Source organism: Halobacillus sp. Marseille-Q1614, from assembly GCF_902809865.1.
Taxonomy (GTDB): Bacteria; Bacillota; Bacilli; order Bacillales; family Halobacillaceae; genus Halobacillus_A.
In genome coordinates this window covers 1,607,366-1,722,708 of sequence record NZ_CADDWH010000001.1, presented here as the reverse complement: position 1 = coordinate 1,722,708, position 115,343 = coordinate 1,607,366, and the positions used below count along the sequence as shown (strand labels likewise).

Annotated in this window: 107 protein-coding genes, 3 pseudogenes and 3 riboswitches (2 of these 113 running past the window's edge); of the genes and pseudogenes, 89 read left to right on the top strand and 21 right to left on the bottom strand. The window is 43.6% G+C overall.

Going from position 1 to position 115,343, the window contains the following annotated elements:
* The 35 genes and pseudogenes from HUS26_RS08650 to HUS26_RS08480 all read left to right on the top strand — a co-directional run.
* A protein-coding gene (locus tag HUS26_RS08650) for an aminotransferase class I/II-fold pyridoxal phosphate-dependent enzyme (RefSeq protein WP_173916775.1) crosses the window boundary here: on the top strand, positions 1-464 show its end. It extends 724 nt beyond the left edge of the window; the window shows 464 of its 1,188 coding nt (coding positions 725-1,188); its start codon lies beyond the left edge, outside the window; its stop codon occupies positions 462-464.
* Positions 451-2,106, top strand: coding sequence for a thiamine pyrophosphate-binding protein (locus HUS26_RS08645; RefSeq protein ID WP_173916774.1), 1,656 nt, complete (start codon positions 451-453; stop codon positions 2,104-2,106). Before HUS26_RS08650 ends, HUS26_RS08645 begins: the two co-directional genes overlap by 14 nt.
* Before the next feature lie 14 nt (positions 2,107-2,120).
* Positions 2,121-3,623, top strand: a complete 1,503-nt coding sequence (locus HUS26_RS08640; RefSeq protein ID WP_173916773.1) for an aldehyde dehydrogenase family protein — start codon at positions 2,121-2,123, stop codon at positions 3,621-3,623.
* Positions 3,624-3,656: 33 nt separating this feature from the next.
* Entirely contained in the window at positions 3,657-4,805 is a 1,149-nt protein-coding gene (locus tag HUS26_RS08635) for a saccharopine dehydrogenase C-terminal domain-containing protein (RefSeq protein WP_173916772.1), read from the top strand.
* A gap of 535 nt (positions 4,806-5,340) precedes the next feature.
* On the top strand, positions 5,341-6,510 hold the full coding sequence (locus HUS26_RS08630) for an acyl-CoA dehydrogenase family protein (RefSeq protein WP_173916771.1): 1,170 nt from the start codon (positions 5,341-5,343) through the stop codon (positions 6,508-6,510).
* A 22-nt stretch (positions 6,511-6,532) separates the two neighbouring features.
* On the top strand, positions 6,533-7,297 hold the full coding sequence (gene fabG / locus HUS26_RS08625) for a 3-oxoacyl-ACP reductase FabG (RefSeq protein ID WP_173916770.1): 765 nt from the start codon (positions 6,533-6,535) through the stop codon (positions 7,295-7,297).
* Between the two features lie 17 nt (positions 7,298-7,314).
* Complete coding sequence (locus HUS26_RS08620; RefSeq protein WP_173916769.1) at positions 7,315-7,749, top strand: MaoC family dehydratase N-terminal domain-containing protein; 435 nt, start codon at positions 7,315-7,317, stop codon at positions 7,747-7,749.
* On the top strand, positions 7,746-8,171 hold the full coding sequence (locus HUS26_RS08615; protein WP_173916768.1) for a MaoC/PaaZ C-terminal domain-containing protein: 426 nt from the start codon (positions 7,746-7,748) through the stop codon (positions 8,169-8,171). Before HUS26_RS08620 ends, HUS26_RS08615 begins: the two co-directional genes overlap by 4 nt.
* A 22-nt stretch (positions 8,172-8,193) precedes the next feature.
* Entirely contained in the window at positions 8,194-9,423 is a 1,230-nt protein-coding gene (locus tag HUS26_RS08610) for an acyl-CoA dehydrogenase (protein WP_173916767.1), read from the top strand.
* Entirely contained in the window at positions 9,413-10,186 is a 774-nt protein-coding gene (locus tag HUS26_RS08605) for an SDR family oxidoreductase (RefSeq protein ID WP_173916766.1), read from the top strand. The genes HUS26_RS08610 and HUS26_RS08605 overlap by 11 nt, the downstream gene beginning before the upstream one ends.
* A gap of 17 nt (positions 10,187-10,203) precedes the next feature.
* Positions 10,204-11,376, top strand: a complete 1,173-nt coding sequence (locus tag HUS26_RS08600) for a thiolase family protein (RefSeq protein WP_173916765.1) — start codon at positions 10,204-10,206, stop codon at positions 11,374-11,376.
* A 71-nt stretch (positions 11,377-11,447) separates the two neighbouring features.
* Positions 11,448-12,017, top strand: coding sequence for a TetR/AcrR family transcriptional regulator (locus tag HUS26_RS08595; RefSeq protein ID WP_173916764.1), 570 nt, complete (start codon positions 11,448-11,450; stop codon positions 12,015-12,017).
* A gap of 60 nt (positions 12,018-12,077) precedes the next feature.
* Positions 12,078-12,491 carry an acyl-CoA thioesterase gene (locus HUS26_RS08590; RefSeq protein ID WP_371809570.1) on the top strand — a complete coding sequence of 138 codons (414 nt, stop codon included), beginning with the start codon at positions 12,078-12,080 and terminating at the stop codon, positions 12,489-12,491.
* Between the two features lie 40 nt (positions 12,492-12,531).
* Positions 12,532-13,281 (top strand): SDR family NAD(P)-dependent oxidoreductase, encoded by a 750-nt coding sequence (locus HUS26_RS08585; RefSeq protein ID WP_173918790.1) that lies wholly within the window; start codon positions 12,532-12,534, stop codon positions 13,279-13,281.
* A gap of 187 nt (positions 13,282-13,468) precedes the next feature.
* Complete coding sequence (locus HUS26_RS08580) at positions 13,469-15,139, top strand: long-chain fatty acid--CoA ligase (RefSeq protein WP_173916762.1); 1,671 nt, start codon at positions 13,469-13,471, stop codon at positions 15,137-15,139.
* Between the two features lie 73 nt (positions 15,140-15,212).
* A complete protein-coding gene (locus HUS26_RS08575) occupies positions 15,213-16,076 on the top strand; it encodes a branched-chain amino acid ABC transporter permease (RefSeq protein WP_173916761.1) in 864 nt (287 codons plus the stop codon).
* Complete coding sequence (locus tag HUS26_RS08570) at positions 16,077-17,102, top strand: branched-chain amino acid ABC transporter permease (RefSeq protein WP_173916760.1); 1,026 nt, start codon at positions 16,077-16,079, stop codon at positions 17,100-17,102.
* A gap of 4 nt (positions 17,103-17,106) precedes the next feature.
* Positions 17,107-17,871 carry an ABC transporter ATP-binding protein gene (locus HUS26_RS08565; protein ID WP_173916759.1) on the top strand — a complete coding sequence of 255 codons (765 nt, stop codon included), beginning with the start codon at positions 17,107-17,109 and terminating at the stop codon, positions 17,869-17,871.
* Positions 17,864-18,571 carry an ABC transporter ATP-binding protein gene (locus HUS26_RS08560; protein ID WP_173916758.1) on the top strand — a complete coding sequence of 236 codons (708 nt, stop codon included), beginning with the start codon at positions 17,864-17,866 and terminating at the stop codon, positions 18,569-18,571. Before HUS26_RS08565 ends, HUS26_RS08560 begins: the two co-directional genes overlap by 8 nt.
* A 42-nt stretch (positions 18,572-18,613) precedes the next feature.
* On the top strand, positions 18,614-19,834 hold the full coding sequence (locus tag HUS26_RS08555; RefSeq protein ID WP_173916757.1) for an ABC transporter substrate-binding protein: 1,221 nt from the start codon (positions 18,614-18,616) through the stop codon (positions 19,832-19,834).
* A 148-nt stretch (positions 19,835-19,982) separates the two neighbouring features.
* Complete coding sequence (locus HUS26_RS08550; protein ID WP_371809569.1) at positions 19,983-21,194, top strand: acyl-CoA dehydrogenase family protein; 1,212 nt, start codon at positions 19,983-19,985, stop codon at positions 21,192-21,194.
* 69 nt (positions 21,195-21,263) lie between these two features.
* Positions 21,264-22,952 (top strand): sigma-54-dependent Fis family transcriptional regulator, encoded by a 1,689-nt coding sequence (locus HUS26_RS08545; RefSeq protein WP_173916756.1) that lies wholly within the window; start codon positions 21,264-21,266, stop codon positions 22,950-22,952.
* Positions 22,949-23,878 carry a ketopantoate reductase family protein gene (locus HUS26_RS08540; RefSeq protein WP_173916755.1) on the top strand — a complete coding sequence of 310 codons (930 nt, stop codon included), beginning with the start codon at positions 22,949-22,951 and terminating at the stop codon, positions 23,876-23,878. The genes HUS26_RS08545 and HUS26_RS08540 overlap by 4 nt, the downstream gene beginning before the upstream one ends.
* 240 nt (positions 23,879-24,118) lie before the next feature.
* Positions 24,119-25,267 carry an acyl-CoA dehydrogenase family protein gene (locus HUS26_RS08535; RefSeq protein WP_173916754.1) on the top strand — a complete coding sequence of 383 codons (1,149 nt, stop codon included), beginning with the start codon at positions 24,119-24,121 and terminating at the stop codon, positions 25,265-25,267.
* A 43-nt stretch (positions 25,268-25,310) separates the two neighbouring features.
* Positions 25,311-27,275, top strand: coding sequence for a TRAP transporter permease (locus tag HUS26_RS08530; RefSeq protein ID WP_173916753.1), 1,965 nt, complete (start codon positions 25,311-25,313; stop codon positions 27,273-27,275).
* A gap of 20 nt (positions 27,276-27,295) precedes the next feature.
* The gene (locus HUS26_RS08525) at positions 27,296-28,309 is read left to right on the top strand and encodes a TAXI family TRAP transporter solute-binding subunit (RefSeq protein WP_173916752.1); all 1,014 of its coding nucleotides are present in this window, start codon (positions 27,296-27,298) and stop codon (positions 28,307-28,309) included.
* A 38-nt stretch (positions 28,310-28,347) separates the two neighbouring features.
* Positions 28,348-29,964: a long-chain fatty acid--CoA ligase gene (locus HUS26_RS08520; protein ID WP_173916751.1), complete on the top strand. Its 1,617-nt coding sequence runs from the start codon at positions 28,348-28,350 to the stop codon at positions 29,962-29,964.
* 67 nt (positions 29,965-30,031) lie between these two features.
* Positions 30,032-30,805: an electron transfer flavoprotein subunit beta/FixA family protein gene (locus HUS26_RS08515; RefSeq protein ID WP_173916750.1), complete on the top strand. Its 774-nt coding sequence runs from the start codon at positions 30,032-30,034 to the stop codon at positions 30,803-30,805.
* 17 nt (positions 30,806-30,822) lie between these two features.
* Positions 30,823-31,800, top strand: a complete 978-nt coding sequence (locus HUS26_RS08510; protein ID WP_173916749.1) for an electron transfer flavoprotein subunit alpha/FixB family protein — start codon at positions 30,823-30,825, stop codon at positions 31,798-31,800.
* Positions 31,801-31,826: 26 nt separating this feature from the next.
* Positions 31,827-32,978, top strand: a pseudogene (locus HUS26_RS08505) (acyl-CoA dehydrogenase family protein).
* A 19-nt stretch (positions 32,979-32,997) separates the two neighbouring features.
* On the top strand, positions 32,998-34,182 hold the full coding sequence (locus HUS26_RS08500; protein WP_173916748.1) for a thiolase family protein: 1,185 nt from the start codon (positions 32,998-33,000) through the stop codon (positions 34,180-34,182).
* A 29-nt stretch (positions 34,183-34,211) separates the two neighbouring features.
* Positions 34,212-34,580: a PaaI family thioesterase gene (locus tag HUS26_RS08495; RefSeq protein ID WP_173916747.1), complete on the top strand. Its 369-nt coding sequence runs from the start codon at positions 34,212-34,214 to the stop codon at positions 34,578-34,580.
* 29 nt (positions 34,581-34,609) lie between these two features.
* Entirely contained in the window at positions 34,610-35,014 is a 405-nt protein-coding gene (locus tag HUS26_RS08490) for a PaaI family thioesterase (RefSeq protein WP_173916746.1), read from the top strand.
* A 110-nt stretch (positions 35,015-35,124) separates the two neighbouring features.
* The gene (locus HUS26_RS08485; RefSeq protein WP_173916745.1) at positions 35,125-36,156 is read left to right on the top strand and encodes a S66 peptidase family protein; all 1,032 of its coding nucleotides are present in this window, start codon (positions 35,125-35,127) and stop codon (positions 36,154-36,156) included.
* 245 nt (positions 36,157-36,401) lie between these two features.
* On the top strand, positions 36,402-36,680 hold the full coding sequence (locus HUS26_RS08480; RefSeq protein ID WP_173916744.1) for a hypothetical protein: 279 nt from the start codon (positions 36,402-36,404) through the stop codon (positions 36,678-36,680).
* 38 nt (positions 36,681-36,718) lie between these two features.
* Here HUS26_RS08480 and rpiA read toward each other — a convergent pair whose 3' ends face one another.
* Positions 36,719-37,429, bottom strand: a complete 711-nt coding sequence (rpiA, locus tag HUS26_RS08475) for a ribose-5-phosphate isomerase RpiA (protein ID WP_173916743.1) — start codon at positions 37,427-37,429, stop codon at positions 36,719-36,721.
* Between the two features lie 236 nt (positions 37,430-37,665).
* A riboswitch (purine riboswitch) is annotated at positions 37,666-37,769 on the top strand.
* A 138-nt stretch (positions 37,770-37,907) separates the two neighbouring features.
* On the opposite strand from rpiA, the gene HUS26_RS08470 reads away from it, so the two are divergent.
* The 3 genes from HUS26_RS08470 (at position 37,908) to HUS26_RS08460 (ending at position 40,373) form a co-directional block, all read left to right on the top strand.
* Positions 37,908-38,780 (top strand): 5'-methylthioadenosine/S-adenosylhomocysteine nucleosidase, encoded by an 873-nt coding sequence (locus HUS26_RS08470; protein ID WP_371809621.1) that lies wholly within the window; start codon positions 37,908-37,910, stop codon positions 38,778-38,780.
* A gap of 463 nt (positions 38,781-39,243) precedes the next feature.
* The gene (locus tag HUS26_RS08465) at positions 39,244-39,471 is read left to right on the top strand and encodes a YuzF family protein (protein ID WP_371809568.1); all 228 of its coding nucleotides are present in this window, start codon (positions 39,244-39,246) and stop codon (positions 39,469-39,471) included.
* 11 nt (positions 39,472-39,482) lie between these two features.
* Positions 39,483-40,373, top strand: coding sequence for a manganese catalase family protein (locus tag HUS26_RS08460; RefSeq protein ID WP_173916740.1), 891 nt, complete (start codon positions 39,483-39,485; stop codon positions 40,371-40,373).
* A 430-nt stretch (positions 40,374-40,803) separates the two neighbouring features.
* Here the strand turns inward: HUS26_RS08460 and HUS26_RS08455 are convergent, their stop codons facing one another.
* The gene (locus HUS26_RS08455; RefSeq protein ID WP_173916739.1) at positions 40,804-41,352 is read right to left on the bottom strand and encodes a DUF420 domain-containing protein; all 549 of its coding nucleotides are present in this window, start codon (positions 41,350-41,352) and stop codon (positions 40,804-40,806) included.
* A gap of 201 nt (positions 41,353-41,553) precedes the next feature.
* Between HUS26_RS08455 and HUS26_RS08450 the strand changes: the two genes are divergently transcribed.
* Positions 41,554-41,862 (top strand): hypothetical protein, encoded by a 309-nt coding sequence (locus HUS26_RS08450; protein ID WP_173916738.1) that lies wholly within the window; start codon positions 41,554-41,556, stop codon positions 41,860-41,862.
* Positions 41,863-41,899: 37 nt separating this feature from the next.
* Here the strand turns inward: HUS26_RS08450 and HUS26_RS08445 are convergent, their stop codons facing one another.
* From HUS26_RS08445 to rlmN, 3 genes are all read right to left on the bottom strand, one after another.
* Positions 41,900-42,763 carry an IS3 family transposase gene (locus tag HUS26_RS08445; protein ID WP_173918712.1) on the bottom strand — a complete coding sequence of 288 codons (864 nt, stop codon included), beginning with the start codon at positions 42,761-42,763 and terminating at the stop codon, positions 41,900-41,902.
* Entirely contained in the window at positions 42,727-43,290 is a 564-nt protein-coding gene (locus HUS26_RS08440) for a helix-turn-helix domain-containing protein (RefSeq protein WP_173915601.1), read from the bottom strand. Before HUS26_RS08440 ends, HUS26_RS08445 begins: the two co-directional genes overlap by 37 nt.
* 69 nt (positions 43,291-43,359) lie before the next feature.
* The gene (rlmN, locus tag HUS26_RS08435; protein ID WP_173916737.1) at positions 43,360-44,445 is read right to left on the bottom strand and encodes a 23S rRNA (adenine(2503)-C(2))-methyltransferase RlmN; all 1,086 of its coding nucleotides are present in this window, start codon (positions 44,443-44,445) and stop codon (positions 43,360-43,362) included.
* 360 nt (positions 44,446-44,805) lie between these two features.
* Between rlmN and HUS26_RS08430 the strand changes: the two genes are divergently transcribed.
* From HUS26_RS08430 to HUS26_RS08415, 4 genes are all read left to right on the top strand, one after another.
* On the top strand, positions 44,806-45,231 hold the full coding sequence (locus tag HUS26_RS08430; RefSeq protein WP_173916736.1) for a DUF1801 domain-containing protein: 426 nt from the start codon (positions 44,806-44,808) through the stop codon (positions 45,229-45,231).
* Between the two features lie 530 nt (positions 45,232-45,761).
* Entirely contained in the window at positions 45,762-46,424 is a 663-nt protein-coding gene (locus HUS26_RS08425) for a reverse transcriptase-like protein (RefSeq protein ID WP_173916735.1), read from the top strand.
* 112 nt (positions 46,425-46,536) lie between these two features.
* Positions 46,537-46,674, top strand: coding sequence for a hypothetical protein (locus HUS26_RS08420; RefSeq protein WP_173916734.1), 138 nt, complete (start codon positions 46,537-46,539; stop codon positions 46,672-46,674).
* 143 nt (positions 46,675-46,817) lie between these two features.
* On the top strand, positions 46,818-47,345 hold the full coding sequence (locus HUS26_RS08415; protein ID WP_173916733.1) for a short-chain dehydrogenase: 528 nt from the start codon (positions 46,818-46,820) through the stop codon (positions 47,343-47,345).
* A 30-nt stretch (positions 47,346-47,375) separates the two neighbouring features.
* Here HUS26_RS08415 and HUS26_RS08410 read toward each other — a convergent pair whose 3' ends face one another.
* On the bottom strand, positions 47,376-47,558 hold the full coding sequence (locus HUS26_RS08410) for a small acid-soluble spore protein H (protein WP_173916732.1): 183 nt from the start codon (positions 47,556-47,558) through the stop codon (positions 47,376-47,378).
* A 544-nt stretch (positions 47,559-48,102) separates the two neighbouring features.
* Between HUS26_RS08410 and HUS26_RS08405 the strand changes: the two genes are divergently transcribed.
* Positions 48,103-50,832 (top strand): UPF0182 family protein, encoded by a 2,730-nt coding sequence (locus HUS26_RS08405; RefSeq protein ID WP_371809567.1) that lies wholly within the window; start codon positions 48,103-48,105, stop codon positions 50,830-50,832.
* 80 nt (positions 50,833-50,912) lie between these two features.
* On the opposite strand, the gene HUS26_RS08400 is transcribed toward HUS26_RS08405, so the two are convergent.
* On the bottom strand, positions 50,913-51,290 hold the full coding sequence (locus HUS26_RS08400; protein WP_173916731.1) for an SET domain-containing protein: 378 nt from the start codon (positions 51,288-51,290) through the stop codon (positions 50,913-50,915).
* Positions 51,291-51,597: 307 nt separating this feature from the next.
* On the opposite strand from HUS26_RS08400, the gene HUS26_RS08395 reads away from it, so the two are divergent.
* Positions 51,598-51,795 (top strand): anti-sigma-F factor Fin, encoded by a 198-nt coding sequence (locus tag HUS26_RS08395; RefSeq protein WP_173916730.1) that lies wholly within the window; start codon positions 51,598-51,600, stop codon positions 51,793-51,795.
* A 31-nt stretch (positions 51,796-51,826) separates the two neighbouring features.
* Here the strand turns inward: HUS26_RS08395 and HUS26_RS08390 are convergent, their stop codons facing one another.
* From HUS26_RS08390 to HUS26_RS08380, 3 genes are all read right to left on the bottom strand, one after another.
* Complete coding sequence (locus HUS26_RS08390; protein WP_173916729.1) at positions 51,827-52,321, bottom strand: L,D-transpeptidase family protein; 495 nt, start codon at positions 52,319-52,321, stop codon at positions 51,827-51,829.
* 297 nt (positions 52,322-52,618) lie between these two features.
* A complete protein-coding gene (locus HUS26_RS08385; protein WP_173916728.1) occupies positions 52,619-53,503 on the bottom strand; it encodes a hydroxymethylglutaryl-CoA lyase in 885 nt (294 codons plus the stop codon).
* The gene (locus HUS26_RS08380) at positions 53,500-54,171 is read right to left on the bottom strand and encodes a GntR family transcriptional regulator (RefSeq protein ID WP_173916727.1); all 672 of its coding nucleotides are present in this window, start codon (positions 54,169-54,171) and stop codon (positions 53,500-53,502) included. Before HUS26_RS08380 ends, HUS26_RS08385 begins: the two co-directional genes overlap by 4 nt.
* 224 nt (positions 54,172-54,395) lie before the next feature.
* Between HUS26_RS08380 and HUS26_RS08375 the strand changes: the two genes are divergently transcribed.
* The 5 genes from HUS26_RS08375 (at position 54,396) to HUS26_RS08355 (ending at position 59,314) form a co-directional block, all read left to right on the top strand.
* Positions 54,396-55,604 (top strand): CaiB/BaiF CoA-transferase family protein, encoded by a 1,209-nt coding sequence (locus HUS26_RS08375; RefSeq protein ID WP_173916726.1) that lies wholly within the window; start codon positions 54,396-54,398, stop codon positions 55,602-55,604.
* A gap of 64 nt (positions 55,605-55,668) precedes the next feature.
* The gene (locus tag HUS26_RS08370) at positions 55,669-55,926 is read left to right on the top strand and encodes a hypothetical protein (protein WP_173916725.1); all 258 of its coding nucleotides are present in this window, start codon (positions 55,669-55,671) and stop codon (positions 55,924-55,926) included.
* Between the two features lie 3 nt (positions 55,927-55,929).
* A complete protein-coding gene (locus HUS26_RS08365) occupies positions 55,930-57,432 on the top strand; it encodes a sodium:solute symporter (protein ID WP_173916724.1) in 1,503 nt (500 codons plus the stop codon).
* Between the two features lie 24 nt (positions 57,433-57,456).
* A complete protein-coding gene (locus tag HUS26_RS08360) occupies positions 57,457-58,701 on the top strand; it encodes an MFS transporter (RefSeq protein ID WP_173916723.1) in 1,245 nt (414 codons plus the stop codon).
* A 16-nt stretch (positions 58,702-58,717) separates the two neighbouring features.
* Positions 58,718-59,314 (top strand): flavin reductase family protein, encoded by a 597-nt coding sequence (locus HUS26_RS08355; protein WP_173916722.1) that lies wholly within the window; start codon positions 58,718-58,720, stop codon positions 59,312-59,314.
* 1 nt (position 59,315) lies between these two features.
* Here HUS26_RS08355 and HUS26_RS08350 read toward each other — a convergent pair whose 3' ends face one another.
* From HUS26_RS08350 to HUS26_RS08335, 4 genes are all read right to left on the bottom strand, one after another.
* Complete coding sequence (locus HUS26_RS08350) at positions 59,316-59,477, bottom strand: aspartyl-phosphate phosphatase Spo0E family protein (RefSeq protein WP_173916721.1); 162 nt, start codon at positions 59,475-59,477, stop codon at positions 59,316-59,318.
* A 274-nt stretch (positions 59,478-59,751) separates the two neighbouring features.
* Positions 59,752-61,311 carry an ABC-F family ATP-binding cassette domain-containing protein gene (locus HUS26_RS08345; RefSeq protein WP_173916720.1) on the bottom strand — a complete coding sequence of 520 codons (1,560 nt, stop codon included), beginning with the start codon at positions 61,309-61,311 and terminating at the stop codon, positions 59,752-59,754.
* Positions 61,312-61,433: 122 nt separating this feature from the next.
* Positions 61,434-62,084: a YitT family protein gene (locus tag HUS26_RS08340; RefSeq protein WP_173916719.1), complete on the bottom strand. Its 651-nt coding sequence runs from the start codon at positions 62,082-62,084 to the stop codon at positions 61,434-61,436.
* Between the two features lie 15 nt (positions 62,085-62,099).
* Complete coding sequence (locus tag HUS26_RS08335) at positions 62,100-62,522, bottom strand: GNAT family N-acetyltransferase (RefSeq protein WP_173916718.1); 423 nt, start codon at positions 62,520-62,522, stop codon at positions 62,100-62,102.
* A gap of 364 nt (positions 62,523-62,886) precedes the next feature.
* Between HUS26_RS08335 and HUS26_RS08330 the strand changes: the two genes are divergently transcribed.
* The 3 genes from HUS26_RS08330 to HUS26_RS08320 all read left to right on the top strand — a co-directional run bounded on the left by HUS26_RS08330 (position 62,887) and on the right by HUS26_RS08320 (position 65,504).
* On the top strand, positions 62,887-64,188 hold the full coding sequence (locus HUS26_RS08330) for a Na+/H+ antiporter NhaC family protein (RefSeq protein WP_173916717.1): 1,302 nt from the start codon (positions 62,887-62,889) through the stop codon (positions 64,186-64,188).
* 261 nt (positions 64,189-64,449) lie between these two features.
* On the top strand, positions 64,450-64,935 hold the full coding sequence (locus HUS26_RS08325) for a GyrI-like domain-containing protein (protein WP_173916716.1): 486 nt from the start codon (positions 64,450-64,452) through the stop codon (positions 64,933-64,935).
* Between the two features lie 113 nt (positions 64,936-65,048).
* The gene (locus tag HUS26_RS08320) at positions 65,049-65,504 is read left to right on the top strand and encodes a DUF4871 domain-containing protein (protein WP_254434155.1); all 456 of its coding nucleotides are present in this window, start codon (positions 65,049-65,051) and stop codon (positions 65,502-65,504) included.
* Between the two features lie 676 nt (positions 65,505-66,180).
* Here the strand turns inward: HUS26_RS08320 and metC are convergent.
* Together metC and HUS26_RS08310 are read right to left on the bottom strand one after the other, a co-directional pair.
* Positions 66,181-67,359, bottom strand: a complete 1,179-nt coding sequence (metC, locus tag HUS26_RS08315; protein ID WP_173916715.1) for a cystathionine beta-lyase — start codon at positions 67,357-67,359, stop codon at positions 66,181-66,183.
* Positions 67,352-68,476 (bottom strand): methionine biosynthesis PLP-dependent protein, encoded by a 1,125-nt coding sequence (locus tag HUS26_RS08310; RefSeq protein ID WP_173916714.1) that lies wholly within the window; start codon positions 68,474-68,476, stop codon positions 67,352-67,354. The genes metC and HUS26_RS08310 overlap by 8 nt, the downstream gene beginning before the upstream one ends.
* Positions 68,477-68,563: 87 nt before the next feature.
* Positions 68,564-68,674, bottom strand: a riboswitch (SAM riboswitch).
* Between the two features lie 167 nt (positions 68,675-68,841).
* Between HUS26_RS08310 and HUS26_RS08305 the strand changes: the two genes are divergently transcribed.
* The 16 genes from HUS26_RS08305 to HUS26_RS08230 all read left to right on the top strand — a co-directional run bounded on the left by HUS26_RS08305 (position 68,842) and on the right by HUS26_RS08230 (position 86,040).
* A complete protein-coding gene (locus HUS26_RS08305; RefSeq protein ID WP_173916713.1) occupies positions 68,842-69,717 on the top strand; it encodes an SMP-30/gluconolactonase/LRE family protein in 876 nt (291 codons plus the stop codon).
* A 41-nt stretch (positions 69,718-69,758) separates the two neighbouring features.
* The gene (locus HUS26_RS08300; protein ID WP_173916712.1) at positions 69,759-69,950 is read left to right on the top strand and encodes a hypothetical protein; all 192 of its coding nucleotides are present in this window, start codon (positions 69,759-69,761) and stop codon (positions 69,948-69,950) included.
* Positions 69,951-70,030: 80 nt separating this feature from the next.
* Positions 70,031-70,408: a PH domain-containing protein gene (locus HUS26_RS08295; protein WP_173916711.1), complete on the top strand. Its 378-nt coding sequence runs from the start codon at positions 70,031-70,033 to the stop codon at positions 70,406-70,408.
* A 614-nt stretch (positions 70,409-71,022) separates the two neighbouring features.
* On the top strand, positions 71,023-71,928 hold the full coding sequence (gene ilvE / locus HUS26_RS08290; protein WP_173916710.1) for a branched-chain-amino-acid transaminase: 906 nt from the start codon (positions 71,023-71,025) through the stop codon (positions 71,926-71,928).
* Between the two features lie 367 nt (positions 71,929-72,295).
* Positions 72,296-74,011 (top strand): biosynthetic-type acetolactate synthase large subunit, encoded by a 1,716-nt coding sequence (gene ilvB / locus HUS26_RS08285; protein WP_173916709.1) that lies wholly within the window; start codon positions 72,296-72,298, stop codon positions 74,009-74,011.
* A complete protein-coding gene (ilvN, locus tag HUS26_RS08280) occupies positions 74,008-74,529 on the top strand; it encodes an acetolactate synthase small subunit (protein WP_173916708.1) in 522 nt (173 codons plus the stop codon). Before ilvB ends, ilvN begins: the two co-directional genes overlap by 4 nt.
* A 26-nt stretch (positions 74,530-74,555) precedes the next feature.
* A complete protein-coding gene (ilvC, locus tag HUS26_RS08275) occupies positions 74,556-75,587 on the top strand; it encodes a ketol-acid reductoisomerase (protein ID WP_173916707.1) in 1,032 nt (343 codons plus the stop codon).
* Complete coding sequence (locus HUS26_RS08270; RefSeq protein ID WP_173916706.1) at positions 75,574-77,121, top strand: 2-isopropylmalate synthase; 1,548 nt, start codon at positions 75,574-75,576, stop codon at positions 77,119-77,121. Before ilvC ends, HUS26_RS08270 begins: the two co-directional genes overlap by 14 nt.
* Before the next feature lie 16 nt (positions 77,122-77,137).
* On the top strand, positions 77,138-78,244 hold the full coding sequence (gene leuB / locus HUS26_RS08265; RefSeq protein WP_173916705.1) for a 3-isopropylmalate dehydrogenase: 1,107 nt from the start codon (positions 77,138-77,140) through the stop codon (positions 78,242-78,244).
* 22 nt (positions 78,245-78,266) lie between these two features.
* Positions 78,267-79,685, top strand: coding sequence for a 3-isopropylmalate dehydratase large subunit (gene leuC, locus HUS26_RS08260; protein ID WP_173916704.1), 1,419 nt, complete (start codon positions 78,267-78,269; stop codon positions 79,683-79,685).
* A gap of 3 nt (positions 79,686-79,688) precedes the next feature.
* Positions 79,689-80,276 carry a 3-isopropylmalate dehydratase small subunit gene (gene leuD / locus HUS26_RS08255; protein WP_173916703.1) on the top strand — a complete coding sequence of 196 codons (588 nt, stop codon included), beginning with the start codon at positions 79,689-79,691 and terminating at the stop codon, positions 80,274-80,276.
* Positions 80,248-81,291: a threonine ammonia-lyase gene (gene ilvA / locus HUS26_RS08250; RefSeq protein WP_371809620.1), complete on the top strand. Its 1,044-nt coding sequence runs from the start codon at positions 80,248-80,250 to the stop codon at positions 81,289-81,291. Before leuD ends, ilvA begins: the two co-directional genes overlap by 29 nt.
* 214 nt (positions 81,292-81,505) lie before the next feature.
* Entirely contained in the window at positions 81,506-82,501 is a 996-nt protein-coding gene (locus tag HUS26_RS08245; protein WP_173916701.1) for an ABC transporter substrate-binding protein, read from the top strand.
* Between the two features lie 90 nt (positions 82,502-82,591).
* On the top strand, positions 82,592-84,619 hold the full coding sequence (locus tag HUS26_RS08240) for an iron ABC transporter permease (protein WP_173916700.1): 2,028 nt from the start codon (positions 82,592-82,594) through the stop codon (positions 84,617-84,619).
* A 45-nt stretch (positions 84,620-84,664) separates the two neighbouring features.
* A complete protein-coding gene (gene dapF / locus HUS26_RS08235) occupies positions 84,665-85,624 on the top strand; it encodes a diaminopimelate epimerase (protein WP_254434154.1) in 960 nt (319 codons plus the stop codon).
* Positions 85,625-85,641: 17 nt separating this feature from the next.
* Complete coding sequence (locus tag HUS26_RS08230) at positions 85,642-86,040, top strand: secondary thiamine-phosphate synthase enzyme YjbQ (protein ID WP_173916698.1); 399 nt, start codon at positions 85,642-85,644, stop codon at positions 86,038-86,040.
* Positions 86,041-86,229: 189 nt separating this feature from the next.
* Here the strand turns inward: HUS26_RS08230 and HUS26_RS08225 are convergent, their stop codons facing one another.
* A complete protein-coding gene (locus HUS26_RS08225) occupies positions 86,230-87,474 on the bottom strand; it encodes a YeeE/YedE family protein (RefSeq protein WP_173916697.1) in 1,245 nt (414 codons plus the stop codon).
* Between the two features lie 165 nt (positions 87,475-87,639).
* On the opposite strand from HUS26_RS08225, the gene HUS26_RS08220 reads away from it, so the two are divergent.
* Positions 87,640-87,876, top strand: coding sequence for a hypothetical protein (locus tag HUS26_RS08220; protein ID WP_173916696.1), 237 nt, complete (start codon positions 87,640-87,642; stop codon positions 87,874-87,876).
* Positions 87,877-87,940: 64 nt separating this feature from the next.
* Here the strand turns inward: HUS26_RS08220 and HUS26_RS19995 are convergent.
* Positions 87,941-88,231, bottom strand: a pseudogene (locus tag HUS26_RS19995) (3D domain-containing protein); the annotation flags it as partial.
* A 468-nt stretch (positions 88,232-88,699) separates the two neighbouring features.
* On the opposite strand from HUS26_RS19995, the gene HUS26_RS08210 reads away from it, so the two are divergent.
* From HUS26_RS08210 to zupT, 4 genes are all read left to right on the top strand, one after another.
* Complete coding sequence (locus HUS26_RS08210) at positions 88,700-89,896, top strand: dicarboxylate/amino acid:cation symporter (protein WP_173916694.1); 1,197 nt, start codon at positions 88,700-88,702, stop codon at positions 89,894-89,896.
* Between the two features lie 287 nt (positions 89,897-90,183).
* Positions 90,184-91,359: a zinc ribbon domain-containing protein gene (locus tag HUS26_RS08205; RefSeq protein WP_173916693.1), complete on the top strand. Its 1,176-nt coding sequence runs from the start codon at positions 90,184-90,186 to the stop codon at positions 91,357-91,359.
* Between the two features lie 10 nt (positions 91,360-91,369).
* Complete coding sequence (locus HUS26_RS08200) at positions 91,370-92,506, top strand: S1C family serine protease (protein ID WP_173916692.1); 1,137 nt, start codon at positions 91,370-91,372, stop codon at positions 92,504-92,506.
* A 161-nt stretch (positions 92,507-92,667) separates the two neighbouring features.
* Positions 92,668-93,474 (top strand): zinc transporter ZupT, encoded by an 807-nt coding sequence (zupT, locus tag HUS26_RS08195; protein WP_173916691.1) that lies wholly within the window; start codon positions 92,668-92,670, stop codon positions 93,472-93,474.
* A 134-nt stretch (positions 93,475-93,608) separates the two neighbouring features.
* On the opposite strand, the gene HUS26_RS08190 is transcribed toward zupT, so the two are convergent.
* Positions 93,609-94,184 (bottom strand): YgjP-like metallopeptidase domain-containing protein, encoded by a 576-nt coding sequence (locus tag HUS26_RS08190; protein ID WP_173916690.1) that lies wholly within the window; start codon positions 94,182-94,184, stop codon positions 93,609-93,611.
* 148 nt (positions 94,185-94,332) lie between these two features.
* Between HUS26_RS08190 and HUS26_RS08185 the strand changes: the two genes are divergently transcribed.
* The 4 genes from HUS26_RS08185 (at position 94,333) to thiT (ending at position 97,254) form a co-directional block, all read left to right on the top strand.
* Positions 94,333-95,196, top strand: coding sequence for an SDR family oxidoreductase (locus HUS26_RS08185; RefSeq protein WP_173916689.1), 864 nt, complete (start codon positions 94,333-94,335; stop codon positions 95,194-95,196).
* Entirely contained in the window at positions 95,193-95,942 is a 750-nt protein-coding gene (locus HUS26_RS08180; protein WP_173916688.1) for a carboxylesterase, read from the top strand. Before HUS26_RS08185 ends, HUS26_RS08180 begins: the two co-directional genes overlap by 4 nt.
* Before the next feature lie 59 nt (positions 95,943-96,001).
* A complete protein-coding gene (locus tag HUS26_RS08175) occupies positions 96,002-96,427 on the top strand; it encodes a universal stress protein (protein ID WP_173916687.1) in 426 nt (141 codons plus the stop codon).
* 68 nt (positions 96,428-96,495) lie between these two features.
* A riboswitch (TPP riboswitch) is annotated at positions 96,496-96,600 on the top strand.
* Between the two features lie 81 nt (positions 96,601-96,681).
* Positions 96,682-97,254, top strand: coding sequence for an energy-coupled thiamine transporter ThiT (gene thiT / locus HUS26_RS08170; protein WP_173916686.1), 573 nt, complete (start codon positions 96,682-96,684; stop codon positions 97,252-97,254).
* A gap of 181 nt (positions 97,255-97,435) precedes the next feature.
* Here thiT and HUS26_RS08165 read toward each other — a convergent pair whose 3' ends face one another.
* Positions 97,436-98,341 carry a LysR family transcriptional regulator gene (locus HUS26_RS08165; protein WP_173916685.1) on the bottom strand — a complete coding sequence of 302 codons (906 nt, stop codon included), beginning with the start codon at positions 98,339-98,341 and terminating at the stop codon, positions 97,436-97,438.
* A 231-nt stretch (positions 98,342-98,572) separates the two neighbouring features.
* Between HUS26_RS08165 and HUS26_RS08160 the strand changes: the two genes are divergently transcribed.
* From HUS26_RS08160 to HUS26_RS08125, 8 genes are all read left to right on the top strand, one after another.
* A complete protein-coding gene (locus HUS26_RS08160) occupies positions 98,573-100,747 on the top strand; it encodes a malate synthase G (protein WP_173916684.1) in 2,175 nt (724 codons plus the stop codon).
* Positions 100,748-101,056: 309 nt separating this feature from the next.
* Positions 101,057-102,358: an FAD-binding oxidoreductase gene (locus tag HUS26_RS08155; protein WP_173916683.1), complete on the top strand. Its 1,302-nt coding sequence runs from the start codon at positions 101,057-101,059 to the stop codon at positions 102,356-102,358.
* Positions 102,359-103,750, top strand: coding sequence for a (Fe-S)-binding protein (locus HUS26_RS08150; protein WP_173916682.1), 1,392 nt, complete (start codon positions 102,359-102,361; stop codon positions 103,748-103,750). It begins immediately after the preceding gene.
* Positions 103,751-103,756: 6 nt separating this feature from the next.
* A complete protein-coding gene (locus tag HUS26_RS08145; protein WP_173916681.1) occupies positions 103,757-105,220 on the top strand; it encodes an FAD-binding oxidoreductase in 1,464 nt (487 codons plus the stop codon).
* A 15-nt stretch (positions 105,221-105,235) separates the two neighbouring features.
* Complete coding sequence (locus tag HUS26_RS08140) at positions 105,236-106,018, top strand: fumarylacetoacetate hydrolase family protein (protein WP_173916680.1); 783 nt, start codon at positions 105,236-105,238, stop codon at positions 106,016-106,018.
* A 90-nt stretch (positions 106,019-106,108) separates the two neighbouring features.
* On the top strand, positions 106,109-107,899 hold the full coding sequence (locus tag HUS26_RS08135; RefSeq protein ID WP_173916679.1) for an L-lactate permease: 1,791 nt from the start codon (positions 106,109-106,111) through the stop codon (positions 107,897-107,899).
* Positions 107,900-108,004: 105 nt separating this feature from the next.
* Positions 108,005-109,456 carry a phospholipase D family protein gene (locus HUS26_RS08130; RefSeq protein ID WP_254434152.1) on the top strand — a complete coding sequence of 484 codons (1,452 nt, stop codon included), beginning with the start codon at positions 108,005-108,007 and terminating at the stop codon, positions 109,454-109,456.
* Between the two features lie 27 nt (positions 109,457-109,483).
* A complete protein-coding gene (locus tag HUS26_RS08125) occupies positions 109,484-110,353 on the top strand; it encodes a DUF1028 domain-containing protein (protein WP_173916678.1) in 870 nt (289 codons plus the stop codon).
* Here the strand turns inward: HUS26_RS08125 and HUS26_RS08120 are convergent.
* Entirely contained in the window at positions 110,350-110,706 is a 357-nt protein-coding gene (locus HUS26_RS08120; protein ID WP_173916677.1) for a DUF488 domain-containing protein, read from the bottom strand. The two genes, HUS26_RS08125 and HUS26_RS08120, sit on opposite strands and share 4 nt — an antisense overlap.
* Before the next feature lie 169 nt (positions 110,707-110,875).
* On the opposite strand from HUS26_RS08120, the gene HUS26_RS08115 reads away from it, so the two are divergent.
* The 3 genes and pseudogenes from HUS26_RS08115 to fdhF form a co-directional block, all read left to right on the top strand.
* Positions 110,876-111,466, top strand: a complete 591-nt coding sequence (locus HUS26_RS08115) for a metalloregulator ArsR/SmtB family transcription factor (protein WP_173916676.1) — start codon at positions 110,876-110,878, stop codon at positions 111,464-111,466.
* A gap of 74 nt (positions 111,467-111,540) precedes the next feature.
* Positions 111,541-112,724: pseudogene (locus HUS26_RS19990) on the top strand (MFS transporter).
* Between the two features lie 735 nt (positions 112,725-113,459).
* Positions 113,460-115,343, top strand: partial view of a formate dehydrogenase subunit alpha gene (fdhF, locus tag HUS26_RS08100; protein ID WP_173916673.1) — the 5' portion only. Its footprint extends 1,068 nt past the window's final position; the window shows 1,884 of its 2,952 coding nt (coding positions 1-1,884); the start codon lies at positions 113,460-113,462; its stop codon lies beyond the right edge, outside the window.

Below are 115,343 nucleotides of genomic sequence, written 5' to 3'. Positions count from 1 at the left end.
ATATGACAGGCTGGAGAATCGGCTACGTCGTTGGAAACAAAGAATTAATTCAGGCGTTATCCATTGTTAAAAGCAATATGGATACGAGTCAGTTTTTAGCCATCCAAAAAGCTGCCGCAGCCGCATTAACCAGTGATTTTTCAACGGTTAAGGCTAATAATGCCGTCTATGAAGAAAGGATGGGAAAACTGCTTCCCGCTCTTGAAGAAATCGGCATGAAAGCAGCAAGGCCGAAGGGGACGTTTTTCCTCTGGGCGAAAGTGCCAGATGGCTATACATCACAGTCTTTTTCACAGAAAATACTCGAAGAAGCCGGTGTCATTCTTACACCAGGGACAGCCTTCGGTGCCGGGGGAGAAGGATATGTCCGGCTGTCCTTATCTGTTCCATCGGCGCGGTTGGAGGAAGCGGCCTGCCGGATGAGAAAAATCATGAAGGGAGGGAGCGCGGGTGAAGCAGACTGAGCAAATGTCGAGTGCACAGGCGATTATTGAATGCCTGAAGATCGAAGGCATTCAAAAAGTGTTCTGCGTGCCGGGTGAAAGCTATCTTCCCGTCATGGATGCCATCTACGATGAACCGAGCATTAAGCTTATTTCCACAAGGCATGAAGGCGGAGCTTCCTTTATGGCCGAAGGATTTGCTAAAGCAAGTGGACAGCCGGGAGTGGTAATGGCAACACGGGGAGTCGGGGGATCTAACCTGGCTATAGGCGTTCACACCGCCTATCAGGACTCAACGCCGATGATCGTTTTACTAGGGCAAGTGGACAGCCGGTTTAGAGGAAGAGAAGGGTTTCAGGAAGTGGACTTAGACCGATTTTTTGCCCCGATTGCGAAGTGGACAGTAGAGATTCAGGAAGCAAAGAGAGTACCAGAAATTGTTCAAAGAGCTTTGCGTATCGCACAAACCGGGCGTCCTGGTCCTGTAGTCATCTCCCTGCCTGAGGATTTATTAAAAAAAAGTGCCGCCATGGAGTTTGGAAAGCCGGTGGATAGGCCTTCTCCGTGTCCTTCCTTACGTGAGGTGCAGGGAACCGAAAAGCTGCTTTTGAAGGCAAAGCGTCCGCTTGTGATTGCTGGCGGGGGAGTAAAGAATGCCGGTGCGGAAAAAACTCTCGTGCAATTCGCTGAAAAATTCAGTCTTCCCGTTATGGCGGCTTTTCGCAGACATGATGTTTTTCCGAACAATCATTCCCTGTACGCCGGCCATCTTGGCTTAGGGACAAATCCAGAGATTCTAAAAACCGTTAAGGAAGCCGATGCGATCATTGCTATTGGAACAAGACTTTCTGAAGTAACGACCCAGGATTACTCGCTTATTCGTAATGACCAGACGCTGATCCATATCGATATCGATACTAACACCCTTGGAAAAGTTTACGCCCCGGACATTGGTATAGTCGCAGATGCCAAAGAGGGACTGACAGCGCTTATGGAAATGAAGCTTCCTGTAGTCTTTGAAGAATGGGGGAAGGCAGGGAGAGAGGCTTACCAAGCATTACTTAAGCCTGAGAAGGAAGAGTCAGTAAACAAAAAGATTATCGCCCTTTTACAAAAGCATCTGCCTAAAGATGCCATTCTGACAAACGATGCCGGGAACTTTGCCGGCTGGCTTCATGCCTATTATCAATTTAATCAAAAAAACACATACATTGGCCCTACCTCAGGGGCAATGGGCTACGGCATGCCTGCTGCTTTAGGTGCGAAACTGGCCTGGCCAAACCGGACGGTCGTTTCTTTGTCAGGAGACGGCGGCTTTATGATGACGATGCAGGAGCTGGAAACAGCCGTACGCTATCAGATTCCTGTCATCAGCATCGTATTTAATAACCGAATGTATGGAACCATCCGAATGCATCAGGAAATCCATTTTCCATATAAAACAATCGGCACTGATTTAGGCAGTGTGCCGTTTTACAAAATCGCTCAAGGATTTGGTGCTTTAGGCATTTACGTGAGGGAGCCGGAAGAATTCGAGCAGGCTCTTTTACAGGTGTTAAAAGAAGGAAAGCCCGCTGTGATTGAAGTAGAAAGTGATCCTGAACAGATTTCACTCACATCAACGATCGAGCAATTAAGACAAAACGGCAAAAATAATAATTAAGGAGGAATTTACCCATGAGTCGCAGAGTGATTCAAGATGACAAGCTGAAAAATTTTATTAATGGAAACTGGCAGGAACCATCGGGCGGAAAGTACACAGACGTAACAAACCCGGCTAATTTAGAAACGCTTGTGAAGGTTCCTTTATCGACCGCAGGAGACGTCGAAGCAGCTACAGAAGCTGCGAAAAAAGCGCAAAAAAACTGGGCACTCGTTCCGGCTCCCCAAAGAGCTGAAGTGCTGTACCGCGTCGGAATGATTATGAAGGAGCGTAAAGAATATTTATCGCAGCTCCTGACGATGGAAAATGGAAAAGTCATTGAAGAAGCGCGCGGTGAAGTACAGGAAGGCATTGATATGGCCTTTTATATGGCTGGGGAAGGGCGCAGGTTATTCGGCCAGACGACTCCTTCTGAGTTGAAAGATAAGTTTGCGATGAGCGTTCGTGCTCCTGTTGGTGTAGTCGGCATCATTACACCATGGAATTTTCCAATAGCGATTGCAACGTGGAAGTCGTTCCCTGCCATTGTTGCCGGAAATGCAGTCGTCTGGAAACCGGCGACAGAAACACCGATCATGGCTTTTGAACTGGCGAGAATTTTTGAAGAAGCCGGACTGCCTGAGGGTGTCATCAACGTCGTGTTTGGCTCAGGATCTACAGTAGGCGAAGCGATGATTGAGCAGGATACAATCCGCGTGATCTCTTTTACAGGTTCAAATGAAGTCGGCCGAAATATTGCCGGGAAATGCGGCCAGCGCCTGAAAAAAGTTTCACTTGAAATGGGCGGGAAGAACGCGGTGATTGTCATGGATGATGCCGATCTTTCATTAGCTGTCGAAGGAATTCTATGGAGCGCCTATGGAACGAGCGGCCAGCGTTGCACCGCCTGCAGCCGGGTGATGGTTCATGAGAGCGTAAAGGAAGAACTGGAGAAACGTCTGCTTACAGAAATTGCGAAACTGTCAATCGGAAATGGGTTAGACGAATCAGTTAAAGTAGGACCGATTATTAACCGCAGCGGCCTAGAGAAAATCAAAGCTTATATACAAGTTGGTAAAGAAGAAGGGGCCAAGCTTTTAACAGGCGGCTACATTATGGAAAACGGAACGCACGCCAATGGTCATTATTTTGCGCCGACGCTGTTTACGGATGTTCGAGGAGATATGCGGATTGCCCAGGAAGAAATATTTGGTCCGGTCGTTTCCTTGATTCCTGTGAAAAGCCTGGAAGAAGCGATCGAAATTAACAACAGTGTGGAGTATGGATTATCGAGCTCCATTTTTACGAGGGACGTTAATAAAGTATTCGCGGCTCAACGCGATTTAGATACAGGAATTGTTTACGTAAACGCAGGAACAACAGGGGCGGAAATACATCTTCCTTTTGGCGGAACAAAAGGAACTGGGAATGGACACCGTGATTCTGGTGTAGCAGCGCTTGATGTGTTTACCGAATGGAAAGCCGTCTATGTCGATTTCAGCGGCAGGCTGCAGCGCGCGCAAATCGACGTGGAGTAGAGGGAGAGATTACGTAATAAAGGGGTGCGGACTATGAAAGTAGCTGTTCTAGGATCTGGTTTAATGGGGAAAGAAGCAGCGCGAGATTTAGTCAGAAGTAAAGGTGTAAAAAAAGTAGGACTGGCGGATATCGATTTCAACCGAGCCGAAGCCGTGTGCCAATCTATCCATTCACCGAAGATTAAAGCCTATAAAGTAGATGCAGGGAATTCAGCTGAATTAGCCGCATTTATTAAGCAGTTTGATGTTGTCATTAATGCATTATTTTATTCTTTTAATAAAATAGTAGCAGAGACTGCTATTGAAGTAGGAATAAGCTCTGTAGACTTAGGAGGACATATCGGCCACATCACCGATCAAGTGCTGGAGCTTGATGAGGAGGCCAAAGCTGCAGGGGTAACGATTATCCCGGACCTTGGTGTGGCTCCGGGGATGATTAATATCCTGTCCGGTTATGGAGCAAGTAAGCTGGATGAGCTCAAATCGATTCGCCTTTTCGTAGGCGGAATTCCCGTTCAGCCCGAACCTCCCTTAGAATACAACCACGTGTTCTCTATGGAAGGGCTGCTCGATCATTATACCGATCCATCGACAATTATTAGAAACGGCCGATTGGCAGAGGTTCCGTCACTTACAGAAGTGGAACAACTCCACTTCGAGCGTTTTGGCCCCTTGGAAGCTTTTCACACGTCTGGAGGAACATCTACTTTACTGAAATCTTATCCAGCCATTGATACGCTGGAATATAAAACGATCCGTTACCGCGGACATGCGGAAAAAATGAAGCTGTTAGTCGACTTACAGCTGACCCGCAATGATTATGAAGTAGAAGTCGGCGGTGTTAAAGTAAAGCCGCGGGAAGTATTGCTGAAGACGTTAGATCCGATTGTAGACTTAAAAGATAAAGACGATGCGGTCCTGCTTCGTGTCTGTGTCGGCGGAATGAAAAACGGCGCAGATACTACCTATCAGTACGAAATGGTCACATATAAAGATAGGGAAAATAAAGTTACAGCGATGGCGCGGGCGACCGCTAACACGATCTCCGTTGTCGCTCAAATGATCGGAAGCCAGGCAATTACGAAAAAAGGCGTCTGCCCGCCAGAACAAATCGTGCCGGGAAATCTTTATATAGTGGAGATGGCGAAGCGCGGCGTAGTGATTAACGAAAAGAGAATATAAAGAAAAAGACTGTCGAGAAATTCTCTCGACAGTCTTCAGCTTGTGGAGAAACCCCTGGTTTTCCGCAAGCTTTTTTCTTGCCGCCAGGAGCGAAGGACCCTTCCCTTTTAAGCGCCCGAGTTTCTCGCAAAACCCACGCTTGGCGATCTCGGCTGACTCGTTCTTCCGCAGGAGTGGAAGGGGCCTCGCTCCTTGGAAGTTCCTTAAGACAGAAAAAGACTCTCCTCCACCTAGCTCACACTAAGATGAAGGGCAATCTTTTTCATATTTTGACAGGCAGCCGTCATCAGCGCCTGTTCCTTGATTTTTTCTTTTCCACGAAAAGAGACAATAACGCAGGTCATGCAGTTCTTTTGAAACCAGGTTCCCGGCTTCTTCCTCCACATACTAAGTACCGGCTGACAGCGAACTACAAAAATCTTCTAATTTAAGGTTGTATTTTCGCAAAATTTAAAATAGTATAAAATATAACATACTAACCGGTAGGTATGTAAAAGCCGGAAACTAAAATACTTAATAGATTGGAGATAGAAATATGCATTTACGCTTAACGGATGAACAGGAAATGGTGAAAAAAACAATCCGTAAATTCGTGGAGAAAGAGTTAATTCCTTTAGAAAATGATGTACTTAGAAATGAAAGAGAAGGAAGGCCCAGCCTCCCGGAAGGAAAAATGAAGGAATTGCAGCTTAAAGCAAAAGAAGCGGGGTTTTGGGGCATCAATACACCTGCAGAATATGGGGGCGCAGATCTTGGTCAGATGATGCTGGCGATCGTGCAGATGGAGGTCGCCCGCACGTTCGTTCCGTTTCAGTTCGGCGGTTCTGCTGATAACATTTTATATTACGGAAATGAAGAGCAGAAGCAAAAGTATCTTATTCCAACGATTAATGGTGAGAAAAAATCCTGTTTTGCGATGACGGAACCGGGAGCAGGGTCTGACACGAGAAATCTTCGGATGACCGCAGTGAAAGACGGAGATGAGTGGGTGCTAAATGGAGAAAAAACATTTATCACCGGTGGAAATGAAGCTGATTTTGTAATGGTAATCGCGATTACTGATAAAGAGATGCATAAGTCTTCGGGCGGAAGAAAAGGTGTGACCTGCTTTATTGCCGACCGTTCTATGGGCTGGAAATCAGAATATATCCATACAATGGGCGAATGGGGACCGGCGGCACTGGTTTTCGATAATGTAAGAGTTCCAGAAGAGAATATTTTAGGCGAGATCAATAAAGGCTATGACCTTGGCCTTGAATGGATTGGCTTTGCCCGCTGGATCGTCGGAGCGCGTGCAGTTGGTTCTGCGGAGCGTCTTCTCAATATGGCAATTGATTACGCTAATGAACGCGAAACGTTTGGGAAGCCGATTTCGACCCGCCAGGCTATTCAGTGGCAGATTGCCGATTCAGCGGTAGAAATTGAAGCAGCCAAATGGCTCGTCCTCAATGCAGCATTTACTTTAGATCAAGGAGAAGATAACCGTCATTATGCTTCTATGGCGAAACTTTATGGATCTAACATGGGGAACAATGTGGTCGACCGTGTGCTGCAAATCCACGGAGGTATGGGGTATACGAGAGAGCTTCCGATTGAGCGCTGGTACCGTGAAGCTCGTTTATGGAGAATTTACGACGGAACAGATGAGATTCAGCGTTTAATTATTTCCAGAAATCTATTAAAAGGACATGTAAAAATCGGATAACTAATCGAAGGAGTGTTTCAATATGGGAAAATCATTTAAAAATCGAACAGCATTAATTACTGGTGGAAGCCGAGGAATCGGAAAAGGCATTGCCCGCCGTTTTGCGGAAGATGGAGCGAAGGTGGCCGTCATTGACGTGAACGAGGAAGCCTTAAATGAAATAGAAAGTGAATTCAAAGAAGAAGGGTTTGATATTTTCTGTAAGACAGCGAATGTCGTGGACTTTAAACAGGTGGAGAATGCGGCCCGCGAGGTTCACGAACAGTTCGGTTCCCTTGATATATTAGTGAACAATGCCGGTGTAATCCGTGATAATATGCTGTTTAAGATGACTGACTCTGACTGGGATACTGTCATGGACGTTCACCTAAAAGGATCCTTTAACGCTGCAAGAGCCTGCCAGAAGTTTATGGTTGATCAAAAATACGGAAGAATTATTAATATTTCCTCTACTTCTGCTTTAGGAAACCGCGGACAAGCTAACTATGCGACAGCGAAAGCAGGCTTGCAGGGATTTACGAAAACATTAGCTATTGAATTAGGAAAATTCAACATTACCGCTAATGCTGTGGCTCCAGGTTTTATCGAAACAGACATGACGAAAGAAACCGCTGCAAGAATCGGGATTTCTTTTGATGACCTTATTAAAGCAAGTGTTGAGAAAATCCCAGTCGGCCGAAGCGGCAAACCGGAAGATATTGCGAATGCCGTTGCTTTCTATGCGGACGAAAGATCTTCTTTTGTAAATGGGCAGGTCATATACGTGGCCGGCGGTCCAAAAGACTAATCACAAGGAGGCTTTTTATGTTTGAACATACGATTGGCAAACGATCCAATAAAGTAAAAAACATAGTAGAACGAGGCGCAGTGAAAAAATTTGCGGAAGCAATCGGGGACCCTCACCCTATTTTTTGCGATGAAGAAAAATACAGCCGGAATATCGCTCCGCCTACCTTTCCGAGAGTCTTTGATTACGGTGTGATCGAGGAGCTCAACCTGCCGGGCAAAGGGCTGATCCACGGTGAACAAATCTATCATTATGAGCGGCCGCTGTTTGTAGGGGAAGAGATTTATTGCTCCGCGGAAGTGAAAGATTACTATGAGAAAAGCGGAAAAAGCGGAAGTATGGGATTTTTAAAAGTAAAGCGCTGCGGTAATGACGTAAATGGCAATTTAATATTTTCAGAAGAACAAGTCGTTATCATTACGGAGGCGGTTCGAAAGGGGATGACCGTATGACTTTCTTATCAAACCTTCAAGCCGGTGAAGAATTGGAACCGGTAACTCTCGCTCCTGTTTCCCGGCTGGATTTAATCAAATATGCAGGGGCTTCGGGAGACTATAATCCGATTCACACCATTGATGAAGAAGCAGAAAAAGCCGGGCTTCCCGGAATAATTGCTCACGGTATGTGGACGATGGGAAATTTAGCGAAGCTTTTCACTCCTTATTACGGAGAAGGATTTATCCAGGATTATGCGATTCGCTTTAGAGGGATGGTCTTTTTGAATGATGTCATCACATTACACGCGGTTCTTGATGAAGCAGACGGGGAGGAACTAAAATTTAAAGTAAACGCTGTGAATCAGGATGGAAAAGATGTCATAAAAGGCGAGGTTGTATTCAGCAAGCGTTTCACCTATGAATCTACATACGCATGATTGAAACTAAGGAGGAAACCTTATGGTCTTTGCCTACTCAGAAAAAGTGAAAGATCTTCAAGAAAGACTCAGCCAGTTTATGGAAGAGCATATCTATCCAAATGAAGCTTTATATGGAGAGCAGCTGAATGCTCAAAATCGTTTTGCTGATATACCTCCGATTATGGATGAATTGAAAAATAAAGCGAAGGAAGCCGGGCTGTGGAATTTATTTTTACCGGAAAGTGAGTATGGAGCAGGTCTGACAAATATGGAATATGCCCCGCTTTGCGAAATAATGGGCCGGTCGGCGATCGCTCCTGAAGTTTTTAACTGTGCGGCTCCTGATACAGGAAATATGGAGGTACTCGTCCGCTACGGGTCCCAGGAGCAAAAGGAAAAGTGGCTCCAGCCGCTTCTCGACGGTGAAATCCGCTCCTGCTTTTCAATGACTGAACCGGAAGTTGCCTCATCGGATGCAACAAATATCAATACAAGCATCGAAAGAGTCGGAGATGAATATGTCATCAATGGAACGAAATGGTGGTCTTCTGGAGCTGGCGATCCGAGATGCAAAATCAGTATCGTCATGGGAAAAAATGATCCGGACGCTCCGAAGTATGATCAGCAGTCGATGATTCTCGTTCCGCTTGATACACCAGGCGTGCATATTAAGAGAACACTGCCCGTGTTCGGGTATGACCATGCTCCTCATGGGCATGCTGAAATCGAGTTTACAGATGTACGAGTCCCAGCTTCCAACCTGATTTGGGGAGAAGGAAAAGGCTTCGCGATTGCTCAAGGCCGGCTTGGACCAGGGAGAATCCACCACTGTATGAGAACGATTGGCGCTGCCGAACGGGCACTTGAAGAAATGTGCGCCCGTGTGAAAGAGCGGGAGACATTTGGTAAAAAACTTGCCGATCAAGGGGTCATTCGTGAATGGATTGCTGATTCCCGAATTGAAATTGAACAGGCCCGGCTTCTTACATTAAAGGCAGCCTACATGATGGATACAGTCGGCAATAAAGAAGCAAAAGCTGAAATTGCAATGATTAAAGTCGTTGCACCTAATATTGCTTTAAAGGTGATCGACCGTGCGATCCAGGCCTTTGGGGCAGCCGGTGTAAGCAATGACACACCTTTAGCCGCCAATTGGGCGAACATTCGAACACTCAGGCTCGCAGACGGGCCGGATGAAGTACACCGCCGGGCGGTAGCTAAGCACGAACTGAAGAAAACGCCTAACAGGAGGAGCTCCTATGCACGCTAAAGAACTGTTTGATTTAACAGGTAAAGTCGCGATCGTTACAGGAGGCGGCCGGGGGCTTGGCGAGCAGATTGCCAAAGGATTTGCCGAGTCCGGTGCCCATGTCGTCGTCTGCTCGAGAAAACTACAGCCCTGCCAGGAAGTGAGCGACCAGTTAAAGGAGCTCGGAGTCGATTCCCTCGCTTTTGAATGTGATGTGACGAAACGGGAGGATATTCAGAGAGTCGTCGATCAGACGGTTGAACATTTTGGCCGGATCGATATTTTAGTCAATAACAGCGGTGCTACCTGGGGCGCTCCTGTAGAGGAAATGCCGCTTGAAGCCTGGCAGAAAGTTTTTAACGTAAACGTAACTGGAACGTTTCTTATGTCCCAAATCGCTGGAAAAGTGATGCTAAAGCAGGGTTCAGGAAAAATAATTAATATTGCTTCGGTGGCAGGGCTTAAAGGCTCTGATCCTAAGCTTATGGATACGATAGGCTATAACTCAAGCAAAGGTGCAGTCCTTACTTTTACAAAGGATCTGGCCGTGAAATGGGGACCGCGCGGTATTTGTGTAAATGCGATTGCACCAGGCTTTTTCCCTACCAAAATGTCTAAAGTCCTGATGGAAGAAGGGGAGGATTCATTCCTGCAGGGGACCCCATTAAGGAAGTTCGGAGGAGAGGATGATTTAAAAGGAACAGCCATCTTTTTAAGTTCACGCGCCTCCGACCATATTACCGGTGATGTCATCATTGTTGATGGCGGCACCCATGCGATGTAAAGCAAAGGAGTGAAAGAATGAGAGAGCGAGAAGCAGTGATCGTTTCGGCCGTACGAACAGCAATTGGCAGGCAGGGAGGAGCTTTAGCACAGGTGCCGGCACATGTGTTAGGAGCCGAGGTTATTAAAGAATCAGTGAAGCGGGCAGGTGTAGACCCGAAAGAAATTGAAGATGTAATTATGGGAAATGTGTTAAGCGGAGGTGGAAATATTGCCCGGCTTTCAGCACTGCAGACAGGTCTTTCTATTAATCTTCCAGGTTTGACCGTCGACCGCCAGTGCGGATCAGGACTGAATGCGATTCACCTGGCAGCCCAGGCTATCAAGGCCGGCCAGGGGGATGTGTACGTAGCAGGAGGAACGGAAAGCATGAGCCGAGCGCCTTATTTAATGGACCGGCCGGAGCGTCCATACAGCCCTGTACCGCCGTCGTTTAGAAAATCTCAGCTTTCTCCTTCAGAAATCGGTGATCCACCCATGGGGATTACAGCGGAAAATTTAGTGGAAAAATACGAGATTGCAAGAGAAGCACAGGATGAATTTGCGCAGCGCAGCCAGGAAAGAATGGCTCAGGCGATGAACGAAGGACGGTTCGATGACCAGATTGTGCCGCTTTCCATTCCTGTTCGAAAAGGAGAGCCGTTCGAGTTTAAGACTGATGAACATCCAAGACCGCAGTCTACGATCGAAGGGATGGCAAAGCTTCGTCCGGCTTTTAGAGAAGGAGGAAGTGTAACTGCCGCAAACAGCTCTGGTTTAAATGATGCAGCTTCAGCTCTGACATTAATGTCGAGAGAAAAAGCTGAAAAAACAGGCGTGACTCCTTTAGCGAAGGTCCTTGCCTGTACCGTAGCCGGTGTAGATCCTCATATTATGGGAATCGGCCCTGTGCCGGCGACACATAAAGTGTTACAGCAAACCGGCTTAACCCTTGATGAAATGGATATTATCGAAATCAACGAAGCTTTTGCCGCCCAGGTGCTTGCCTGTGATAAAGAGCTGAATTTGGATATGGAAAAAGTAAATGTAAACGGTGGAGCGATTGCCCACGGTCATCCACTCGGAGCGACAGGTGCCATACTTGCGACAAAAGCGGTCTATGAGCTTAAGCGCCGTGAAGGAAGGTATGCTTTGATCACTGCTTGTATTGGCGGCGGGCAGGGAATAGCGATGATTGTCGAACGTGAGTAAAATCTCCCGCTTTTTGAGAGTTTAGGAATGTTATAATGTTATATCATCCCTAAATGAGAGGACAATGTACTATGAAACAAAAGATAATGGATACGAGTATTCACCTATTTGATAAAAAAGGATTTACAGAGACATCGATCCAGGAAATCGTAGATGAACTCGGTGTTACTAAAGGGACCTTTTACTATTATTTTAAAAACAAACAAGAATTGCTGACTGATATACATCTCAATTTTATTGAATTCTTATTAAAAAATCAGGATGAAATATTGCAGGATGCTTCTAAAGACACCAAGGAAAAGCTGCGGGAGATGATCTATATGGTCTTAACAAGTATTAAAGGCCGGAGAAAGAGTGCCCGTATTTTCTTTAGAGAAATGCGCAACCTCGGCCCGGGATATTTGGACCAAAACGTTCAAAAACGAGACCAGTTCCGCAAAAACCTGCAGACTCTCGTGGAAGAAGGCATCCATAAAGGCGAATTTGAGGAAGGTCTCAACTCTGATATGGTTACTCGAGGTATTCTTGGAATCACGAACTGGAGCTATTATTGGTTCGATCCTGATGGAGAAGTTACTGAAGAGGAACTGGCAAACATCTATCTCGAAATGATTTTAAACGGAATCAATAAGAAAAAATAAGGAAACTGCCTCCATCGCTGGAGGATTCAACTGTTAACATACTAACCGGTTAGAATGGATGTGAAAATATTGATTCATGAAGCAAATGTCAGAGTCAGATATTGTGAAACTGATATGGCCGGCCATGTAAATAATACGAGTTATTTCATCTACTTAGAAGAAGCGCGTGGGAAGTTTTTTGAAGAAAGAATTCCTAAACCATTAAACTCATTTGGTCGGTTCATTCTTGCTTCCACAAAGTGTGATTATGTGAATCAGGCTTATTACGGTCAGTCTTTAAAGATTTCCACCTGGGTATCCCGAATTGGAAATAAGAGCTTCAGTTTTGGCCACAGCATTACGGCCGAGGATACCGGAGATCTGATCGCTGAAGCAGATGCGGTCATCGTCAATTTTAATTATGAGGAGCAGAAGAGTGAACCTATTTCTTTGGAGCTGAGGGAAGTTTTAGAAAGCCACTTAGTTCCTAATTAATTATAGAAAGGCGGGCATAATCTTGAGCAGATTTGACAATATGGTAGCTGTCGTCACTGGTGCCGGCAGCGGGATCGGAAAACAGACAGCCGTTCAGCTAGCTGAAGATGGAGCGAAAGTTGTGTTGGCGGGCCGGACAAAATCGAAAATTGATCAGGCAGCAGACGAGATCAATGAAGGATTAGGCCAGCCGGCAGCTGTCAGTTTTCAGGCAGATGTAACAAAGGAAGAGGATGTGAAAAGCCTCGCCCAATTCATTCAGCAAACTTTTGGCGATCTCCATGTGCTGGTCAACAATGCGGGCACTTCGGGCAAGTCTTCGATTATGGACATGGAAGACTCCGAGTGGGACCGGATCCAAAATACGAATTTGAAAAGTGTTTTTCTCGTATCGAAGACGCTTGGCCGACTGATGATGAATGGAGAAGAAACAACAGATCGAGCCATTGTTAACGTGGCGTCTTTATCAGGCCATAAAGCGGGAGCCAAAATCCCGCATTACAGCTCATCAAAAGCGGCAGTCATTAATTTTTCCCGCTCACTGGCTCTTGAATTCGCTCCTTATGGAATTCGCGTGAATTCTGTTTCACCAGGTTTTGCAGAAACGCCGTTAACTGAAGAAGGTTTGAAAAATAAGCGTTTTGAAGAAGCGATCCAGCGAAACACGGCATTAAGTCGGGTAGGAAAACCAGAAGAAATTGCCCGCGTAATTACCTTCGCCGCCTCCAAGGAAGCTTCATATATGACTGGGTCGGATTTATTGGTAGATGGCGGGTGGCTGATTACTTAGGCAAAAAGTACCGGCATTTATGACAGCGCTTACAGTTCTGGCTTTCTGCGAGACTACTGCTAAATAAACGTACGGTCGAGCCTCCGCACCATTGGGTTCACGAGAAGGCTTGACCGTTCGTCCGCGAAAAAGCGAGCGGAATTAACAGGGAGAGTTATACAAAGCCGCTAGAAAAGGAGAGGTGTCCATGCAAACTAAGCATTACGAGTTTTGGCCGAAGCTTACGAAATCAATCACAGTTCCGGAAACTTCGATTTACGATAATCTTAAAGTTTCCGCAGCGCGATATCCCAATCACCAAGCAATTTATTATTATGGTCATACAATAACATACCGTGAACTTTTAGAAGAAGTCGAATATATGGCGGGCTATCTGCAGCAATACTTAGAAGTTACGAAAGGCGAGAAAATCTTATTATTCATGCAAAACTCGCCTCAATTCATTATTGGCTACTATGCCATTTTACGGGCAGGAGGAGTAGTCGTCCCGATCAATCCCATGCTGAAAACGAACGAGCTTGAGTTCTACATTAAGGACTGTGCGATCCGCAATGCAATTATCGGCCAGGAATTCAAGGATGTCGTAGGACCGCTTGTAGAAACGACTACATTGGAAAATATATTGGCTGCCGCCTATTCGGACTATAAAGGAAAAGACATGGATGAATATTTACCACAAGAAGCAGCGGCTGGGAGAGAAGCGTTTGCGGACCCTCATTTCCATGTGTGGGCGGATGCACTGAAGCTTAGGTCCGAACCTAAAGATTCGATGATTTATGCAGATGACTTAGCGGTTCTGCCTTATACATCTGGTACAACAGGACTGCCAAAAGGGTGTATGCATACAAACCGTACGGTACAGGCAAATATCATCGGTGCCTTTTACTGGGCGCGGGCCACGATGAATTCAAGGTCTCTTGCGACATTGCCTTTCTTTCATGTAACAGGAATGGTTCATAGCATGCACATGCCGATTTACAGCGGAAATACAATGGTGATTATGACGAGATGGAATCGCGAGGCGGCACGCCAGCTGATCCGTAATCAGCAGTGTACCCACTGGGTCACGATCAGTACGATGCTCGTCGATTTTCTGGCCAACCCTGAAGTGAAGGCAGAAGATTTAAGTTCGTTAACCGCGATTTCAGGAGGCGGGGCAGCTTTTCCTAAAGCGTTAGGCGAGAAGCTTTACAAGCTGACAGGGCTTGAATTCGTCGAGGGGTACGGGCTGTCGGAAACGATTGCTCAGACTCACTTTAATCCACCAGATCGGCCGAAGCTTCAGTGTCTTGGAATCCCGTCTTTTGATGTCGATGCGAGAATTATAGATCCTGCCACAAATGAAGAAGTGAAAACAGGGGAACTTGGAGAAATCGTCGTCAATGGGCCGCAGGTTATGGTCGGTTATTATAACCGGGAGGATGAAAACGAGCATTCCTTTATTGATATCGAAGGTAAATCATTTTTTAGGACAGGAGATATTGGCCGGGTGGATGAAGAAGGGTATTTCTTCATCGTTGATCGTGTGAAACGTATGATTAATGCTTCTGGATACAACGTGTGGCCGACAGAGGTAGAAACCGCTCTGTATGATCATCCGGCTGTCCAGCAGGCTTGCGTTGTCGGCGTGCCTGATCCGAGAAAAGGGGAGAACATTAAAGCATTCGTCATCTTAAATGCAGATTATGAAGGACAAATTACCGAAGAGGAAATTAAAGAATGGTCCAAGGAAAAGATGGCGGCTTATAAGTATCCGCGGATAATTGAATTTAAAAAAGAATTCCCTAAGACAAGCAGCGGTAAAATTTTATGGCGGAAACTGCAGGAAGAGGAGCGGGAAAAAGTCGAGGACAGCTGATCAAAGGCAAAAGTTCATACCCCTTGTGTAACAAACGTGTGAGCTTTAAAAAAATGGTTAAAGGGGAAGTTAAATGGATATTTTAATTCAGCAGCTTTTCAACGGGTTAACGGTTGGAAGTGTGTATAGTCTCGTCGCTCTCGGGCTTACGCTTGTATACGGGATTCTGCACATTCCGAACTTCGCCCATGGAGCTCTTTATATGCTAGGCGCTTATGTCACCCTGACCATGATGCTTCTATGGGGCATTCACTATTGGATCGCTATGGCCATTTCGATACTCGTAGTTGGTTTGCTTGGTGTAGCGATGGATAGACTAGTTTTTCATCCGCTTCGCAATGCCCCGCCGATTCATGACAAAATCGCGGCCATCGGAATTTTATTGTTTCTTGAAGCTTTGGCCCAGTTAATCTGGGGAGCGGATTACCGCTCAATGGCGACACCTTATGGACAAGTGATCGAAGTAATGGGAATGACACTGACGATGCAGCGATTATTAATAAACGTTGGAGCCGTGGCCGTCATGATTTTACTTTACTTGTTCTTGAAAAAGACGTACGTCGGTTCAACGATTATTGCAATGGCACAAAACCGGGAAGGTGCGCATTTAGTCGGCATTAATACAAACAAAGTGGCGATGCTGACTTTTCTAATCTCCGGCGGCCTGGCAGCGATTGCGGCTTCATTGTCAGCACCGATCAATCTCGTTTTTCCCGGAATGGGCCATCTCGTTATTTTGAAAGCTTTTGTCATTATCATTATCGGCGGTATGGGAAGCGTGCCGGGTGCAATTTTAGGAGGATATATCCTCGGCTTTACAGAAAGCCTTGGTGCGACGTATATTTCGGCTGACTATAAAGACATCATCGCTTTCTTGCTGCTCGTAGCTATCTTATCCATTAAGCCAAAAGGTCTTTTTACGAGGGAGGGGTTTTAATTGGGAACACTCCTAAAAAAAAGAGGCTGGATCTTCGGCCTAGTACTTCTTGCTGTCATCTTCCCGTTTCTTTCACAAAATGAATATTTTCTACATGTGCTGACGCTCGCTTTTGTCTGGATGATCGCGGTATACGGACTGAACCTATTAGCGGGGTATACGGGTTATCTATCCCTGGCTCATGCAGGTTTTTTCGCAATTGGTGCTTATACTTTAGGTCTATTAACGGTAAAAGCAGGAATGAATTACTGGGCAGCTTTATTTCTCGCTTGTGTGATTACAAGTGCCATCGGCTGTCTTGTAGGATTAGTTGCTTTAAGGACGCGTGAGCATTTCTTTGCGATCTACACATTGTGTGTCGGTTATATCATCTACTTAGTGATTGATAAATGGGACAGTTTAACAGGAGGGGTTCGCGGTTTGATTGGAATTCCGGCGCCTTCTAATATCGGGCCTATTTCATTCGAAACAACTCTTTCCCAATATTATCTCATTTTATTTTTCTTAGTATTTACAGTGTTTATTATGTACCGAATTGTTCACTCTCTGACGGGACGTACATTTATTGCGATTAGAAATAGTGAAGATCTGGCTCAGACTATCGGTATTTCCACAATGAAAAATAAGCTGCTCGTCTTTGTCATTTCTACTTTTTTTGCCGGGCTGGCGGGCGCACTGTACGCATCATTTATCCGGTTCCTCGGTCCGGAAATTGCTTACGTCACGGTCATCTTTGATCTGCTTACGTACTTATTGGTTGGCGGAATCGGTACATTAGCCGGCCCGGTTGTAGGAACATTCCTTATCGTGACGGTTTCCCAGTCGCTTCAATTTTTACAGGATTACCGCATGCTTATCTTTGGACCACTATTAACGCTGCTGATCATATTCTATCCAAGAGGAATTGCCGGGGCCTTAATGGACTGGCGCATGAAGCTGGTGTCTAAGAAAAAGAGCAAACCTGTCCGGGCAAATCAATATTTCGATTCGCAAACCGATGATGAGAAAAAAATCAAGGAGGGATGATGGAGTGTTCATAGAAACGAAAAAGCTTACGAAAAAATTTGGAGGGCTTGTCGCTGTGAACGAGGTGGATTTCTCGATTGAAAAAGGAAAGATCAATGCGATCATCGGACCTAATGGTGCAGGGAAGTCCACTTTTTTCAATCTTGTAAGCGGATCCCATACCCCAAGCTCAGGCCAGGTTTTCTATAAAGGCAAAGACATTACAAAGCTGCCTCCCAATAGAATTGCCAAACTCGGTGTCGCCCGTACCTTTCAGACGACAAACCTTTTTGAACAGTCTACTGTCCTTGATAATGTCATTGTCGGTCACAGGCTGCGAACTCATTCCAACCTGTTCGATGCCGTATTACGAACAAAGCGCTACAAAAAAGAAGAGGAAAAATGCAGGGATAAAGCGCTGGAGGTTCTCGACTTTGTCGGGCTGGCTCATGTACAGGACAAGTTAGCCGCCAACACGACACAGGAAGAAAAGAAGCGCGTGGCGTTTGCGCTGGCCCTTGCTACGGACCCGGAAGTAATCTTCCTGGATGAGCCGACAGCTGGCATCAATCCGGGAGAAACGGCCGGGCTGGCAGACTTAATGAAGAAAATGGTCAATCAGGGAATTACCGTCTGCTTGATTGAACACAAAATGAAGATGATTATGGAGCTGGCCGATAAGATTATGGTATTGAACTACGGCGAAAAGATCGCAGAAGGTACGTCTGAAGAAGTTATGAATAATCAGGCGGTCATTGAAGCCTATTTAGGAGGGAACGCCAGTGCTTAAACTCTCAGGTGTATCAGTCCAGTACGGGAGTTTTACAGCTGTAGAAGGGTTAGACATTAATGTTGAAGAAGGCGAACTTGTCGTCCTGTTAGGATCAAACGGAGCAGGTAAGAGTACAACGTTTAACGCGATCAGCGGGCTGCAAAAACCGAGCGGGGGGAATATTTTATTTGAAGGCAAGCCGATAAACAGCCTTGCTCCTGATAAGATCGTAAAATCTGGAATTGTGCAGTGTGCCGAGGACCGCAAACTGTTTCCACAAATGTCGGTTCATCAAAACCTGATTATGGGGGCTTACATACATCGAAGAAAGCGTAAGCAGGTAAAACAGTCTGTGGACAGCGTGTATGACCTATTCCCGATTTTACATGAAAAAAGGGAAAATGCGGCCGGTTCCTTAAGCGGCGGCCAGCAGCAAATGCTTGCAATTGGCCGGGCTTTAATGTCCAAGCCGAAGCTGATGCTGTTAGATGAGCCATCGATCGGGCTGGCACCTTTAATTGTTGAGCAGATGTTTGAAGTCATCCAAAAGATTAATAGGGATGGAACTACGGTACTGCTGGCTGAGCAAAACGCTTTTGCGGCTTTGAAGATTGCGGACAGAGGTTATGTATTTGAAAGCGGCTCGATCGTAGTTCAAGGCTCATCGGATGAATTGCTGGCCAATAACACCGTTCGAAAGGCGTACATCGGTGCCTGATCGCAAGGGTTGAAAGAACACCAATTATTGAGGAGGATATCAATGAAAATTATTAAGTTATCTGCTTTTTTGGTGATGGCGGCATTTTTACTTGTTTTAACAGGGTGTATCGAAAATCCTGATAATGAGGCGGCAAGCGAAGGGGAGAGTGAGGAAACAAAAGCGCCTGAAGTGGAAGAAGGCGAAGAAGTTGTAAACATTGGCTACAGCGGACCCTTAAGCGGTGCGGCTGCTTACTACGGGGAGCGGACGATGAATGGCGTTGAAATGGCTATTGAAGAAATCAACAAAAATGGCGGCTTTGAAGTCGATGGCCAGACATACAAGTTTCAATTAGTGGCGTTAGATGATAAATATCTTCCAAATGAAACAGCAGCCAACGCTAAGCGCTTGCTTCAGGAAAACGATACACCGATTATTTTCACTCCTCACAGCGGCGGTATTCAAGCCATGCAGGTGTTCAATGAACAGGAAAACTTTATAATTGGCGGTTATTCAAGTGAGCCAGCAGTGACAGAGGCTGGTAATGAATTAACTGTAAGAATTCCTCCGAGCTATGCAGGATACTTAGAACCATTTACGAAGTATACGATGGAAAACCACGGCACCAAATTAGCGGCGCTGCCGACAGCCTCTCAATACGGGAAAGACTGGACAGAAGCTCTCGTACCTTACTGGGAAGAACAAGGCGGAGAAGTGGTCCACAATTCTTCGATTGACTTCTCGAAAGATACCGACTTTTTCACATTCGTAACGAACGCGTTGAAAGAAGATCCGGATGTAATGTTCATCGGCGGTCCATCTGAACCGACAGCTAAACTGGCTAAACAGGCGAGAGAGCTTGGTTTTGAAGGAGGATTTATCGTCATGGACCAGGCCAAGCTTGATGAAATGCAAAAAATAACCGGAACCTATGAAACGTTCGAAGGTTCTGTAGGGGTAACGCCTTTGATTCATTCGGATTACCCTGGAACTGATGAATTTATTGAAAAATACAGAGAAGAACACGGCGAGGATCCCGGCTCTGAATCCGGATATAACTACTTAGCCATGTATGCCTTTATGGAGGCGATGAAGGCAGCTGGAACAGTGGATGATCCTAAAGCAATTCGTGACCATATGCAGGAAGGTTTAGATGCCGTTCCTGAAGATAAGCAAGTATATACCATTCAGGAGGTTGACGAGAACGGCGGTTTTAGTACAGAACTGCGTGTGGCTGCCGTCGAAAACGAAGAAGTAGTCACCATGGATGCTGACGAATAACTGGCTCATTATATAAAGGCTGAAGGGAAGGGAATTTGCCAGACTCCTATGATGGATGGGGTTGACCCATAAGCGAGGGAAAAGTGAGTAAGTTTCCTTCCCATTCATAACGAATAACAAGTTAATAATCCAAAGAGGAGGATAATGAATGATGAATTTTACACTAAGTGAAGAACAGGACATGGTTAGAAAAGTCGTGCGGAAGTTTGTTGATAACGAGATCAACCCTTACATACAAGAGTGGGATGAGCAGGGGCACTTTGAAGCTTCGATTATGAAACGGATGTCCGAACTCGATTTAATGGGAGTATGTATTCCAGAACAATATGGCGGAAGCGGAATGGATTATAACACTTTAGCCATTGTCTGCGAGGAGCTTGAGCGTGGAGATACGGCCTTTCGTACAGCAGTTTCTGTTCATACAGGGTTAAACAGTATGACTCTCCTGCAATGGGGCAATGAATTTCAGAAACAGAAATACTTAATCCCACAGGCGAAGGGTGAAAAAGTCGGGGCTTTTGGTTTAACGGAACCAAACGCAGGCTCTGATGTGGCATCTCTTTTGACGACAGCGGAAAAAGACGGGGACTCCTACATTTTAAATGGTCAGAAAACGTGGATTTCCCTTTGCGACCATGCCGATCATTTTCTCGTATTTGCTTACACAGATAAATCGAAAAAGCATAAAGGGATCTCAGCTTTTATCGTTGAGCGCACGATGCCGGGATTCGCTTCAAAAGCTATTAAAGGTAAGCTTGGAATCAGAGCCGGCAACACGGGAGAGCTGTTTTTTGACAATGTAAAAGTGCCGAAAGAAAATCTGCTCGGGAAAGAAGGAGAAGGCTTTAAAATCGCCATGTCGGCCCTTGATAATGGACGCTTTACAGTAGCTGCCGGCGCATGCGGTCAAATTCTCGCTTGTCTTGAGGAAAGCGTGAAATACTGCCATGAAAGAAAGACGTTTGGCAAAGAAATCGGCAGGCACCAGCTGGTTCAGCAAATGTTAGCGAAAATGGAAGCAGGTTATCAAATGTCACGGCTGCTCGTTTTTCGGGCCGGTGAGTTAAAGAACCAAGGAAAAAGAAATACAAGAGAGACTTCTCTCGCCAAATGGCAGGCTTGTGATTTTGCTAACGAAGCTGCTAATGATGCCGTGCAAATTCACGGAGCTTACGGCTACTCAAGCGAATATCCTGTCGAGCGCTTTTTAAGAAACTCGAAAGCTCCTGTAATTTATGAAGGGACTAGAGAGATTCATACCGTTATGCAGGCTGAATATGTGCTCGGCTACCGTTCGGATAATCCGCTGTCAAGCATGCTTCCTGCCTGGCCTTACGAGGAAGTAAAAGAAGAAGTATAGAAAGAATTACGGGATGAGCGCACAAGAGCTCATCCCGTTTATATACATAACAAATAAGGCGGTGAAAAGATGGTGATAACCGATGCAGTTGATCAAATCCCCGTTCCAGCCCTCCTTTTAAATAAGCAGGGAATCGTTCTCTCTTTTAATGAATTAATGATTAAAACGGTAAAAGATATAAAAACAGGCGTGGCCATTCAAGAAATTGTTCCTCAATGGGACAGCCAATCCCAAGTGAAAATGACAGAGTCCGGGGATAACCGATGGCTGTTTTTGTCCTGTCCTTCACAAGAAGAGGATGCGTTTTTATTTTTAGGGATTGAGTCTGCTGAGCTTTCTGAATTAATGGATGAAAACATCGAACTGAAAAAGCGGACTTGGGAGTTAGATGCGATTATTGAGAATTCGTATGACGGGATTTATATCACAGATCATAAAGGGGTCACCTGGAAGACAAACTCAGCGATTGAGCGGATTACGGGCATTCCAAAAGAGTATTACATTGGCAAAAATGTGGACTCTCTTATGAAACGCGGGATTTTGGAAAACTCAGTTACACATAGAGTCGTAAAACAGAAACGAACCGTCTCCCTTGTACAAAATAATTACCAGGGGAAAGAGACTTTAATCACCGGTGTTCCTGTATTTAATGAACAAGGGGAAGTTGAAAAAGTCGTTACGAACATCCGGGACCTCTCTGACTTAAATGAATTACAGGCTAAGCTCAGTAAGATGAATCTATTAAATGACAGGTACAAAAGAGAACTCGAGCTGTTAAAAAATAAAACGAGCCAGCTGGATGGAATCGTCATTAATAGCGAATCAATACAAATGATTTATGATACGGCAGAGAGAATTTCCAATGTAAACGCGACTGTGCTGATATTAGGAGAGACTGGTGTTGGGAAAGACGTGCTGGCCAAGTATATTTACAACGAAAGTGCACGCTCGAAAGAAGGGGAATTTATTAAAGTCAACTGCGGGGCGATTCCTAAAGACCTGCTGGAATCGGAATTGTTCGGTTATGAGAAAGGAGCTTTTACCGGAGCAAATACCCGTGGGAAACCCGGCCTATTTGAGATGGCAGACAAAGGCATACTCTTCTTAGACGAAATCGGCGAATTGCCATTAATGCTTCAGGTGAAGCTGCTTCGAGTCCTTCAGGAAAATGAAATTCAGCGGATCGGCGGCACCCAGCCGAAAAAAGTGGATGTCCGTATCATTGCGGCTACAAATCGAAACTTAAAGGAAATGGTGGAATCTGGAGAGTTTCGAGAAGATCTGTACTATCGATTGAACGTGCTGCCGATCTCCATCCCGTCATTAAAACATCGCCGTGATGATATTTTACCTTTAATGGAGATGTATCTTACCAAAGCCAATGAAAAGTATCAGATGAATAAAAAAATAGATACAGAGCTGAAGGATTTCTTTTTCTCCCATGATTGGCCTGGGAATATCCGTGAGCTTTCGAATCTGATGGAAAGGTTAGTCGTTACGACTCCAAAAGAAATCATCAAATTAAAAGATTTACCTGATGAATATCAAGGCGGCGGGGAATTTAAGGCTGCACCGGCCAGCATTGTTTCTTTAAAAGAAGCGGCAGAAACAGCGGAAGCCAGGGTGCTGAAGTTAGCTGCAGAAAAATACTCAAACACTTATGATATCGCAACAGCTTTAGAGACAAGCCAGCCGACAGTCGTAAGAAAGATGAAAAAATATAATTTGAGAATTACAAAAGGAGGAGAAAGTGAATGAAAATAACTGTCGCTGGTGCGGGAGCGGTCGGATGTTTTTTTGGGGGTACTTTAGCTCAAGCAGGTCATGAGGTCACCTTCTTATCCAGGGGCAGCCATTTGGCTAAAATGAAGCAGGATGGTTTGTACATTAAGGGAGATAAGCAGCAGTTTTTTGTAGAAAGATCTTTTACAGACGAAATCCAGGACTTAGGTTCATGTGAGCTTGTCCTCTTTTGCGTTAAATCGAATGATACACGCAATATGGCTGAAAAGCTAAAACCTTTCCTGTCTGATCAGGCATTCATTCTTACGATCCAAAATGGTGTGGAGAATGAAGAAATTTTGAAAGAAATCTTTTCACCTGAACGCGTCTTATCAGCGGTTACTTACGTACAGGCAGCCGTCGAATCACCAGGCATTATCCGCCAGCAGGGGAGGGTGAAACTTGTCATCGGGGAATTAGAATCGATCGGCCGGAGCTTCGAGGCCGTAAAGCTGTTTCAACAAGCAGGGATAGATTCGGAGCACTCGGAAAATATATTATTTCGAAAGTGGAGTAAATTGTTATGGAATGCGACGTTTAATCCGTTATCCGCTGTGTCTATGGCTCGTGTCGGGCAGATACTAAACGATGAACAGCTTAGAAAGACTGCTCGTGGAATTTGCGCGGAATCCGTAGAAGTAGCGATCAGACTCGGCTTTCCATTTGAAAAACATTCAACGATTGATAAAGTATTTGCACGGGCAGAGTATGCAAGAGATCATCAAACGTCAATGCTGCAAGACCGGCTGTGTGGGAAATCGATGGAGGTTGAAGCGATGTGTGGCTATCTCGTCAGGCAGGGAGAAAATCACGGGATATCTACTCCTGCTTTGCAATCGATATACAGCCTCTTAAATTTTATCAATCAAAAAAACGAAACAAGTGAATTGATTCAAATTTGAATCGTTCATTCACTTATGAATCGAAAATAAAGGAAGAAGCGCTTTGAGTGATTCATTTTTGAATCCTGAAGTTTGACAAGATTTTTAAAAAGAACGCTGGGAAAATTAATAAAAATTTAAAAACGTTATGAGGGCTGCCTATGCAGGCCTTTTTTTACTGTCTTTTATTATTTTTAGCTCAGCTTGGCATGGAAATTGCATGTATATAAGTGAGAACTAAAAATGGGAAGGATGATTTGAATGACTGCGACTTTAACTGATGAAATTCAAGCAATGAAAGTAATGATCAAAAACTTTGCAGATAAGGAAGTTGAGCCTTACGCCCAGCAAATTGAAGATGAGGATGCTCTTCCACCGCATCTCGTTGAAAAAGCAAAAGAGCTGGGTTTGTTTGGTATAAGCATTCCAGAAGAATACGGCGGGATCGGGCTCAATGCAGTTGGAAAGACAATCGTGCTTGAGCAGTTAGGACGGACACACAATGGGTTCGTTTCACTTATAAGTGCTCACACAGGAATCGGCAGCACAGGGTTAGTAAAGCTGGCCTCTGAGCCGCTAAAACAAAAGTATCTTCCATCAATGGCCACCGGTGAAAAGATTGCCGCTTTTGCTTTATCGGAACCAGGGGCAGGCTCTGACGCTACCAATCTATCAACAGTGGCTGAGAAAAAAGGCGGCTGCTGGGTGCTGAATGGTACAAAGCATTTTATTACAAATGCTCCTGTAGCGGACGTGTTTACCGTTTTTGCTTTAACAGACAGAGAGAAAGGAGCCAAAGGGGGAATTACAGCCTTTTTAATAGAAAAGGATTTTCCAGGTCTCATCGTTGGTAAAAAAGATAAAAAAATGGGGCTCCGGGGCTCTTACACAGCACAGGTTATTTTTGAAAACTGTATGGTTCCAGAAGAAAACGTCATCGGAGAAGTCGGTATGGGCTACATTAATGCACTAAGGATCCTTGGAGAAGGAAGGATTGGACTTGCCGCAAGGGCGGTTGGTTCCTGTGACAAGCTGATTGAGCTGTCAGCCAGCTATGCGAAGGAACGGATTCAGTTTGGCAAGCCGATCGCAGATAATCAGGCCATTCAGTGGATGCTAGCCGATATGGCGACAGAAACAGAAGCGGCTCGTACACTTACTATGATGGCGGCTGAGAAGGTTGATGCAGGTAAAAAAGTGATTAAAGAAGCGTCGATGGCGAAGCTGTTCGCTTCTGAAGTTTTCAACAAAGTAGCGGACAAAGCAGTACAAATTCATGGAGGCATCGGTTATATTGCTGAATACCCAGTAGAGAGGTTCTACAGAGATGCGAGAATTACGAAAATCTATGAAGGTACAAATGAAATTCAACGATTGCTTGTAGCGAGAAAGGTTCTTGAGGAAAATTAATCCCGTTTTATGAAAGCGCTTTAAAAGTGAGGGGTGAATCAAGATGGCTGATGAGAGGATAAATACTAAAAAATTAGATACAACCGTTAAAGAAAAGCCAGCTTTGATCGAAGAGTTGTGGCAAAGCAGGAAAGAAAAGTGGAACGGTCCAAGAATCTTCATTCTCATTGTTAGTTTACTAGCGATTGGCTTATCGATTTTCCACGTGTACACTGCAGGATTCGGTACATTACCTTCGTGGGAGCAGAGAAGTATCCATGTCCTCTGGGCGTTGTTATTAATCTTTCTTTTATTTCCTTTTAAAAAAGGTAAGAAGTTCGGCCTGATAGACATGTTAATCGTAATCCTGACTCTGGTCACTGCTTTTTATATGATCTCAGGGGCCGAAGCCATTCAAGGTCGACAAGGAGATATCAGCAACAATGATGTGGTTTTTGGAACTGTTTTTATCGCATTAGTTCTTGAGGCAACAAGACGAACGAATGGTATTCTTATGGCTGCCATTGGTGTCGTATTCCTAGCTTACATATTTCTAGGAAGGTACTTTCCCGGCGCCCTGGCGCACCCTGGTGCCAGGTATGAAAAAATGGTCGATCATATGTTCAATGGGACTCTAGGAATATTTAGTGAACCGATTTATGTAAGTTCAACGGTTCTTATACTGTTTGTAATCTTTGGGTCGTTCTTAATGAAATCAGGAGGGGGACAATTTTTTACGGACTTTGCCTTTGGATTGTTTGGTAATAAAACGGGAGGACCCGCCTTATCAGCCGTTGGTTCGAGTGCGCTGGTAGCGACGATTACTGGAAACGGAGCGGCCAATGCAGCAATCACTGGGTCTTTTACGATTCCACTAATGAAGAAACTTGGTTACAGCAAAAGGTTTTCCGCCGCAGTGGAAGCAGTAGCGTCTCAAGGCGGACAAATTATGCCGCCGATTATGGGAGCTTCAGTATTTATTATGGCTGAGGTTATCGGTCTTCCTTATATACAAATCGCCCTCTTTGCGCTGATCCCGGCGGTTATATACTTTTTCATTGCCGGTATGGTCGTTTACTTCCATGCCAAGCGATTAAAAATGGCGGGAATTCCAAAGTCACAGCTGCCTGATCTTAAGCTTGTTTTACTGAAACAAAGCTATTTATTCCTGCCGATTTTATTAATCATTGGTTTGATGATCTATGGATACAGCCCGATGAAGTCAGGATTCTATGCGCTAATAGCGACTGTGTTGCTGAGCTGGATACGAAAAGCAACAAGAATGAACTTGCTGGATATTTTAGCTGCACTTGAAAATGGGGCAAGGAATGCATTAATCGTAATCGCTGCTTGTGCGACAGCTGGTATCATTGTAGGCGCTGTCTCCTTAACTGGGCTCGGCATAACGTTTTCCAGGTTCGTGATTGAGGTAGCGGGCGGGTCAATGCTGCTGCTGTTAATCTTAGTTGCGGCAGCCTCCATCATTATGGGGATGGGGATGCCTACCGTTTCTGCTTACGTTATCCTCTCAGTTCTTGGAGCTCCAGCATTAGTAGACCTTGGAGTAAATTTAGTAGCTGCCCATATGTTTGTATTTTATTTTGGGGTCCTGTCAGGCTTAACTCCACCTGTGGCAATAACAGCCTATACAACCGCAGGTATTGCAGGATCTAATCCAACAAAAACAGCTTTATATGCCATAAAAATCGGCTTAGGCGGGTTCTTTATTCCCTTTATATTTGTGTATAATCCCGAACTGCTTCTTCAAGGAGGAGATACGACACGAATTACTATCGCAGTTATTAGTGCGTTAATCAGCTGTGTGTTTTTTGCTGGAGCTTTAGAAAATTACTTTTCCGGACCATTGGGAGTATGGAAAAGATTACTTCTGTTCTCGAGTGCGGTATTACTTGTCATTCCCGGCCTTTTAGGAGATTTAAGTGGATTAGCCATTGGAGCAGCAATATTTGTTATACAAAAGAAAAAAACTAAGTTTGTATCTGAAAACACTAAGCAAATGAGCGGGTAACTAAGAAAGGTGGAAATTTTATGAAAAAAATAAGCGTGCTTTTAGCGATTTTGATATCTTTTGTGGGCATATTGACAGCGTGTGGGAATAATGAGGCCGCTTCTAATGAATCTGGTGACAAGCCATCAGCACCGGATAAGTTTTTGGAAATAGGCAGTGGACCTATGGGATCCGGCTGGTATCCGATTACGACGGTAATGCTCGATGTGTATATGGATGGGTTCGCAGGATTGAATGTTTCACAGGTAGAAGGAGGATCAACGGCTAATTTGAAATCCCTTGAAATTGGTGACATTCAATTAGGTTTAAACTACACATCTGACTTCGCTGCTGCTCTAGAGGGAGGAGACGGCTTTGATGAGACCTTAAAAGAGATTTCATCTGTAGCCTCCCTGTACCCCGTCTATCAAACCATTGCCACCACAGCTGATCGTGATGATATAAACACAATTGAAGATATTGTAGATAAACACATTTTTCTAGGACCTAAAGGCGGCGGAGGTCCGGTAGCTTTTTGGAATATGATGAAAGAGTATGGTATTGATGAAACAACGATCGAAGAAGCAGGAGGCAAAGTGTCTTATGGAAACTACTCAGACGGCGCATCCATGTTAAAAGACAATAATGTAGACATTTTTGTTGGAGGGGGAGCGCCATTTATCCCGGCTTTACAAGAGATTGAGATTACTAAGCCAGTTAAGGTAATACCAATTGATGATGATAAATTAAACAGTATTCAAGATAAAGGTTTGGGTATTGCTTCAGGTGAAATCCCTGCTGAAACCTATAAAAATCAAAGTGAAGCCATTCCTACTTATACAATGGTGACTATGCTTAGTGCGAGAAGTGACATGGAAGAAGAGTACGTATATAACATTACAAAAATGTTCTGGGAGAATCTTTCCGCATTTGAAGACCAAATCCCTGAAAGAGCAAAGCATTTCACCATAGATACAGCTTTAGACGGCATTGATGCAGAGACGCTGCATCCGGGAGCTAAAAAATACTATGAAGAAGCAGGGGCTCTCGAATAGAGAAGGTTTATTAGAGAAGTTGAACGGGAGGGTTTACAGTGAGCCATTTAAAAGAACGCAGGTGGTATCAATCCTACACACCGGAAATGAAACAAGCCATTCAGTATCCAGAGCTGCCTCTATATACTCTTCTTCAAAATGCAGCCGAGAAATACGGCAATCGAACAGCTGTTATTTTACAGAAGGAAAAAATATCTTACCAGGAATTAAAAGAAAAGGTTGATCGGCTGGCGGGTGCCTGGAATGCTCTTGGATTAACTAAAGGGGAGCGTATTGGTTTGATGATTTCCAATCATCCCGACTATATCATCTCTTATTATGCGGCTCAGAGGCTGGGGTTAATTGTTGTCCAGATCAACCCTCGCTATACTTCGCGTGAGCTGCTGCAAATTGTTCGGGATTCCGAAATGAATCATCTGGTAACAGAAACTGGTCAGGTTTCAACCGTTGAACAAGTACAAGAGATTTATGCGTTACACCATGTATTTGTTTCAGGACGGGGACGCGAAAAATCCTGTTCGCTGGAATTCCTTATTCATAGTTCTTCACCGATTACAAAAGAAGTCAAAATATCGCCCAAAGAAGATGTGGCCGTCATTCAATATACCGGCGGAACGACTGGAAAGATGAAGGGTGCTATGCTGACTCATTTTAACCTGATGTCGAACGTCATCCAGAGTTACGCTATGTATGGAGAGCGAATGGTTAAAGGTGAGGAGACTGTGCTTACAGCTACCCCTTTATATCACGTTTACGCGATGACGAGCGCAATGAATCTGGGAATGTATATCGGAGCCACGAACCTATTAATCCAACAATTTGATGTTGAAGATGTCCTGCAAAAAATTAAACAACATCAGCCGAGCTTTTTCCCAGGGGTTCCGCGCATGTACAACGCATTTGTCAATCACCCGAATGTTGAATCTTATGGCCTTAACTGTTTGAAGTTTTGTTCAAGCGGTTCTGCACCGCTCCCGATAGAAGTCATTAAAAGATTCGAAGGTTTAACCGGTGCGGTCATTGGTGAAGGGTTTGGTTTGACCGAAGCCTCGCCTTCCACCCATCGAAATCCGACCAGCGGCATAAGAAAAGTAGGAAGCATAGGAATTCCGCTTCCCGGAACGGACAGCAAGGTGATCGACGAAGATGGCATCGAACTGCCCCCAAACAGTGTAGGAGAATTAATTATTAAGGGACCGCAAATTATGAAAGGGTACTGGCGGAATGAAGATGAAACCCATCATGCTATAAAAGATGGCTGGCTGAACACAGGCGATTTAGCGATGACAGATCAAGACGGTTATTTTTATATCGTAGGGAGAAAAAAAGAAATGATTATCAACGGCGGCTTTAATATTTATCCGCAGGAAATTGAAAGCGTTTTATACGAATATCCCGATATTAAAGAATCGGCAGTCGTTGGCATTCCCGATTCAGAGCTCGGAGAAATCGTAAAAGCTTATGTAGTGCCAAAAGATAATCACACGATCGACCTTGAGGAATTAAAAGGCCATTGCTACCGTAATCTCACTCGTTACAAAGTACCGAAACAGTTTGAAATTACGGATGAACTGCCTAGAAATACGGTAGGAAAATTATTGAAAAGAAAACTCGTTGAAGCAGAGCTTGAGGGGAAAAACCATGCTCAAGAGTAAATAAAGGCGGACTAGTAAGAAAAACGGGGAAAGGGTTATACCTATACAGCTGAATAGGAGGGGTATGATGGAGTTATTTGTATTAATGAAGCGCACCTTTGATACGGAAGAAAAAGTCATGATTATTGATGGTAGGATCAACAAGGAAAATGCAGAATACATTATCAATCCTTATGATGATTACGCTATAGAAGAAGCGGTCCAGTTAAGAGATCAGCATGGAGGCGAAGTTACCATCATCACGGTAGGCGGAGACGAAGCAGATAAAGAGCTTCGGACAGCACTAGCGATGGGAGCCGACAAAGCGGTCTGGATCAATACGGAAGAAGATCTTGAAGATGGCGATGCTTTTACGACAGCACAAATACTGGCTCACTATTTTAAAAGTGTAGACGCCGACATGATTCTTGCCGGGAATGTAGCGATAGACGAAGGGTCTGGCCAGGTTGGACCTCGATTGGCCGAGCTGGTAGGAATTCCGGCTTTTCCGACGATCACTCGTCTGGATATAGAAGGCAGAAAAGCAACGATCGAACGCGATATTGAAGGAGATGTCGAAGTTATAGAAGCATCTCTTCCTTTTCTTGTAACTACCCAGCAAGGTTTAAATGAACCGCGCTACCCCTCTCTGCCTGGTATTATGAAGGCGAAAAAGAAGCCTCTGGAAGAGCTTGAGTTAGATGATCTTGAGATTGAAGAAGAGGACGTGTACCCAAAAACAAAAACTTTAGATGTGTATTTACCCCCAGAAAAACAGGCAGGCAGGGTTCTTGAAGGTGAAACCAATGATCAAGTAAGAGAACTGATCTCCTTACTTCATCAAGAAGCCAAAGTAATTTAACGAAGGAGTGACCTTAATTGGATAAAAACCTATTAGTTGTAGCAGAAATGAGCGGGGGAAGTTTACGGCATGTGTCCTATGAAGCCATAGCCGCAGCAAAAGAAGCCGCAGGAAACGGTGAGGTCGCCGCTGTTTTGATAGGGGAAAACGTTAAGCATTTAGCTGAATACCTCCTTCATTATGGAGCCGATCGGGTCCTGACGGCAGAACATGAAAATCTGGCCAATTACTCATCGGATGGTTACGCCCAAGCTCTTTTTAAAATTGTTGAAGATGAGCAGCCTGATGGGATCATAATGGCCCACACAGCTATTGGGAAAGATCTGGCTCCCAGAATCGCAAGCAGACTGGAGGCCGGACTGGTTTCAGATGTTACCTCTATAGATATGCAAGGAGAAAAGGTCATTTTTACGAGACCGATTTATTCGGGGAAGGCTTTCGAGAAAAAAGAGATTACGGAAGGATTGCTGCTAGCCACCATCCGACCAAATAATATTAAGCCATTGGATAAAGACGAAAACCGCACAGGGCAAGTCAGCTCGGTAAATATTGAAGTTGAAACGTTAAGAACGACTCTTAAAGAGGTCATCCGCAACACGAGCGGCGGCATCGATTTATCTGAAGCCAAGGTCATCGTGGCAGGGGGGCGTGGTGTGAAAAGCGAAGAAGGATTCGTACCCCTTCAGCAACTCGCTGACGTGTTAGGTGGAACCGTCGGAGCTTCAAGAGGAGCCTGTGATGCGGGATATTGCGACTATGCACTGCAAATCGGACAAACCGGTAAAGTGGTAACCCCTGACCTTTACATAGCTTGCGGAATTTCCGGAGCGATTCAGCATCTGGCCGGGATGTCCAATTCTAAAGTGATTGTAGCGATTAATAAGGATCCGGAAGCTAACATCTTTAAAGTAGCGGATTACGGAATCGTAGGTGACCTGTTTGATGTGGTGCCAGCTCTAACAGAAGAACTGAAACAATTAAAGGTCGGTGTCTAACTACTGACGAAGGAGGAGAGATGACTGTGGATTTTCAATTAGATGAAGATATTCAATTATTAAAGGAAAGTGTCCGAGACTTTGTTCAAACGGAAGTAGAAGCAGCGGCAATGGACATTGAAAAAGAAAACAAAATCCCGGACCGCATTATTCAAATGTCTAAAGAGATGGGGTTGTTCGGTTTAAGCATTCCTGAAGAATATGGAGGTCTTGGGATTGGCATGGTGGGTAAGTGTGCTCTTTATGAGGAGATCGGGGCTACCCATAATGGGTATACGACCCTGATTGGTGCGCATACAGGAATTGGGACAGTAGGCATTGTAGAGCTTGGGAATGAAGAACAAAAGCAAAAATACCTGCCTGCCTTAGCATCCGGCGATTCAATCGGTGCTTTTGCCCTCACGGAACCTAGCGCAGGTTCAAACGCCACGAACTAAAAGACGACCGCCGTAAAGCAGGGAAACAAATATATTTTAAATGGTACGAAGCATTATATTACAAACGCTACAGAAGCCGATGTTTTTACCGTTATGGCTGTAACTGATGCTAGTAAAGGAGCGAAGGGCATCACATCTTTTATTGTGGAAAAAGATTTTCCCGGATTCCACGTGGGCGCAGTAGAACCAAAAATGGGACTGCACGGCTCTCATTCAGCTGAAATTATTTTAGAAGATTGTGAGGTTCCCCTAGAGAATGTTCTTGGAGAAGAGGGCCAGGGCTATGTGAATGCTTTAAAAATATTAGCTAACGGACGTGCCGGATTAGCGGCCCGTAATCTGGGTTCATGCCAAAAGCTGCTGGACTTATCGATGGAATATACACAGGAACGGGAGCAGTTTGGGGTTCCAATTATAGATCATCAGGCCGTCGCTCATATGGTGGCGGAAATGGCTGTTGAAACCGAAGCGTTAAGGTCCTTTACTTATCGCGTCGCCTGGATGGTGGACCAGGGGAAAAAAGTGATCAAAGAAGCAGCGATGCTCAAACTCTACGGATCTGAAGTCTATAATCGTGTGGCAGATAAAGCGGTTCAAGTACATGGAGGGATCGGCTACATATCTGATTATCCAATTGAAAGATTTTTCCGAGATGCTAGAATTACGAGGATTTATGAAGGTACATCAGAGATTCAAAAGAATATCATTTCCGGACAATTGAAAAAAGAATATAGTGTGTAACATAAGGAGGAGGACAGAAATGAATGAATCGGTTGTGATTGTCAGTGCAGTAAGAACGCCTATCGGACGCTACGGCGGATCATTAAAAAAATTATCTTCCGGGCACCTGGCTTCATTAGCTATACAGGCATCGATTGAACGGGCGGGGTTATCGCCTCAACAAATTGATGAAACCATTATGGGAGAAGTGCGGCAGACGACGGAATCATCAAATGTAGCTAGAGTGGCTGCACTAAGAGCCGGCATACCCGAAGCTTCCCCTGCTTATACGATTAACCGTCTGTGTGCGTCGGGCATGCAGTCCATCGCTTCTGCAGTCCAGCAAATCGCTTTTGACCAGGCAGAAGTTGTAGTGGCTGGTGGAACCGAAAGCATGAGCAGATCTCCTATTTATCTAAGAAACTCTCGTTTTGGCGGAGATAAACCTGAGCTGGTGGACTCGAATTCAGAAGCAGGACAGCAGCCTAAAGAAATCTATGGTCCGAATCTTGGAATGGGGATAACCGCTGAGAATGTGGCCGAGCGTTATTCTGTCTCTAGAGAAGATCAGGACGCTTTTGCTGCAGAAAGCCAGAGGCGTGCATCGGCCGCTATTGATGAAGGAAGATTTATAGATGAAATCGTTCCGGTAGAGATCCAAGATAAAAAGAATTCTTTTACTTTCGATACGGATGAACATTCTCGTCCTGGTACAACTATGGAAAAACTGGCGGCTTTAAGGCCGGCTTTTAAAGAAAATGGGACAGTGACTGCTGGAAATGCCTGCGGACGAAATGATGGAGCAGCTGCTCTTACCATTATGAAAGAGTCGAAAGCAAGAGAGTTAGGGTTGGTTCCAATGGCGCGAATTGTGGACTGGGCTGTTTCAGGTGTATCTCCTGAAGTAATGGGGATTGGTCCGGTGCCGGCGGTACAGAAACTGTTAGAAAAGACGTCAAGAAAGGTGGAGGATATCGGCTTGTTTGAATTAAATGAAGCTTTTGCCTCTCAATCACTGGCTGTTATCCGGGAACTTGGTTTAAACCCTGAGCTCGTCAACATAAATGGAGGAGCGATTGCCCTGGGTCACCCGGTTGGGGCGAGTGGCGCGAGAATTGCAGTATCTCTCCTGCATGAAATGAGAAAAAGAGAGGATAACTTGGGAATTGCCACATTGTGTGCAGGGGGCGGACAGGGAATGGCCCTCATGATGGAGAGGGTCTAATATAAAAATTAATAGGAAGGAGTGTCTGTTTGAGAAATTCCTCTTCTTACTTTGCACACATCGGATTTGAAAAGAGTTTGGATTCACAAGGAAATATCATCCTGACTCTGCCGGTAACTTCAGAAATAGTTACGGAATCAGGTGACATTCCTTCTGGATTATTTTCAAGTATGCTGGATATTGTTATCGGATCAATGATTGCCGAAGAAGTCCAGAAATCAACAAGTACGATTCACCTTTCTTTTAATTTTTTCGATCTTACAAATAGAGGGCCCTTCACTTCTTCTGCGGCGATAGCTCACAGGGACGGCAAGTTTGTTACTGGAGAAGGCATCGTCCTTGATAATGATGATCAAGTGGTCGCCAAAGGAATCGGTACGTTTAAAATACTATATTGAATTAGACCTTTTTAGGAGGTGTGGAATAGATGACAAAAACAATTGACGAAGTGCGTAAAAGCTTTGAGGCAAGTCCGTTCTTTTCTCATATCGGATTTAGAATTATTCGTTTTGAAGAAGGGAATGTATTATTACACCTGCCTGTTCAAGAGAATTTATTTAACGTCAATGGTACGCTTCACGGAGGTGTGCATGCGTCTATGCTTGATTTAATCCTCGGGATGGCTATTCGCTCGACGACGAAAACACGCTGTACGACTATGAATCTAAACATCAATTATATGGCTCCTGTTTCAGATGGAAATCTCGCGGCGAAAGGACGTATTTTGCAGCAAGGGTATCGAGTCGTAACGGCTGAAGGAGAAATCTATGATCAGGAAGACAACCTGATTGCCAAAGGAATAGGCACGTTTAAATTAATTCGAGATAGATAGTTCCCTCCCCGACACTTATCGACTTTATGATAAGTGTTTTTTTACTGGTAATAATTGAATAAAAGTAGTAAGTTACTAACAAGAAACCATTTACATAAGGCGGGATGGACATGCTGATAAAACCTGAAAAATTGCAGCCGGGAGACAAAGTTGCCACCATCAGCCCTTCCTTTGGAGGAGCCGGTGAACCGGATCTAAGGTGGAGATATGAACAGGGAGTGGAAAGGCTTCGATCGGTTTTTGGACTCGAAGTTGTTCCAATGCCGAACAGTTTAAAAGGGGCAGACTATCTTTATAGAAACCCGCAGGCTCGTGCGGATGATATGATGATGGCCTTTAAAGATCCAGGCATTAAAGGAATATTTGCAAACATTGGTGGAGATGAGAGTATTCGCCTGCTTCCCTATATCGATTTTAACGTGATCCGCGAGAATCCAAAAATATTAATGGGATATTCCGACGTGACTGTATCTCATTTGTTTTGTCACAAGGCGGGAGTTTCTTCCTTTTATGGGCCAGCGGTAATGACGGACTTTGCTGAAAATGTTCGTATGCATTCTTACACGGTGGATCAAATAAAGCGGATCCTTTTTTCAAATGAACCTGTGGGAGAAATTCCGCCGGCTGAGGAATGGACGAGTGAGTTTTTAGAATGGAAAGAAGAGAACAAAACCCAGTCCCGGAAGATGCAGCTTAACTCAGGTTATGAAGTCCTGCAAGGTTCAGGAGTTGTTCAGGGACGGCTGATTGGCGGCTGTATCGAAGTCCTTGAGTTTGCTAAAAGTACAGAGATTTGGCCTGATCATAAATATTGGGAAGACAGCATTCTATTCTTTGAAACGTCAGAGGAAAAGCCTGATCCTTTTCTTGTAAAATGTTGGCTGCGCAATTACGGAACACAAGGAATTCTGCAGAAGGCGAACGGCATGATTTTCGGTAAACCTCAAGATGAAAAGTATTATGAAGAGTATAAAGCAGTGATTTCTGAAGTTATGAAGGAATATGAAGTAGAGAATTTGCCGGTTCTTTACAACTTGAATTTCGGCCACACAGAACCTAAGCTCGTTTTGCCTTATGGCGTACGGGCTGAGATAAATTGCAGCAAAAAAACATTCTCGATTCTAGAAAGCGGCGTTCAATAATATACTGTTGGTGAGCAATCGCTTAGGGAAGCTGACTCAATAGGACTTCTTTTAATTAGTGCTGTTTGACGTCATTGTTGATTTATTAAAATTCAACATTAAACTATTACCAAAGCCTTTAGTATAAAAGTCAACAATGCCGTGTGAAAAACTTTGGACGTTTAGCAGTTGAAAATAGGTGGAAGGTCTTATTATAATGGTGATATACAGTTTCAGCGATTTGAATTCCGTAGAGGAGTGAACTAATGTTAAAAGAATCTGACTTTCCCACAGAAGAATTAAAGCAGCAATGGATAAAAGTACGGAACAGGAAACTGGAAGAAATGGCACAATATTTCCGTCGTTATTTTCATCTTACTAAAGTTAGAGAAAATAAGAGCAGCTATGAAGTGCAAGGCTATTTTTATCAGCCGGAGTTCGGCGAAGTTAGAATGGCGTTTGAATTCAGCTATGAAAATGTAGCCAAATTTACTGATTTGTTTGATGAACCTGATTTATTTGAAGGGCAAGTTGAAAAAAAGTGAAGCAATTTAAAAAATGAACCCGTGTAAGGGTTCATTTTTTATTGTGGCTTATGAAAGGTTTTAACGTTTTGATCATCCCCTAGTATGAGGAGGTCGGCTAGGTCGATGAATATCCCCGTTTCAACAATTCCTGGGATTTGGATTAACTTTTCGTGGAAAGTCTTTGGATCCGCAATGCTTTCGAATTTGCAATCTAAAATATAATGGCCATTATCAGACACAAACGGCTGGTTACATGCTTCTCTTAATTGGATGCTCCCTCCAAGGCCTGAGATCTGCTTGGCTGCCGCTTGCCAGCCGAAAGTGATGACTTCAATGGGAAGCGGAGTCTTGCCCAGCTGCTGGACAAACTTCGTGTCATCGGCAATAATAATCACTTTTTTTGAGGCGGTATTTACGATTTTCTCCCTGACCAGTGAACCTCCAGCTCCTTTTAGAAGGTGAAAATGAGGGTCAACCTCGTCGGCACCGTCTATCGCGAGATCAAGCTCCTGAACCTCTTCAAAATTAGTTAAAGGAATGCCGAACTCCTTTGCCCAGTTTTCTGTCCTTATTGAAGAAGGAATGCCTCTGACGCTTAATCCCTCTTTCACTCTATTCCCAAGCTTCTTCATCATCCAGTAAACGGTAGAACCCGATCCTAAACCGATTGTCATACCGTCCTCTATGTAGTCGACTGCTTTTTCTCCGGCTGTTTTTTTGCTTCGGTCAATCGCTGTCGCTAACTTATCATAGCTCTGCTCTGCCATTCAATTCACCCCGCATGTAAGATTTTTACTTTCTCCATTGTACTATACACAAATATACAAAATCATTAGAAAAGGGAGACCTGCGCGTTTTAAGAGGTCCCGGATGATTTGGGGTCGTGCGATGTTGGCGCATTAGAAACAAAACAACATAAAAAACGAACAATAAAGCAGATAATTTAGAGAAAGTTCGTTTTTGGATTGATAACCTATAGTATGTTTGCTATATTAGCAAAGTACTTATTTTAAATTTCATTACTCGTATATTCTCGGTAATATGGTCTGAGCGTCTCTACCTGGTTCCCAATGAAAGAACTAGACTACGAGTTAAAGTATTTGGCAGTCCGAACTTTTTAGCCTCTGCCGCTGTATGCTTAATACATATACTTTAACTTATAAGGTCTAGAAGGTAGGTATCATTCTACTTTCTGGGCCTTTTTCTTTTGACCATTTTCACGAGCATACGATCAACAGGGAGGAAATCAAAATGAACAAGAAGTACGCCTTATTAGCTATCCTGACTTTACTTTTGCTATCCGTATTTGCAGGGTGCAGTTCAACTACGCAAGGGGAAAGTGAAAAAGAAAGTAAACAGCAGCCAATTATTATTCAGGGCCCTATGCCGATTGAAGCAGAAAAATTTGCTGAGCGACTGGATAATGTAGAAGAAGAGAAGTCAGGAACATTTGAATTTTACAAAGGTACAGTGAATGATTATCCAGTAATAGTCGCTAAAACAGGGAAAGGTATGGAAAACACAGCTGCAGCAACAGCTGTTGCAATAGAAAAATATGATCCTATCGCGATTATAAATCAAGGAACATCCGGCGGTCATGATCCTGACCTGCATGTTTATGATATTGTTCTTGGTGAAAGAGTGACGAATATAGGCTCCTTAAAAACAGGACATAGAGAAGAAGGTGAGGGCATCTCCCCGAAAGAATGGATTCCGATGGACTTAATGGCCTCTGAAGGAAGTGCGGGCGAGGATCCTGATGCTGAAAATATTCGTTATTATGACGGAGATCAGGAATTACTTGCAGCTGCAAAGGCTGTCAAAGATACTCACAAAAAAGGTAAAGTAGTAGAGGGAACGATTGGATCGGCCGATGTCTGGAACAACGAAGTGGATCGTATCAATTGGTTTCATGAAAAATACGGCACATCTTTAGAAGAAATGGAAGGAGCCGCCGGTGCGCAAATTTCGAAAGCCTATGACGTTCCGTTCCTCAGCATTCGTATTCTTTCAAACAATAAAGTAAATGGCGGCGAGTATGACCCTAATACGGCAGAAGCCAACCAGGAATACGTGTATGAAGTAGTAAAAGAGTATATCTCTACCACTGTAAAATAAAGCCAAGTGCTTCAAGCTGTCGAAATTTTCTCGGCAGCTTTTTATTTTGAATGGTTTGTTCCGGTCATGATAAATAGAAAGATCCTGGAGAGCCTGCTTTCCAAGGGTGGACGAGCTCCCTCGGGCTTTTGCCTTGTGGGAGCTCGCCGTTTCCCCTCGCCCTTATGATTAAAAAGATTAACGGAATCTCCTAAGAGAGGAACTTCTCACTTTAATAAAAATGATTTGTCGTATTGAATCAAAGAAAAGAAGTATTTCTCCAATTAACAGCTAAGGGTCCAGTGAAATTGCGGGCCCCACAGTGAAGCGAGGAGGATCGGCGGCTGACCGCAGAAAGTGCGATTACCCTGTTCACTATTCCCTGACCCTTAAGATAAAGGGCTCATTCTAAATTTTTAAGAATCATTAAGGGACTTGCACCATATAGATTTTTATAGAGCGACAATAGAGGGAGATGGAAAAAGTGAATGGACAACAGCAAAATTTAATGGGGTTTACATTGGTAGATCCGTATGTTTATCAGACGTTATCGTCCATTATAGGACAAGGTGTCGTAGTTGAAACGACTCAAGGGTCAGTCAGAGGGAACTTACAGACAGTGATGCCAGACCATATCGTAGTAGAAGTAGCTGAGGTCCCATTTTTTATTAGGACTCAACAAATTGTCTGGGTATCTCCTTCCCAGGGTTAAGGAGGAAGCCAATGTTTAAACGAATGAATAGGATGGCGATAGAACTAACAGTCCCCGAACATGGTGACGTGAATGCGGCTGCTGCGGTACAGGAATTACTCGGCGGGCGGTTTGGAGAAATGTCCACGCTAAATAACTATATGTATCAATCATTTGGGTTTCGTAATAAAAAGAAGCTTAAGCCATTTTATGATCTGGTGGCCAGCATCACAGCTGAGGAATTCGGTCATGTTGAGTTAGTCAATACCACCATTAATCTGTTAACCCGAGGAACAACCTTTCCAGGCGACCCCAATACGACGCCTCTAAGAAGCGGGTTAGATGCCCGGAATACGTATCATTATATTGCGACAGCTCAGACTGCACTGCCTGGAGATTCCATGGGGAAAGCTTGGACAGGCGATTATGTATTTAATAGTGGAAACCTGGTTCTTGATCTCATGCACAACTTTTTCTTAGAGATAGGAGCGAGAACTCATAAGATGCGCGTCTATGAAATGACGGACCATCCGACAGCGCGGGAAATGATTGGATATCTTCTTGTTCGTGGCGGTACCCATGCCCTTGCTTATGCTAAAGCTGTTGAAATAGCCACAGGTGTAGATTTAAAGAAAATGCTGCCCGTGCCAAACTTAGATAACTCTCAGTTTGATTCTGCCCGCAAGTACGAGGAACAGGGACTGAACAATGTACTCTACACGTGGAGTGATACGGATTATAAAGATATCAATCAGATTTGGAAAGGAACCAATCCGGAGAATGGAGAGAGATTACGGGTAATTGAAGGTGCGCCGAAGGGAGCGCCTATACCAGATCTCGATGATTTACCTGAATTCTTCGCTCCCGGCATCGACAGGGATGACTATCAGCGCATTTATAAAAAATTGATGGAGAACCTCTAATCAAAAGGCCGGCCTGACTTTCAGGCTGGCCTTTTACAAATGCTCTTCTTCCCATATGAACAGTGGATTGGTGCCCTAACGCCGGCCGCTGCCCTCTATCTGCACTGTTTCAGCCAACTCCTCCAAAATATTTAAGAAAATGCCTGTCCCCGATTAGGGAACAGGCATTTTTAATGGTAATGACTATCAGAAAAAATACTTTGTCATATTACTTAACACAAAGATATAAATCCAATAAATAAGATGATAGGCTTTAAATAATCAAAAAATTACGACAAATAGGAGGTGATCGTAATGAAAACTAAAAACGTAAACTTTTTTACTTTTCTAGTTCTAGCATTAAAAGTATCACTTTCTAAAAAGTTTTAAGGATTTATGTAAAAAGGAAGAAACACTAGGTTTCTTCCTTTTTATATAGCAAGTTTCCATTCTAATAGTAAGGGGAGATCATCAGATAGACGATCACACCAGTTAAGCTTACATATAACCAAAGCGGCATCGTCCATCTTGCAATTTTTCGGTGCTTATCCACTTTCATGGCTAACCCGCGGAACAAAGTCAACAAGGCTAAAGGAACAATAACAGCCGCAAGCACGATGTGTGTGATTAGAATGAAATAGTAGACCGCCTGCAAGATGCCTTCTCCGCCATAGGAAGTAGATGATGCCATCGAATGGTAAGTTAAGTAGGAAATTAAGAACAAGGCTGTGGTCGTAAAAGCTGAAAAAATAAACCGCTTGTGCCAGGTTATATTTTTTCGCAGGATCATAAGTAAAGCAGCCAGTAAAAATACGAAAGTAAAGGAGTTTAGAACAGCATTAAGCAAAGGCAGAAGAGTAATATTAAAATCTGCCGCGCCGTCTACTTTAGGTACAAACAGCAAGGCGACAACTATCGCATTGATTGCAACGGATAGTCCAACCACCCACGGTACGTAGTTAAATTCTTTATTTATCTGCAAAGTAATTCCCCATCTCATAAAAACTATTTCATGAAGAGTATAACGAAAAAATCGTCTAGAAACCAATTAGAACAATGACAATCCTGTTAAAATTTTTAATGAGCATCAAAATTAAAGCAATTTTAACATTTACTCTTCGTTCAAAAGGGAATAATTTTAAGGAAAACGTAGTACGATGAGTTTGGGTGTAACGAGAATTACATTAGGGAGTGGGATGCATTGTTTTTAAAAGAAATAAAAAACCTGAAATATTACAGTCAGCTTTCTGTGAAACAAATTGAAGACCGGGTTCTTATAACCGCAGATTTCCCAAAAGAATTTCTAGTGGAGAATGATATACTTGATCCATTCTTATATGTAACATTATATGTAAGGGGAGGAGAGCGGATAAAAGTTATTGATGAGGGAACGGCCAAGCTTTATTCGCTTTCAAAAAAAGAAATGGCCCCCGAAACGTACGCAAAAATCGTTCAATTCGCTAAGCAGCACGCCAGTCAGTTTAAAAATACCCCATCAAAAAAAGCATGAGGCTTAAGGTAGTGACCCCTAAAAGTTAGAGTTTTTATTATGCAGCTGATTGGCTGGTTTGAGTTCGGTATTGTATGGGACTTAAACCAGCCAATTTTGCTTTTACGCGTTCATGATTATAGTAGTCCACGTAGACCTCGAGCTTTCTTTTAAGCGCTTCATAAGAAACCACTTCTTCTCCGTAATACATTTCTTGTTTGAGGATCCCGAAAAAATTCTCCATGGCCGCATTATCTGCGCAGTTTGCTTTCCTGGACATACTTTGAAAGATTTGATGTTTCTTTAATGTTTTCACCCACGTGTTGTGTTGATAATGCCAGCCTTGATCGGAGTGGATGGTTGTCCGGTATTCGGCTTCCGTTTGAATGGTATCCAACGCTTCCTTCAACGGCTTTAAAACAAAGTTCAGGGTTGGCCGTTTGGAAATGCCAAAAGAGACAACTTCTCCGTTGAATAAGTCCATAATCGGACTTAAATAAAGTTTCTCATTTCCTGCACATTTGAATTCCGTCACATCTGTGACTAATTTTTGGAGCCGAATGGGCGTATGGAATCTGCGTTTTAATCGATTATGAGCCACTTTCCCGACCGTACCTTTGTACGATTTATACCTGGATTTACGGGTGAATTTTTCACATTTCAATCCGAGCGTACTCATGATCCGTTGAACTTTTTTATGGTTGATGATATACCCCTGGTTTCTAAGTTCGAAGGAAATGCGGCGATAGCCATAGGTTCCGTTGTGCTTATGGAAGAGGTTCGTAATCATTTCTTTCCACTCTTTATTCGGATCTTCCTTCTTGAACTGCTTTCTCTGGTAATGATAAGTGGCTTCAGGAATGTCCACTCTTCGTAAGGCATCTTTTAATTTGAATCCTTCTTTTTTGAGTTCGAATACCAGCGCTGTTTGTGCTTTTCGAGATAGGCATTCGGATTCTCCTGAAAAGCTTTTAACTTTTTTAGATAGGAATTCTCTAAACGTAGGAGTTCATTTTCACGTTCTAATTGTTCTTCACGAGTTAATTCTTTATCTGATTTGGTTGACTTTTTCTTATGATTTTTTGACATAGAGGGCCGTCCTTTCGCTTTTTCTTGGAGGCCTCCGATCCCTTCCTTCCGAAAAATGTTGGACCAGTTCGCAATTAACGCAGGGTTGTTCAATTGGAAGGCAATCGCAGTCTCCTGATGAGAAGCGCCTGTCTGTTTCATAAAGTTTAATACATCCAGCTTGAATTGGACAGGGTAGACTTGTTTCGAATGCTTCCTTTTTAAACCTTCTTCTCCGAAGGCTTGATAAGCACGAACCCAGCGTAAAATTTGAACATCACTAGGGATCGAGTACTTCTTAGCTAATAAAGCGTACCCTAGATGACCTTGGAAGTACTCCGTTACCACCTGTAATTTAAATTTCTCACTATACTTTGACATACAAAAACACCCCGGAAGTTAGATTATTAACTCTAACTTCTGGGGTGCACTACCTAAGGCCCCATGCTTTTAGTTTTCTTGCAGTTTTTTCTTTTTGCGTGCTTTTTCTTTTTCAATCTGTTTGCTTCGCAGCTGTCCGCATGCTGCATCGATGTCTGTTCCGTGCTCTGTACGGACACCGCATTTAATCCCGCGGTCCATCAGCGTTTGATAGAACGTAAGAATCGCTTCTTTTTCGCTTCGTTCGTACGGGTTGTCAGCGACCGGGTTATACGGAATCAAATTCACGTAAGATAAATGGCGTTTATCTTTAAGCAGATCAGCAAGCTGTTCTGCTTCTTTCTTATGATCGTTTACGTCTTTTAATAAAATATATTCAAACGTAATCCGGCGGTTGGTTTTCTCTAAATAATAGTCGATCGCCGGCATCAGCTTCTCTAACGGATAAGCACGGTTAATCTTCATGATTTTCGTGCGAAGCTCATTGTTTGGCGCGTGAATTGAAAGTGCCAGGTTAATTTGAATGCCTTCGTCCGCGAATTCGTACATTTTCGGCGCGATTCCGCTTGTAGATACGGTGATGTGACGGGCACCGATGGATAATCCTTTTTGATCGTTTACGACTTTTAAGAAGTCAATCAGGTTGTCATAGTTATCAAATGGTTCGCCGATTCCCATAACGACAATATGGCTGACACGTTCATCTTTGCCTTGTTTATCCAAGTGCTGCTGTACCTGCATAATCTGCTCTACAATTTCTCCGCTCGTTAAGTCACGGTTTTTACGCAGGATACCACTCGCGCAGAAGGAACAACCGATGTTACAGCCCACCTGAGTCGTTACACATACCGAAAGACCGTAGTTAAAACGCATCAGTACTGTTTCAATGACATTGCCATCATCTAATTTAAATAAGAATTTAACCGTTCCGTCCTTCGATTCCTGCTTGATTTCTTCTGTCAGCGTTTCGATCGTAAAATGTTCATCTAAGAGATCGATGCAGGATTGGTTTAAATTCTTCATTTGTGAAAAGTCAGTCACTCTTTTTTGGTAGAGCCAGTCCCACACTTGCTTAGAGCGAAACTTCTTCTCTCCGTGTTCCGTAAGCCAGTTCGTCAGTTGTTCAAAGGTCAATCCGTAAATGGATCGTTTCATAAATACGCTCCTCTTTTAAAAAAAATCGCTATTTCTATCATACTTCATTTGCTGCGTGGACACAAGCTGGGATTGTGTGGGAAGGCTCATATTTAAGAGAGTGTAGACAAAAAACCCGTTCTATTCTAAAAAAATATATAGGATAGAAAAGGTTAAACGTTCCGGGAGCCAATACCGGTAAGTTTGCAGCGGCCAGATTTCCTTCTGCTCAATAAACTAAAGCTCGATTCCTTTTGGGGAGTCGAGATTTTTTGTTTTATTTTTTGATAATTTTACCAGTTGAGTGATTGTTTTTTACATAGGATTTTGAAATAATTGTATTTATAATTAAAGCGTTTTCTTGAAAAAGGAGCTAAACAAATGGCCTACGAGCAAAAAACAAAAGAGACAGACCATAGTGTTACGGAGTTTATCGCAAAAGTTGATCATCCAAAAAAGAAAGAAGATGCTTACCGGCTCCTGGAGATTTTCGAGGAAACCACAGGTTATCAAGCTAAAATGTGGGGAGCGAGCGTTATTGGTTTTGGAAAATACCATTATAAATATGAATCCGGCCATGAAGGGGAGGCCCCGCTTGTTGGTTTTTCACCACGTAAATCCAAGATCAGTCTCTATTTTGCACCGGGTGATGAAAAACGGGAAGAACTGCTGAAGGATTTTGGAAAGCATACAACAGGAAAAGCTTGTGTTTATATAAATAAAATAGAGGATATCAACGTGGACGTGCTAAAAGAGTTAATCCGTCAGTCCATGATTTTTCTTCAAGAATCATATCCCGATCGTTAAAAATCAAAAAAGGACACTAGAATTTAATCTAGCGTCCCTGAGTAATGTTTTATATATTATTCGATCGTTTTTTCGATCTTTAGCTGATAGTTGGAAGGTAAAACCTGTTCAGATTTTATATCCTCTAAGAAGCCTTGAGCCTTAGCCCTAGTCGAAAAGGTAAATTCCTCTTTCTTAGAACAGAAAAACACCGGACTGCTGCCTTTCATTTGACCAATGACTCGATATAGCATTGTATAGCCTCAGTGCCTCATTCTAAATTTGCAAGATAACTCTTACCGAAGTATCATTTTCTATCTCACAATAATGAGACTATCTTAATAATAACAACTCATTTCATATATTAATACCCATATTTACAAATTAATTATAAAGTATCATTCGTAATTATTATTATATCTAAAAAGTATTAAAGTTTGACAAAGAAATCCTTAATTCGTCAGTTTAATTAAGTGCCTGAAGTTTATTCCGCTCATAAAATTGGGGAGACTATTCCTATATACTTATTAATTGAGATGAGGTGGCTTTAGATGGACGTTCGTATAGAAATCACATATCATACACCAAAAGGTTTGGAGGCAGTTTTCAGCTCAGAGGAAATGAAGGCTGGAAAAGCACTGGTGGTCGCTGAAGACTTCGAGAAAACGGGCCGAGTTAAACATTTAGAGTTCATTGATTCTTTAGACCATAATACGTGGAACGTAAAAGAACTAAAAGAATATATGAAGGGGATTCAGACAGAGCCTCATAACATTAAAGTTTACTTTGATGCGGGATATGATTTGAAAACGAGAAAATCGGGTTTAGGATGTGTGATCTATTATGATCAAAACGACAAGTCTTTCCGCCTGCGTAGAAATGCGTTAGTCGATCAGCTTAACTCAAACAATGAAGCTGAATATGCGGCGCTGCATCTGGCTTTAACGGAGCTTGAGCTTATGAACGTCCACCATATACCTGTTGAATTCGTTGGAGATTCTCAGGTGGTGCTAAATCAGCTTGAAGGTGACTGGCCAACTTTGGAGGAAGATTTAAATGCCTGGGCCGATCGGATTGAAAATAAGATGGAGCAAATGGGACTTCGCCCGACGTATACAGTCATATCCCGAAAGAAAAACAGGGAAGCCGACCGTTTGGCATCCCAAGCATTAAATAAGGTTGAAATTACGAGTACGATTGAAATAAACGATTAACCAATCGATGAATCGAATTCATCCTCACTTATTAGAATTAACATATCTTAATGATTAAAAAAACTGCAATTTGGGACTCTAAGAGTACAACAATCACAGGAGGTACTCTACAATGAGCGATAAGAAAAGTAAGATCCAATATGATGCAGAAGGAAACGTCATCTCCTCTGCTCGGACTGAGGAAGAAAAAAATCAGCTGGACGCTAAACGCGGAATAAACGATGAAAAGAACCCTGATGATTTCGAATAGAACTTTTGAAAAAGCTTGAGGAGCCATTTCTTCAGGCTTTTTTTATTGCCGGAGAATATGGAATGGAAAACAACTTAGTTGAAACCTATCGAAATATAATTTAGTGTTTTTTCAAGGAGATTAAAAAAATAGGGGGCAGGTAAGTGCATATTTTAATTATTGGCGGAAGCGGGATGTTACGCGAGCTTGCCCTTCGATTAAATAAAGAAGGGCACGAAGTCTCTGTTCTTGGCAGGAACCAAAAGAAGCTTCGAGAAGTGAAAGATCTGGCTGTAAATCCCGGGAAGCTTCATCTCATATCTTCCGACTATACTAACAGAGACAGTTTTATTAAGGATATAGAACAGCTGATCGAGCAGAGGCCGGTACAGAAAGTAGTCGCCTGGTTCCATCGGAAGGGTGATCAGGCGCTTCAGGAGATGTGCGACCTCTTTTCAAAACAGCGTACAGAATGGGAAATCATTCACGTGAAAGGTAGCCGAGCAGGGAACCCGGCTCATAATTTTTCACCTAACACGGGTCTAATGTGTACATTTAAGCAAGTAATTCTAGGGCATGTTATGGAAAAGGATCATATGCGCTGGCTGACTCATTCGGAAATTTCAGCAGGAGTGTATGAAGCGATGCATTCTCCCCGGGCGACTTCTACTGTCGGCCGTGTGGATTCATAGAAAACCACCGCGCTAACGCGGTGGTTTTCTTTATTGCTGTTCGTTTAATTCGTTTAGGGAAACCTCTAATTCATTTTCTGGATTTTCTAAAGGATAGATGCGGGCGGTTTCGTTCTTTTCATCGACATGTTGAATGTAAATGGGCTGCTGGTTATACGTTACATTGACCATTACTGGCGATTGAGCAATTTCCTGGGCTCTTTGTGCTTCCATGTTAGCTCCTCCTTAAAAATATATTTATAGGATGAGCCAGCTTTAAAATAATATTCCATAAAAAAGGCAGTAAAGCTTATAACGGCCGACAAGCGGCTGGTCGTACTTACATCTTTTTTTGAATAGTTTTCATATATTAAAACTAAGCTTCGCACATGCTTTTCGATCAATAAAAGAAACATAAAGGGATAAACGAGAAGGGGGTCGAAGTAGTTAAAGTAAAGGTACAGAATGGAGGGGAAGTTCACCCATAAAAGCAAGTGAAAGAAAGAGGTATTATGCTCTGTGTATTTGAAGGAAGGCGGGTAAAAGAACAAAACAGTAATGCTGCATCTTTATGAGCTGGGGGCCCTGCCAAGAAATACCCATGAAACATTCTAAAAAGCTGATCTTCAGCAGTGAGGTCAGCTTTTTTAAATAAAAAAGTGAAACAAAAGGGGTGGTATAATCGTAGGAAAGAGAGCGGGGCAATATTAAGCAATTATTTCATAAAGTTGAACATAGGAATTAAATAGCTTTTAAATAACTAAAAGGGGGAGATGGGTTGGCTAAACAAACAAAAACAATCAACCCAAAGCAAAAAAGAATGGAAAAAAAAACATTATCCATTATGGGGAAATTTTTTGGCTTTCTGTTAATCGTCCTTTTCATTGGATGGTTATCATTGTCGTGGATTACAGATTACATATGGATGGATTCGCTCGGATTTAAGCAAGTCTACATGACCGTATTAGGAAGCAAGGTTCTGCTTGGAGGGGTAGGCTTTCTTTTATTCTTTATCGTAACTTATTGGACATTTGCCTGGATCAGGAGAAATTATCTCGGGCACTTTAAGCCGGAACAGCTGCCGGGTCTCGTCCAATCGAATAAATGGAGCCGTCTTTCCATTTTGGCGATTTCACTTTTTGTTGGTCTGCTGGGAAGCAGTATTGTCCAGGGGGTAGGCTGGGAGCTTTGGCTTAAGTTCCTTAACCACGCCTCCTTCGGCCAGCAGGATCCGCATTTTGGCATGGATATATCCTTTTACATGTACATCCTGCCGTTTTTAAAGTTTGCGGTGTTTACACTTCTTGGTTTGGCATTTTTTATGCTTCTTGTTCAAATGGGCTTTTACTCTGTGTTCAATATGTATCGACTCAGTCGATTGGCACAGCTTCACATGGGGATTACCCTCGGCTTTATTGGTCTGCTGTTGGCTGCCAGTCATGTGATGGAGCCCTTTGAATCGCTGCTGACGAATCAAGTGAACCTTTTTCAGGACAGTGTGGTTCATGGATTAAGCTATACGGATGAAGTGATTAACAATCCGGCTTCCTACGTATTAGCAGCGATTGCCGTTATTGGTGCCGTTTGGATGATTATCGTGCTGACACGTGGAAATATCAGGCGGATGGTTTATCCGATTTCCGCTTATTTAATTGTACTCATCGGAGCTCAAGGAGCGTCGGTAATTGTGCAGAATTACGTCGTGTCTCCAAATGAGTTTTCCAAGGAAAGTCCTTACTTAGAGCATAACTTGGCATTCACACGGGAGGCGTATGATTTGGACGGCATTGAAGTAAGAGAACACCCGGGAAATGAGTCGCTTGAGCAAAGCATGGTTGAGAGGAACCAGCTGACGATTGATAATGTCAGGATTAATGATGCCCGCCCGATTCTTGATATTTACAATCAGCTGCAGACGTTTCGTACGTACTATCAATTCAACGATATAGATGTTGACCGCTACAACATTGATGGAGAATATCAGCAGGTGTTTATCGGAGCCCGCGAATTAAATACCGTTGATCTTCCGGATCAGGCAAAAACATGGGTCAATGAAAATTTAAGATATACGCACGGTTATGGAGTAGCGATGAGTAATGTCAATAATATTACTTCACAGGGCCAGCCGGAATACATGCTCAAAAACCTGCCCCCAGAAGGTGTGATGGATATCGAACGTCCCGAAATTTATTTCGGGGAAGAGAATTCCAGAAATGTCACAGTAAACAGTGAGGTCGATGAGTTTGACTATCCTGCTGGTGATGAAAACATGTCGACCCGCTATGAAGCAGACAGCGGGATTCCTTTATCAGGAATCAACCGCCTGCTGTTTGCGATCAACGAAGGATCATTCCGTATGCTGGTCTCTGATCAGATTAATGAAGACAGCCAGCTGTTAGACACGCGGAATGTAATGGAACGTGTGCAAAGAATCGCTCCGTTCTTTACGTATGATGAAGATCCATATATTTTCGTACGTGAGGATGGCAGTCTCGCCTGGCTGCTGGATGCTTATTTAACAGCAGAGCGTTATCCTTATTCTGAGCCTCATGAGGGAGATGAAAGTTATATACGCAACTCTGTAAAAGTTGAAGTCGACGCGTACACAGGGGAAGTGAAATTTTATGCGGTTAACCCTGAGGAGCCATTACTGCAGACTTATCAAAAAATGTTTCCTGATTTATTGACAGAAGAAATACCTGATGATGTTCGCAATCACTTCCGCTATCCGATCGATATGTTTAAAGTGCAGGCCGAAATGTATGGAACGTACCATATGACCAATTTGGAAGTATTCTATAACAGGGAAGACTTCTGGCAGTTCCCGACAGAAAAATATTTCAATGAAGATGTAGTCATGGAACCGTATTATGGAACGATGAAGATGCCTGAATATGACGAAGAAGAATTTATACTTATGATGCCGTATACACCGAGAAACCGTCAGAACATGGTAGCCTGGATGGGCGTGCGAAACGACGGGGAGAATTATGGAGAAACCTTCGTTTATCAATTCCCGAAACAGCGGAATGTGTATGGTCCTCAGCAGATTGAGAACAGAATTAATCAGGACAGTACGATTTCCCAGCAGCTGAACCTCTGGTCCCAAGGCGGATCTGAAGTTATCCGAGGCAACCTGCTGGCGATCCCAATTGAAGATACGGTGATGTATGTAGAACCGATTTATATTGAATCATCTAATGAAACATCATTGCCGGAAGTAAAACAGGTGATCCTGGCTTATGGTGATAACATCGTAATGGAGCCTACTTTTGACGATGCGTTAGAAAGAATGCTTGGCTTAATTGATCCAGAAGTAGAAGTGGAGGAAGACAGTGAGGAAGCTCCTCAAGAAGATCCACAGGCGATCGTGGAGTCCGAAGAAATTCTTCAGGAGATCTCTTCCCTGTTCGGCCAGTACCAGGAAGCCCTCTCTAATGGCAACTGGGAAGAAGCCGGATCCATTATGGCTGAAATCGAAACACGTCTTAGTGAAAATAATCAATAATAACAAAAAGGTGCTTTCCGTTTAAGGAAGCACCTTTTTTCATGCTGCCGTGAAATTTTCGGCAGACCTTTTTTATTGAATTACTTTTCGTTAAACCATAAAGGATCTTCGTTATCGACAAACCCATTATAATTGATAAGAACTTCTTCTCCTGCTTTGATATCCTTATAGGCATAAAAATCAAACGTGTCTTTATCGAAATTAATTTTGTAATTCGCATTAGGAGTATACGAATGATTAAACATCATTCCAAAACCTAACAGAAACGCTGTATGGTTTTCACCATATTCAAAGGCATAATCAGCCAATCGTGTCTGCTCAATAAATTTATGCTCATTATTGGGATAAGGAATCACAGGTGCTTCATGGATAAGCTCCCATTTCTCGATGTTTCGTGTGGCAAAAACTCCTCTGTTAAAGTCATCATCAGTAAGGGAGGATGTTCTGATTTCGATCATATGAGCCACCTGTCCTTTCTATTTTAAATTAATCAATCTTCTCCAGTCTGACACGCTAGAACGCAGAAAGCAAATTTTAATATTATTTGGCCAGGGAGATGTAAGTGAAAGGAAATGTGTGCACAGGCCATGTTCGTATAAGAGGCAGGACACTGAAGGGTGGCGAAATAAGGAGGAAAAGAGCTTATGTTGATGCGGAGGGATCTGTGAGCCTCCTTTTCCAGAAAACAGTCTTTTATAAAAGGCATAATTCCTTCCTTCAAAGCGCAAACTATTTACCAATAGACATGTGATCAGGAGGATAAAGATGAAAATTCGCTATTACTGCCGTCAATGTGAACGTCAAGTGGGTGAACTGGATGCAAAGCAGGCTGATCCGGCTCAACTGGGTTCCGATTTGTTAAATGACACAGATGACCAGCAGGCTCTTACGATGCATGCTGATGATGATGGAATAGATATACAAACAATTTGTGACGCTTGTAAAGAAAAAGAAACATATTAAAAATCGCCTCTTCTAGCAAGAAGGCGATTTTTTATGGGTGTATATAAACAGGTGTTCCAATTGGAATGGTTCGGGCTAGCTCTTCAACATCCTCGTTATACATCCGGATACACCCTTTAGAAACAGCTTTTCCAATCGAACTGGGATCATTTGTACCGTGAATGCCGTAATACTGCTTTGATAAACTCATCCACATCGTGCCATAAGGGCCGCCGGGGTTTGGCGCTTTATTAATAATAATAAAATTTCCGGTAGGCGTTGTGCTAAGCATTTTTCCAACCGCAATGGGATAGGTCTTTTGCAAGTCGCCATTTCGATAAAGCTTCAGCTGCCGGCTGTTTAACAATACTTCGATTTGATAAGGCAGGGTATTAGGGTCGGGGAATCCTGGAATAACAATAGATTGGCCAGGGTAAATGAGGTTAGGGTTAATGGCCGGGTTGGCACTGATTATTTCATATAGGGGCGTTCGGTAGTCTAGTGAGATCTGATATAATGTTTCTCCCGGCCGAACCGTATGAATCATGAAAGCACCTCCGCAGGTTCTTTAATTAGGATATAGTATGAAAAGCGGAGGGTTTTGTTGCTCTGAGTGAGTGTGAAAAAACAAGGTCAGCATCACTGCTGACCTTGTTTTTATTTATGTCTAGGAAATTAAAAAATTCCAAGCTGTGGATATATATGTTTAAAAGAGCGACATCCAGCTCCAGCGCCCAGACACTCGCGTCATAAGCAATCCGCCCTGCTAAAAGGGAAGGCCACCTTCCTCCGGCCGTTTTGCTTATGCGTTTCGTGTCTACACCAGGGCGCTTTAAGCCTTTGTTCAAGCGATTCCTGCTTTCATTAACATCCCATCCAGCGGCCGCTCCATATATTGTTCCATCCACTTTGCTGTTTCCACTAATTTTTCGAGATTGGTATTCGTTTCAACACCCATTCCATTAAACATGTTGATCATATCTTCTGTACATACATTCCCTACAGCTTTCGGTGCGAATGGGCAGCCTCCTAATCCGGCTATGGAAGAATCAAACCTCCGGATGCCTGCATGATAACCCGCCAATGTATTGGCAAGGCCCAATCCCCGTGTGTTATGGAAGTGGAGGCCTAAATTTAAATCTTCTCCAAATGCTTTTCTGAAGGCTTCCACCATTTCAGTTACCTGGACGGGATTTGCCATCCCGGTTGTATCGGCCAGGGTTAATTCACTGCAGCCGGCATTTAAAAAGGATTCAGCCGTCTTTAAAACGGTTTTAACAGGGACATCCCCTTCATAAGGACATCCGAAGGCGGTACCCAATATTCCGGACACGCCTTTATTCGCTTGTACGCCTTCAGCTATCACTTTACTTAATTCCTCTGTGCTTTGCTCCACCGTCCGCTTAGCGTTTTTAAGATTAAAAGCATCACTCGTCGTCATCGCGACATGAAGAAAGTCTACCTCTGTTTTCTCAGCGCGGTCTAAACCGGACCTGCTTAAAACAAGACCGCCGTAACGTACGCCTTCCACGCGGGGGAGACGGTCTAATACATCTTCTGCATCCGCCATTTGCGGGACAACCTTTGGGTTAACGAAAGATACTACTTCGAGGCTGCGGATTCCGGCGTCGATCAGCTTTTCAATCAGCTTTACTTTCGTATCCGTCGTCACGATTTTACACTCATTCTGCAGTCCGTCTCTTGGCCCGACTTCACAGATTTCTATCATTTAAGTTCCTCCTCCAGTAAATGGTCATTATTTATCTCTTCCAAATGCTTAAGAACCTGGTCTCTTCCCTGGTAAATATGTTCGTGCATAGCAATCCGGGCACGGTCGGTATCCCGGCTTTCTATGGCACTTAAAAGAATTTTATGATAATCAAGGGATCGCTTTAATTTTTCATGATCATACCAGTAAAATGATCGGAACACGATTGGCACTACAACGACTTTAGAAATGTGAAAGTGAATATGTTCATTTCTGGATGCTTCCACAATTGCTTCATGAAACTTCTGGTTCATTTCTACGATTTTGATAATAGAATCAAAGTCGCCTTCTACGTATTGGTCAATCGCCTTTTCATATAATTCATTGGCTTTAGCCATTTTTATTAAGTCTTCTTCGGTTCTGTTTACAGCAGCCTGCCCGGCCGCATAGCCTTCGAGCAGCGTTCTTAAGTCATAAATCTGACGGATGTCTTGCTTCGTAAAATTACGGACACTAATTCCCCGCTTTAAAGGAACGATTAATCCTTCTGTTTTTAATTGCTTAATGGCTTCACGGATGGGTGTCCGGCTTATTTGTAATTCATGGGCAAGCTTTTCTTCTGTTAAGCGCATGCCCGGCTGATATTTGCCTTGAATTATTCCATCTTTTATAAAATTGTATGCATTCATTTCAACACCTCAAATTTATTGTATACAATAAAAAATAAATTATCAATATTTTCTAATAATTTACCGCAAAACGACAACTTTTTAAGGTGAAATCGTAAATTTAAAGGTAAAGTAATCGCTTTCAAAAAAGTTGTTGATTTTCTGTATACAAATCTGTTAGCATTGTACACAACATTCAGAAAATTTAAATTTATATAATTTTTTATCTATAGGAGGTAAGAAAAATGGCTAATGAAGAAGAGCGTTTACCTTTAGAAAATTTACGGGTTATTGAATTAGGCACACTGCTTGCAGGTCCTTTTTCGGGCAGGTTATTGGCTGATTTCGGAGCTGAGGTTATTAAGGTAGAGCCTCCAGGTAAAGCCGATCCAATGAGAAAGTGGGGGAAAGAAGTTAATGGTACAGGCCTTTGGTGGCCGATTCAATCCCGAAACAAAAAATCCATCACGATTAATTTAAGGGAGGAAGATGGGCAGAACCTATTAAAAGAACTCATTAAAGAAGCGGATGTATTGATCGAGAATTTCCGCCCGGGAACGATGGAGAAATGGAATTTGTCTTACGAAGAACTATCAGAGATAAATCCTCGGCTGATTATGGTCCGTACATCCGGGTTTGGCCAGACAGGTCCATACAAACAGCGTGCTGGTTTTGGAAGTGTTGGAGAAGCAATGGGGGGACTAAGGTATGTGACAGGATATACGGACAGAGCTCCGACGAGAATCGGGATTTCGATTGGGGATACTCTCGCTGCCATGTTTGCCACGATCGGATGTCTCGTTGCTGTCAATGAGCGGTCAATCTCTGGAAAAGGGCAGGTCGTAGACACAGCATTATACGAGTCCGTGTTCTCCGTTATGGAAAGCTTAATTCCAGACTACATGCTCGCTGATTTTGTAAGGGAGAGAATGGGCAATATTCTTCCGGGCGTAGCCCCTTCAAACATTTATCTCACGAAAGATGAAACTTATATCGTAATTGGAGCAAATGCAGATGGAGTATTCCGCAGGCTTTCTGAAGCAATGGGACAGGAAGAGCTGGCGGATGACCCTGATTACGCGACCCATGAAGCCAGAGGGAGAAATATGAAGAAGCTCGACCTTTTAATTGAAGAGTGGACAAAAACAATGACTTCCCGTGATGCTCTAAGCTTGTTAGAGGAGAAGGGTGTGCCTTCTGGCTTGATCTATTCTGCTAAGGATATGGTAGAGGATCCTCATTACAAAGAGAGAGAAATGATTGTTAATGTGGACCATCCTGAACTTGGAGATTTTCCGATGCCAGGTGTCGTACCTAAGCTTAGCCGAACACCAGGAAAGATCAAGCACCCTGGATCTACTGGTATGGGAGAGCATAATGAAGCAATCTTCAAAGAAATTTTAAAGTATTCCGATGAACAGCTGGAGGCTTTAAAAGCAAACGGAATCATTTAAAAAAGGATGAAAAAAATTTTAGCAGTAATTTTTTGAATTTTCAAATAAGGGAGGAGAATTACTTATGCAAGGCGGAGAAGTCAAAGAACCTATTAAAAAGAAATGGATTTGGATAGGATTAGCATTAATTATGCTGGCCATTGTCCCCTGGTATTTTCCTAAAAGTGCGGAAGTTCCTATTATCTTAGGTTTTCCTTATTGGGCGTTAATTTCACTGTTTTTCTCCATTGTCTTATGCGCATATTTAAGCTGGCTGTGTGTCACACAGTGGGATATCGTTGAAGATTTAGAAGAAAACGAAGAAATCAATAAGGAGGGGTAAGATATGGAATTAGCGTTTGCGGGAGCCGATGGAATTATTATACTAGCTTCCTATGCAGTGGTTATGCTTTTAATCGGATTTTTAGCAGGAAGAGGGAAAAATATTCAAAACAGTTTAGCTGGTTATTACTTAGCAGGTAAAAACTTAGGGATCGTCGCTTTGTTTTTCACGCTTTATGCCACGCAGTATAGCGGCAATACGATAATCGGTTATGCGCCAACAGCCTATCGAACTGGTTTTGGATGGCTGCAGTCAATTTCCTTTATGACTATTATCATTGGAATTTATCTGCTGTTTGCTCCTCGACTCTACGTTATTTCTAAACGGAGAGACTTTGTAACGCCGACTGACTGGATTTCATATCGCTTTAAATCGAAAGCGGTTACAATTCTTGCTATATTTCTAATGCTTTGGGGACTTGGAAATTACTTGCTTGAACAGCTGGTCGCCATTGGCCAGGCTGTGGCAGGACTAACGGGCGGCACCATTCCGTACCAGTATGCCGTTATCGCATTTGTTATCGTCATGCTGCTTTATGAATGGATGGGCGGTATGAGAGCTGTGGCGTTTACGGACGTTATGCAAGGTATAGTACTTATGATTGGTATCTTCGTTTTCTTAATCGGTGCTCTATATTTAGTGGGGGGAGACTTCGGAAGTGTAACCTCTTATATCGCAAGCACTGAGCCTGCTAAAGTTGGAGTTCCGCCAATAGACGCTTCAATTAACTGGATGAGTATGCTGCTGTTAGTAGGGTTTGGAGCAGCGATATACCCTCATGCGGTTCAGCGTATTTATTCAGCACAAAGTGAACGGACGTTAAAGCGCTCGTTTTCCCGTATGGCATGGATGCCGCCAATTACGACAGGCCTGGTATTTGTGATTGGAATTATTGGTATTATGATGTTTCCGGGGTTAGACAGTGCAGGGTCAGAACAGCTTGTTGGAATGATGGCGAATGAAATTGCTGCGCTTCACCCGTTTTACTACTGGGTAATGATCCTCTTTTTCGGTGGAATTGTAGCGGCTATTATTTCAACAGCGGATTCCGTATTATTAAGCTTCTCTTCCATGATCTCAAATGATATCTATGGAAAGTTTATTAATCCAAACGCTTCCGAACATAAGAAAGTTAAAATTGGTAAAATGGGCGGGGTTGCTGCTGTTGCTTTATTGCTTTGGATCGCATGGAATCCTCCTGCGACACTTTATGAAATTTTTGTGTTAAAGTTTGAATTACTAGTGCAAGTTGCTCCAGCGTTCATTCTAGGTCTTTACTGGAACAAGCTTTCGGCTAAGCCCGTCTTTTGGGGAATGCTGATTGGGGCTGTAATCGCCGCAGTGATGACATTTACAGGTTATAAGACGGTATTTGGAATTCACGGTGGTGTTATCGGACTTGCTGTCAACTTTGTAATTGCTTCTGTAGCCTCAATTCTTGTCAACGTCTCTGCGAAACAGAAGTCTGAAGCAGATGAAATGACTTCCTTAAAAATTGAAGCCTAATTTATAAAAAAGAGATGATACATTATGAAAGCTGTGTCGGCCAAACATAATCCTCAGAATCTAATAAACCCATGGAAAATGCTCATGTGGCTGCTGATTGCTCAAATAATGGTGGCTTTTATCGGGCGAAGTCTGGGGCCGCTCGGCATTTTGATCGGACAGGACTTCTCACTGACAAAAGCTCAAATCGGACTGCTTCCGTCGGCTTTGTTTGTTGGACAGGCGCTGTCTTCAATTCCAACTGGGTTTGTAGTTGACCGGATAGGTTCACGGCCGCTGCTTTTAATAATGACTTCCTGCTTAGGCGTCAGCTTCATTGTGATGACTTTTAATGCGTATTATTGGCTGTTAATTCTCCTCATTGTAATTGGAGGATTAGGGTATGGCGGAATGCACCCGACGACCAACCGCGGCATTATTTACTGGTTTAATCAGACGAACCGCGGCACTGCCATGGGCATTAAACAAATGGGCATTACGCTGGGTTCGGCGTTGGCTGGGTTTTTATTGTTGCCGCTCGCTGCTTCATATGGCTGGCGGCCTGTTTTATTTTGCGCAGGTCTCGGGCTCATTGCAGCAGGGGTGCTGGCTTATATCTATTACAAAGATCCTGAGGAAGAGAGACAGGATAAGAACTCTCAGTCTCTGAAATCTTTTTACCTGTCGCTTTTATCCATGGCGAAGCATAAACCACTGTTATTTGTCAGCATCAGTGCGATGTTTTTAAATGGTTCTCAAATGTGCCTGAACACGTATATCGTGCTTTTTGCATATGAAAAAGTCGGCATCAGTTTATTTTTAGCCGGTATGCTGTTTGTGATCTCTGAAATTTGCGGTTCACTTGGCCGTGTGGGCTGGGGGATGATCAGCGACCGCTTTTTTAATGGAAGAAGACTGGTTATCATCACGATGATTGCCATTCTTACAGCGGCGGCCAGCGGGGCTGTGGCGCTCGTGCCTGAAGGAACTTCTTTTGGCGTGATGGTGCCGATTATTATGGTATTTGGTTTTGCCGTATCCGGCTTTAATGGGATTTGGATGAATTTAGCCTCTGAACTTGTCCCAAAAGAACTGTCAGGTCTATCGAGCGGCTTTAGTATTATGCTCGGTTCCATGGGGGTGATCCTCGTTCCTCCCTTCTTTGGAGCGATGGTCGACAATACGGGGAGTTACACAGCGGGGTGGTTAACGATCACGTCGCTGATGGGAATTGTGCTTATCCTTTTAGTCTTTATATCAAGACTTAGGCAGGCACCGGAATCGATGTGAAAAAAGGGGGAATTATATGAAGTTTGATCCACAACAATTAGCCGTGAAAGAAATGTATAAGCTGTTAAGTGGTTCGGTCGTGCCAAGGCCGATTGCATGGGTGTCTTCGATTTCAAAAGAGGGTGTGCAAAACCTCTCACCATTCAGCTTCTTTACCGTCGCCTCAAGGGAACCGGCAATGCTTTGTATTTCTATCGGTCCAGGAGTAGGTGAGCGTGAAGGAACCGTGAAAGATACGCTGGCCAATATCCGTGATCAGAAGGAGTTCGTCATAAATATCGTTCCCACATTTCTTGGCAATGCGATGCAGAAAAGCGCCGAGAATCTGCCGAGTCATATCGATGAATTTGAAGCGGCGAACTTAACTCCAATCGATAGCGAGAAAGTTACACCAAAGAGAGTTAAAGAATCACCGATTCAAATGGAATGTCAGTTACATCAAATCATCGAGCTGGGAACAGATCACTTAATTATTGGGAAGCTGGTTCTCTATCATATCCATGAAGACTACTATATAGAAAATCATAAAGTGAATCTGGAAAAACTGCGTCCACTAGGAAGGCTCGCAGGAAATTATAGTGAAAACCACGATTTCTTTACATTACCTAAGTAAGCTAATTAGCCTGGCGGTTTAATAGTTCATCAAGCTGCTGGCTGCATCTTACAGTACGCTTGTCTGTGAACCCGTATTTGAGTCCTAGTTCGATCATTTCTTTTCTCTTGTTACGGATCGCAGTAGTTTGTTTGTAGGGAGTTGGCTTAATAATTTTATTCATATGGTACCGTCCTTTCAATATGAGTGATTAAAGCTCTTTGTTGGTTGTTTAACAGTTGTCAGTACAAATTTGTTAGTACAACTGAAAACATTATGCCTATTATTCCCATAATTTGCAATAGCTTCAACAAACTCATACAAAAATAATCATAATAAGACACGTTGACGAATAGAAAAAGGACGGCCTAAGCCGTCCTTTCTCTTCTTCTCTAATATTTAAGAAGAATAAAATATGATAGTTACAAGCTGAAGCGGCAGCTGGAAAAGGTTCTTTTTTATTGGAATATTTTAGTCGTCCAGCTTTCGCAGTTCCATACGTCTGTAACAATATCCTGGTAAAAATCAGGCTCGTGCGAGATCAGCAGGACACTTCCTTTGTATTCCTTTAAAGCTCTTTTAAGTTCGGCTTTTGCATCCACATCTAAGTGGTTGGTCGGCTCATCCAATACGAGCAGGTTGGTTTCTTTATTCAGCAGTTTACAGAGTCGGACTTTCGCTTTCTCTCCGCCGCTTAACACCTGCACCTTGCTTTCGATATGCTTTTTGGTCAGGCCGCACTTAGCGAGAGAGGCACGGACCTCCTGCTGGGTGAAGTGGGGGTATTCCTCCCAGATTTCTTCTATACACGTATGATTGCTCTGTTCCTTAAGTTCCTGCTCAAAATATCCAATATGAAGATAATCTCCAAGCTCAACAGAACCGGATAGCGGTTTAATTTCACCAAGAATGCTTCGAAGCAGTGTTGTTTTTCCGATTCCGTTCGCTCCTGATAGAGCAAGCTTCTGGCCGCGTTCCATTGTAAGGTTCAGGGGACGGGACAGAGGTTCATCATACCCAATGACGAGATCCTTCGTCTCAAATAGAACTTTTCCTGAAGCGCGGGCCTGTTTAAAGTTAAAAACAGGTTTAGGCTTTTCGGAATCAAGTTCGATCACGTCCATTTTATCAAGCTTTTTCTGACGGGACATCGCCATCCGGCTTGTTGCCGCATTGGCTTTATTTCTCGCTACAAAATCTTTTAAATTGGCAATTTCTTTTTGCTGCTTTTTATAAGCGGCTTCCAGCTGCTGTTTTTTCATGTCGTATACTCGAAGAAATTCATCATAGTCGCCTGGATAGCGGGTAAGCTCCTGGTTTTCCATATGATAAATCAGGTTGACGACACTATTTAAAAATGGGATATCATGAGACACGAGGATAAATGCATTCTCGTATTCCTGCAGATACGTTCTCAGCCAGTCAATGTGCTCAACATCCAAGTAGTTCGTCGGCTCATCAAGCAGCAGAATGTCCGGCTTTTCTAATAGAAGCTTAGCAAGAAGGACTTTTGTGCGCTGTCCGCCGCTTAAATCGTGGACATCGCGGTCCAGTCCTATTTCATCAAGACCCAGCCCGTTGGCAACTTCCTCGATCTTAGCGTCAATCGTGTAAAAGTCGTTGTTCGTTAAAGCATCCTGCAGCTGTCCTGTTTCTTCTAATAGCTGCTCCAGCTCTTCAGGATCGACTTCACCCATTTTAGCGAACAATCGGTTCATTTCCTCTTCCATATCAAATAAATATTGAAAAGCAGTCCGAAGTACATCACGCATCGTCATACACTGCTTTAAATCGGCATGCTGATCGAGATATCCTACGCGGGCCCGCTTTGCCCAGCTGATTTTTCCTCCATCCGGCTCAAGTTTTCCTGTAATGATATTCATAAACGTTGACTTACCTTCACCGTTCGCGCCGATCAGACCGATGTGCTCACCCTGCAGAAGGCGAAAGGATACATCATCAAAGATGGCGCGGTCGCCAAAACCATGACTTAAATTTTTTACTGTTAATATACTCATTGAAAAACACCTATTCCTTTTTTATATAAACTGTAACCTATTATAAAGGGGATTTTCGTTTTGTGATAGGGAAAATACAACTTTATTCCTAAAAAACAGCCTTACCTGTGTAATACTGCTCCTTATTGATGGGCTCTTTGTTTCTCTATTGGGCCGTTCTGCTTGATCATCATCTCGTCAAAGCGGGCGACATAAGGCATGAAAAAGTGAATCAGCACACCGCTGAACAGCATGATGATAACCGTTCCTACACCAATGGGTCCGTTAAAGATAAACGCTATAATCGTAAGCACCACACTGATAAGCGCCCTGGAGATTGAGACGTTCAGTCCGGTGAGTTTTCTCACCACAAGCATCGTTCGATCAAATGGATTCGGGGCAAAATCGGCCTGCAGATTGACAGCTATCCCTAGCCCTGCAAAAAAGATTCCGAATCCGAGACAGATAAACTGCGTAAACAAAGTTTCTGGATTAAGCCAATGCTCTGTGGAAAATACCCACACATCGATAAAGAAGCCGGTAATTAAAGAGGTAACGACCGCAAAATATTCCGGTTTCTTCTTCTCAGCAATCGCATTAAATAGAATCATAGAAAAACCGACAACGATTTCCCAGCTGCCTATTGTTAAACCAAACGTTCTATATAAACCTACAAGCAATGCATCGAAGGGGGAAGTGCCCAATTGGGAATGGATCGTAAGCGCAATGCCCAAGGTCATAATAATGATGCCGACGAAATAAAACAAAGACCTTTGACGAGTGCGAATGGACATAAACCTTCCTCCTTTCTATAAGTCTTTTATCATTAAATAGTGCGGGATACCATCTTCGATAAATTCCTCAGAAGCTGTCTGATATCCCAGCTTTTGATAAAAGCCCGCAGCCTGCACCTGTCCGTGAAGCTTAACGCTCTTACAGCCATGGTCGCATGCGATGTTTTCTAAAGCCGTAATGATAGCTTTACCGATTCCGTATTTACGATACGAAGCCAATATACAAATTCGCTCAAGCTTAACTGTATTCTCTATTATTCTCATTCGTCCTGTACCCGCTGCCGACTTTTGATAGACGGCCAGCACGTGAAGGGCCTCTTTATCATATTCATCAAACTCATCTTCGATCGGGACTTTCTGTTCGCGGACAAAGACATCTTCTCTAATTTGAAAAGCATGGTCTAATTCCTGCTGAGTTTGTACTTGTCTAACTTCCATATCGTACGACTCCGATCTTTAGTGAATTTTAACTGCATAAATTGTAACACATTTAGTTGGAATTCCAACTAAGAGTGTTTATTAAATAAAGGACGAAGCTCTCGCTGGACAGAATTTCGGTTTTAAGCAGAACAGAGTGGGCACGGGGAAATTCACGGTTATTTCTGTGGATTACTTTCGGCAGTAACCCCCGCCCGGATCATCTGCAAAAGTGGCTGAATTTGCACATTTACAACAGCATTCAGCTTGTCACTCGCTTGCTTTTCGTGTAATGTAAGACTAGATTTTTAATGAATAAAGAGGGAAACCTTCTTAACCAAGAAGGTTTTTATTATTTTACAGGCTAAACAAGGAGGTTATCTACATGGAGAAACCAATCAAAAGCAATCCTTTTGCACTTATTCCATTTCTTATATTTATACTGCTGTTTATCGGAGCTGGTGTTGTTTTAGGAGACTTCTACCAAATGCCGGTTTTAGTGGCTGTTTTCGCGGCCATTTTCACAGCACTTTTAATGAACAGAAAAGCCAGTTTTCAGGAGAAGATAGGGCATCTGACGAAAGGCGGCGGCCACCCGGACATCATTTTAATGGTCGTTATTTTCCTTTTGGCAGGAGCTTTTGCTTCGGTAGCTGAAGGTGTCGGTGCTGTTGATTCAACAGTCAATTTAGGTTTATCACTTCTGCCTGAAAACCTGCTGATGGTCGGGTTATTCATCATCTGCTGTTTTATCTCTATATCGATGGGAACTTCCGTCGGTACAATTGTGGCGCTTGCGCCAATTGGACTGGGCGTAGCGGAACAGACGGATATCAGCCTGGCGCTTACAATGGGAGCTATTGTGAGCGGGGCAATGTTTGGGGATAACTTATCGGTCATTTCGGATACGACGATTGCATCTGTAAGAACCCAAGGCACAGAGATGAAAGATAAGTTTAAAGCAAACTTCTTCATCGTACTGCCGGCGGCCATCATTACGGCGGTCATTTTTGGTGTCATGACTGCGGGTGCTACATCCTCTATCGACGAAGATACGTCTTTTCAAATTGCTAAAGTACTGCCGTATCTTGGTGTACTCGCTTTTGCGGTTGCCGGAGTTAATGTCATATTTGTGCTTATTGGAGGTATACTTTTTGCCGGAATCGTCGGCTTAATCCTTGGGGATATTTCTTTCATGGATTTTATCCAGCTTGTCGGGGAAGGCTTTACAGGGATGCAGGAGCTTGCGATGCTTGCCATCTTACTAGGAGGATTGGTTGAACTTATCCGTAGAAATGGCGGAATTGCCTGGCTGCTTGAGGTGTTCAGCGGAAAAATTAACAGTGCACGCGGGGGAGAAGCCGGGATTGCCGGACTAGTCAGTGCGGTCAATTTATCAACCGCAAATAATACCATTTCTATTATAACTGCTGGTCCGCTGGCTAAGCAGATTTCAGAACGGTTTGGCATTGATCCAAAAAGATCGGCCAGCATGCTCGATATCTTTGCAAGTGCCGTGCAGGGGCTTATCCCATATGGAGCACAGATCCTTGCTGTTGCTGGTGTAGCAAGTCTTTCTCCTGTCGAGATTATGCCATATTGCATTTACCCTATGCTGCTAGTCTTTTGTGGCCTCCTGGCGATTCTGTTTAGATTCCCTAAATTTACAACACGAAACTCTCATTAATAAATAAAACCCGGACAATCTCTTGCTGAGAGCGTCCGGGTTTTTTTATAGTTGATATTTGTGATCATCTATAGATTTATAATTACTTGTCTTAACTGTATTCATTTATGATAAGGCATTTATAATGAAATTTCCCTAATTTTATTTTATGGGGCGGTGGGGGTAAAGTAAAAATTAATACTTCTATTAAGAATGAAGGGATCTTGCATTTGATGTTGAATTCTAGTTATGTAAGTAAAATCCATTTAAGGAGTTTGACACATGAATCAGGAAGTTACAAGTGAAAAATTTATTAAAGACTTAGGTGAAGTGAAACTTGTGGGGTTCAGAGTAGTTTGTGCCGGCGAAAAATACATTGAAGAAATCCCAAGAGCTGCAAAAGTACTAAAAGAAAGAATAGAAGAAATTAATAATATTTTAAACCCAGGTCAACAAATTGGAGCGTTTGTTGTTGAGGAATCGTCACCCGAGGAAGATGGTTATTGGATTGGTGTTCAAGTAAGTGAATATAAAGATATACCAGAAAATATGACCACCTTAACAATTCCACCACATAGATATGCTGCAATTTTACATAAGGGTCCAAATGATCAAATAAGAAATAGTTATGAGAAATTACATCAATGGATTGGAGAAAAAGGGTACACACGTTCCAATAAAAGTTGGAACTTGGAATTATATCAAAAAGAAAACCAACCTGAAAAACCTTATGATGTTCGAGTAGTGTTATACGATTCCATTTTGTAATTCAGATCGAGAGACCGACTTGAATCCTTGGAAAGCAATCATTGATTTAAGTATTGTATTTTGAAATAATTGGATAATAACTTATTGAAAATTCAATTTTTTAGGAGGGTTTTGTGAACAAAAGTTATGTTCGATTGCTGTTTTTAATACTGGCACTATCCACTGTACTCCTGACGGGGTGTTTTGGGGAGAAATGGCTGGAAAGTGATATTTTCGAATCAGGCTCTTATAAAATGCTCGGAGAAGAAGGTCAATTAGGTTTTATTTATGATGGTGGGGAAGTTACTCGATTCTATCCAGATAAAAAACAAAAGTATATGTGGCATTTTTGGGGGAGTGAAGAGGAGTTAGAAGGGGATTTAAAGGTTGTTGGAACCCACAATGAATCTGGAAATAAAATGATCGTTCTAGAAGATGTACCATTAAGCGTTGGCGAGCATAATGGTGCAGATGCTTCATCCCCGTCAATTATGTCGTTACCTAAGAGTGGAATGTGGAGGTTGGATGCTTATGTTAACGACACTTTACATGGGTCTGTCTATGTTCAAGTACAAGAGAAAGAAGGTTAATTCTTATTCCATTAAAGGGGAATCTAATGAAACAGGAAAGAAACTTCCTGAATTGGAAGTTTCTCACAGTATGTCAAGAAAGTCTCAACAGTTTTTCTCATGGAGTTTCCTGTTAAAGCCTAGCGTGGCAGGCAGGATTCCATTGGCCATAAAAGGGGACGAATGGGTCGGGAACCCCCTCGCTTTCCACGGGGAAGCCGGCAAGCCTCCTCGGGCTTTTAAGCCCTGTGGGGTCTTGCCAGTCTTGCACATCCCGTAGGAGTCTCGCTTGTTCCCTTCCCATTACAAGGAAAAAGGTGAATGGAATCTTCCTCATTCGAGAAGAGGAATCAGCTAACCTTTCATTAGGTACTTTGTATCCTTAAGAGTGTAGCCCCCGGGAAGAGAGCTAATAGAACGAGAAAGAAAAACTTATGAAGATAGGGGCGAAGGGAAACGGGAATCTCCTATGGGAGGAACGTACAGAGTGAGATCCTTAAAAGGCGAAGCCTTAAGGAAGCTCACCGTACGCCCATGGAAAGCGATCCGTTTCACGGAGCCCTCCGCTGCATATTATCCTTTGAAAGGAAGTCGGTCGTTTAAAAAGCACGAGGTTTCTCTACAAGCTGAAAGCAATTTCCTAATTTGGAAGCTGCTTATTTTTTTAACGTAAATATCAACAACACCGCCAAAATGCTTATAATCCAACCTTTTGAAGGGGGACGCGCAAGCTGTTTAGGGCCTTCTCAAAATCACGGATCAAGTCTTCGGGGCTCTCTAATCCAACAGATAGTCTCAGCAGTCCGTCAGTAATCCCTCGCTTCTCTCTTTCTTCTTTAGGCATAGAAGCATGAGACATCGTCGCAGGGTAGGACAGGATTGATTCGACGGCACCCAGGCTGACGGCAAATACCGGGAGCTCGACATTCTGGCTGAACGCTTTTACTTCTTCGGCATTTTTTAACTTAAAGGAAAGCACGGCACCGGCACCGCTCGCCTGATAAGAATGAATCGATGCGCCGGGATGAGTGCGGAAGCCCGGGTAATAGACTTCTTCAACAAACGGGTGTGCGGATAAAAAGTTCGCAATTTTATCGGCGGATTCCGATGACTGCTTGAGCCGGCAGTCGAGTGTTTTTAACCCTCTTAGGACGAGCCAGCAGTCGTGGGCTCCAAGAATTGATCCGAACGCATTTTGTAAAAAGGAGAGCTGGTCTGCAATTTCCTTCTTATCTGTAACCGCTAATCCTGCGACAACGTCACTATGTCCGGCAATAAATTTAGTAGCACTATGAAGCACAAGATCGGCACCGAGTTCAAGCGGACGCTGCAGGGCCGGTGTCATAAATGTGTTATCAACAAATGTTAGACAGCCGTTGGCTTTAGCAAGCTTTGTAACCGCCTGAATATCGGTAATATTTAAGAGCGGATTAGAAGGTGTTTCAATATAAAGCACTTGTGTATTAGGCTGTATCGCCGTAGCTACAGCATGCAGATCGGTCATATCTACAAAGGTATGGTCAATGCCAAAGCGGGTAAGTACGTCATGGATCATGCGGAAGGTGCCGCCATACACATCTTCAGAGATGACAACATGGTCACCTTTTGATAAAAGCATAAACGCCGTAGAGATTGCCGCCATTCCAGAAGCGAAAGCAAATCCTCTTTCTCCGCCTTCCAGTTGGGCAATTGTATCTTCTAAAGCCTCACGCGTCGGGTTTCCGGATCGGCTGTAGTCATACTGGCCTGGGTTGTCGAAGTCAGCCTGGTGAAAAGTCGATGCCTGCTGAATGGGCACGCTCACCGCACCAGTTGCCGGATCAAATTTATGGTCGTTATGCAATAACCTCGTTTGGAACGTATGTGGCTTAGTCATAATATACTTCCTCCTTTTGTAGGTGTGACAGGGCCTGCTCTAGGTCTGCTTTTAAATCTTCCGGGTGCTCAATACCGACTGAAAAGCGCAGCAGCCGGTTACATACACCGTAGGAATGCCGTTTTTCTTCTGGGATGTCGGCGTGTGTTTGTGTTGCGGGATACGTAATGAAGCTTTCTACTCCTCCTAAGCTTTCGGCAAATGTTATGACAGATAAGCTTCTAAGAAACGGATCGATACAATGTTCGGCACTTAAACGAAAGGAGAGCATCCCGCCTTTTCCTGGATAGAACACGTGAGTGACTTCCGGATGATTGTGTAGATACTCCACAACCTCCTTGGCATTCAATTCATGCTGCCTCATTCTTAACGCTAATGTCTTCATCCCTCGCATAAGCAGCCACGAATCAAAGGGAGAAAGAACACCTCCTGAAGTGTTTTGGTAAAATCCAAGCTGTTCACAGATATCAGGATCTTTTCCAACGACTAAACCGGCGAGAACGTCATTATGGCCGCCTAAGTATTTTGTGGCACTGTGAATCACGATGTCCGCTCCTTCTGATAATGGCTGCTGAAGATATGGCGTGTAAAGCGTATTATCTACGATCAGCAGGCATCCATATTTCTTTGCGATCCCTGAGATTTCTTTTATGTCTGCTAAGTGCATCAGAGGGTTGGTCGGCGTTTCTACATAAAGGGCCTTTGTCCGGTCCGTTATGTAGTGTTCAATATCATTTAGCTTCTGACTGTCACAGTAGTGAAATTTTAACCCGTACTGTCTTGATAAATATTCAAATAACCGGTAGCTTCCCCCGTATAAGTCCTCAGAGACGACGATTTCATCTCCTGATTTAAAAAGGGATAAAGCTCCTTGAATAGCAGCCATCCCTGAACTGAAGGCAAACCCTGCGTGACCGTGTTCCAAATCGGCAATCGAATTCTCTAAAAGGCTTCTCGTTGGATTTCCAGTTCTTGTATAGTCATATCCTGTGGATTCGCCGATGCCAGGATGTTCATAAGCGGTTGATAAATGAACGGGAGCATTGATCGCCCCGGATGGATCATTATTGTTATTTCCTGTATGGACTAATTTCGTTTCAGTTTGTCTAGCGCACATTGCGATTCTCCTTTTTTCAGTCAAAGTCAATAAAAAAAGTCTTCTCCTTAGTAGATAAGAAGAAGACTTTCGTCTGTTGGATACACCTTCTTATCTTCCAAGTTGTTCAACAACTTGCTGGAGTTAGCACCGTACTGAATCGAATCAGTGGTTGCTGAGGCTTCGTCGGGCCAGTCCCTCTGCCTCTCTTGATAAGAGAATTATTTAATTAATTTGGATAAAATTGCTTGCAACCTAATTTACAGGATTGCGGAACATATTACAAGGGTTTAATTGCAATATTTAAAATTTTTTTATTAAAAAGGGTTTCCTCCTGAAAAAATAGAAGGTAGTTAACGAGATAGATAAAAAGGAGTTTTTATATTATGAATGCCGAACTAGTCGTAAACAGTCAATCAACTCTTGGTGAAGGACCGTGCTGGGACCCTGAGAACCAGCATTTCTACTGGGTAGATATATTAGAAAAGAAAATCCATCGTCTTGATACAGTAACAAAAGAGCGGGAAGAAATTACCCTTGAAAGCTATGTGGGGGCGGCTGCTTTAAAGCAAAATGGCGGACTGATTGTCGCCTTAATGACGGGCTTATATGAGCTGAACTGGAACTCAAAATCATTACATCTGATCGAAGACCCGGAATCAAACCTGCCGGGAAATCGTTTTAATGACGGGAAATGTGATCCCTATGGACGATTTTGGGCTGGAACAATGGATGCGGAAGAAAACAAAACTTCCGGCGCTTTGTACTGCCTTGACGTAAATGGCGAGCTCAGAAAAAAAATAGACAATGTTGGGATCTCAAATGGGATCACCTGGTCACCTGATCATAAGATCATGTATTTTATTGATACACCAACAGGTAAAGTTGTGAAATATGATTACTGCTTAAAAACAGGTGAAATTTCAAGCCCGATACCTGTGATTACATTCCCGGACGATGTTGGTTTTCCAGATGGCATGACGATCGATACTGAAGGTATGCTTTGGATTGCCCATTATTCAGGCGGTGGAGTCTCGCGCTGGAACCCAGAGACAGGGGAGCAGCTTAATTTCATCTCGGTGCCTGCTGTGAATGTGACTTCCTGTACGTTTGGCGGTAAGAACATAGATGAATTGTATGTTACAACAGCGAGAAAAGACATGAATGAAGAACAATTGAGCCAATATCCCTATGCAGGCGGTGTATTTAAAATAAAAACTACAGTAAAAGGCATAACGAATTTTCCTTATCGAGGGATCTAGCCTATTTATATTGATATAACTGCCGGAAGCAGGCTAAAGTTATGAAAGTAAGAAGGGGGGGATGCGGAACTGTTCTGGAAAGCGGACGCATTCCCCCGATTAATAGTAAAATGAAAAATAAAAAGCAGATGGCCAACGTTTGGGTAAAGAATACGGTGGGTAAAAAGATAAAGATCTGTTCAACAGGGATGCTGTTAGCTGGTCTCAATATGAAAAGTCTTATATTAATATAAAAAGAGGAGAGCATGAAAGACAGCAGTTCTCCGATTCATATCAGAAAAAAGTGTAAATGAGTATAAAAGGAGGAACAGCGATGGGACTGCTCGATGGACTAATGGGTAACGCCAGTAAAGTAGATGAAGAGAAACTTGGCAAAGAACTTGAAGGAGTTCTTATTGAAGAGGAAAAGGTAGAAAGCGGATATAAAGTGTTAAGAGACTCTTTTATTTTTACAAACAAACGACTTATTTTAGTAGATAAGCAAGGGATGACTGGGAAGAAAGTAGAATACCACTCGATTCCTTATAATAGTATTACTCACTTCAGCACGGAAACTGCCGGCAGCTTTGACCTTGAATCTGAATTGAAAATTTGGCTGTCCGGGCAATCGGCACCGATCCAGAAGCTCTTTAAGAAAGACAGTCCGATTGAGGAAGTGCAGAGAATGCTCGCTAAATATGTTCTCAAGTAAAAAATTGAGCTTTACTCCTAAGCTTTAGTTTTTAGGCAGACCCCGTGGGCGGGAATACCTTTCCCTTTCTTCTAGCAAAAGTAGTGTTCGCAAAAAGAAAAGTCTCGATAAGAGAAGGTTTTTAATAGAATATCAACATAGCTAAAAATTAAAATAGAGATTAAGTCAAACCCTGTTGAATTTTCAACAGGGTTTTTGTACAAAAAAATACATAATAAGCCCATTCGACAGTGTGATGAAAATCGGCTCTAAAGAGGCGATTTATTGCGTTTTTGAGAACATTTCCCGTTCAGTTTTCAGATAAAAAAGAAAAAAACAAAAATTAGAAAACACGTCTGATCCCAATAGCCTCATGAATGAAAACGCTTACCAAATTAACTTAATAATCAAATTAGTCAGAAAATTTACGAAAAACCTGTTGACCTTTTCTGAAAATGGCGTTAAAGTAGTCCTCAATCAACTAAAACGCTTCTCCAAACTAATGGCTGCGAAAGTTGATTCATGTGGAAGATAGACCTTTTTGACCAATGTGCAGGAGTGCATGCCTGCACAAGGTCACCCAAACCTTAATATTTTATCGAAAACCAAAATTTAAAGAGAAAGGAGTGCTTTAAATGAGCAACCAGTGGATTTATTTAAGCGGAGAATTCGTGGATAAAAATGAGGCTGTCGTCAGCGTCTATGACCATGGTTTCTTATATGGTGACGGGGTGTTTGAAGGCATTCGCGTTTATGAAGGCAACATCTTTAAGCTCGATGAACACTTAAAACGCCTCTATGACTCAGCCAAGTCAATCATGCTTCATATTCCATATGAAAAGGAGGAATTGGAGCAGATTATTGCTGAAACAGTCCGCAAAAACCAGCTGGAAACGGCTTATATTCGTGTCGTTGTTTCACGAGGTACTGGAAATCTCGGGTTAGATCCTGCCAGCTGTTCAAGTCCGCGTGTGGTTGTCATTGCTGAAGCACTTGCTTTATTTCCTAAAGAGTTATATGAACGCGGAGTACGCTTAGCATCTGTATCAAGCCGCAGAAACCGGCCGGATGTTCTGCCTCCGCAAGTCAAATCATTAAACTATTTAAATAATATCTTAGTGAAACTGGAAGCAAACCAGGCAGGCGTAGATGAAGCTCTTATGTTAAATGATCAAGGCTATGTAACTGAAGGATCAGCAGACAACATTTTTATCGTGAAAAATGGAACGATTTATACACCTCCTGTTTATTTAGGAGCTTTAGAAGGAATTACCCGAAACGCTATTATCGATTTGGCTCAGGAACACGGTTATGACGTCAAGCAGGAGCCGTTTACAAGACATGATGTCTATGTCGCAGATGAAGTATTTTTAACAGGAACAGCAGCTGAAGTCATTGCTGTTGTAGAAGTTGACCAGCGTCAGGTAGGAGAAGGGAAGCCGGGAGCAGTAACGAATCACCTGCTTTCTGAATTCAGAAAAGTAACGACAACAGATGGTTATCAAGTGTATCCATCTAAGGGAAAAGCGCAAGTCAGCTAATTATGAAAACTAAATACGTTAACTCGAAGACAGGAATAAAGGAATAAGTTCAAGCATTTACAGAGAGCCGGGGTTGCTGGAAGCCCGGAATTGCTTCTTATTTCCGACATCATCCTTGAGTGTCCCAACTGAACGGCATCACCAAGTAAGTGGGATCAGGTGTTTTAATCAAAGCACCTGTTATCAAAATGGAGCTTGAATCAATGAGGCTCCCTGAGGCGTACGAAAGCTGTACGTAAATGAGGGTGGTACCGTGGAAAATAACCAAAGACCTTTTCGCCCCTCGTACTTTCTACAAGTGTCTAGTTTGTAGGAAGCATGAGGGTGAGAAGGTCTTTTTATATGTAATTTAGGAGGGATTAAAACAATGAAGGCTGAAGCAACTCAGAAGGTTAAGACGACGCCGCGTACGGGTGCTGATCTGTTAGTGGATTCTTTGGTAGAGCAGGGTGTTGATACTTTATTTGGTTATCCAGGAGGAGCAGTCCTGCCGATTTACGACGCGATCTACCGTGCCGGTGAATCATTTGATCATGTCCTTCCACGGCATGAGCAAGGAGCGATTCACGCGGCAGAAGGATATGCAAGAGTGTCTGGCAAGCCGGGCGTCGTAATCGGAACCTCTGGGCCGGGTGCAACAAACTTAATTACAGGTATCGCTGATGCCATGATGGATTCGCTGCCTGTCGTTATTTTTACAGGGCAAGTCGCCAAAGGAGTCATCGGAACAGACGCTTTTCAGGAATCAGACGTTATGGGGATCACAACACCAATTACGAAACACAATTACCAGGTACAGCAAATTGAAGAGCTGCCTCGTGTAGTCAAGGAAGCTTTTCACATTGCAACAACCGGGCGTCCCGGACCTGTAGTTGTAGATATTCCAAAAGATATTTCGTCGACTGTTCATGAAGCGGAAGTGGAATCCGATTTCCATCTCCCTGGCTACCAGCCGACGATTAAACCTAATCCCTTACAGATCAATAAATTGCATGAAGCCTTGCTGCAGGCAAAAAAACCGGTCATATTATCCGGAGCAGGCGTCATTCATTCTAAAGGTTCAGAAGACATGCGGCAGTTCGCTAAAAATTATCAAGTTCCGGTTGTAACAACTTTGCTCGGACTGGGAAGTTTCCCCGGAAGTGATGAGCTGTCTCTTGGAATGGGAGGCATGCACGGGACTTATGCAGCCAATATGGCGCTGTATGAATGTGACCTTCTCATCAATATCGGAGCCCGGTTTGATGACCGTCTAACAGGCAACTTAAAGCATTTTGCGCCAAACGCGAAAATCGCCCATGTTGATATCGATCCTGCTGAAATTGGAAAGAACGTACCGACAGCTATTCCGATCGTATCAGATGCCAAAGCAGCCTTAGAGGCGTTAAACAATCGAAGCATCAGTGCTTTAGACCATCAGGAATGGCTGGAAAAAACAAACCAAAATAAAGTGGAATATCCGCTGTGGCATGACGATCAAGAAGATCAGATCTCCCCACAGTGGCTCATGAAAAAAGTCCACGCTTATACAAGCGGTAAATCAATCGTAACGACAGATGTCGGACAGCATCAGATGTGGGCCGCTCAGTATTACAGCTTCCACCAGCCGAACAAATGGGTAACATCCGGCGGTTTAGGAACAATGGGATTTGGGTTCCCTGCAGCGATTGGTGCTCAGCTGGCCGATCCGGAAGCAAGCGTAGTTTCCATCGTAGGAGACGGCGGCTTCCAAATGACGATGCAGGAGCTTTCCTTACTTCAGGAAAGAGACATTCCTGTAAAAGTAATCATCGTCAACAACCAGGCGTTAGGAATGGTTAGACAATGGCAGGAGAAATTTTATGAGGGGCGTTATTCTCATTCACTTGCCCAGTCTCAGCCGGATTTTGTGAAATTAGCCGAAAGCTACAATATTCAAGGCTACAAACTCGAAACGAAAGAGGATATCGAAAGAATTCTCCCGGATGTGTTAAATAATTCTCATCCAGCTGTCATCGATTGCCGGGTAGCACCAATGGAAAATGTATATCCAATGATTGCTCCAGGTAAAGGACTACACGAAATGATTGGGGTGACACGATGAAACGCATTGTCACAGCAACGGTTCATAACCGTAGCGGAGTTTTAAACCGGGTAACCGGACTTCTTGCCAAGCGGCAGTTCAACATTGAAAGTATTTCAGTCGGCCGTACGGAAACAGAAGGAGTTTCCAAAATGACGTTTGTTGTAGAAGTAGAAGATGAGCGGAAGCTTGAACAGCTTACCAAACAGCTCAACAAGCAGATCGACGTACTGAAGGTATCTGACATTACCGATAAAGCCATCGTGGCAAGAGAGCTGGCGATGGTGAAGGTCATCAGCAACCCGCAGATTCGAACAGAAATCCAGGGGATCATTGAACCGTTCAGAGCAACAGTCATCGATGTCAGCCGTGAAAGCATGACGGTTCAGGTTACAGGTAATTCTGACAAGGTGGATGCACTGATCGATCTGCTTCGGCCTTATGGAATTAAAGAGCTGGCCCGAACAGGATTAACGGCCTTTACGAGAGGCCATCAGCCACAGGTAGCAGAAATTAAATCATACTCATTACTCAAATAAATCAAATTTCGAAAGGAAGATGTAAAATGGCTAAAGTTTATTATCACAACGATATCAAAGAAGAGGTACTACAAAATAAAAAGGTTGCAGTGGTAGGTTACGGTTCTCAAGGCCACGCCCACGCACAGAACTTAAAAGAAAGCGGATTTGACGTAGTCGTTGGACTTCGAAAAGGAAAGTCATGGGATAAAGCGGAAGAAGACGGCCAGGACGTTAAAAGTGTAGCAGACGCAGTGGCTGAAGCAGATGTTGTAATGGTGCTGCTTCCAGATGAGTATCAGCCGAAAGTCTATGAAGCTGAAATCAAACCAAATCTAAAAGCGGGTGCTGCTCTTGCATTCGCGCACGGGTTTAACGTTCACTTTAACCAGGTTGTCCCTCCAAGCGATGTAGATGTTTTCCTTGTAGCACCAAAAGGACCAGGACACCTTGTCCGCCGTACGTTCGAAGAAGGAGCAGGCGTTCCGGCACTATTCGGTGTTGAACAGGACGTAACAGGAGAAGCACGAGAAATCGCTCTTGCTTACGCGAAAGGAATCGGCGGAGGACGTGCAGGCGTACTTGAAACTTCCTTCCAGGAAGAAACGGAAACGGATCTATTCGGTGAGCAGGCAGTCCTTTGCGGAGGGTTAACAAGCCTCGTTAAAGCAGGTTTTGAAACATTGACAGAAGCTGGCTATCAGCCGGAAGTTGCTTACTTCGAATGTCTGCACGAATTAAAACTAATCGTTGATCTTATGTACGAAGGCGGATTAGAAGGCATGCGCTACTCTATCTCTGATACAGCTCAGTGGGGCGACTTCGTATCCGGACCGCGTGTCATTAACGAAGAAACGAAAGCCCGCATGAAAGATGTTCTTTCTGACATTCAAACAGGTAAATTCGCTAAAGGATGGATCATGGAAAACCAGGTGAATCGTCCAGAATTCAACGCTACGAACGCACTTGAAAACAATCATCAAATCGAGAAGGTGGGTAGAGAGTTACGTGAGTTAATGCCTTTCGTTAAGAAATCTCAATCAAAAGAAAAGGATGTGGTCTCACATGGCTCGCGTTAATGTTTTTGACACAACCCTTAGAGACGGAGAACAGTCAGCCGGCGTAAACTTGAATCGTCTTGAAAAGATTGAGATTGCCAAGCAGCTTGAACGCCTGGGAGTGGACATTATGGAAGCAGGGTTTCCTGCTTCCTCCCAGGAAGATTTTGAAGCAGTAAAGGCGATCGCTGAAACAGTAAGGAACTGTTCAGTGACAGGGCTGGCCAGATCTTTCAAAAGTGATATCGATGCTGCCTGGGACGCTCTTAAAGGTGGCGCTCACCCAAGGCTGCACGTATTCTTGGCTACTTCACCGATTCACATGACTCACAAGCTTAAGAAAACACCGGAGGAAGTCGTCCAGATCGCGGTAGAATCTGTGGCGTATGCTAAGGAAAGATTTCCGGTTGTCCAATGGTCGGCAGAAGATGCGACGAGATCTGATTACGACTTTCTTGTCCACATTATTGAAAAAGTGATTGATGCTGGAGCTGACGTCATTAACCTGCCGGATACAGTAGGTTATACCACTCCGGATGAATACGCAAAACTTTTTAAATATGTAAGAGAAAATGTTCCAAACATTGATGGAGTTGTCCTTTCTGCTCACTGCCATGATGATCTTGGAATGGCCGTCAGCAACTCTCTATCAGCGATCGAAGCGGGAGCCGGCCAAATCGAAGGGACGATTAACGGTATCGGCGAACGTGCCGGAAATGCGGCCCTAGAAGAAGTTTCGGTTGCTCTTGAGATTCGTAAAGACCGCTACCATAATCAGACAGGGTTGGTTCTAAAAGAAATTAAGCGCACGAGCGATCTAGTCAGCAAGCTGACAGGGATGCAGGTGCCGGGCAACAAAGCGGTTGTCGGCCGTAACGCTTTTGCTCACGAATCTGGTATTCACCAGGATGGCGTGCTCAAAGAAGCAACCACTTATGAAATCATTACACCAAATATGGTAGGAATTGAATCTAATAATCTCGTATTAGGGAAGCACTCCGGCCGGCATGCCTTTAAGCAAAAAGCAGAATCATTTGGTTTTGAACTGTCAGAAGCAAAGCTGAAGGAAGCCTTCCAGACCTTTAAGAACTTAACAGGCAAGAAGAAGGAAGTCACGGATGATGATCTGTTCGCGATTCTGACTGATAAGCAGACAGAGAACGAAGATGTTCCTAAATATGAGCTTAAGGCTTTCCAAGTTCAATATGGCAGCATTAACCGTCCAACAGCTACGATTCTATTAACTCGTCCAGACGGTGAAGAAGTTGAAAAAGCGGGTACAGGTGAAGGAAGCGTTGAGGCGATCTACAACACACTTGATGAACTTCTTGAAGAGGAAGTCCACTTGCAGGATTATCAGCTCAATTCAATTGGTAAAGGAAGAGACGCGCTCGCTGAAGTTTATGTTCAGTTGACCGTTAACGGCCGCACAACATCAGGCCGCGGATCTGCCCAGGACGTCCTCGAAGCTTCGGCTCATGCTTTCTTAAATGCCGTAAACCGAACGCTTTATATGTCACAGCCGAGTGAATTAAAAAAAGAAGTACAACTATAAAGAGGGGGAGAAAGATATGGAAAAGCATATCGTTATACTGCCTGGAGATGGCATTGGTCCTGAAGTGACCAAAGGAGCTAAAGGTGTTCTTGAAACAGTTGCTGAACGATTTGGTCATACGTTTACTTTTGAAACACACAACATCGGCGGGGCTGCCATTGATAAGCAGGGAACTCCTCTTCCGGAAGAAACCGTTGAAGCCTGCCGTAAATCCGACGGCATTTTGCTTGGTGCGGTAGGAGGACCAAAGTGGGATAATCTTCCCGGCGAGCAGCGTCCGGAAAAAGGACTGCTTGGGATTCGTAAACAGCTTGGGCTGTTCGCGAATCTTAGACCGGTTAAAGGGTTTGACTCGCTGCTTCACTCCTCACCGCTTAAGCATGAAGTCGTAGCGGGAAGTGATTTGCTGATCGTCCGCGAGCTTACCGGAGGCCTTTATTTCGGCGAACCGCGTGAACGCAGGAATGACGGGCAGGAAGTTGTCGATACGCTTTTCTATACAAGAAAAGAAATCGAGCGAATTGTAGAAAAAGCTTTTGAAAGTGCTCAAGTCCGCAGCAAACGCCTTACTTCCGTCGATAAAGCAAACGTCCTTGAATCAAGCCGAATGTGGCGCGAAGTTGTCGAAGAGAAGAAGAACAATTATCCTGATGTTGAAGTGGAGCATATGCTTGTCGATGCAGCGGCTATGAAGCTTGTAACAAACCCTGGATACTTTGATGTAATCGTTACGGAAAACATGTTTGGCGATATTTTAAGTGATGAAGCATCTGTTCTGACAGGTTCCTTAGGAATGCTTCCTTCTGCCAGCGTACGCCAGGATGGACTTGGTTTATATGAACCGGTACACGGTTCAGCACCTGACATCGCCGGTCAGGATAAAGCCAATCCATTAGCAACGATTTTATCTGCTGCCATGATGCTGCGTTACTCCTTTGGAATGACAGAGGAAGCCGATGAAATTGAGTCAGCCGTTCAGTCTGTATTGAATGAAAAGTACCATACGGCAGACTTACAGGTAAAAGGCGGCACAGTCGTAAGCGGCAGTCAATTAGCGAAAAGAGTTTCAGAACAGATTTCAGAAAAAGTCACGACAGAAAATATAATGAGCTGTTATGTATAATAGATAGAAAGGAGTTATTCCAATGGGGCGGCCGAAAACGATTATTGAGAAATTGTGGGATCAACACGTTATCAAACAAGAAGAGAATAAACCTGCCTTAATTTATATCGATTTGCATCTTGTGCACGAAGTGACATCTCCTCAGGCGTTTGAAGGACTGCGGATGAAGAATCGAAAAGTCCGCCGTCCGGATCGAACGTTTGCTACGGTTGATCACAACGTGCCGACGATGCATCGCCATATCATTAAAGATCAAATAGCGAAAAAGCAGATGGATACCCTAAAAGAGAACTGTGAGGAGTTTGGCATCCGCCTGGCGGATATCGATCATCCTGATCAAGGAATCGTTCACGTCATCGGCCCGCAGCTTGGGCTGACCCAGCCGGGCAAAACTATTGTCTGCGGCGACAGTCACACGTCCACACACGGAGCATTTGGTGCGCTGGCTTTTGGAATAGGTACGAGTGAAGTGGAGCATGTGCTTGCCACTCAGTCTCTCTGGCAGGCTCCTCCGAAAACATTGCAAGTTAAAGTTGATGGAACATTGGGTACAGGAGTAACAGCCAAAGATTTAATCTTGGCCATTATAGCGAAGTTCGGCGTCCGTTTCGGTACAGGGTATGTGATTGAGTATACAGGTGAAGCCATTCGCAACTTGTCAATGGATGAGCGCATGACTGTATGCAACATGTCAATTGAAGCGGGAGCCCGTGCCGGATTGATCAGCCCGGATGAAACAACAGTGGAATATTTGCGCGGCAAGCGTTACGTCCCTCAAGGGGAAGCTTTTGAAGAAGCAGCTTATGAATGGCTCGCACTTGCAACAGACGAGGGAGCTCAATATGACGAAACCGTTGAGATTAATGCAGCGGAAGTTGAGCCGCAGGTCACATGGGGAACAAACCCATCCCAGTGTGTGCCAGTCGGGGCTTCTACGCCAGACCCTGCTGAGAGTGACGACCCTCAGGAGCAAGACAGCATTCAGCGTGCTCTTGACTATATGGGTCTTGAAGCTAATCAACAAATTGAATCCATTCCAGTGGAACATGTATTTATCGGTTCCTGTACGAATTCAAGAATCAGTGACCTTCGCAAGGCAGCGAAAATCGTACAGGGCGGCAAAGTTCATGAAGGAGTAAGAGCAATGGTTGTACCTGGGTCTTACTCAGTGAAAGAACAGGCTGAAGCAGAAGGCCTGGACACGATTTTCATTACGGCCGGTTTTGAATGGAGAGAAGCCGGATGCAGCATGTGCCTGGCGATGAACGATGATATTGTTCCCCCGGGTGAGCGATGTGCTTCCACATCGAATAGAAACTTTGAAGGACGACAGGGAAACGGGGCCAGAACTCACCTTGTAAGTCCGGAGATGGCAGCGGCTGCTGCTTTAGAAGGATCGTTTGTAGATGTAAGAAAATACGGCGCGACGGTAGGAGGGTAATCAATGGAACCAATTAAAGAGCACAAAGGCATCATTTACCCGCTCGACCGTTCGAATGTAGACACAGACCAGATTATCCCAAAGCAGTTTTTAAAAAGAATCGAGCGGCAGGGATTTGGACAGTTTCTATTTTACAACTGGAGATTTAATGATGATGGTTCACCAAAAGAAGATTTTTCATTAAATGATCCGATGTATAAAGAAGCTACAATTATTGTAGCCGGTGAAAACTTCGGCTGCGGATCGTCCCGGGAGCATGCACCGTGGGCAATTCAGGATTACGGTTTTAGAGTCGTGATCGCACCGAGCTTTGCTGATATTTTTTATAACAATTGCTTTAAAAATGGAATACTTCCAATCGTATTGCCCAAGAATGAAGTAAATGAACTGCTGAACCTGGCGTCGAAGGAACAGGTAACACTGAGTGTCGACCTCGTTGAGCAGAAGGTAACCAGTGATCATGGTTTAATATCAGCATTTGATATTCAACCTTATCATAGAGATATGTTACTAAATGGCTGGGATGAGATATCTGTGACGTTGAATGATGCTGAAGCCATAGATCAATATGAAACAGAAAAAGCCAAATAAAACAAAAACAAGGAGTGAAGACGTTGGGGATTTCTTAACGCTAGCTAAAGTCTTTGAAGCCAAAGAACAATTAAACGATGTGGTACATCAGACACCGTTTAAAACCTCTGAAACATTTAATCAGTTTGCAGGACAGCAAGTTTACTTGAAGATGGAGAACCAGCAAAAAACAGGTGCCTTTAAAGTAAGAGGAGCTTCCTTCAAAGTTTCCCAGCTGACTGAGGAAGAAGCTCATTGCGGCGTCATTGCTGCTTCTGCAGGGAACCACGCACAAGGTGTCGCCTTAGCGGCTGCCAAGCGCGGCATACCTGCTCAAATCTTTATGCCGGAGGGGACTCCCCAGGCTAAAGTCCAGGCTACCGAAGCTTATGGAGCCAAAACCGTACTGACAGGTGAATCTTTTCAGGAAGCTTATATGGCGGCTATGAAGGAACAGGAACGCTGTGGAGCAACGTTCGTGCATCCATTTGATGATGTGGATGTAATGGCCGGACAGGCAACTGTAGCGATTGAGATGCTGCAGGAGCAGCCGGACCTTGATACGATCGTTGTGCCAATCGGCGGCGGAGGGCTGATTGCCGGAATGGCTTATGCGGCCAAGCAGTTAAAGCCTGATATCAGGATCGTTGGTGTTCAATCTGAAAAAGCACCATCCACTTATAATTCATTTTATAAGTGCGGTCCGAAGAAGCTGACATCTGTGGCTACAATCGCTGATGGAATTGCGGTGAAACAGCATGGAACGAAAACCTTCCATTATATTCGCAAATTCGTTGACGAGATTGTAACCGTGGAGGAACAGCAGATCGCTAATTCCATCCTTCATCTGCTTGAACGAGAAAAGACGCTTGTAGAAGGAGCGGGCGCTACGGCTCTGGCAGCAGTTTTAGCTAAAAAGCCAGCTTTAGCCGGGAAGAAATGCGGTGTTGTTGTAAGTGGTGGAAATATGGATTTAACCCGATTACCACACGTTCAACAGCTAGCTTTAACAAAAAGAATGATCACAACCGTTTAAGCAAGAGATGAGGATAGAGGGTCGAAGGAAGCTTTCCTGCTTCTGATGACCCTCTTTTTTTCTGCTAAAATTGTGATAATTGAGAAATATTATCATTGACAGCAGCTCAATACTTTTGTATGCTATGTATTATGATAATGAGAATCTTTATCATTTGAATAATAATAAACGTTCTACATAAAAGGGCGAAAAGGATAAGAAAGGAAGTATGGGTATGAAGAAATTATGGATTTTATTACTTTTCATCTCACTAACTGTATTGGCTGCCTGCGGAGGCGGAGGAGAAGAAGAGTCAAGTGAAGAAGAAAGCGGAGGCGGGGAAGAGAATCGTTCCGTAACTATTGAAGATGCGAATGGGGAAAAGACCATTGAAGGAACACCAAAAAGAGTCGTTGTTTTAGAATGGTCTTATGCTGAGGAGATTCAGGCGCTAGGCATGGAACCGGTAGGAGTTGCCGATCTTGATTCTTATGGCGACTGGGTGGATGTCGGAAAGCCATTCAGCGAATCGGTTGAGGATGTAGGGACTCGTCAGGAGCCTAACCTAGAAGCGATTGCCCGCTTAGATCCAGATTTAATTGTTGGTGTTAACTTCCGTCACGAAGCGATTCAAGAAGATCTGGAAGAAATCGCTCCGACTGTAATGTTTGCTCCTTACTCTGAAGAGAGTGCTCAAAACCAATTCGACAGCATGCTTAAGGAATTCAATACACTTGCAAAAATCGTAGATAAAGAAAAAGAAGCTGAACAGGCTATTAATAATATGGAGCAGACATTTGAAGAGCAGCGTGCGCGTTTAGAGGAAGCCGGAAAAGAAGGCATGAATTACGTTATAACCCAGGCATTTACTGCTCAGAACACGCCGACCTTAAGGTTGTTCACTGACAACTCAATGGTTGCTAATATTATGAACGAACTCGGAATGAGTAACGATTATGAATCAGATAAGCTTGAGATTTACGGTTATACAGAAACAACAGTTGAAACACTTCAAAACTATCAGGATACGAACTTTTTCTACATCGTACAGGATTCTGACAATATCTTTGAAACTCAGCTGGCTGGAAACCCTGTATGGGAAGAACTGAATTTCGTACAGGAAGACCGCATGTACAAGATGCCGGGATCTACTTGGACGTTTGGCGGACCGCTTTCAGCCGAAGTACTTGCTGAACAAGTCGTTAACTCTGCCGTAGAAAAAGAGGAATAAATACTTCTTTAAATAGAAAGCTATGTTAATGCGAAATACTATTCATTACCGTTTTACATAGCCAAACAGAAAGAAGAGAAGTGAATAAAAATGAAACCTTTTTATAAAAAAATTCTAATAGGGGCTCTCACCTTCGGTGGTGGGAGCGCCTTATTGTGTTTATTAACCTTTATACATATTAACCAGGGAAATGTGGATATACCGCTTAGTACAGTCGTGGCCGCCATTTTTTCGCCGGCCGATTTGATCGAGCATCATACCATAAGAGTGATGAGACTGCCTCGGGCCGTAATTGGAATACTTGCAGGCTGCGCTCTTGCGGTCTCAGGTGTTGTTCTTCAAACCGTTACTAAAAACCCACTGTCTTCAGCAAGTACGCTTGGAATTCATTCGGGTACATACTTTGCTGTAGTCGCAGCGACGATCTTTTTACCGTTTGCCACATTTGCCAACGGAATCTTCACGGCGTTTGTCGGCGGTCTTCTCACATTCGGTTTTGTGTATATTCTTTCAGGGGCAAGTGACGCGACACCTGTGCGTATGGTGCTTGCCGGGATGATCGTAACGTTTCTGTTTTCTTCCTTAACGTCGGTCTTGCAGATTTTTTATGAGAATGAAACACAAGGACTATTTTTATGGGGATCAGGAACGCTTATTCAAAACAACTGGGACGGTGTTCGATTCTCCCTGCCCTTTATCATCGTTTGTTTCCTTCTTCTTCTGTTTTACGCGCGTAAGCTTGATACGTTAACTCTTGGAGATGACGTGGCGACGGCTCTTGGCCAGAACGTGCGGACGGTGAAGCTGATTACGATCGTCGCAGCCGTTCTATTAACATCAGTTACCGTAAGCGTGGTCGGGCCGATCGGATTTGTCGGTCTTGTTGCCCCGCATTTAATTAAACTGCTTGGGTATCGCTCCCATATTCCTCTTTTAATCGGTTCGTTCCTGTGGGGAGCGAATGTGCTCCTGCTTGCTGACGTGCTGGCACGTGTTGTGGATCCGTCCTTTTCGGAGCTTCCGGTAGGTGCCATTACCGCTCTTGTCGGATCCCCGTGGCTGATTTATCTCGTTCTGCGTATGAAGCAGCAAGGGAATTCGAAAGAAACAGGTTCGGTTATGGCTGGTCGCTCTGCAATGAATGTACCACTTCGCAAGCTGATTCCTGTGCTTTTTCTAGTTATTCTTGCTACGGTTTTCGTCAGCATGTCTTCAGGGAACTATGGTTTTGAGCCGATCCTGACGATCGAAGCAATGACCGGTCAGACGAATGAATTTATGAGAAATTTCATTTTCGAACTACGTCTGCCGCGTTCGCTTGTTGCCTTGCTGAGCGGCGCCGTATTAGCGGTGAGCGGACTGATCTTCCAGGGAGTTTTAAGAAACCCGCTGGCCGATCCTTCGGTTATCGGAATCACATCAGGAGCTGGAGTAGGGGCGCTTGCGACAATGTACTTCTTTAGTGCATCTGCGATCTGGATTCCTCTCGGAGCGATGGCTGGTGCGTTGTTATTTTTCGTTTTCATTATGGTCTTAGGGGCTAAAGCGGAATTTAACCCCACCACATTAGCTCTCTTAGGCATCGGGATTTCAGCCTTTGGATCTGCTTTTATTCAGATCATGGTTGTCCAGGCTGAATTGGGTGTAGCTTCCGCTTTAACTTGGCTGTCCGGGACCACATATGCTAAAGGATGGAAGGAAATCCTTCAGTTCCTGCTTTGGCCGGTCATTTTATTTATTCCATTGTTAGCTGTTCATATTAAAAATTTAGATGTCCTCTCCTTAGGGGATGATGCCGCGAAAGGGCTGGGCTTAAACGTCGTATCAGCCCGCTTTCAAATGGCGCTGCTGGCGACTTTGCTTGCAGCCTGCAGTGTGGCAGCGGTCGGATCGATCGGTTTTATTGGCTTAATTGCTCCTCACTTTTCAAGATTGCTTGTAGGCAGTGCGAATCAGAAGCTTCTGCCTGTTACGATGTTAGTAGGAGGATTTTTACTGGTTATCGCCGACCTGTTCAGCCGGACGCTGTTGGCACCAAATGAAATCCCATCAGGAATTCTCGTAGCGTTAATCGGTGCTCCTTACTTTCTATGGCTGATGAAGCGCCGCTCCGTGTGATAGAATATAAGAGTCAAAAGTAAAGAGGTAGAGGGAGTATGTATGATGATAGAGTTTATAAAGTGTCATGGTTCAGGAAATGATTTTATATTAATTGACGAAATCGCTCATAACTTTACTTTTTCCGAAGATGAACGGCGTGACCTGTCCATGCTTCTGTGCGACAGGGAAACAGGCGTCGGTTCAGACGGAATTCTATTTGTTTTAAAGAGCGATGTCGCTGAAGCTCAAATGCGCATGTTTAACTCAGATGGAACCGAAGCTGAAATGTGCGGAAATGGCCTGCGCTGTGTCGCGCGTCATATCATTGAAAAAGAAGGCCGCAAGCATGTGCAGATTGAAACACAGAAAGCGGTCCTTGCTGTTGAACAAGTGGAACAGATTTATGGAGGAATCGATACTTTTGCAGTAGCCATTGAGCCGGTCAGCTTCGAAGCTCAGTCTCTGCCTATGAATTTTGAGAAAACAGAAGCACTTGATGAGGTTTTCCCTGATCTGGCAGACGATCTTACTTTTACAGCGTTAAGCGTACCGAATCCTCACATCGTCAGCCTTGTTGACGAGATCAGTGAACAAAAGCTTAAAGAGACCGGTGGAAAGGCAAACGACCTGCCTTCTGTATTTCCTAGAGGGGTTAACGTCAGCTTTGTAAAAATTCTTGAGCATAATAAGATTTTTGTTCAGACGTATGAGCGCGGGGTTGGCTTAACCAATGCATGCGGCACGGCGATGTCCGCTTCCACACTCGTTTCCACTATACTTGGAAGCAATGATATTGGAAAGCCAATCGTAGTCATCAATAAAGGCGGTCTCGTAAACTGCGTGGTGAATAAAGAAGAAAGACGTTATTCCATCCAGCTAAGAGGGAATGCAACAAATGTCTATACTGCTTCTATTGAAGTAGACCTTGCTGAGAAGCAGTGGAAATGGATAGACTCTGTAACCCATCAGGATGAAATTGATACTTATGAAGAACTGAAAAAGTATGCATCCACTCAAATTTAATCTAAAGGGGTGACTGTATGATCAAAACATTCTCGATTCGAACCGACCATCATGATCAGATGATTGATATTACCGATCAAATTGCCGGATGGGTACACGATGAAGGGATCACGGATGGTGCCGTTATCGTGTCATCCGCTCATACGACCGCCGGCATTACGATTAATGAAAATGCTGACCCTGATGTAAAAACGGATATGCTGCGCCGTTTCCGCGAGGTATATCCATGGGAAGATCCGAAAGACCGCCATATGGAAGGAAATACAGCCGCCCATATGAAAACGAGCACTGTCGGCCATGCCCAGACGATCATTATCTCTGATGGAAGCCTCGTCTTAGGAACGTGGCAGGGTATCTATTTCTGTGAATTTGATGGGCCGAGATCAAGAAAAGTAACCGCTAAACTATTGACTTAAAAAGCAGCCCTTATGGCTGCTTTTTTCGTTGGATAGAGGCAGGGGAAATGAATATCGGGCAGCGAGAGAAAAGAAAAGCATCAGGTGAAAAACACCTGATGCTTTTAATTTTGACTCTGTTAAACGATATTGTTTATATTGTACAGAAAAGAAAGTGAGCTACTTTTCAAAAACTAACATAGTCTTGATTTAACAAACGGAGTCTTTTGGATTGGGATTGGATAAACCAAACATTGGGCGGATGAACAAGGCCAGGAATGTGCCGGCCAGAGCCATAATTCCCCAGACCCATCCATGAAGACTGAAGGAAGCAATGCCTCCAAAATAAGCACCGATATTACATCCAAAAGCAAGTCGCGCCCCATACCCCATCATTAGTCCGCCGATTACGGAAGCCGCGGCAACACCCGGTTTAATTTTGCCAGGTTTGAAATTTCCCTGGAATGCTGCTGCGATGAAGGCCCCTAGAATAATTCCGAAGTTCATTACGCTGGTAGAATCGGCAAGAACCGATTGGTTTAACGGGGCAGGATTATCCTGCCAGAACTGCCAGCTTGCAACGTCTACGCCGAACATCTGCAGGATTTGTGAACCCCATAGGGCGAATGCTGAAGTGATGCCCCACGGATTGCCGCGTACGGACAGAGTAATCGCGTTAAGAACGGCAAGAATTACAGCAGCTGCTAGCAGCGGCCATGCCCCGCGCCAGATTCTTTTTACACCTGTTGTTGTTTTTAATGGCTTCATGCGGGGAGGATTTTTCTTACGGGCGATTTTAACAGTAATCGCATAAATCCCTGCAAATAAGAACAACTGCAGAATTAATCCTCCAAAGTAACCAAGGCCGGTGGATTCAGCTAATGAAATCGGCGGAAGAGCCGGCGTTTTCTGCCAGAATCCAATATGGTAAGCCCCAAGTACTGATCCGACGATAAACGCAAGCAGCGTAATCACCATGGAAGACTTACCGCCCCCTACAGCGTAAAGGGTCCCTGATGCACATCCGGCACCGAGCTGCATTCCGATACCAAATAAGAAGGCGCCGACTAAAACACTGACTCCTACTGGGGAAACATAACCCTGCGGGGCAGTTCCCGTAAAGCTGAAACCAGTTGATAAAATAATCGCAAAAAGAACAGAAGCAGCTGCCAGCATGACCATATGGGCCTGCAGTCCCTGCACGTTTCCAACCGAAGCTAAGCGGCGGAAAGCGGAAGTGAATCCGAATTTAGCGTGCAGCAGGGTAACCCCAAGCGCAATGCCTATTATAAATAAAATTCCTTGTGTCCATGTAGTTGTAATAACTATTGCAAAAAAAAGAACAATTGATACTAATATTCCTAACCAAACGAACGGTTTTTGGACAGGTTCCAACGTGTCGACAACCGTAGTTGAACGTTGATCCCAGTTGTTGACCTTAGAAGTTTGTTCCATTCTTACCCTCCTAATTCCGATATGCTTACTTTGCTTTAACAATAGTAAAACATTCGCTTATCTTTGTAAACTCATTGAACTTGAGAACTTTTATAAAGTCTAAGGTTAATGAATTAAAAAACAGGGTATGATCAAAATAGAATACATAAAAGGAAGGTGAGAAAGTTGGCAGAATCGAAAAAAGAATGGAATGTCGTATTTTTACTGGACAGTAAAAGGGAAGTATCCCACCAGCTTGAACTGAGTGAGGAACTTAATGAAAGAGAAACACTGGAATTCATTGAAAAACAATTAGAGCGTGGGGACTGGTGGTTCCTGGAAGATTCAGTAGCACTTCACACATCAAGCGTGGAAAGCTACTATTTAGAAAACCGGGTACAGTTTACTCAATTCTCAAAATAAAGTGTTGTAACAAATCCAACGAAATATTTTAGAAAAAGCCTTCTATATATAAGAAGGCTTTTTCTTATGATTCAAGAATTTCGACTACCATTTGCTTGCGTCCAAATTCGAGGGCATCTTTATTTTCTTCCATATATACGTCGATTCTATTTCCCTGGATAGCTCCTCCGATATCTCCGGCAATCGCCTCTCCATAGCCGGGAACCCTGACTTTAGATCCTAGAGGAATTACATCGGGATCAACCGCAATGACTTTCTGGTCCGGGTTGGATCGTAAGTCTATTCCTGTATACGTCGTACCGCTGCATCCCTCACAGTAAGCCGTATAGGCCGTCGCTTCTACTGTGACTGTTTTTTTTACCTGCTCTTCCTCGGGATTATCGAATATTTCGAGGTTCGCAGACTTTTCAGAAAGAGCCACAACTTTTACGCTTTTCTCACTGTTATTTTCTATTTCATCAGCATCAGCTGAATAAGGATTATAATCAAAATATATAATTCCAAAGGCATAGATGGATAATAGGACCGGTAAAAACATCGCTTTTCTCATATGTCTTTATACCCCTTTCTTATACACTTTCAGGAGTATAACAACAAATTCAATGATAAACAAATACAAAAGAACTACATTAGTGTTACGGTTATGTAACAAATAGAATGTGTTTTTAGTGATTATTTCCATCCCATCCAGCTGTTCTAAAAAGATTTAATATTAAAGGGATTACATGAAGTAAATCTCTTCACAAAGGACAATTGTTGCGTTAAAGTGGAAAAAGAGTTTTTTTGCTTTACCTTGTTAAACTTCATGAAGGAGAGAACAGCCGTGAGAAAAATACCGTTATTAGTAAGAATTATCCTCGCAATTACTCTTGGTATACTTATTGGGTTAATTGTTCCTGAGGGAGCAATAGAAGTGTTTGCTACTTTCACAGGAATATTTAATAACTTCTTAATCTTCGTCATTCCATTTATTATTTTAGGTTTTATTGCTCCTGGAATTGCTTCCATGGGGCGCGGAGCAGGAAAGATGTTAGGTGTTACAGCCGGTCTTGCTTATGTTTCTACCATTTTAGCAGGAATCGCCGCATTTTTTGTTTCAAAAAATTTATTTCCTGTAATGCTCGGCAGCCAGACGGCTGATGAAATGGCGAATCCCGAAGAGTCTTTAGTAGAAGCCTCTTTTACCATTGAAATGGAGCCGGTAATGGGAGTTATGGCTGCACTTATCCTTTCCTTCATATTAGGTGTAGGAATGAGTGCGATAAAAGGTGATACACTCTATAACGCGATGAATGAATTTCGTGCAATTATTCATAAGGTAATTGAGAAAATCATTATTCCTTTACTTCCTTTCCATATTTTTGGTGTGTTTGCGAATATGGCGCATGGAGGACAGGTTGGTACCATTTTGAGCGTTTTCTCGAAAGTGTTTGTAATGATTCTTATTCTTCACTGGGTTTACCTGATCAGTGTTTATGGAATTGCCGGCGGTCTTCATCGCGCAAACCCATTACGATTATTGAAAAATCTAATGCCTGCTTACTTTACGGCTTTAGGTACGCAGTCTTCAGCAGCAACGATTCCTGTAACGTTGAAACACACGAAGCAGATTGGCGTTAAAGAACGTGTCGCTGATTTCTCCGTGCCATTGCTTGCAAATGTTCACCTGGCAGGTAGTACAATTACAATTACGGCCTGTGCTATGGCAGTTATGTTCATGCAGGGACAGTCCTTAGGCTTTATGGAACTGCTTCCGTTTATTCTTATGCTGGGTATCACCATGGTGTCAGCCCCTGGAGTGCCCGGTGGAGCGGTTATGGCAGCCGTTGGGCTTCTGGAATCTATGCTTGGTTTCAGTTCAGTGATGGTATCGCTTATGATCGCCCTTTATCTTGCCCAGGACAGTTTTGGTACAGCTACTAACGTTACAGGTGACGGTGCCATTACATCTATAGTAGATCACTTTTCAAAAGACAAAGAAAAGGGTGCTTACGACATAAAAAAAGAGCAGCTCGGTTAATACTGAGCCTGCTCTTTTTTTATGTTTATTTTTCTTTTCTTCTCTTCCCGCATCCGCAGCCCTTTCTCTTCTGGGTGGGTGCCTGCCTCGGTTTTCTTTCTCTTCCTTTCATAATTATTGTCTCCTTTCAAAGATATGATTTATTGTATGCTGTCCATTTCCTCTCTGGCCGTGCGTTTATTATAGAGAGACATAAAAAGATAAATTTGAGTCTCAGCTCGCATTATAATCGTGATATAATGTATGAATCGAAGTTTTTATGATTTGTTACAAAGGAGGAGGGGCGCATGGTTATTTGTACGGAATGTGGCCGTGAAAACCAGCCGGATTCCCGCTACTGCTCCAACTGTGGTGAACCGCTGGAGACTGAATCCATACAGGTTCAAGAAGAAACCTTAAACCATGAAAATAAGCCTGAAAAAAATTACTGGCCGATGGTTCTGCCTATTGCCGTATTAGCAATAATGATTGGAATCGTCTTATATAATTACAACCATACAAAAGCGGTCAATGAGCATGTAGATGACCAAAAAGAGAGAGCAGAAGAATTAGCACTCGAAGGGAAGTATAAGCAGGCCGAAGAGCAACTGGAAGAGGCTAAGAAAAAGCGGCCGAATTATAATGCCATTCAGCAAAATTTAGATAGCTTACATAAGGTTATGAATTTAGATAAGAGATTAGACGGAGTCAGCGATGCGGTTGAGAATAATGAGCTGGAAAAAGCGCAAAAGGAACTTACTTCAGTCAGCAGCCAAATGCGCAAAGACGAAAACCGTTTAATGGTCACCTTAACACCGAAGTTCAATACGATGGACTCTCGAATTACCGTCAGCAAGATTAATAATGAAGTAAAAGAAATGACCAGTGTTGAGGACCTGGCGGAGAAGCTGAATACACTGTCCGGCTTAGACCTTGAAGAAGCCACGCGGGCGAGAGAGAAGATTATGGACAAAATTGTTTCCATCTGCACGAAAAAAGCAGAAGAAGCCATGAAAGAAAAGCAGTTTAATGAAGCGATTGCGACAGTCGACCAAGGGCTGCAGTATGCAGTTAACCATGACAAACTGGCCCAGCTCAAAGAAAGAATACGTCAGGAAAAACAGGCATTTGAGCAGGAAAAACGGGACAGAATTGAACGTGCGATGGAACAGGCAGCAGAAGAAGCGCTGAAAAACCAGGAAGAAGCTGTTAAAGTTGATAAAGTTGAAGCCAAAAAAGATGAATTCGGCGATTTAAAAGTTTTCGGCGAAGTGAAAAGTGAAGCGACGAAGATCGTAAGTTCAATCGAAATAACCTATGATTTAATTGGTAAAGACGATAAAGTGCTGGCTACGGAAACAGCGCAAGTCTATCCGATGTACTTAAACCCGGGAGATACCGGAAAGTTTGAAAAGATGCATTATGAAATTGAAGAAGAAAGTGTATCTGTGAAAGTAACAAATGTGCAATGGTATGTAGAGTAGGAGGGGCATGATGAGCCGAGAGTGGAAGACAAGCCTGATTTTAACAGTTTGTATCATATTAGCAGGCTTAGGCGTAATCGTTTATGTCAATCAGAGTATCCCCGGCCAACTGGAAGCAAGTGCGGTGCTGCAACAGTCTCTTCCAAAAGAAGAGGGAGAGCTGATTACAAAGAGTACGCAGGATATCATTTATGAATCCCAAAAACTTGTCGTTCAAATCGAATTGGATAATGGTACGATTGGTTCAGGATTTTTGTACAATGAAAAGGGCGACGTTATAACCAACGCCCATGTAGTGGCGAATGCGGAAGATGTAAAAATTGTAACTACTGATTCAAAAGAAATGGAAGGTAAAGTGATCGGTGTCAGCCGAACCACAGACATCGCGGTTGTAAGAGTGCCGGATTTAAAAGAACGAGAACCGCTCCCGATTCATGAAAAAGAGGATGTGCCTTTATTAACAGAAGTGCTTGCCTTAGGAAGCCCGCTTGGATTGCAGAATACGGTAACTAGGGGAGAAATCAGCGGACTTAACCGTAATTTTGAACTCGATCCTTTTTCATATGAGGGGGTCTATCAGATCTCAGCCCCGATTTCTCCAGGGAATAGCGGGGGTCCGCTGATTAATGCAAAGACAGGAGAAGTGCTGGGAATTAATTCGGCAAAACTCGGTGAAGAATCGATCGGTTTTAGTATTCCTATTCAGGATGTTCTTCCGATGGTGAAGGAGTGGTCCAAGTCACCGATGAATGAGCTTCCTGATTTTCCTGAAATAACCGATTCCGGAGAAACGATCGAATCGAAATCAGATGCTGATCAGGCCACATATTTAATTCAGTATTTTTACGATAGTATCAATCAGGGGGATTTTGTAACGGCGTACGCGCTGCTTGGGAACAACTGGCAGAGCGGTACGAGCTACGAAGAATTCCGTGCCGGCTACTCCAACACATTATCCGTCTCTATCGATAATCTTGTAGCCGATCCCCAAGGTGAAGGGGTTAAAGTGACCACGGTTATAATGACCGAAGAAACGGTCGAAGGAGAAGTTGAAATAAAAAAATACAAGCTGGAATACCAATTGGCTTATGAAAATGATGCGTTGACGATCATTTCAGGGGAAGGCCAAGAGATCGAAGTCGAGTAAGAAGAAAAAAAGACATTATTTTGAGGAAATCTCAAAATAATGTCTTTTTTTTATGGGCACATCTTTTTACCTTAAGGCATAAAATATAACTAGTTCAAAAAAAGTTGCACTAAGGAAAGATTTAAGTTAGACTATTATCAGACAGAAAGAGAGGAATGGTTATGGAGAATTTGTTATTGGCCTTTGGGCTGACGCTTATGGCCGGTCTGGCAACTGGGATAGGGAGTATACTCGCCTTTTTTACTTCTACGACAAATACTCGGTTTTTGTCTCTAGCCTTAGGGTTTTCCGCCGGTGTCATGATTTATGTCTCAATGGTTGAAATATTTTTTAAAGCCCAGGATGCTCTCGTAAATGCTTTAGGACAGGGGACGGGCAACTGGGTGAATGTAGCCAGCTTTTTCGGCGGTATGCTAGTCATTGCGATCATCGATAAATTTATTCCTAAGCAGGGAAATCCGCACGAGCCTAAAGTGGTGGAAGAAATGGCAAAACCCGCTTCAGCGGTTCAAGACGCTCAACTGCTGAAAATGGGTACGTTTACGGCACTTGCGATTGCTATTCATAACTTTCCAGAAGGAATAGCTACCTTCACCTCTGCCTTACAGGATCCTTCCTTAGGGATTGCGATCGCTATTGCGATCGCCATTCACAATATTCCAGAAGGAATTGCTGTTTCGGTTCCCGTTTATTTTGCTACAGGAGATAAGAAAAAGGCCTTTAAGTTATCCTTTTTATCTGGTCTTTCTGAACCGGTCGGTGCGATTGTTGCCTATCTCATCCTTATGCCGTTCTTAAACGATGTCATGTTTGGTGTTTTGTTCGCCGGTGTTGCAGGGATTATGGTTTTCATCTCATTAGATGAACTGCTGCCTGCTTCTAGAAAATATGGGGAGGAACACCTTTCCATATATGGCGTAGTTGCCGGCATGGCTGTTATGGCTCTTAGCTTATTATTATTTATTTAAAATCACACTAAATGAGACTGTTGATTTTGAAGGGGAATTGCTCCTGCGGAAAAACGGACTGGATTCCCGCTAAATCAATGTTTAAGATCAACAAATTATTAAAAAAGTGTAGAGCACATTAGCTCTACACTTTTTTAATAGGTTTTCTCTTCTTTTAAATCTTCGATATGGCGGGAGATTTCTTTTTTTGAACGCTTAATCAGCCGCCAGTTCAGCAATATTTCGTCAGCCTTCTTTTCTCCAAGCCGCAAATGATCCTCTTCTATAAAAACAGAGCTTTCAGAAAGGGAGGGGAACTTCTCTTCGGCTTTCTTCTTATACCACACATCCCTGCATTTTGTAAGCTCAGTAACCATTTGCTCCTCGGTGAAGTGCTCTGGATATGTAAAAATAAATTTCCCCTTAGAAAAAGTAAACTCAGGCTCCTGCACTTGACCCGTTTCACTGATAAGCTTATATTTTCTCCCGAGGTAAGGCAGCCGCTCGCCTTCATTAACTCCATACAAATCAGGATGGATGTTTGTCCATTTTTCCCAAATCCAGTCTGCTTTTTTTAAAAGGAAAGCTTCCACTGCATCCCATGGTTTGGAAGCGGGCGCGCTTATTTTTATTCCGTTTAAATCATCTAAGTATAATTTCACAAACTGTATATCTTCTAACCTTTCGATCTGATAACTGACCGGGTGCTGTTCTATCTCAATTAAGGGCATATTGGTTCACCTTTCTTTCATACGTCCTCATATTGTATTACACTGTCGAAGATTTCGTCAAAATAGAAGATTAACTTCACGGAAAAAAAGGAAAAGAAGCCGTAGATATGGAAGTACCTATATATCAGATAGAAAAAGGATGAAACGTATGCAGCCAACAGTAGTTATTACAGGTGCAACGAGCGGTTTTGGTTATCATACCGCGATTAAATGCGCCGAAAAAGGGATGAAAGTAATAGCCACGATCAGAAATGAAAAGAAACTGAAGGTCTTTCAGCAGGCCGGTTTAGAGAAGTCAGTCGAAGAAAAAATAGAAGTGTGGCGGTTAGATGTTACGAAAGAAGCTTCAATTGAAGATTTTAAAAATAGTGTAGCAAAGCTTGAGCGCGTCGATGTTCTCATTAACAATGCCGGTTTTGCAATTGGAGGATTTTTAGAACAGGTACCGATTAAAGATTACCGCCGGCAGTTTGAAACGAACGTTTTCGGTATCATCCAGCTGATTCAAGCCGTGGTGCCCAAGATGAGAAAGCAGAAATTCGGAAAAATTATCAACGTCAGCAGCGTCAGCGGTCTCATCGGTTTTCCTGGTTTATCGGCGTACGTCAGTTCCAAGCATGCGCTTGAAGGGCTCTCTGAAAGTCTGCGTTTTGAACTCAAACCCTTCGGTATTGATGTAGCTTTAATTGAACCGGGTTCTTTTGAAACGAATATATGGTCGTCGGGAATGGATCTCCCTACTGCCGTCTATGATCCGAAGTCCCCTTATGAGGAGTACGTTAAAGGAATCTGGAAAGCGTTAAATCGGGAAGACCGGGAAGACCCGAGAAAAGTAGCTGATCTCATGACGAAATTGGCTTTAAGTGAAAGTTTAAAAAAACTGAGGTACCCGATCGGCCCGGGAGTCCGGCTGAATGTATTTTTAAAGAATACGCTCCCATGGAGATTGCTCGAAAAAGTCGTGCTCAGCAATTTGCTCGGTACTCATAAGAAAGGGAGCGAGGAGAAATGAAGGAATATCCCGTTTTAGATGAAGCTCAATCGATTTATCGGGAGGGCAATGAAGTAGGCATCCTCGTATCCCATGGCTTTACCGGAACGACTCAAAGTATGAAACCTCTAGCTGATGCTTATGCGCAGGAAGGTTACACTATAGCTTGTCCGCGGTTAAAAGGACATGGCACCGACCCGGAGGATTTAGAGAAAAGTACGCATCTGGACTGGATGAATTCGATAGATGAAGCTTATGAATGGCTCGCGGCAAGGTGTAAGAAGATCTTCGTTGCCGGGTTATCTATGGGAGGAACGCTTGCCCTTTATGCCGCAGCCTCACATACAGAGATTGCAGGTGTCATTCTCATTAATCCCGCGATAGATATACCCTCGTTAGAAAATGTAGCGGAAAATGCAGACGAACGCTTTATTGCAGCTATCGGCTCGGACATTAAAAAGCCAGGTGTAAGAGAGCTTGCTTATTCAAAAACACCCGTCGCCGCCATTGGACAGCTCATACAGCTTATGGGAAAAGTACATGATCAGCTGGCGGAGATCCATTGTCCGATCCTCATTTTCGTTTCCGAAGAAGACCACGTGGTACCGCCGGATAATTCGGAGATGATTTTTGATACTGTATTGTCAGAGCATAAAGAGCTCGTCCATCTGGAAAACAGCTACCACGTGGCGACGCTCGATGGAGATCAGGATTTAATTATCGAGCGGAGTCTGGAGTTTTTCGTCCTGTACTCGAACACGCAGTAAAAAAGTACCCCTTCCCGCTTATTTTTTCCAGTATAATAGAAGTAAGGGAGGGGTTAATTATGAAAGCCAAATTGTTAGTACCATTTGACGGTTCATCAGGGTCCCTGCGAGCTTTACAGCATGCCATTCAGATGGCAAAAAATACGGATGTTGAGCTTGTAATTCTTAATGTCCAGTTTAACTATAATACGAGGAACGTCCGAAAATTTACGGCGGACCACCAAATCCGGGCGTTTCAGGATGAAGCAGCGAGACGTTCGTTTGAAAAAGCGGAGGAGCTGCTGGAAGGTTCCGGGGTTACCTATACTTTAAGAAAAAGGATTGGCCTTCCGGATCAGGCAATTCTGGAAGAGTCAAGAAACGAAGGTATTCAGGCGATCGTTATGGGAACCCGTGGAGTTGGCAGGGTAAAAGGCGCTCTGCTTGGAAGTGTGAGCCAGAACGTCCTGCAGTCTACCACGATACCTGTTACGATAGTTCCTTAACATGTGATTTGTCACGTTTTGTAGATTCATATATAATAGAAATATAAGCAAGAAAAGCAAACGAATACTAAGCCTACAAGGGGAGCCTTTTTTGAGCTGAGAGTGAACGTTATGTTCAGACCCTTCGAACCTGTCAGTTAGTACTGGCGTAGGGATGGTGGCTTTTTTGATGGCGATGCACGGGATTCCTCCATCAGGAAGCTTCCCTTTGGCATTGCTTTTTTTGTGTGCAAAAAAGGGGAGGAAATAGATTTATGAGAAATAAAGGTGTATTATTTTTAGTAGAAATCGCAATATTTTCCGCTTTGGCCATTTTATTAGACATTCTGCCGTTTTTATCTTTTAAATTATGGGCCCAGGGAGGTTCCGTTTCTTTTGCGATGGTTCCTGTCTTTATCATGGCCTTTCGCTGGGGATTAAAGGGAGGTGTCCTGACAGGTCTGCTGCTTGGATTCTATCAGATATTAACAGGTGCCTATATATTAACAGCCGTGCAAGCGTTTCTTGACTATATCGTTGCTTTTGGTGTAATCGGACTAGCCGGTCTTTTTGCAAAACCGGTGTGGGAAGCAGCGAAAGCGAGAAATATGAAGCGGATGGTAACATGGATGGTGACCGGTGCTTTTGTCGGCAGTCTGTTCCGCTTTTTCGGCCATTTCATTGCAGGAATCGTATTTTATGGAGAGTTCGCGCCGCCTGAGCAGCCCGTATGGCTCTATTCGTTAGTCTATAACGGAGGTTATATGCTGCCGGCCTTTATATTAAGCTCGATTGTAATAGGACTCTTATTTTATAAAAGGCCTTCCTTGCTCACACAAAACGCATAAATTAACCCCTAAAGCTATGAGCCCGTGCCATAGTCTTAGGGGTTTCTTCTATTAACGATCACGGTCATTTCACACGCTTTTTCGCGGACGAACCGTCAAGTCCCCTCACTGCGGGGTATTGCCAGTCCATTTTCCGCAGGAGTCCCGCATTCCCACCCTGTTAATGACTTTAATACTCCCCTTATTTTAAAGGGATTTCTTCTTTTACTAGAATTTCTTTCGACATTTCTATAAACTCCCTCACAGCAAACGGAAGATACTTATTCTTTTTCCACACCATCCCAAGCTCAAGTCTCACTTTTGAATGGATAAGTGGAATAACGGCCAAATTTTTGTCGGTAATTTCATTCGCTATTTTACTAGGCAGCAGCGCAGCCCCAAGCTTAGCTGCTACCATTTCAATGATGAAATCCCGCTGTGAGCTGTGGCAGACGACATTTGGATAAAACCCTTTATGGGCGCATTCTTCAATGATTTTATCGTGAAGGGTAAAATCCTCACGGTATAAAATAAAAGGCTCGTTTTCTAACTCTATTAAATCAATTTGTTCATTTAAAGCAAGTTCATTGTCTTTATGGATGAGCAGTTTCAATGGATCATTGATCACTTCGATTATTTCAAACATTTCTTCCTTTTTAGGAGGCAGGTTGCAGATTAAGCCGATGTCTAATGAACCGTCTTCTACCCCCTGTTTAATCATTTTTGATCCTACTTCATTCAAAAGAAGCTTAACTTCTGGATGCTCTTCTTTATAGCGGGAGATTACCGAAGAGAAAAAAGCGGCGCCAATAATAGGTGGAATGCCAATTTTAATTTCTCCTTTTTTTAGATCAATGACATCTTTCAGCTCCGAATTTAAGTTATGAAAGGCATCTAATACACTTTTAGCATTCACTAATACAGCTTTGCCGGCATCTGTTAATACAAGCTGCTTGGAACGATAGAATAACGGGACACCTAATTCATCTTCTAGCTGTTTTATAACTTTACTCAAGGAGGGCTGTGAAACATGCAAGGTCGCAGCGGCTTTCGTAAAGCTAAGGTGTTTCGCTACTTCTGAAAAATATTCCAGGTGACGAATATCCACAAAAATCACTCCATTTTTACCATTTTTAACACTGTATTACAACAAGGAAGTGCTGCGGTTACTGTATTATAACTAAATGGCATAATCTAAATTCCAAATATGTATTTTAGATATGTTCTCTTCTATTATAAGATAAATGGTAACGAATGGATAGAAAATTCGGAATTTTGGAAGCGTTTTTTTAAGAAATAACGGCTATCTGTTCAAACCATTTTTTAGGAGGAATTTGCGATGAAAGATTACGTGCAGCTAGGCAATTTACAAGTAGCTCCTGAACTTTATGAATTTATTAACGATGAAGCCATCCCGGAAAGTGGAATAACGAGTGAGAATTTCTGGACAGGTTTAGAAGCCATCATTAAAAATCTTGCCCCGGAAAATAAACAGCTCTTACAAAAACGCGAAGATATTCAAAGCCAAATTGACTCCTGGCATAAAGACAACACAAGTTTTAATCCTGAAAAATATCAATCCTTTTTAAAAGATATAAATTACTTGGAACCGGAGGCTGAAGACTTCGAAGTTACCACACAAAATGTCGATGAAGAAATTTCTCTTCAGGCAGGTCCGCAGCTGGTCGTACCGGTTAATAATGCGCGCTATGCGATTAATGCGGCCAATGCCCGCTGGGGAAGTTTGTACGATGCATTGTACGGGACCGATGCCATTTCTGAAGAGGATGGCGCTGAAATCAAAGGCAGCTACAATCCTGTCCGCGGCGAAAAAGTTATCGCTTATTCAAAGGATTTTCTTGATGAGACCGTGCCTCTAAAAGAAGGGTCCCATAAAGAAGTTACGGCTTATAAAGTTGAAAACGGCCAGTTGACAGCTCATCTTCAGAGCGGCTCTGTTACAGGTCTTAAAAACGGATCAACATTTGCAGGCTACACCGGAAGCCCGGAAGAACCTGAAGCCGTACTTTTGAAAAACAATAGAAATCACCTGGAAATTCAAATTGACCACAGTCACTCCATCGGTAAGACAGATTCTGCAGGAGTTAAAGATGTACTGGTCGAGTCTGCCTTGACAACCATTATGGATTTTGAAGATTCCGTTACCGCGGTGGATGCAGAAGATAAAGTTCTTGTTTATCGAAACTACCTCGGTCTTATTAAAGGAGACCTGTCTGTTTCTTTCCAAAAAGGTGATAAGCAGGTAACCCGCGACCTGAACCCTGACCGTACGTATACAGCACCTGACGGCGGAGAATTAACAATTCCTGGCCGTTCCCTCATGTTCGCTCGTAACGTAGGCCACCTTATGACTAACAACGCCGTCCTTGACCATAATGGCGATGAGGTGCCAGAAGGGATATTAGATACCGTCATTACCGGCCTGCTTGCCAAGCACGATGTATTAGAAAACGGCCGCTACCGCAATTCACGTGAAGGCTCTGTATATATTGTCAAGCCGAAAATGCACGGTTCAGAAGAAGTCGCATTTGCGGAGGAACTGTTTAAACGAACAGAAGATCTGCTTGGTTACAAACGCAATACCTTAAAAATTGGCGTAATGGATGAAGAACGCCGGACTACGCTTAATTTGAAAGCGTGTATTAGTAAGGTGAAAGACCGGATCGCGTTTATCAATACTGGTTTCCTTGATCGTACGGGCGATGAAATCCATACATCGATGGAAGCCGGGCCAATGATCAGAAAAGGAGATATGAAGAACTCCACATGGCTCAACGCTTACGAAAAATCCAATGTTAGCGTAGGTCTGACCAGCGGTTTTAGAGGCAAAGCCCAAATCGGAAAAGGAATGTGGGCGATGCCTGATATGATGGCCGCTATGCTTGAACAAAAGGACGGACAACTTAAAGCAGGGGCCAACACAGCATGGGTGCCTTCACCGACAGCCGCTACCCTGCACGCGCTTCATTATCATAAAATCAATGTCGCTGATGTTCAAAGACAGTGGACTTCAAATGATGATTTTAGAAAAGAGATTTTAGAAATTCCTGTAGCTGAAAACCCAAATTGGTCACAGGAAGAAATTCAGGAGGAATTAGATAATAATGCTCAAGGAATTTTAGGATATGTCGTCCGCTGGGTTGAACATGGAATCGGCTGTTCTAAAGTTCCTGATATAAACAATATTGACCTTATGGAAGACCGAGCGACTTTAAGAATCTCCAGTCAGCATATCGCCAACTGGCTTCACCATGGAGTTTGTACAGAAGAGCAGGTGTCCGAGACGCTGGAACGTATGGCGAAAGTAGTGGATAAGCAAAATGCCGACGATCCTAATTATCGTCCGATGGCTGCGGATTATGACAGCTCGATCGCGTTTCAGGCTGCCCGTGATTTAATCTTTAAAGGAGTGGAACAGCCAAGCGGCTATACAGAACCGATCCTGCACCGCCGCCGGTTAGAAATGAAGTCCAAGGAATATGCCAAAAGGTAAGAAATTGAGGAAGAGCCATTAACGATCCGTTAGTGGCTCCTTTTATAAAAATCTTCCGTATCAGCTAAATCAAGTGATCTGTGAAAGCTATGGAGTAGTGGAAATCAAATTCCCACTCAAAAAAAATGGCAGGACGAGCGAAGAGGCTTTATTAAAAGAGGAAGTTCGATTAAATTCGGCACGTCTTGTGCCCCATTGAACGCCCCCACATCGTGCGGGGCCGAGGAAAGGGAGGGGCTCCCTGAACGATCAACAGCTAAATTCGATGAAAGAGTTAACAGATCCAAATCAAAAGAGGGTGTAAAATCGATGGAAACAAAGAATGTCTTGAAATCTTCACAGTTAGAATCAGCGATTTCTAACGATATGTACGGAAATAATGGAGCTGCCGTACATTCCCCTGTGAGCGAATCTGAAATTTCCGAGCTTCTTCAGCATGCTAATCAGGAAGGGAAAAAAGTAACCATCCTTTCCGGCGGGACAAAGCGAGGATATGGAGGTTTAAGAAACGATTATGATATCGTTCTTTCGCTTGCTGATTATAAAGGGATTGTCGAACATACACCGGGAGATATGACCGTCACTGTAAGGCCGGGAACTACGGTCAAAGAGCTCCAGGAATTCCTGAAAGAATTCAGCCAGATGGTATCGCTCGACCCAAGCTGGCCGGAGCAGGCTACAATCGGCGGTATTATTGCATCTAATGAAAGCGGTCCAAAACGTATGAAATACGGATCAGCGAGAGACCTTGTCATCGGACTAAGAGTAGCTTATCCCGATGGTACGATCATCCGCACAGGTGGAAAGGTTGTAAAAAATGTCGCCGGTTATGACATGAATAAGTTATTTATCGGCTCGATGGGAACGTTAGGGGTTATTACGGAAATTACGATGAAGCTGCGCCCTATACCGAAGTGCGAGAGTCTCGTAAAGATTTCCGTACCAAATGAGAATTTAAAGGATGTACAGACGTTTGCGGTGAAAATACAAGATTCCTTAATGGAACCTGTCACACTTGAACTTTTAAACCCCTCCCTTTCAAAGCGATTGCTAAATAAAGAGAACTATCACCTGCTGATCGGATTAGAGGACGTCGAAAACTCCGTCCGTCATCAGGCGAAATGGATAGAATCCAACAAGCCGGAAGGAACGACGGCCCAAATTTTAAACGAAAGTGAAGCCGAATTGTTCTGGCGCCGCTTTTCTAAGGCTTCCCCAAACAGCCTGGCTCATCCAGAGACAGAAGAGACTCAGGCCGTCTTAAAAATCAGTACAAAAAACATGGATGTATTTGAAATCATACGTGAAGCTGAAGCCCTTCAGGCAAACAGCCCGATAAACATTGAAATCCACGGGGGGATGGGCCATGGCATTACTTACGCCATCCTAACCGGCAAAAAAAGCGAGATCATTTCTGCTATTGGTAAGCTTCGCGATCAGGCAGAGATGAGGAAGGGATACGCCGTTGCAAAGCACCTGCCTTATGAATGGAGAAAAGAAGTCGATGTATGGGGGCCGCAGCCTGCTTATTTCTTTCTATTAAAAGATATTAAGAAAAAGGTAGATTCAAACAACACGCTGAATCATCAAAGATTCGTAGGAGGTATTTAGATGGAACACAGCGGCACAAGTGTGCTAGAAAAAACAGATCCGCCATGTTCGTCCAATAATTTAACCAATTATCTTTTGAAAGATCATCCCGATCCCCACAAGTGGGCAGACTGCGTCCATTGCGGGATGTGTCTGGAAGCCTGTCCCACTTATTTAGAGACGGGGCAGGAACAACATTCACCGCGAGGCCGTGTCCACCTAATTAAATCAGTTGCTGAAGGGAAAATCAGCGTAAATGAACAGTTCGCAGACCCTGTGTTTCAATGCCTTGACTGCAGAGCCTGTACAACTGCATGCCCGGCTAATGTGGATGTAGGCGGCCTTATTGAAGAAGCTCGCGGACAGGTCCGCCAGGCTGTTCCTTTAAAAGGATGGAAGGCATCGGTGAGCAGCTTTTTCTTAAAAGATTTATTCCCTCACCCAAAACGAATGAATACAGTCAGTAATCTATTAAAAATCTATCAAAAGAGCGGACTTCAATCAGTAGTACGCAAAACAGGTGCGCTTCGCGTCATGCCTTCTCATTTAGCAAATATGGAAGCCATCATGCCCGAAGTGAAACAGTCCGTTCAAAAAAAATATAAAAATGTCAATCTCATACCGGCCAAAGGGGCTCCAAAAGCAAAAGTTTCCATGCTGACTGGCTGTATTATGGACATTATGTTCAGTGATATAAATGAGTCGACGATCAATGTTCTGACACACAACGACAATGATGTAGAGGTTCCTAAGAATCAGACCTGCTGCGGCGCACTGCATGTTCACGCCGGGGATAGGGACACGGGTAGAAAGCTCGCTAAGCAGAACATCGAAGCTTTTGAAGACTCAGGCAAAGTGATCGTAAATGCGGCAGGTTGCGGCTGTGCCTTAAAGGAATATCCGGAATTGTTCAAGGACGACCCAGAGTGGAAAGAAAGAGCGGAAAGGTTCTCTGAAAAAGTAGAAGACATTTCTAAATATTTGTATGACACAGGCTATGAAAAGCCGAAAAGTGCTATTAATAAAAAAATAACCTATCATGATGCCTGCCACCTGGTCCATGGGCAGGGCGTCCGCCACGAACCTCGCCAGCTGCTACAGGACATACCGGGTGTTGAGTACCAGGAGATGATGAATGCAGATACTTGCTGCGGAAGTGCGGGAGTCTATAACATTACGAATCCGGAAATGGCCGATGCGGTTTTAGATAGGAAAATGGAGAACGTCCCTGAGGAAGTGGAAATGATTTCGATGGGCAACCCGGGATGTATGCTCCAAATGGCGATGGGTGTCCAGAAATTTGGCAGACGAAGCGAAGTCGTGCACACCGTCCAGCTTCTTGACTGGGCGTATCAGAAAGATCAGCAGGTCGAGCGGGATAAGCAGAAGGAATTAACTACTCATAAAGGGTGATCGCACTTGTTTGGCAAAAAGAAGAAGCAGATATATAAAGATGTTCATATTAAGCGTCTGGCTGAAATTGTAGGAGATAAAGAGATTCTTTTTGAGAAAGAAGATCTCGTTTCCTATGATTCAGATGGGTTCACGGTCCATAAAGCATTGCCAAGAGCCGTTGTTTTTCCAAAAAATACAGACGAAGTGGCGGACATTGTCAGGTATTGTGCCAATCATCATATTCCCTTCCTTGCACGCGGAGCCGGCACAGGCTTAAGCGGTGGTGCCATTCCGCTAAATGAAGAAGTAATTATCAGCTTAAGCAAGATGAGGAATCTGCTCAGTGTTGACTTTGAAAACCGGCAGGCCGTTGTTCAGCCAGGTTTCGTAAATCTAAAACTGACAAATTCGATTGCGGACAAGGGTTACTATTATGCACCTGACCCTTCCAGCCAGTATGTGTGTACGATTGGGGGCAATGTTGCGGAGAATGCAGGAGGTGCCCACTGTCTGAAATACGGAGTGACGACCAACCACATTCTTGGCCTTGAAGTTGTTCTGCCAAACGGAGAAATAATCGAAATTAGTGAAGGCGGAGTGCCGGATGCCCCTGGGTATGATTTGATGGGGCTATTGACCGGTTCTGAAGGAACACTTGGAATCGTCACAAAAATCACCGTAAGAATTTTAAAAAACCCAGAAGGCAAACAGACGGTGCTCGCCTATTTTGACAATGTGGAAGAAGGGAGCCAGGCGGTTTCAGGCATCATATCTGCCGGCATTGTCCCTGCAGCACTTGAAATGATGGATAAAACAGCGATTGAGGGGGTTGAAGCCGGAGCTTTTCCAGTCGGGCACCCAAGAGATATTGAAGCGCTGCTGTTGATTGAAGTCGACGGCATTATGGCCGGCATTGATGAACAAATTGAGCAGATCCTGACTGTCTGCAAAGCCAGGAATGTAAGAGAAGTCAAAGTTGCTCAGAGCGAGGAAGAAAGAGGCAAGTGGTGGGCCAACCGTAAAACCGGATTTGGGGCTATGGGGGCAATATCGCCTGATTATCTCGTACAGGACGGTGTGATTCCGAGGAGTCGTCTGCCTGAAGTACTTGAACAAATTTCCGTGATCAGTAAAGAATCTGGTTTAAGAATCGCGAATATTTTTCACGCAGGTGACGGAAACCTCCACCCGCTGATTTTATTTGATTCCCGGATACCCGGAGAGACGGAAAAAGCGCTGGAAGCCGGTACCGCTTGTTTAAAAGCCTGCGCAGATGTGGGCGGCTCAATTACAGGAGAGCATGGAGTTGGTATCGAGAAAAAAGAAGAAATGCGCTTCATTTTCACTGATGAAGAGCTCGATGCCCAGACACAGGTAAGAGACGTTTTTAACCCGGATGATCTTTTAAATAAAGGCAAACTTTTCCCAACACCAAGCCGCTGTATGGACGTTAAGAAAATAGTTAAGGACACTGTGGCTGTAAAATGATGAGGAGGATTTACTATGAAACTTGTACGCTTTATCTATGAAAATACGACTTACTACGGAGAACTAAGCCAGGAAGGAATTCACATCATCGCCGGAGATATCTTTAATGAATGGGAGTATACGGGCGAAATCGTTCCCGAAAATCAGGCAAAGCTGCTGGCTCCTATCGAACCGAGTAAAGTGATTGGAATTGGAGCGAACTATGTAGGCAGTGAGGAAGAGCTTCCAGAAAAGCTTCCCGAGCTCCCGGTTTTCTTCTTTAAACCTTCTTCTTCGGTAGTCGGTCCGGAAGCCGACGTTCAGATCCCTGACTTGATTGATGAAGTGAAGTTTGAATCGGAGCTTGCGGTGGTCATAGGGAAAGAGATGAGGAATGTAGAGAAAGAAAATGTGCTCGATTATGTGTTTGGTTATACGATCGGGAACGATATTACCGCTCCTCAGTTTTTCCATGAAGACGGACATTGGACGTTAGGGAAATCCTTTGATACGTTTACGCCGATCGGCCCGTGTATTGAAACAGAACTCGATCCTTCTCAGATTTCCGTAAAAGCAAATATAAATGACGAAGAGAAACAGAACAGCCCGACTTCTCTAATGATCGTACCATTAGCCGAGATGATTTCCTATTTATCCAAAGTGATGACCTTAAAACCTGGAGACTGTATTCTAACTGGAAGTCCGCTGGGTGCCCATTTTGTTCAAAAAAAGGATGTGGTGGAATGTAAAATTGATGAAATTGGGACGCTGAGGAATAAGCTGGTGAAGACTTCTGTAGCTGTACCAGGCAGTGATTGATCCAGGTGACAGGTACCTATTAGTATCGGTACCGGGTACCATATGACTGTCTGTCGGTACCTGGTACCAAACAAAAATGGAGGGTGAAAAATGAATACTGGAACCTTAGCAATATTGTCGTTAATGCCGATTGTTGCTGTTGGAATTTTTCTTGTTGGACTCAGGTGGCCAGCGAGTAAAGCTATGCCGATTTCTTACATAGTCGCTGTTCTGCTGGCACTCTTTGTCTGGCAGATTCCAGGCGCAACAGTCGCGGCTGCTTCCGTTAACGGATTAGTTGTGGCGGCTACGCTGCTCTACATTATATTTGGGGCGATCCTGCTGTTAAATACTCTGCAGGAGAGCGGCGGAATCAAAACAATCCGCGAAGGTTTTATTGGCATATCACCAGACAGAAGAATTCAGGTTATTATAGTTGCCTGGTTATTCGGTTCATTCATTGAAGGTTCCGCTGGCTTTGGAACGCCTGCTGCTGTAGCCGTCCCGCTTTTAGTCGGTTTAGGATTTCCTGCGATGGCTGCCGTTGTGGCTGGAATGGTTATTCAAAGTACTCCCGTTTCGTTCGGGGCCGTAGGAACACCAATGCTCGTGGGAGTACAGACAGGGCTGTCAGCCGATGCATCGATCACTGATAACTTTTTAGCACTTACTACAACAATTGCCGGGAATGTTGCAATTATTCATGCAATCGTAGGTACTCTCGTTCCGCTGTTTGTGGTAGCGCTGATGACAAGATTCTTCGGTAAAAATAAATCCTTTAGTGAAGGACTTCAAGTTTGGAAGTTCGCGTTGTTTGCAGCTCTTGCGATGACGATTCCTTATGTAATTGTTGCGAATTTGCTCGGACCGGAATTCCCATCTATGATCGGCGGCCTGGCAGGACTTGCCATTGTCGTGCCGGCAGCAAAAAAAGGCTTCTTAATGCCGCCAAAAGAACAGGCTTGGGATTTTGAAGAAAAATCAAACTGGGATCCATCGTGGACAGGTAAAATTGAAATCAAAGATGTGGCTCATAAAAGCGGTCATATGTCGATGGTGCGAGCCTGGACTCCATATTTATTAGTGGGATTATTTTTAGTATTAACCAGATTGAAAGCGTTACCATTTTTGGATTGGGTGCAAGCCTGGACTATAGAGATGGCCAATATATTTGGTACAGAGATCACAGCAAGCTTCCAGCCTCTTTATTCACCGGGTTCTGTATTTATACTTGTAGCTCTCATTACGTTTGTTATTCACCAAATGAGTGTCCAATCATTAAAAAGTGCCTGGGCTCATTCCGCGAAAACAATGATTCCGGCGTCGGCCGCTTTAATCTTTACTGTGCCAATGGTCCAAGTGTTTTTGAACTCTGGAGGGGGCACTGCCGGATATGGGAGCATGCCGATGGAGCTGGCTACAGGAGTTGCAAACTTAACAGGAGACCTCTGGCCATTGTTCTCCTCTTTTGTAGGCGGTCTTGGAGCATTTATAGCCGGAAGTAATACCGTCAGTAACATGATGTTCTCCTTGTTTCAGTACAATGTCGGATCCCAAATCGGCGTCAGTGCGAACTGGATTGTAGCTCTTCAGGCTGTCGGTGGAGCAGCAGGAAATATGATATGTGTGCATAATGTTGTAGCGGCTTGTGCGGTCGTAGGGTTAGTTGGAAAAGAAGGAGATATCATTCGTAAAACGATTCTGCCTTTTCTTTACTATGCGACCTTTGCCGGCGGCTTAGGCTACTCGATCGTATGGACAGCCGAGAAAGGTATCTTTAATATCGGAACTATCATCGTCGCTATTATCAGCACGTTTGCCGTATATATGATTGCTTCAAACAATCGCAGATTGACACTTGAACCAATCGGGAAAGAAAGACGCTACAAATCGGCAAAATAGTATGTTTCACCTTATACGCACTTACAATCGTAGGCATTGTCTAGGGTTGTAGGTGTTTTTTTCTATCCGCTTCTTTATAATGGATGAGAGAGCGGGGGTGCATGGTTGAAAAAATTGAAGAATATTTATAGGAAAAAATGGTTTTGGTTATTGCTCGTTATTGCTGTCACTCTTTCATTTGTGATAGCTTATCATACCTCCTGGAAAAGCCTTCCGGAGGGGACCAATTTCGCAGGCAGAGTTCACAGCGTTAATGATATCGAATTTTATAAAGATCTAACGTATGAAAACGAAGCAGGTCAAACGGTAAATGAGCTTGAGACGTTTGATGAAATGTTTAAGATGATTTCAGAAGCTAAGGAATTTATCGTGCTGGATATGTTTTTATTTAATTCTTATACAAGCGAAGATCGGGATTTTGTACCATTGGCGTCCGAGCTTACGAATCGTTTGATTGAACAGAAGGAGAAACATCCTGACCTTGAAGTGCTTTTTATTACGGATCAGGTAAATACGGTATATGGCTCTTATGTTCCAGAAGAAATTAAGAAGCTCAGAGACAGTGGCATCGATGTCGTCATGACAGACTTAAATCAGCTCAGAGATTCCAACCCTTTATACTCCAGCATTTGGCGTGTATTCTTCAGCTGGATGGGAACAGGTGATAACGGCTGGATACCTAATCCATTTGCCAGTGAAGCACCTGATGTCACGCTTCGTTCCTACTTGAAACTGCTGAACATTAAAGCAAATCACCGAAAAGTAATAGTGACCGAGAATGCTGGTATGGTGTCAACAGGCAACCCGCATGAAGAGAGCAGTTTCCATGAAAATGTGGCCTTCAAAGTGACTGGTCCAATTCTTGAAGATTTGTTAATAGCGGAAAAGGCTGTACTCGAGTATTCAAAAGAAGACGTCAAGTTTCCGACGTATGACCCTGAGCAGTTTAAGGAAGAGGAAGGACCTATAAACACTCAGTATTTAACAGAAGGGAAAATCTACGAAGCCATTCTCGATGAATTAGAGCAGGTAAAAGAAGAGGATACAATATGGCTCGGCATGTTTTACTTAGCGGACCGGAAGATCATCGATTTAATAGATAAGGCAGCGGATCGGGGAACGGAAGTAAATATAATACTGGACCCTAATACGATGGCATTTGGCAACAAAAAAACAGGAGTGCCGAATTTGCCGGTTGCTGCTGAAATTCAGAAGCTCGGCCACGATAATATGAATATCAAATGGTATGACATTAATAAAGAGCAGTACCATACTAAAATGCTCTATGTCGACAGCGGTGAAGACCGAATGATTATCGCAGGCTCCGCGAACTTTACGCGTCGTAATTTGTCTAACTTAAATCTTGAGTCTAATTTGAAAATCAGCGGACCGGCCGATGAAGAAGTTTTTCAGGAAGTGGACGAATATTTTAAACGAATATGGAACAATGAAGACGGCCATTATACGGCTGATTATGAAGAATATCAGGATCAGCTTACGACGCTGAGGTATATTACTTATCATCTTCAGAAGTGGAGCTGGTTTACGACGTACTAGCAGCAATAAAACGGGAGTGAATGGGATATGAAAAAGAAGATCATTGCTACTTTTTCAATTGTAGGAGCCGACCCAAAAACGGGAGAGCTTGGAGTAGCGGTACAGTCAAAGTTTCTCGGTGTAGGGTCTGTCGTGCCATGGGCGAAAGCAGGAGTGGGAGCTGTTGCTACCCAGGCTTTCGCTAATCCGGCGTATGGACCGGACGGACTGAAATATTTAAGCCAGGGGTTAAGTGCTAAGGAAACCGTCGACCGGCTTATAAAAGAAGATGAGGGTTATGCCGATCGCCAGGTAGGAATTGTCGACGCAAACGGCCAGGCGGCTACTTATACCGGAGAAGGCTGCTACGATTGGGCAGGAGGTATAACGGGCAGGCATTACGCAGCGCAGGGAAATATTCTAATGAATAAAGAAACGGTGACTGAAATGGGCCGAGCTTTTGAAGCATGTGAAGGCTCCCTCTCTGACCGGCTGCTTTACGGCTTAAAAGCTGCCCAGGAAGCAGGCGGTGATAAACGGGGTAAACAGTCTGCCGCTCTTTACGTCGTAAAAGACAAAGGCGGCTACAGCGGGCTGAGTGACGTGTTTGTTGATTTAAGAGTTGATGATCACCCTGAACCCATTCAGGAGCTCGAGCGTATTTATCAGCTCCAGCAGCTGTACTTTGGGGGAACGGATCCAAACGATGTCACTGAATTATCCGGAAACCTTAAGCACGAAGTGATTTACGACCTGCATCGCCTCGGCTATTTAAAAACAGAGAAACCCGTTGACCAGGAGTTTCATGAAGCAGTAACGACTTTCCTTCACACGGAAAACTTTGAAGAACGGGAGCAGAAGAAAGGTTATATTGATTTAAAAGTCGTCGAGTTCTTAAAACAAATGCAGAAAGCTTAGCTGCTTTCTAACATTTCTTTTAATACAACGGCATGATTGTGTTGTTGATCTTTCGCTCCATATAGCAGGATTAAGCGTTCACCATCTGACTTCTTTTTCAGCTCTTTTAATAAAGAAAGCTTTTCATCGTTCTGTTGAATCTCATCCTTATAGGCCTGTTTAAATTCATCAAACTTATCGGGGTCATGATTAAACCATTTGCGCAAGCTGGGGCTTGGGGCAATGTCTTTCATCCACTGATCAAGGTGTGCGTTTTCCTTGGATATGCCGCGCGGCCATACTCGGTCCACTAAAATGCGATTTCCGCTAATGGGCTCATCTTTTTCATAAATACGCTGTAATACAATGCTCATACAGCTTCACTCCTTATCCGTTTCTTATAGAGTAATTCTTATGAGCTTATAAAACAAGTAACAGCAGAAACTCAGAGCATTATCGCTCTGAGTTTTTTATTTTCTTTTGACAGAAAGTCATAATTAGACTAACATCTAATTAGATTATTATTTAAAGAGGTGAAGGACAATGCAGTTAGACCGAATGGTGAGCTTTTATAAGGCCGTTGGAGATACAACTCGGCTGAGAATTATTTCCCTCTTAAAGAGCGGACCGCTTCATGGGCAGGCGATTGCATACAAACTGGGCTTGCGGGCTCCGACGATTACCCATCACTTAAAGAAGCTGAGGGATACAGGGATGGTTTATTCAAGAAGAGATAAAAACACAGTATACTTTTTCTTAGATGAAAAGAAGCTCGAGTTTATGGCTACGGCCATTCTAAGATTAGGAGATGATGAAGTGAAGCAGGAAGAATTATACGTGTCAGAGCTGGATCAGCAGAAAATTCTGCGCAGCTTTATGACGAAAGATGGAAAGCTGAAGCAGCTGCCTAGCCAGCTTAAGAAAAAGCTTGTGATTCTTTCATATTACGTACAGGTTTTTGAAAAAGGCCGAATTTACAGTGAACAGGAAGTCAATGAACGTATTCTCGCTTTCTTTGATGATTATGCGACCGTAAGAAGAGAGTGGATTATGCAGGGGTTTATGTACAGGGAAAATAATAAGTATGAACTGAATCCAATAGAAATGTGGCCTGTTGTCGTTAAGCGGTCTTAAAGCTTCGATTTATCGAAGCTGTTTTTTTACATAACTAATTAGATGAGTATCTAATTAAAGGGGAGTCGTTATTTATGAGAAAAGACCATCCATATCATTTTCTTTTCAGCTCCGGAGTAATCAGCGGGATTGGTGACCGTTTCAGTCAGGTAGCTGTGCTGGCGCTGATCCTGAACTTTACGGGATCAGGTCTGGCGGTAGGAGTGGTAATGGGTATGCGGATGCTCCCATTTTTACTGCTGGCGCCGCTTGGAGGAAGACTGGCTGATCAAATGAATCGGAAAACACTGCTGATCTTAACCGATTTCCTTCGGGTTCCGGTCGCTTTATCATTTTTATTTGTCGAATCTAAAGAGGATTTATGGATTATTTATGTTGGGGTAATTTTATTAGCGTGCGGAGAAGCTTTTTATTCACCGATTCGAAAAAGCAGTATCGGGGCTTTCGTGGAAAAGAAGGATCTTATAAAAGTTATGCATTGGAGCAGGTAATGATCGGAATCGTGCTTATTATCGGTTCTGTTACAGGAGGACTTGTCGCTTTTTATATCGGTCATACCGCTTCGTTTCTTATCAACGGCTTTACCTTTATGATCGCTGCTGTGATCATAAGCAGGCTGCCTGAGACGCAGGAATATAAAAAAGGACTTGTATCTAAAGATGAACAGAACCTTCACTGGATGCGCTCGTTGGAAGAAATCGTATGGTGGGTAATTGCGATCCAGCTTACGCTTCCGATAACTGATGGTGTCGTCAATATATTAATTAGTTATTACGGTGCCGTTACGTTTAACCTCGGAGACTTAGGGGTCGGTCTTCTGTACGGCTCATTAGGAGCGGGTCTTGTGATCAGTTTCTGGGTAACCCGTTCTTTAAAAAGTAAATTCATGCTGATTGCTCTGCTGACAATTTTTGTAGAAGGGCTGATGCACATTCTAGCGAGTCAGGCTTCCTCTATCCTTATTGCCATGATGGCGTTTATCTTGATTTCCCTGGCAGGCGGAGTGACGAATGCATGCTTAGATATTCTGATTATGATGCATACGAAAGTAGACCATCAGGGAAAAGTCTTCGGCTGTCTTGATTCATTGGTCAATATTAATATGGGACTTTTTATGTTAGTTACCGGCTGGCTTATCGATCACTTTGACGCCCGGTGGGTGGGGGCAGGTGGAGGTGTTGTCCAGTTGATGCTGGCTGGTATCTTTTTATTATGTTTTGCCGTAATAAGAATAAAAAAACAGGCGCAAAATACCTAATCTATATAAAAATATGGAAATCATCCGATAAATGAAGTAAATAGAAAGCTTGCAATCAGTGAAGGTTACAGGCTTTATGTAGGTGCTGGGAAACGCCATTATTGAAGGGGGATGTGAAATTTCTGCTTAAACGGGCGAACTGGGACCCCGCAGATAGGTCATGAACGAGAAGGCTCACTATTGAGAAGGAAGTTCAGGCCCCGCGTCATGCGGGGCGCTTAAAAGCGAGCAGGTTCCCCTTTTTAATATCAAAGTTAATAATTACACAGATTTCACGTAAAGAATCGTGTATTTATATGTTTTATTTATCCATTTATAGGTTAAAGAGAACTATATCTGCGTGAAATTTACACAGAAGGCTATTGCATACATAACTACGAGTAAAAAAGTGTCCAACGCAGATTCCGGTATTCGATGGATTGGATTGAGCTGAAGGACGAGTCAGGCTTTTTGTTTTCATCATGAAGCTATACAGACGAATCCGAAGATGATCATCAGCACTCCTAAATGCCTGAAATTAATGAAAGCGTTTCATAATAAGGCCGGGATCTAAAAAAGATTGGAGAAAGCAGATGAACATCGGGTTTATTTTATCGTAGTCAGCTCCAAACGACCTGGCTCCTGGATCAGCCGAAGCCGTGAACATTACGGAGATTGGCTTTGTCTGGAGGGTGGATGACAATATACACATCCAGATTAAGAACGAATGAGTAATTTTAGAGGAGGGGTCCATGAATGCTAGAAAGAGACCATACCATAGTAACTGTCAATGGAAGGGAATACTTAGCCGATCCAGGTCAGAAATTAATCGATTTGCTAAACGATGCAAACGAAAGGGTACCGCAAATTTGCTATACTGAATCATTAGGGACTTTAGAAACGTGTGACACATGTATTGTACAAGTAAACGGAGAGCTGAAGAGAGTCTGTGGTTTAACGGTGGAAGCAGGAATGAAGGTGCAGACAAAGCTGCCTCATGTACAGAAAGCCCAGAAAGAGTCGCTTGATAGAATTTTGGAAAATCATGAGCTGTATTGCACGGTCTGTGACTATAATAATGGCACATGTGAAATTCATAACACGATGGCTGAATTCGGGCTGGAGCATCAGTCCCGTCCGTTTAAAGAAAAGCCTTATGACCGTGATGAGTCCGGTTCTTTTTACCGCTATGATCCGGATCAGTGTATCCTTTGCGGCCGCTGTGTTGAAGCGTGTCAGGATGTTATGGTTAATGAAACACTGACGATTGACTGGGAAAGAGAACAGCCTAGAGTAATTTGGGATAATGATGTACCAATTGATTTGTCATCCTGCGTAAACTGCGGCCAGTGTTCCACAGTCTGTCCTTGTAATGCGATGATGGAAAAAGGAATGGAAGGGGAAGCCGGGTTTATTACGGATCAGGAACCAGGGATCCTGAAAAACATGATAGAACTTACGAAAAAAGTGGAGACAGGCTATGGACCGTTATTCGCGGTCTCAGATACCGAAGCTTCCATGAGGGAAAGCCGCATTAAGAAAACGAAGACCGTCTGTACGTACTGCGGCGTAGGCTGCTCATTTGACGTGTGGACAAAAGACCGTAAAATTTTGAAAATCGACCCACAGCCTGAATCTCCGGCCAATGGAATCGCTACTTGCGTAAAAGGAAAGTTTGGCTGGGACTACGTCAATAGTGAAGAGCGCTTAACAAAGCCATTGATCAGACGTGGAGATTCCTTCGAAGAAGTCGAGTGGGATGAAGCTATTTCCTACGTCGCGAAGCGCTTTAGTGAAATAAAAGAAAAACGCGGAGCCGATGATTTAGGTTTTATTTCTTCATCCAAGGCAACGAATGAAGAATCTTATTTAATGCAGAAGCTTTCAAGACAGGTGATTGGCACTAATAATGTGGATAACTGCTCAAGGTACTGTCAGTCGCCGGCTACAAAAGGGTTATTCCGTACTGTCGGACATGGAGGGGATTCGGGTTCAATCGATGATCTTGCCAAAGCCAACTTAGTGATCGGAATCGGGACAAATACAGCAGAATCTCATCCGGTACTCGCAGGGAGAATTAAACGTGCTCAGAAGCTCTATGGCCAAAAATTGTTTGTGTTTGACTTAAGAAAACATGAAATGGCGAAAAGAGCTGATCGTTTTTATCAGCCGAAACCAGGAACAGACCTCGTCTGGCTTTCGGCTGTAACTAAATATATTTTGGATCACGGCCTTGAAGATAGAAAATTTATTGACGAATGGGTCAATGGATTTGAAGAGTATAGAGAAAGCCTCGAACCATTTACGATGGAATATGCGGAGCAAATGACAGGAGTTCCTAAAAAAGAACTCATTGAAGTCGCTGAAGAGATCGCCAATTCGGATAAAGTTGCGATCTGCTGGGCCATGGGTGTCACGCAGCATATGCGCGGAAGTGATACAAGCACCGCTATCTCAAATCTTTTATTAGTTACAGGCAACTACCGGCGAGAAGGAACAGGGGCCTATCCGCTTCGCGGGCATAACAATGTGCAGGGCTGCAGTGACTTCGGAAGCATGCCGAACTTCTTTCCCGGATATCAGGAAACAACGGATGATGAAGTCAGGGCACGTTTTGAAAAAGCCTGGAACTGTACGATT

Coding starts and splice junctions, on each gene's coding strand:
- HUS26_RS08640 (WP_173916773.1), top strand. CDS start 2,121: ATGAGTCGCAGAGTGATTCAAGATGACAAGCTGAAAAATTTTATTAAT.
- HUS26_RS08635 (WP_173916772.1), top strand. CDS start 3,657: ATGAAAGTAGCTGTTCTAGGATCTGGTTTAATGGGGAAAGAAGCAGCG.
- HUS26_RS08630 (WP_173916771.1), top strand. CDS start 5,341: ATGCATTTACGCTTAACGGATGAACAGGAAATGGTGAAAAAAACAATC.
- fabG (WP_173916770.1), top strand. CDS start 6,533: ATGGGAAAATCATTTAAAAATCGAACAGCATTAATTACTGGTGGAAGC.
- HUS26_RS08620 (WP_173916769.1), top strand. CDS start 7,315: ATGTTTGAACATACGATTGGCAAACGATCCAATAAAGTAAAAAACATA.
- HUS26_RS08615 (WP_173916768.1), top strand. CDS start 7,746: ATGACTTTCTTATCAAACCTTCAAGCCGGTGAAGAATTGGAACCGGTA.
- HUS26_RS08610 (WP_173916767.1), top strand. CDS start 8,194: ATGGTCTTTGCCTACTCAGAAAAAGTGAAAGATCTTCAAGAAAGACTC.
- HUS26_RS08605 (WP_173916766.1), top strand. CDS start 9,413: ATGCACGCTAAAGAACTGTTTGATTTAACAGGTAAAGTCGCGATCGTT.
- HUS26_RS08600 (WP_173916765.1), top strand. CDS start 10,204: ATGAGAGAGCGAGAAGCAGTGATCGTTTCGGCCGTACGAACAGCAATT.
- HUS26_RS08595 (WP_173916764.1), top strand. CDS start 11,448: ATGAAACAAAAGATAATGGATACGAGTATTCACCTATTTGATAAAAAA.
- HUS26_RS08585 (WP_173918790.1), top strand. CDS start 12,532: ATGGTAGCTGTCGTCACTGGTGCCGGCAGCGGGATCGGAAAACAGACA.
- HUS26_RS08580 (WP_173916762.1), top strand. CDS start 13,469: ATGCAAACTAAGCATTACGAGTTTTGGCCGAAGCTTACGAAATCAATC.
- HUS26_RS08575 (WP_173916761.1), top strand. CDS start 15,213: ATGGATATTTTAATTCAGCAGCTTTTCAACGGGTTAACGGTTGGAAGT.
- HUS26_RS08555 (WP_173916757.1), top strand. CDS start 18,614: ATGAAAATTATTAAGTTATCTGCTTTTTTGGTGATGGCGGCATTTTTA.
- HUS26_RS08550 (WP_371809569.1), top strand. CDS start 19,983: ATGATGAATTTTACACTAAGTGAAGAACAGGACATGGTTAGAAAAGTC.
- HUS26_RS08545 (WP_173916756.1), top strand. CDS start 21,264: ATGGTGATAACCGATGCAGTTGATCAAATCCCCGTTCCAGCCCTCCTT.
- HUS26_RS08540 (WP_173916755.1), top strand. CDS start 22,949: ATGAAAATAACTGTCGCTGGTGCGGGAGCGGTCGGATGTTTTTTTGGG.
- HUS26_RS08535 (WP_173916754.1), top strand. CDS start 24,119: ATGACTGCGACTTTAACTGATGAAATTCAAGCAATGAAAGTAATGATC.
- HUS26_RS08530 (WP_173916753.1), top strand. CDS start 25,311: ATGGCTGATGAGAGGATAAATACTAAAAAATTAGATACAACCGTTAAA.
- HUS26_RS08525 (WP_173916752.1), top strand. CDS start 27,296: ATGAAAAAAATAAGCGTGCTTTTAGCGATTTTGATATCTTTTGTGGGC.
- HUS26_RS08515 (WP_173916750.1), top strand. CDS start 30,032: ATGGAGTTATTTGTATTAATGAAGCGCACCTTTGATACGGAAGAAAAA.
- HUS26_RS08500 (WP_173916748.1), top strand. CDS start 32,998: ATGAATGAATCGGTTGTGATTGTCAGTGCAGTAAGAACGCCTATCGGA.
- HUS26_RS08490 (WP_173916746.1), top strand. CDS start 34,610: ATGACAAAAACAATTGACGAAGTGCGTAAAAGCTTTGAGGCAAGTCCG.
- HUS26_RS08485 (WP_173916745.1), top strand. CDS start 35,125: ATGCTGATAAAACCTGAAAAATTGCAGCCGGGAGACAAAGTTGCCACC.
- HUS26_RS08480 (WP_173916744.1), top strand. CDS start 36,402: ATGTTAAAAGAATCTGACTTTCCCACAGAAGAATTAAAGCAGCAATGG.
- rpiA (WP_173916743.1), bottom strand. CDS start 37,429: ATGGCAGAGCAGAGCTATGATAAGTTAGCGACAGCGATTGACCGAAGC.
- HUS26_RS08460 (WP_173916740.1), top strand. CDS start 39,483: ATGTTTAAACGAATGAATAGGATGGCGATAGAACTAACAGTCCCCGAA.
- HUS26_RS08455 (WP_173916739.1), bottom strand. CDS start 41,352: ATGAGATGGGGAATTACTTTGCAGATAAATAAAGAATTTAACTACGTA.
- HUS26_RS08440 (WP_173915601.1), bottom strand. CDS start 43,290: ATGTCAAAGTATAGTGAGAAATTTAAATTACAGGTGGTAACGGAGTAC.
- rlmN (WP_173916737.1), bottom strand. CDS start 44,445: ATGAAACGATCCATTTACGGATTGACCTTTGAACAACTGACGAACTGG.
- HUS26_RS08430 (WP_173916736.1), top strand. CDS start 44,806: ATGGCCTACGAGCAAAAAACAAAAGAGACAGACCATAGTGTTACGGAG.
- HUS26_RS08425 (WP_173916735.1), top strand. CDS start 45,762: ATGGACGTTCGTATAGAAATCACATATCATACACCAAAAGGTTTGGAG.
- HUS26_RS08420 (WP_173916734.1), top strand. CDS start 46,537: ATGAGCGATAAGAAAAGTAAGATCCAATATGATGCAGAAGGAAACGTC.
- HUS26_RS08410 (WP_173916732.1), bottom strand. CDS start 47,558: ATGGAAGCACAAAGAGCCCAGGAAATTGCTCAATCGCCAGTAATGGTC.
- HUS26_RS08400 (WP_173916731.1), bottom strand. CDS start 51,290: ATGATCGAAATCAGAACATCCTCCCTTACTGATGATGACTTTAACAGA.
- HUS26_RS08395 (WP_173916730.1), top strand. CDS start 51,598: ATGAAAATTCGCTATTACTGCCGTCAATGTGAACGTCAAGTGGGTGAA.
- HUS26_RS08390 (WP_173916729.1), bottom strand. CDS start 52,321: ATGATTCATACGGTTCGGCCGGGAGAAACATTATATCAGATCTCACTA.
- HUS26_RS08385 (WP_173916728.1), bottom strand. CDS start 53,503: ATGATAGAAATCTGTGAAGTCGGGCCAAGAGACGGACTGCAGAATGAG.
- HUS26_RS08380 (WP_173916727.1), bottom strand. CDS start 54,171: ATGAATGCATACAATTTTATAAAAGATGGAATAATTCAAGGCAAATAT.
- HUS26_RS08375 (WP_173916726.1), top strand. CDS start 54,396: ATGGCTAATGAAGAAGAGCGTTTACCTTTAGAAAATTTACGGGTTATT.
- HUS26_RS08370 (WP_173916725.1), top strand. CDS start 55,669: ATGCAAGGCGGAGAAGTCAAAGAACCTATTAAAAAGAAATGGATTTGG.
- HUS26_RS08365 (WP_173916724.1), top strand. CDS start 55,930: ATGGAATTAGCGTTTGCGGGAGCCGATGGAATTATTATACTAGCTTCC.
- HUS26_RS08360 (WP_173916723.1), top strand. CDS start 57,457: ATGAAAGCTGTGTCGGCCAAACATAATCCTCAGAATCTAATAAACCCA.
- HUS26_RS08355 (WP_173916722.1), top strand. CDS start 58,718: ATGAAGTTTGATCCACAACAATTAGCCGTGAAAGAAATGTATAAGCTG.
- HUS26_RS08350 (WP_173916721.1), bottom strand. CDS start 59,477: ATGAATAAAATTATTAAGCCAACTCCCTACAAACAAACTACTGCGATC.
- HUS26_RS08345 (WP_173916720.1), bottom strand. CDS start 61,311: ATGAGTATATTAACAGTAAAAAATTTAAGTCATGGTTTTGGCGACCGC.
- HUS26_RS08340 (WP_173916719.1), bottom strand. CDS start 62,084: ATGTCCATTCGCACTCGTCAAAGGTCTTTGTTTTATTTCGTCGGCATC.
- HUS26_RS08335 (WP_173916718.1), bottom strand. CDS start 62,522: ATGGAAGTTAGACAAGTACAAACTCAGCAGGAATTAGACCATGCTTTT.
- HUS26_RS08330 (WP_173916717.1), top strand. CDS start 62,887: ATGGAGAAACCAATCAAAAGCAATCCTTTTGCACTTATTCCATTTCTT.
- HUS26_RS08325 (WP_173916716.1), top strand. CDS start 64,450: ATGAATCAGGAAGTTACAAGTGAAAAATTTATTAAAGACTTAGGTGAA.
- metC (WP_173916715.1), bottom strand. CDS start 67,359: ATGACTAAGCCACATACGTTCCAAACGAGGTTATTGCATAACGACCAT.
- HUS26_RS08310 (WP_173916714.1), bottom strand. CDS start 68,476: ATGTGCGCTAGACAAACTGAAACGAAATTAGTCCATACAGGAAATAAC.
- HUS26_RS08305 (WP_173916713.1), top strand. CDS start 68,842: ATGAATGCCGAACTAGTCGTAAACAGTCAATCAACTCTTGGTGAAGGA.
- HUS26_RS08300 (WP_173916712.1), top strand. CDS start 69,759: ATGAAAGTAAGAAGGGGGGGATGCGGAACTGTTCTGGAAAGCGGACGC.
- HUS26_RS08295 (WP_173916711.1), top strand. CDS start 70,031: ATGGGACTGCTCGATGGACTAATGGGTAACGCCAGTAAAGTAGATGAA.
- ilvE (WP_173916710.1), top strand. CDS start 71,023: ATGAGCAACCAGTGGATTTATTTAAGCGGAGAATTCGTGGATAAAAAT.
- ilvB (WP_173916709.1), top strand. CDS start 72,296: ATGAAGGCTGAAGCAACTCAGAAGGTTAAGACGACGCCGCGTACGGGT.
- ilvN (WP_173916708.1), top strand. CDS start 74,008: ATGAAACGCATTGTCACAGCAACGGTTCATAACCGTAGCGGAGTTTTA.
- ilvC (WP_173916707.1), top strand. CDS start 74,556: ATGGCTAAAGTTTATTATCACAACGATATCAAAGAAGAGGTACTACAA.
- HUS26_RS08270 (WP_173916706.1), top strand. CDS start 75,574: ATGGCTCGCGTTAATGTTTTTGACACAACCCTTAGAGACGGAGAACAG.
- leuB (WP_173916705.1), top strand. CDS start 77,138: ATGGAAAAGCATATCGTTATACTGCCTGGAGATGGCATTGGTCCTGAA.
- leuC (WP_173916704.1), top strand. CDS start 78,267: ATGGGGCGGCCGAAAACGATTATTGAGAAATTGTGGGATCAACACGTT.
- leuD (WP_173916703.1), top strand. CDS start 79,689: ATGGAACCAATTAAAGAGCACAAAGGCATCATTTACCCGCTCGACCGT.
- HUS26_RS08245 (WP_173916701.1), top strand. CDS start 81,506: ATGAAGAAATTATGGATTTTATTACTTTTCATCTCACTAACTGTATTG.
- HUS26_RS08240 (WP_173916700.1), top strand. CDS start 82,592: ATGAAACCTTTTTATAAAAAAATTCTAATAGGGGCTCTCACCTTCGGT.
- dapF (WP_254434154.1), top strand. CDS start 84,665: ATGATAGAGTTTATAAAGTGTCATGGTTCAGGAAATGATTTTATATTA.
- HUS26_RS08230 (WP_173916698.1), top strand. CDS start 85,642: ATGATCAAAACATTCTCGATTCGAACCGACCATCATGATCAGATGATT.
- HUS26_RS08225 (WP_173916697.1), bottom strand. CDS start 87,474: ATGGAACAAACTTCTAAGGTCAACAACTGGGATCAACGTTCAACTACG.
- HUS26_RS08205 (WP_173916693.1), top strand. CDS start 90,184: ATGGTTATTTGTACGGAATGTGGCCGTGAAAACCAGCCGGATTCCCGC.
- HUS26_RS08200 (WP_173916692.1), top strand. CDS start 91,370: ATGAGCCGAGAGTGGAAGACAAGCCTGATTTTAACAGTTTGTATCATA.
- zupT (WP_173916691.1), top strand. CDS start 92,668: ATGGAGAATTTGTTATTGGCCTTTGGGCTGACGCTTATGGCCGGTCTG.
- HUS26_RS08190 (WP_173916690.1), bottom strand. CDS start 94,184: ATGCCCTTAATTGAGATAGAACAGCACCCGGTCAGTTATCAGATCGAA.
- HUS26_RS08185 (WP_173916689.1), top strand. CDS start 94,333: ATGCAGCCAACAGTAGTTATTACAGGTGCAACGAGCGGTTTTGGTTAT.
- HUS26_RS08180 (WP_173916688.1), top strand. CDS start 95,193: ATGAAGGAATATCCCGTTTTAGATGAAGCTCAATCGATTTATCGGGAG.
- HUS26_RS08175 (WP_173916687.1), top strand. CDS start 96,002: ATGAAAGCCAAATTGTTAGTACCATTTGACGGTTCATCAGGGTCCCTG.
- thiT (WP_173916686.1), top strand. CDS start 96,682: ATGAGAAATAAAGGTGTATTATTTTTAGTAGAAATCGCAATATTTTCC.
- HUS26_RS08160 (WP_173916684.1), top strand. CDS start 98,573: ATGAAAGATTACGTGCAGCTAGGCAATTTACAAGTAGCTCCTGAACTT.
- HUS26_RS08155 (WP_173916683.1), top strand. CDS start 101,057: ATGGAAACAAAGAATGTCTTGAAATCTTCACAGTTAGAATCAGCGATT.
- HUS26_RS08150 (WP_173916682.1), top strand. CDS start 102,359: ATGGAACACAGCGGCACAAGTGTGCTAGAAAAAACAGATCCGCCATGT.
- HUS26_RS08140 (WP_173916680.1), top strand. CDS start 105,236: ATGAAACTTGTACGCTTTATCTATGAAAATACGACTTACTACGGAGAA.
- HUS26_RS08135 (WP_173916679.1), top strand. CDS start 106,109: ATGAATACTGGAACCTTAGCAATATTGTCGTTAATGCCGATTGTTGCT.
- HUS26_RS08125 (WP_173916678.1), top strand. CDS start 109,484: ATGAAAAAGAAGATCATTGCTACTTTTTCAATTGTAGGAGCCGACCCA.
- HUS26_RS08120 (WP_173916677.1), bottom strand. CDS start 110,706: ATGAGCATTGTATTACAGCGTATTTATGAAAAAGATGAGCCCATTAGC.
- HUS26_RS08115 (WP_173916676.1), top strand. CDS start 110,876: ATGCAGTTAGACCGAATGGTGAGCTTTTATAAGGCCGTTGGAGATACA.